A 115,343-nucleotide genomic window follows, 5' to 3' on the forward strand; every position below is an offset into this window, starting at 1 on the left:
ACCAATGCCAATACTTACCTGACTGCTTGTTACAACATGCGTCCTTTTACCAGTTTATCTGCTATCCCTTATGCAGATGTATTTGATGTCACTAAAAAAGCAACCAACCCGGAAGCGATCTTTGAGATTGTAAACAAACAGGGTGACATCAACTATAGTTCATCTATTGCTGCGAATAACCAGGCACTGGGCGAAACGATCAATTCACTTAAAGTTGCCACCAGTACCGGTGGAAATTTAAGAAAAGATTTAATTAACGAATACGAAGCAGGTGATCCGCGTGCAGCATTTAACTATAAATTCGCTTCTAATCCTACAGTTTTTGATTATTTCATTACCAAATACCGTGATGCCAGTGCTGCTGCCGGTGTAAATGGTTACGGAGGAAATAACTGGCCGCTGATGCGTTATGCTGATATCATCTTATTGCTTGCCGAAGTAAATAACGATCAGGGTAACACTGCTGTAGCTATCCAATACCTGGATATGGTACGTGCAAGAGCGGGAATGCCATTATATGCAGTAGCCAGTACAAATCCAACTTATGCTACGAAATTCCCTACTTTAAAATTAGCGATCTTACATGAGCGCAGATCAGAGCTGGCATTTGAGCATCAACGCTGGTTTGATCTGATCCGCAACTTTACTACCCCAGAACTGGTTTCTTACTTCCAGGCAAAAAATCCATTGAATTTTGGAAATGGAAAGCTAGCTAACTTTGGGGTAAAAGACAGATATTTCCCTATACCATTGAGCGAATATCAATTGGATCCGGTAAAAATGTACCAGAATCCAGGATATTAATCTTTAATCATCATTGTAACAAAGGAGAAGGAACGGTGTTTCTTCTCCTTTTATCGTTAAATTCAGCCCATATTTTTACACATGAAGAACTACCTTTTTATCCTGCTTCTTTTTCCTTTCGTTCTGCGCGCACAAACTGCTAATGCCCAGCAGGCTGAAAAAAGCCTGTCTGCCGGCGTCAACGTTTTTTTAGGCTCCTCAGGAGATCACGGGCAAATGTCACCTTCGGCCAGTTATCCTTTTAGTATGTTAAGTATAGGCCCGCAAACCTATCCTAACCTGCATATGGGCTATGAATATAAAGCTAAAGTATTCCTTGGGTTTACCCATAACAGGGTGGAGGGCGTAGGCTGCCAGGGAAGTGGCGGGAATATCCTGATCAAGCCTTATTTAGGTACAGATCCGGCAGCTTCAGCACTCATCAAAACCAGTGAATCTGCCGCACCGGGAAATTACCAGGTTGGTTTCTCCAATCAAATCCATGCGGCCTTTACTGTAGTAGAAAAACAGGGTTTGGAAAACTATGAATTTCCGGTGGGAGCCAAAGGATTTTACTTCAACCTTCGTCATACTTTAGCCAATCGTTTTGTAAGTGAGGAGCATCAGATCGAAGGACAAACTATCAGTGGTTACGTAGAATCTAAAACTACCTGCAGTGTGGGTACTTATAAAACCTACTATGTGATCAGTTTTGATAAACCCGTAAAATGGGCAGATAGTGCCAATCATAAATTAACGGCTACGTTAAACGATGCTGAAACCAGCGCCTCTATCCGGATTTCCTTTTCTTCTGTAGATGTAGCCCACGCCAGAGCAGGCTTAAATACACAGGGATTTGCAGCGATGAAAGCGGATGCAACTAAAGGATGGGACGAAGTTTTAGGCCGGATCAAAGTAGAGGGTGATCCGGAAAGGGCGAAGCTATTTTATTCCCTGTTGTATAGAACGATGCAGTCGCCTTATGTGATTACCGATAAGGACGGCAGTTATAGAGCTACTGATGGCAGTTTGCAACATTCGAAAGAGCCTTTGTACAATGGCTGGTCTATCTGGGACAATTACCGAACCCAGCTGCCTTTATTATCTGTCATTGTTCCTGAAAAATATAAAGGTATGACTACTTCTATCGCCAATCTGTATGTACATGGAAAGAAGGATTACGCGACCAATCATGAACCCAGTAATACCGTAAGAACAGAACATGCGATTGTTGTCTTATTAGATGCTTACCGTAAAGGCTATAAAGTAGATTTTGCTTCAATCTGCGATTCGCTGATCAAAGAGGTAGATCATTTAGATTATGGTCACCCTGATAAGGCTTTGGAATCAAGTTATGATACCTGGGCACTAGCGCAGATCCTTAAAGTATTAAAAAAGGATGAGCTGAGCGCAAAATATCTGAAAAAGGCGGCTGAATATAAGACTTACTGGAAAAAGGATTTTGAAGATTTAACCAAAAGGGATATTGACCAGGTATCTGTGAGGGGATTGTACCAGGGAACGATTTTACAATACCGCTGGTTTGCGCCATTTGATTTAAAAGGACTGATTGAACTGATGGGAGGAAATGATGCTTACATCAATCAGCTTGATCATTTCTTTGATAATGACCAGTACAACCATGCGAATGAACCTGATATCCAGGCGCCTTTTATGTACAATGCTTCTAGTGAACCCTATAAATCCCAGGCATTAGTTCATAAACTGGCAGCAGATACCGTTATTCAGTACTATTTCAATGATAATAGCAGGGGGATTGATCCTTTTATAGACAGGATCTACAATAACCGTCCTGATGCTTATATCCGCACGATGGATGATGATGCAGGCGCAAACTCTGCCTGGTACGTGTTCGCTGCCTGCGGTTTTTCTCCTGCCTGTGTAGGCTCACCGGTATATTACCTGAATGTGCCTTTATTTGAAAAAGCTTCGTTTCAATGGCCAAATGGTAAGTCTTTTAATATTAAGGTAGAGAACTTTGATAATAAACGGGTTTACATAGAGAAGGTAATGCTTAATGGAAAGGTTTTAAACCGTAATTGGATTACTCATGAAGAGATCATGAAAGGAGGAGAGCTGGTTATTACATCTTCTGATCAGCCCTCTGATTTTGGGGCGAAGACCCGTTGGATATCTGATATGAATGAATAATGAATATTTTTCGCGAATGGTAATTCTTTGAAATAAATCATAAAAAGAAAATAATTATTTCAATAGTGTTTATTTGTTCTTATGTTTGAACTATAAACACTATTCTTATGTACAAGAAGTTGTACGTGTTAGACTTTATTTTTATATTTATGGGATATAGCTTAAACATGGAAATTACCACTTATACTGCTTTCAGGCAACATCTGAAATCGTTCCTGGATAAGGTTTTATCCAGTCACTCTCCTTTGTTTGTGACAAGGGCAAACGGAGAAGACGTAGTCGTGATATCAAAGGCAGATTATGAAAGCATGATGGAAACTTTTTATTTGTTGAAAAGTCCCGCAAACGCTTCGAGATTGTCAGAAGCCCTACAGGAATACGAGAAAGGTAAAGGGGAGGAAAGAGGTTTGATTGAAGAATGAGAATCATTTTTGTAAACCTGGCGTGGGAAGATTATCTGTATTGGCAAAGCACGGATAAATCAATTTTAAAGAAAATCAATACACAAATAAAAGATATACAAAGGACTCCATTTGAAGGTGCAGGTAATCCAGAGCCGCTAAAGTATCAGTTTTCTGGCTGCTGGTCCAGAAGAATAAATCTGGAACATCGGCTGGTTTATAAAATTGAAAATGATGAGCTTGTTGTATTGCAATGTCGTTATCATTACTAGTAATTCGCTTCTTCTATGAAGACAGTATTTTTTTTCTTAATACTGGCTTAACTTTCAGGACTGTACTTTTATCAGGAGATAATAACGAGGTTTTAAACCTTTATGTTACCTCCTGATAAATTATTTGAAACATGGAAAGAAGAATAGCGCTTAAAAGTATTGGAGCCTTACTATTAGCTCCGTCTGCAACTTTTAGCAAAGCTGCGGCAGAAAAACATTCAGTTCTGCGAATTGCACACCTTACCGATATACATTTAAAGAATAAATTTGATGCACCCGCTAAATTTGTGAAGTGTCTTCACCATGTGCAGCAGCAGCATCCTAAAGTAGATTTCATTTTAAACGGTGGGGATGTAGTCTTTGATATGAACAAAGAAAACATCAATACAATTGATGACCAGTGGAAACTGATGAAATCACTGTTGAAATCTGAAAATAGCCTGCCCGTACAGTACTGTCTAGGAAATCATGATATCTGGTGGAATGAGAATAGTAAAGGACAGACTTTTTATGGAAAGCAATATTCCATGAACCAGCTGGAAATGGTTAAGCCATACCATAGTTTTATGAAGAATGGCTGGAAGTTTATTATTCTGGACAGCGTGCATTTAGATATTGATAATACCTGGTACATTGGAAAATTAGGTGACGAACAATTTGCGTGGCTTGAAAATGAACTCAAAACTACAGATTCCACTACTCCTGTACTGGTAATGTCGCATATTCCATTGTTGACTTCTGTGTTAATGATTGAGGATGATATTGTTAATAAATGGGTAATGACAGGCGGTGATATGCATACTGATACCTCCAAAATCATTAACCTGTTTTACCAGCATCCAAATGTAAAACTTTGTTTAAGTGGTCATATTCATTTGAGAGATAAAGTCGTGTATAACAATGTAACTTATATCTGTGATGGTGCTGTAAGTGGCGCCTGGTGGGAAGGTAACAGGAGACAGACTGCGCCGGGGTATGGATTGATAGATCTGTATTCGGATGGAACTTTTGATGAATCTTATGTGAATTATTAAACTGCCTGGTTGTTTAAGCAGTTACAATTCTGGCTGTCCATTCCGTATTATTTTTCTCTGCAATAATCAGCCCTTCTCCTGAAAAGTTAAGGGTTGCTTTTTGTTCCCCTGCATTTGTCCAGAAAGAACTTTGACCGCCAGACTGCATTCCATAAGAATCGCCCCCGTAGTTAGCCATCAAAACATTAAAAGAATACTTTGCTGCGTAATTTTGCAACTTGCTGAGGCCTCCTGCAATTCCGTTTGGGGTATAAAATATGCTGGTCAGGTAAGCAGTGCTTTTTGTTTTAGACGCGTTCTCCGGATGAGCGGGGTTTTCCAGATCTGCGCAGATTGCTAATGAAAAAGATTCTCCTTCCAACTTAAGTTGAGGGTTGTGCAGGTTGCCGGGGACAAAATAAAGCTCCTCGCCATCATGTAGAAATTGCTTGGTATATAGTAAGATTGAACGATCCGGGAATAGAATAAATGATCCAATATGTAATCCGGAGGGTAGTTGTATAGGCGCACCTGCAATAACGATCATCTCGTGTTTGATTGCCAGTTCCTGTAATGGTTTTAATCTTGGGTCATCAGGTACAAAAGACAGTTCTTCTGCTTTTTCCCTTTGATAACCCGTTAAAGATAATTCAGGAAAGATTAGTAACTGAACCTGATGAGCAGCGGCCAGTTCAATCCATCTGCAATGGTCTTTAATGTTTTCTTGTTTTGGTATGGTTTGGGCAGCTGCAATGATCATCTTAAGATAAAGATAATTATTCTCCTGGAAGATCGAGCTCCTCTTCCCTCAAAAAAAAGATCAAAATTGTGTTATAGAATCCTCAGTGAATATGGAGACGGGTTTGAAGGATGACTGGGTCTTTATTTAACGAAGATTGACCGGACTTCTGCCCGGGTTTAGCCTGAGTTTAAAACGTGTTTCCGTCGAGTTTCCGGCGTGTTTGGAACGGGGAAAATTCGTCGGAAACCCGTTCCTGACCCGTTCCAAACCCGTCCCAAACCCGTTCCAAACTCAGGCTAAACTCAGGTGAAAGGTCCGTTGAACTTTGTTGAAGGCAGGATCGTTTATGCTTCATTATCGGATTGTCTTATACGCCTTAAGCTTCACAAAAAAAGAACATATTTTCGGATTAGTTCCCCAACAATAATTTATCCTAACTGATTTCGCTTCACAATTCAGCAAAACCGTATGGTTTAAACTTCACATGGTGTCCTCAATTGGAATTGGTTTACATGGTTTAACATGGACATTAGTCTCGATGCAGGTCCTATGCCGGAACTGTTGGAATACAATAAATCTCTGGATTCGGCTAACTTGATTTTTCCGGATATCCTACATAAATTTCTTTGGGTAAGTTTCCAAATACATCAACGGTAACGGTGCATAACCAGAGTTTTTGATCAATGACCTTACCTTTACAGGCTTCCATAATATAATCTCCGCCACCAAGAACGCGGTTTGACCTGTCGATAACTAATTTGATGACATCAGCTCCTTCAAAAGGTTCATCACTCATTGTCAGATAACATTCATTGGTATGACCGGAGGCAATATCAAGCATTGCATCTGCTCCCTCTACCATTTCCAGATCGGCAATTGACTTTGTCCATTCTGGTATATCAACATACCACTTTTGTTCTTCTGTTTTATAAAATCTAAATGTTCGTTTCATTTTTTATATCATTGACAAGCAACATTAAAATATCTTTTGATATTTATTTTATCCTCTTGTGTTTTATGGATTTGATATAAAAGAGATATGACCCATAAAATGTTTGGTTAAACTCATATTAATTGATAACCTTATTCCCTCCATTTAATGTGAAAGACGAACAGCTTTGCCTATGGATATTAACCAGGATACTGAAGCAATTATTTTCTCCATCTCTGAAGGCCAGTTCAGATCTTTTCCATTCTGATCCTGCAGATCTTTTCAGGAGACAATTAAAAAATATAGTCTTTTGCCCCTGTTCATTATAGTAACCGAGATATTGCCGGTAATAATTGAAAGGGGCTTGGATCAGGCTGGAATTAACTTTAATGCCATCTTCTCCGGCTTTGTTTAGCCGCAGGTAATTTTGAAAGATCTGCTCGGCTTTGAATATTTCTTTCGCCGAAGGGGTAAACCTTCGGGTTTTCTTTTTGTTAAAATCTGTAGAATGATGTGCGAATATCACACCTGAGAATTTCCTGCTTTGCAAATATAAATTCCTGCTGTTGTCGACTGCCGTTAACGTATAATTTTCACCATTTATCACGCCATTTCTTTTACAGCCAGCTAAAAGAGATCCGATAAATAAAAATAATAACAGCTTATATCTGGTTGAATTTCGTACTTTCAAAAGAGAAATGTTAATAATTACTTTTCTGACAGATTCCTTTGGATCAGGAGGCTATTCGCTTACCCACTATGGTGAGGCTTCTTTCCTGATCATCCAATATGGCTACGTCGGGTAAGGTAGCCCAGTCCTCAAAACCAAAACTCCTGAATAATTTTAAGCTTGGTTCATTGTGAGAGAATATAAAACCAAGCAGCGTTTTTATCCCTAAGCCAGGGCAGGTATCTATCGCGTGCTGCAGTACTTGTTTTCCCAGGCCTTTACCTCTTTGCTGCTCATCCAGGTATATGCTTATTTCTACCGTTCCATTATAGGCCGGTCTTCCATAAAAGGATTGAAAACTCATCCATCCTACGATCTGCTGAACTTCGTTTTCAATAACCCACAGTGGTCGTTTATCTGACGAATGGTCATCAAACCATTTTAAACGGCTTTCTATAGTTACGGGTTCTGTATCTGCCGTAACCATTCTCGATGAAATTGTAGAGTTATATATTTGAACTATATGATCTAAATCTGAGAGCGTTGCATCTCTATATTTTACGTTCTCCATTTTGTAATTTCCAGGCGTCAGTTTTGGCCCGCCATCTCGTCGGCAAAGCTAAAAAAACCTTTTATTTAATACAAAAGAACTATGAATATAGTGTAGGAAAATTTTTTCCGTTATAAATTTCATAGACATATAAAAGCCCTGCCTTTACTGGTGTAGTTTTACTCAGGGAGGGCAGGGCTTTTTAGAGATGATGAGTTATTTTATCGCAACAGGCACCATCAGGTTTTCCCATACCAGTGCGATACCTTTAGGAGTTACCAGGTATTGCAGGCGTTCTTCCATGGTTTTAGTCTTCATTGGGCTAACGGTTGCGGTAAGGACATCTTTAGCCGGTACGCGTGTAGATCCTTCTTTTGAAATTCCCCACTGTCCGGTTTCCGAATTAAAGATGATTTTCCAGGTCTTTTCGCCCGGAATGGCATAGATGCTGTAAGAACCGGCAGGCAGAGCTTTGCCGTCGACCATTATCTTTTTATCCGTGGTAAATACAGTGGCCTCGTTCGCTCCGGCTCTCCATACCTGGTCGTAAGGAACCAGGCCGCCCCAGATTTTGCGCCCTTTAACAGCCGGACTACTGTATTTAATGGTAATGTTGGCGCCATTGATGGTACCTTTTGCTGTTGCTGCGGGGCTTGCTTTAACACCCTGGGCCGACATCGCATTTGACACCAGAAGGAAGCTGAAAACCAGCAATCCTGTTTTTAAATTTTTGATATTCATACTAGGTTTTTTTGGTTAAACGGTTATAAAGTAATTGTTTACTTATAGAAAATTAAACAGTTAATCCTTGTCAAATGTTTGATGAAGATCTTTTTAAGTCCAGTTAGTCTGCTGTAACGATTAAGCTACCGTTGCTGTCTTTAACTTTAAATCTTCGTTAATCAGATTAAACATTTTCCTTCCATCGGGATGGATTGCTAAAATACCATTTACCTGATTTGAAGCACCAGCAGCAATTTGTGCATTTAGACTTTCAACATCGTTGACGGTCAAATTTTTACTTTCAAACTTATCCGACCAGTGTCTGATAAACTTAGCAACTTGCTGCGTTTCAATTTCCTCCAGGATAGGACTTAAGCTTTTTTTATATTCATCTGCCTCCAGCATATCTTTTGTATAGGAAAGATTGAGGGCTTTTGCAAAAGGGAATTGCTGGGTTCTTCTTAATACAGCGATCAGATAGATGATGGCAGCGGCAACTACTAATAAGATGATAATGGTAGAAGGAGTAAAATTCATTTATAGTAAAGATTTAATGATTAACTGGTGCAAGTTTCGTAAAAATTTTATGCATATGAGCAATGCAATAAATATAAATCAATTTCATAGGTTATGCAAGTGATAAAACGATAAAGTAAAGTATCTTTAATTGTAAACGGGTGCTCTTTATTAACGTATTATATGTTTTTAAGAATTGTATGTTTTCTGATTTTATATTTAAGTATTGGCAACATCCATGCGCAGGAAGCGGCGTTAAATACTGATATCTTCCTGGAAAAGTTTGCTGTCTATTCGAAGGCCCATCCTGATAATTTGTTATTTGTCCATACCGATAAAACAGTATATACCAATAATGAAACAATCTGGTTTAGCGGTTATCTGATCAGAACTGTAGCCGGAAATTTCAGTGAGCACTCCGTTTTATCTATCGCACTGATCAAAGAAAATGAAAAAAAAGTTTTTTTGCTGAATCAATATCTGATGCAGGATGGACTGTGTTTTGGCAGTTTAATATTGCCTGATTCTATCCCGCCTGGAAACTATCAACTTCAGGCCACAACAAATGTGCTCGATAAAAATGGGATGCCTCTTACGGTTTTTACCCAGGGTCTGATTATCAAAAGTATAACAGAACAAGCTTTCAGTGCTGAATTGAATTCGCTGGAAACAGCGGTTACCAATGGAATGATCCGAGCCAAAGTGACAGTGAATGTCAAAGATCCTAAAGAAAAAGTTACGGTTCGATACAGTGTAGGGAACAGCGCTTCCAAATCGGCCATCTTAAAGGCGAACACTTTTATCATGGAGATTCCCTCCTCCCAGCTGGATCAGGCCAGTCCGGTTCTTCTTACTTCCATCAATTATCAAAAAGAAATACAATATTTAAGCTTAAATCTTCCTCAGGTGAATACCAAAAAAACAGATGTCAGATTTTTTCCTGAAGGCGGATACCTGGCAGAGGGACTTGAAAATACAGTGGGCTGGGAGACCAGGGATGCCAGGCATCTGCCGCTGTCGCTAAGTGCCGTTCTATACCGTGATCAGCTTCCTGTAGATACAATCAGTACCAATAGCTATGGGATTGGTTCTTTTAAGATAAAACCTGTTTTTAAAAGTATTTATACGGTCAGGGTAATTTCAAGGGAAATAAAAGATACCGTATTCCGGCTTCCTGCGGTTTTAGAAGATGGTTTAGTCTTGCATGTCAGGAACGCTGCGGTGAAAGATAGCTTGTCTGTTGAGTTTTCAAGTAAGTCTGTCAGAAATGTACAAGTGTTGATTCATAATTACCGGCAGTTATTTGTTCATTTTCAGGCGAGAGTACAAGCTTCCGGTAAAAAGATCACTTTTGTTTTGTCGGCTTTACCGAAAGGGGTTGCTGCCATTACGGTGCTGGATAGTATTGGAAGGCCTCTTGCTGAACGACTGATATATGTCCATAGTGATCAAAGAGTAACGGCAGTGATTAAAAGCGATCAACCGTCTTACCATAAAAATGAAAAGGTCCATCTTAAGTTCCAATTCAGGGATGAGCAGGGGCATCCTGTTCAAGGGATTGTTTCTGTGGCTGTTGTACAGGGTAACCGTCTCGAGATCAGTAAGCAGCAGAATATAGAAAATTATGTGTATTTGAACCATGATTTAGGAGTTTTGCCCCTTGATCCATTGGGAAAGACAGCCAATGATAAAGACTACCTGGAAAATATATTGCTGGTGAAAGGCTGGCGAAGATATACCTGGCCGGAATTAATAGGGGTGTCCCCGAAGGATACTTTGCAGAAAATTATCGTTTCAGCGATGAGGGGACGAGTGCTTTTTAAATCGAAACCTTTGAAAAAACCTGTTACGGTAAGTATGTTCCGGGATTCTTCCATAAATATAATAGATACGCAAAGTGATGGAACCTTTTTGTTGACACCCGAACAGGTACTGACGGCTGAAGGACGTAGGGTGACTTTTATGGTGAATAAGAACGATAAATACAATTATTCAATAGAGTATATTGATTCAGCATCTGCCGGCAGTCAAAAGGCTGCTGAAGAGATAGAATGGCTGCCCATTGGTAAGGCGCAATATTCGCAAAACAGCAAAGACCTGGTATTGCCGGGGTATAAAAATGTGATTTCCCTGAAGGAAGTGAAAATTAAAGCGAGAAAAGCAGATTCAGAGATATACGGTTTAAAAAAATTAGGTTCAAATGAATGTGGTAATTATGTATGCCGTTATGGATTTCTCAATTGTCCTTTTCATATGGGAGAGGTTGATAACACACAACCGGTTAAAGGTCAGCGTTACAAGGTGTATCCGATTTCTGAAACACTTTATACAGGATGCCGTGTGGAGGAAGAGCCCGGATCATTACTTAAAATTAAGGGCATCTATCTCTCCCAGGAGTTCTATGGCGCAGGGGAGGACCCTGCTTCATTTTCGGCACCACAATATTTTTCTACTTTGCTTTGGAAGCCAGGCCTGATCATCAATGAAATCGGAACAGGTGATTTGTCGTTTTTAACAGGCAGCATTGCCGGCCAGTTTAAAATTTTAGTGCAGGGGGTAAGTAGTAAAGGAATGATCTATGGAACAAGCAGTTTTGTTGTGAATTAAATGTATGATAGAATATGGGGGGTACGTAGGATTTAAAGGGGTTTTGTTCGGGTTGTGCTCGGGGTAATTCCAATTTCCCAGCAAAGTGAGTCCAATGCTACTCCAATGTTTTCCTGTAAAATATTGGAGTTGTATTGGACTCAGATCGGAATCAGACTGGAATTACCCCGACCACAACCCAAGCAATGCTTTACCCTGTATTGCCTATACAAGATTTAATCCTGTATTGAAAGATTCGCTAAAGCAGAAAGGTTTAGAAACTAACCAGCTTCTAGACCTTTCGTGGAATTTGTATTAGGCTGCTGTCCAAAGGCGATACTATTGGACAGCAGCAATAGAGCTAACATTTTTTTAATAATTTTATGTTGTTACTCCTTTTCTCTCAGGAATATGGAAAACATTTCCCTGTGTATCATAAACAATAGCTTCTACTACAAACAAAGTAAAGTTAGCAGGAAGAGGGAAGTCATTAGAATTCCAAGACATCATATTTTCTACTGCTGTTAGATATGTACCAGTCTGTACGTGATCATTAATAGCTACATACTTAATACTTCGTCTAGAAACATCTTCTGGGAATCCTAAAGGGTTACTAAAAGTATAACTAGTTGTATATTGAGTTCCTGATTGTACTAACATTAAGTTGTCGGCAACTGGTAACTGGACTAAACCTCCAATGTTATACTTAGCTTGTATAAGCGCTATTAAATTTGCTCTATCAGCATCTGATGGAATAGAACCATACTTAAACCCTTGTTCTATAAATCCAAAGTTTTGTGAATTGGTATCTGGCCCCATTTCATGATCTGGCATATCTAATCGAGTAGCATCTACAGCATAAGCAACGCCAGCATTTACCCCATTTACCCATAAAGTGGCTTTTACTCCTACGTCATCAATCTCATAAGTTAACAATAAGTGATAGTTTTGTCTTACAGGAAATCCGACATTAAAGGTGTAAACAGCAGGTTCCCCTGTTGCTGCTTCTCCTCTAATTCTAATTGTGGTATCTCCAAAATCTCCTATATAATAAGTGAAATACCCATTTGTACTTGCTTCATAAGTGTTAAACTTTTGTTGAATAGCAACTAATGAGTGTAATCTTGGCCATGGTTTACTCTCCGTGAAGAATGCGCTTTGAAATTTATTACCGGTCTCATTGTAGAATTGCGCATACTTACCTGCAGATCTATAATGAGTACCATCATGGGTTAAGTTAGCAGTTGGATAACCGTCAATAGCAGTCTTTATCATTGGCTTGTCACCAATTTCATCAGGTATTGTTATGATTAAATCTCCATCAGTAACCTTAACACTTGATGCTGTTAAACTATTAGCTGCAATATATCTGTTATCAAAGAAAGCATTAATAGCATCCTCGCCAGGATCAGTAGGAGTCGAAGGGACGGTAGCTACAAAATATCTTCTAGCTGGTCTCCATAATACAGTACTTGGATCAGGAGGAGTAATAGTTCCCCATACTTGTTTCTGTTTAGCTACATTAACTAATTTTGTGGCGGGATTATATGACACGTTAAAACTACTATCATCAACTGTAACACTTGATATTGTGCCTTCTGATAATAATAAAGATGTATCAAACCATCTGATATTTTGATTAGGTACACTAGAATAATCCAGCTTTATATTCAGAACATTTCCAACTATAGTTTCCGTTTTAGTAACATGTTGTCTAATATGGTTATATTCTAAAAACTCTCTAAGACTACTAAAGATGGTTGTATCATTACTTTGTGTGACAATAGAATCTATCCAACTATTAAAGTTAGCAATAGCATCTGGGGTATATAATCCATGAGTACCTATCTCAAAAAAGTTATATATAGCTCCGGAAGCCATAAGATTATTCATCAAATCCCACTGAGATCCGGTATTGTCCCAAGTATCAGAGAACTCTCTTCGTATAGCTTGGTAAGTTGATGCAGGAAGATTAGTTATACTTCCTTGAGGATTATATAATCCTTCAGGAGTAAAAGTATCAAATGTCCCTTCTGAACCTCCGCCTATATATCCCAAGTTAGCAGCAGCTGTCATAAAACCTGTTTCTGCTGTAGGGACAATTAAACAATTCATCTGGTAAGCCTCATTTGCCAGGATCATAGCATTAAGCTCTGTTACATTCCTAACTACATCAGAACCGTAATTAAAGTTGCCATCAGGTTCGTGATAATATGAATGATTCATAATATCCAAACCATATGGTATCATAGCAGCTCTTTGAGAGTACGTAGCCCATGTTGAACTTAAACCCATCTCAACGTTATCATATTGGTTTCTACCATTTACTGCTAATCCTAGTCCATAATTCTTATTATTACCACACCCATCTGTATAGAACGTCTGTTGTAATTTAGAAAAAGCTGTCACAGAAGTTGCAGCAGCATCATCAAATTCCATAATAATCTGTTTAGATTTATTATATTTGAAATTAGGAATTGAAGATGTAGCAGTGCCTGTATTTAATTGAACACTTATATTTACTTCCATTATCCAGCTATATTAGTTTCTTGAATTAATAATGTAGTTAGGAACTTATCATATCTTCCAGCAACACCTTTCACTCCAAATGTCAAAACACCACTAGAGTCCGTTTGTATATTGGCTAATTTAGAATAATAAGTACTTGTCAACTCATTATCTCCATTTGTACCAAAGTTATTAAAGGTATTCTGATTGACTGTAGTAGAGCCAGATATATACTGTGAAACATCTGCAGAACTTCCAATAGATGCTGATGCAGCTAATATTTGATAGAATTTTGTAGGATCTAAACCTACAATTTTAAGCCCGTAGTTTGTAGCTAAGTCATCAAATTCCCATCCGGTATTCACAATTTCTATAGGATATAAAGAGTTGGTAATATTAGCAGAGTCCGTAACGGCTGCAGTAGCTCCTGAGAACGCTGTAACATTAGAAAGTTTAGCAGTAGTGGCTACTCCGGCATCAGTATTTAAGAATCCACTTGTATATCCATTAGCTGCAGTAATTAAAGAACTGACAGGATTCAAGTTATTCCAAATCACAGAACCTGTAGATGGAGCACCAGCAAATTCGGACTGTAAATTGATTCTTAGAGTTCTTAAAACTGTAGGAGTTGTACCACCCGAAGCAATCGTACTTGCTGTAACTACATTAGATGTACTGGCGGTATATCCTGTAGACGGTTCTGCTATAACTTTAAATGAATAAGATGTACTAGCAGTAAGACCTGTTACAGTTAGACTAAGAGCCGTAATTACTGATCCTACATTTGTCCATGTTGAACCAATCAGTTGTTGAGGTTGATAACCTACACTATTAGCTACAGCAGTCCATGTTAAAGGAACTGTTGTTGATGTAGGAGTGCCAGCTGATAAAGTAGCAGCAGGTAATAGTATTTGTCCTGATCCCAATGCAGGAATCGTAATTACCGGTACTTCATCGCTTGATGCAGCAAATTGAGTAGAATCGAAATTATCAAGAAGATTTTCTTCAGGGAGTGATTCTGAAAGAATTAAACCTGTTGCCGGATCTACTAATGATAATACAAAATTAAGTAAAGCCAAATGGCTATTCTTTAATAAATTATACTGCGTATGAGTATAAGAACCTGCAACATTTGGTTGCTGATCAGGTAAATCTGTAGTTGTTAATAAAGAAGGAATAGTTGTCATGATTTTATGATGTAAATGTGAATTCAAAAGTTATTGGGAAACCGCCATTGTTAGTGCTGCCAGTCTTATAGTCAAACCAAAGTATTTCAACCTGGTTGTCAGAAAAAGGGGAGAAGAAAGTAACTGTTCCTGTTGTGTTGTCAACTTGTACAGATTGATCATCTGCTGCAGTTGCATTGCCAGTTAAAGTGGTTCCAACTCCGCGATGTGCAGTAAAGAAACTTAAATCGGATCCAATGAGTTCCGTGATTACAATTGTGGTATCTGTAGCCCTATTTGCACTACTGTATTTGGCAGATGTAAATATCGTACCGGCCACAGGTGAATTGTCCAGGCTAGAATCGGGGGTGTCTAATGAAGAAATTGCCATATTATTTTTTTTTATCAAATGTATATGGAAAAAGAATGTCACTTTGTATAAGTGACTTACTATGTGTAGGTTGTAAGTAAAGAGGGAAGAGGTGTGTCCTTTTGCACGGCTCGATATACGTGGTTGCTTCACCAATCGGCGTGGATTTACCTATTGCTCTAAGCGTGATTAACTGCTGTGTAAAGCCTATAATGACACTTATTTCAAATATAATTTGCAACCCATACAAATTTAATTACTTTTGCCACCCCGGGGGATTAGCTCATTTGGCTAGAGCGCTTGCCTGGCAGGCAAGAGGTGACCGGTTCGAATCCGGTATTCTCCACTCTATAAAAGCCCCTTCATTGGGGCTTTTTAGGTATTAGAACCATTTTATAGTTCTTCTTTCTTTACAGACTAACTCAGTTATATGCTTGAATCATTCCATGCCCCGCAATATCTGGCATTGATCACTTGATAAGAGTGCTTTTTGAAATACTTATAGTTATTAAACAAGGGATTTCTGAAGTGGGAGAGGGGTTAAATCATCACAAGCCTACAATAACAGCCTCTTACATTAGAAAGATATGGACGCTGTTAGGTCGGAATCCAGGAAGTGTAGCCGGATTTTAAGAGAGATCTGATGATTTGTTATTTTCATCCATAAATTTTTGGATTACCTTGATAAAATGATTTTGGTTAACCTGCATGATCATGATCGCCTTCTTAAGAATTTCTATTTCGCTCTTCAGATCTGCAATATTGGTAATCAGTTCTCCTGCTTTTTGAGGCTCCTGTTTTAGGCGCATATTCCCAATACCAGTAGAAAGCCATTCTGCATTGAGCTGGTATTTTTTGATTAATAGTGCTACAAATTTATAATCTACACTTTGACCTGCGGATTCGATCAGTGATATTTTAGCCTGGTTGCATTTCAGTTCCCTGGCTGCCTGGGCCTGACTATCTGCAATGTATTTCAGGCGGAATTGGGCAAATCTTTTAGCGATATCTTTATCGTATGTAGGCCTTTCTTTAATTGCTGATGATTCTTTAGTCATATTAAATCTATTAGAATTACAATGATTTTTTTGAAATAAAAACCTCCCGAAGGAGGGTGAAGTGGGATGAGTAAACGATGTTGAATAATTATCTTTTTTGGGTAACCACAACAATGTTGAACATTTGCTTTACATCGTCCAGGTGTATATCAAAATCTGCATAAAGCTGCTTATTGGGATTGAGGGAATGACAGGTGATCACTCCGGTTTCAACATCATGATTTATTATTCTTTTAATGATGATACCCTGTGTTTTATGAACGATCACATAATCTTTAAACCTGTGCGTATGAAACTTGCTGGTCCATAAATGCTGTTGTATCTCTCTTCCGGTTGCTATGCTACGGTCCATAATACTTTCGTTGGTGTTGTTATCCATGGAGTCGCCAACAACTTCAAATGCTCTATAACTGCCTTTATGATGTTTGTCCACAATAATTGTATGCTTCGGTAATTCGTCTAAATATTCGGGATCTTTATAACCGGATAAATATCCGGCATATGCATATTCATTTACTAATGGTACTACCATTATATATTTTCCTTCTCCTAAATCAATAAAAGGAGTTTCTCCAGGCTCTATTAGATGACCTACTTCTCCAAGGTCTCTGGCGTTTTCATGATTAGGACTTAAGATCATCTCACCATTCCCGCTTTCCAGCCACTTTCGGTTAATTCCATAAGCATCTTCCAATGCCAAATAGATCGATGATGTGATATTTCTTTTGTTATTTTCAATCTCAGATACCTGACTTTGTTTAATATTAGCTCCCAAAGCAAAGTCTTTTTGCCCTTTTCTAAAATATAGACGGACTTTTTTAAATCTGTCTGATATTTTTTCCTCTTGATTTTCAGTCATTTAAATACTAATTATAACAAATATGATATTATAATTCAAAATATTACATTTATGATATTATATTTGTATTGTGCAATCGCAACAAAGATAACATAATCATTTAATCATCAATGTCTCAAATGTCAGCTAATTTTTTTATTCGGAACAAAAGAAGAAATCATTCAATGAAAACAACAGAATTAGCTATTCCCGTAAAAGGAACTTCATGGCCTATCTTAATTTCACAGGTTGAGGTTGGAGAGCAGAACAGAAAAGGGTTCCCGGTTGAAAAAGGATCATCTATCAGACCGGTGATCAGTGGAATACTTAAACTCAGGTATCCTGAAAGGACATACTCCGCTAAAAAAGAATTGTTCAACGGAAAATTGGCTATCGTAGTAAGACGAGTCAGATAACCGTTAAGCAGCGATATAATGGATACAACAATGTCTTTAGCTTAGCGATCGCATTAACGGTTGACGCTGTGAAGTAGTTGCCAATAAGATATTGACGAAAGAAAATAAATAAGGGCATTTTGCCGAAAGGCCGGACTATCCCTAACAATAATTAAATCATGAAAAAACTTTTTGAGGTTCCAACTGATCTCGTTGAATACGAGAACTGGATGATGACTGCCACATGGCAGGAACTTGCTGAGTCATTTAATCAGGTATGTACAGCCGCTGTGGCATCCTGTAGCCGGATCTTAAAGAAGGTTACAACTGTTAAAACAAGATCTTGTCTAAGGCCCATGAAATATAAAACGATCTATCCAGTACCCTATGACATCGGATCTGCAAAAGCCTGCCGTACTTCCCAGGATTTCAGGTTTGGCTATTACAGATGGAGGGATTACTTAACGCAGATCAGACTTGGGAAGATATATATCAGGATACAGGAAGAGATAGAAATGGAAAAACTACTCCTTCAGGCACAGAAAATTCTGATGAAGCAGTAGTTTATAGTTCTATTAGAATCTCAAAGCAATTAATAATTGAATTATTTATTGCTGCAAAAATAAATTACAAAAGGAATAACCCATTACCTATCTATGAAACAATCGTTCAACACTAAAATAAGCGTATTCAAAAGCCTTTTTGAAGTCAAGGACGTGCCGTTTGATTTGACATTAGCGGATGTGTATACCAGGATAAAAAATGGGAATGAGTTACTAATTTCTAAAATTGATAAAATCAGAACTTCTACAAATAAGGAGGAGATCGCAGCAACTAAAAAAACTTTAGTAGCCATCATGTTCAATGGTACATTTATAGCGCGTAATGATCATTCTATAAAAGAACATTCCGGATGCTGCATACTTGATTACGATAAATATCCAACCCCTGAAGATATGGAGGATGAACGCAGACGTTTGATGGCTGATCCCTATACGTTAATGTTGTTTATAAGTCCCGGAGGGAATGGATTAAAACAGCTGATCAGGATACCAAAAAGTAATAAAGACGAACATAAACGCAGGTTTAAAGCTTATCAGGCCTATATTAAGTCGGCATATTTTGATGAAAAAAACTGTAATCTTTCGCGGGTTTGCTTTGAAAGCTTTGATCCGGGCATCTATCTGAACGAAGAATGTGCGGAATTTACGGAGATCGAGCCTGATTTTGGTTATCACGTTTCGGAAAGGGTTGTGCTGGTACCTGTTGAGCGAGAAGATGAAATCCTTGTCAGGGTACTGGCTTGGTGGGAAAAGAGATTTGGATTTGTTGAAGGATCAAGAAATAATAATCTTTTTATCCTTGCCCAGAACCTGAATGAGTACGGGGTTTCACGGGATTACGCTTATGGTTATGTGCAAAATAATATTGTGTTTGGCGATTTCAAAGAAACTGAACTTCAAAGTATATTTCGGTCGGCTTACTCAAGTACAGTTCCTGGTACCAAGTTTTTTGAAGATAAAAAGAAAGAGCAGGTGATCAGGCAGAAAATAAAAAGTGGGGTCCCTGTTCCTGAAATCAAAAAATTGACTGGCTTATCAGAAGAAATCATCAATGAAATAAAGAACAATTATGATAACATTGATCCTTTCTGGACGATAAGGGTGGATAAAAAAGGTTTAGAAACTATTACGATAGAGCCTTACAAATATGCGCAGTTTCTGATGAAGAACGGGTTTAAAAAGTATTTTCCTGAACAGGCGGAAATGCCCACTTTTGTTTATATCCGTGAAAATAAAGTAAAACTGTGTAGTACGGTAGCCATCAAGGATATGGTGCTTTCTTACCTGCTGAAGAATGATCTCATCAATATCTGGAATTTCTGCAGCAAGTCATCTCTGCTGTTTAATGAGAACCATTTGTATATGCTGGACAGCATTAGCCTGGAAATGATCAGGGATACCCGGCATACTGCTTATATTCCATTTTTAAATGGCCTGGTGAAGGTGACAAAAAATAAAGTGGAACTCATTGAATACGTAGATGCGGAAGGTTATATCTGGGAGAACCAGATCATACCGCGTGTTTTTATTCCTGTAGAAAATTATGGGAATAATTTTCAGGACTTGATTGAGAAAGTGTCTAATGGAGATGCCGGACGGATAAAAGGATTGGAGCGGACTTTAGGTTACCTGATTCATTCTTATAAGGATAAGTCTAACCAAACCTCCATCATTATTAATGACCAGGAAATCGATGATAATCCTAATGGTGGCAGTGGAAAAAGTTTAATGATCACTGCTTTGAGTCATTTTAAGCGCGTAGTTAAAATTGATGGAAAAACATTTGACCCGAAAAAATCAGATTTTACCTATCAGCGTGTTAATCTGGATACACAGATCCTGGCATTTGATGATGTAAAAAAGAATTTTGATTTTGAAACTTTGTTTTCCCTGATTACTGAAGGGATTACGGTAAACAGAAAAAATAAAGATGAAGTATTTGTACCCTTTGAGCGTTCACCTAAGATCATGATTACGACTAATTATGTGATTAATGGAGCTGGGATTAGTCACGACCGCAGACGGCACGAACTGGAATTTTACCAATATTTTAATAATAAAGTGACCCCCTTAACGGAGTACGGTAAACTACTATTTGACAGTTGGGCGGCTGATGAATGGATCAAATTTGATAACTATATGGTGGCAAACCTGCAAGAGTTTTTAAATCATGGACTGAGCACCACTTTATCTATCAATGCAGCTGCGAAGCGTTTTATCCAGTCTACGAGCAAAGACTTTTACGATTGGTGCGAGGACGGGAATTTAGCAGCCGGAATAAGGATCTATAACAGTGAAATTATTGAGAAATTCCTTTTGGAATATAAGTCTTATAAATCAATGCATAACAGGACATTTATTAAATGGATAGGGGAGTATGCCATATATAAAGGTTTAGAAAGCAATAAGGACAGGGATCATAGGGGGAGGTATTTTATTTTAGAAAAGGAACTCAGCCTGGTAGAAGATCAGTTAACGCATCATCAATCACCCTTTTAATGGTAATGTCAATTATAGTTGGTGACGATAGCCTGATTCGCGACGGTACAGCTGCAAAAAATGACGATGTTGTAGATTATCGTCACCGCTTTAAAATTTTTATATACAGTTTGATACGTTTAAAATTTATCAAAATGTGACGGTTGGACGGTAGCGTCGCATAAGAGTGCAGAAAAAATAAAACCCGACAGTTATAACCATAAAATAAATTATTATCGTCACCAATATTAATTCTTAAATAAACAACATGAACAAAATTATCAAAGCAAACGGAGAATACATAACCAGCCATTTTAGCAGTGAGAATGGAACATGGGAACTCATAGGTACAGTGGCTATGGGTGAAAAGGTAATGGATTGCCAGGATACATTCTTCAATCGGCAGTCTGGCATTTATCAAACGGTAGAAAGGGCCGAAGTATATGAATGTGCCGAAAGAACCCTTATTTTTTAATACAGAATATTAGAATTGCAAAGTAATTAATAACTATATTTGTTTTGTCAACCCCATAATAAGCATGAAAAATCTAGACACGCTGGCTAAAGTTATAGCCAAAACAAACCCTGAAGCATACAAGGCCGCTGAGATACTGTGCGCACCAATGCTCAAAGACATTAAATTTATACCTATGATCTATTCCGCTATCCGGGATACCTTTCCAGAAATGGATAAAACGGATGAAAGTATTCTACTTGCTGCCTGTGTTTATTCGGCCTATGCTCCTGCCACATTGATTGCCCAAGGTATACAAAGGGCTCCTAACGGGATACGTGCGGCGATGTGCGAGCTCATGCAGTGGAAAGATGAGCCAACCGTTAACTACTACCAGGATAAAGGCCGTGCGTATGTAAAAAATCCAAAGTTCAGAGAACGAATGGCTTTGGTTATGGAAGGATTTGAACAGTTTAGTCTTAAGCCCAGTCAGATTAAGATAACTTAACCGGTTATTTTTCTATTAGAATTACAAATAGATTAATAGTGTCTTTGCCTGGCTTAACTGACCAGAAAGCGCAAGCAGATTATCTTTTATCAAACAAATAATTATACATCATGAGTAAAATACAACAAGCACTACGCAATAGATCAGTTAATGGAATGATTACCCAGGAGAAAGCCCTGGAGGTAGCACAATATTACGACGGTTTACTGGCAGAATCGGTAGCTATAGTCAAAGCTTTTCAAAAAGAAACCGGGATGGTCTGGGGAGAACGAATTGGTGTTTACCTGGGAGATGTAACGGGAACACATTTTAGTTCGGTTGCCTACAATTACGAGAAACCTGTAGGGGAACAATAGCTATGGATATCCGTATCAAAATCATATGGGGGATAGCTGTTATCTTCTGTATCCTCCTGATTGGTAATAGCTGCCTTTATAAAGGATCGCCGAACAGCCGGTATAAAGCCGGCCTGGCTAAATCTGTGGAGTCTTTTCCTGATCACTCCCGTATACCTGACCATAACTTTAAATAGAAAAATATGAATTTAACATCCGAGGCTATTGACGCCTATAAACAAGTCATGCATCATCCCGAAAGGTTTGGATTAGATTTTAAATCCCTTTCAGAAATTTTTATGGAAACCAGTCGCGCTACTCCAAAACATGTTTTGTACCAGCAATATGTAGATTGTATTGGGAAGCCAATTCCAAAATTTATGTTTTATGTAATTATGGATGAGACTTATGGGCACCTGATTGATGAAACAGCAGATAAGCCAGATCAGCCAGGTTATAAATTAATGATAAACCCTAAATCCTAATCTAATGGACCCGAGAAATATATCAAGTGAGGTACTGATCGCATTTGCTATCATTGTTGCTATCCTGTGCTGCTTCCTGTTTATGACATTTATTTTTAGAAAGATCCTTAACGACAGTGTTCAGAAAGACATTGATGAAGTATTGGAAAAGAAAGAAACTGATGTTCTTTCCAACGATCAGTAATAGAGGAGGATGTGATTTGCAGAGAAGATTATCTGCCGTGATGGTCTATTAACCGGCCTATCATATTAACCAGGCTGGAATCCATAGGATCGTCCGTTCTCCAGGCGACCCCTGTATGATCGTCTGTATATGGAGTTAACAACCCGTGATTTTTTCCCGCTATTGAGATCTGATAGCTAATAGCTGTGCCGTTTAAATGAACTGGAGTCACCGTAAATTCAATGTTATCTGCGAGGGTAATATTAAATGGGGCCATATGATTTTATTTGATACAATAATACTATTTTATTTAGTATCCTGCTATAGCTATTTCGATTTAGGTTGCTTGCATGGATAAGGCTAGGCAGAAAATATTATGTAAAATTTCCTGGAAAAAAAAGGGTGACTTATTATCGTTGCAAGGTAAACCCGGACGTTTTAGAAGGCCATTTTACAAGCGTACTTTTGGATTCAGATAGCGGGAAGTAAATGGAATGCTTATCGGTTTCAATTCAAAAAAATTAAATTATTAGGATTATGAAAGACGGATTTGACGTTGCTGCAGATATTATATCACTGATCAATATTCCCGAAATTACCGGGCTGATTGATGGAAAGATATATGCTGATGTGCGTCCTAGTAAAAGCAATAAGATAGACATTGTGGTAAAAAGCCTTGGGATAACTAATGCGTGGAATCAGGCGGGCTCCGGAACCGTGAATGTATATGTGCCGGCACTAAGCGAAACACAGCCTGATGGTAGTGTGCAGCTGTTGCCTGACCAGGATACGCTAAGTTCTCTTTGCAAAGCCATTACACCTTATCTGGATACCCAATACAAACCGTCATTTAATACCCAGGTTACTGCAGCAGGAAATTTAGTGCAGGATACCGATGGCAGCTGGTTCGTATCCATCACATTTAGCTATTATTCAATACAAACAAACTTTAAAAATTTATAATTATGGCAACACAAACATTCGCACTTGGAGGAATTGAAGGTATTAGATGGGCACCGGCGAGTAACGCTGGAGTAATCGCACCTGCTGATTGGCAGAGCATGCCGAAAATTGCTCCCGGTACCGTTAAGTTTACAAAAACTGTAGGTACTAAAACAAGTATTACCCCTGAAGGTGACAGCGCTCCCTTCGTTAGTTTTTATGCACCTGGTGATGGCGATACCTTTGAGGTAGGACTTTTGGAACAAACCCCAACTATTGTACAGGCTTTATTTAATGTTGATTATGTAGCTGCTACTACCATGTTAACTTATGGAGCTACTGAGAAGATTGCAAATCTTGCATTCGAAATCACTTGTCAGCCGGTTAAAGACGGTCGTAAAGCGATCATTACCATTTACAACACTACTGTTGTGACTACTTATGCCAATAACCTGACCACTGGTGCTGTTGAACAATTACTGCTGACTGCAACTTTGAGTTCTTACACACTGGCTGGTACAACTAAAGCATTGGTTTACACTAAACAATGGGTAAATGAAGACGGAACTGCAATCAACTCAACAGTTGCCTAATGCAGTACCGGATAGTTGAAGAATTTTCTGACGCCAAAACTGGCCGAAAATACAGACCTGATGACGAGGTAGTGTTTTCTGAAGAACGGGCGGAGGAAATTCTAAAGGTAGGACTATTGATTCAGCTGGTTCCGCAAGATACGGAAAAGCAGGTAAAAAAAAGTAAATAATAAGAAGCCGCATGCATATCACATGCGGCTTTTTTGATTAGAATAACCATACAATTAATAATGGAAGAAGCTGAAATATTAAAGCGGGTTGCGGACCTGACCATTGGCCGGAAAATTCGGGACCTTGTTATTCCCATCCGCTATTACACCAGGAAGGAAAAGTTTGTGCACTGGATCACCAGGAATAAAAAGAAATACAGGGTTTTTGAGCTGTACCCTTCTGTTACCGGCAATATGATCAGAATTGCCGACAAGGCGATGTTATTACCTGATGAATTAATTGGCAACACTCTTTATGAGCTGGCCATACCACTGATCAGCAAATACGGTGATCATATCGTCTATATTGTAGCTGCAGGTATTCAGAATAATAAACTTGAACCATCCAGGCAATTGTTAGCCTTTGTGAGGGATAATTTTACCAGTGAACTGCTGTATGATGCCCTGTACCCGATTTTGGAAGGTGCCGGTATGCAGGCTTTTACCAGTTCTACGATCTTAATAAAGGGGACGGACAGCATTCTGAAACCTCGGATCGATCCAATAGACGGGAGCGAGTAGATAGCCTCCCACAGCGAATGTTAGGCAGTGCCTGTAAGTATTTTCATTGGCCGGATCCGGAAAAGATCAAATGGGAAATGTCGTGGAATGAGTTTATGCTTTACCTGTCGTCCATCCCATCTTACAGTGACAAGAAAGAAAAAAAAGAAATTAAGAACGCAAGTGATATATTTTAAATTATGGAAGAAACATCAGGTAGTAACTCACTAAGCTATACCGTTAATCTGGATATAAGTGAAGCAAAAAAAAATGCAGAAGAACTTGCCAAGGCATATGCAAATTTACAGGTTCAGGCTACGGGTATAGTAGTTACTATTGATGTAGATTCTGCCCTGGAACAAGTTAAGTCATTAACTGAGCAGTTAAAGGAACTGCAGGGTGTATTAGAAAGTAATAAGGATAGTACATCGGCTTATAAAAGCGTTTTAAGCGATTTGTCGGACGGTTTCAATACAGTAACAAAAGTAGTTGAAGACTACGATACAGCAATGAAGACCATAGATGAGGTGATAAAAGGTATATCAGACTTGTATACGGATTTTTTAACTATTTTGACTTCAATAACTACTGCTCAGGATATAGCGACACTATCTGCAGGGGATGCTGTACTTGCGCAAGAATTATTGTCGGAAGGGCTTATGACTGCTGCTGAGGCAGAAGAAGCTTTTGTTATTGCCCTGGAAGCATCAGCAGCAGCAACTGAGGCTGTAACTACAGGGATGGAGTTGTTTAGAGTAGCTTTAGCTTCTACCGGGGTTGGTGTACTGCTTGTTGGTTTAGGTTCTTTGGTTGCTTATTTCACTCAAACCCAGGAGGGGATTGATGAAGTGAGCAGTGCTTTAGAACCTTTAAAAATTGGCTTCAATTTGCTTACAAATGCAGCCATTAGTTTTGGAAAAGGAATTGCCAATATATTTTCGGCAGAGGGTTTAAAAAATTTCGGTCAGATTCTGGAAAACCAGGTGATCAACAGGTTTAAGGCGCTGGGCGTGATCATGGATGGTTTGATTCATCTTGATCTGGCAAAAGTTTTGGATGGCGTTGCGCAGAGTGTTACCGGAGTAGTAGATCCCATAGGAAAAGTAAAAGCAGGAGTAAGTGATATTCTCAGTACGTCTTCAGATGTTTCTGCATTAAGGAAACAGCAGGGAATACAAGCGTCAACGCAGGATTCAAATCTTCAGGCGCAAGAAACTATTGTTACACAGAGTAAGAAAACTGCAAGCGATTCGACTAAAGATAGGGCTACACGTGAAGCTGCAGTTCAAGCGGGGCTTGCAGCTATTAAGGAAGAACTGCGGCTCAAAAATAGTCTTCTTGAATTAAATAAGAAGATTGCTGACGCAGAAAGTGCTGGCAAGCCCACTACTAATGCATCAACGCGGGCTGCGCTGGCTAATGCCGATCAGAAAAAAAAGAATACAGAGAAGGCAAATTCAGACAGTGAAGCCTTAGAGGCAACTTTGAAAGTACCAAAGGTTGCAAAAGTGAGGAAAACATCAACCGTATCTCAAGTCGAATCTGACACACCGGATAAACCTGACAAAGCAGATTTACAGGATGCTGCTGATTTAAGTAAAAAATTACAGGAATATAGAGATGATGCCGTAAAATCTCAACAAAATCAGGATTCTGCTGAGGTTAAGTCAGTAAATGATAAGTATCTAAAATTGAATCAATCTATTAATGATTTTTACGATAAAGCAGAGCAAGATAAAAGTGGAAAAACGTTAACATTAGATAATACACCTGTAACTAGAAAAGAAGCCTTGGATTCGTCCGATGCTAGTAAAAAAACTGATTTAGATACGATTAGTGCGAATGTTGAAATTGAAAAAGATAAAAAGACTTACGCGGCTAAAAAGGCCCTGTTTGATGAATATAATGCATACAAATTAAAGGTAGGCGAAAAAACAGCTGACGAAGCATTCGGTGAGGATATCACAAAGTATAAGACCTATCAGGCATATCTGGATGACCAGGTTCCTGACGATGATGACCACACTATTTTAGGTAATAAGCAACGCGATTTATTAAATAATACAACTATACCTGCTGCTGATAATGATCAATCAAAGGATGATAGCAAAGAACTTCAACAAGCACTTGCTGATACTGAAAGTATCAATGAAAAAAGATTGGTGCTTCAACAAAAATATCAGGATCAGGTAAAGATTCTAGAGGATAATGGAGATACTGAGAATGCGGCGCAGGCAAAAAAGAATGGTGATGCAGCTCTAAAGGCATTTGATGTTGCAAATGGTAAACTAAATGTGTCTGACGAGTTTCAAAAAACTTCTGATGCATTTAAAAGTCTGGCAGATTCTACAAAAGGATTGGATGGTGGTTTAAGTAATGTTTTTAAGGCCCTATCTGGAATTACAGGTGCAACAGCTGCTACCATAAAGGGAATCGATGGTGTTAATAGTGGATTTAAAAACTTTAATGCAACGTCAACTGATGCCGGAGGCGGTCTTAAAGGTGATATTGCCGGGGGATTAGCGATCGCGGGTCCCGCAAGTGCAGCCGTCAGTGCCGTATTAGGTGTTACCAAAAGTGTTATTGGTTTTTTTAAAGCCTCTAAACAAAGCGCTATCGACTCTGCAAAAGCTTTGCAGACCTATCAAAACTCACTGGTGCTTGGTCAGGTTTCTTATAATGAATTACTAAGATCTCAGGCATTAACTGCCGCTTCAGTGACAGATGCGACCTTAGCACAGTTAGATGCTAAAGAAAAATTATTAGTGGCTCAAAAAAGTTCAAATGCAGCGGATGAAGCTACGCTATTAGCCCAGATACAATCACAAGGACAACAGGTCACCGGGGAGCATACCGTAAAGTCAGGGGGATTTCTTGGCGTTGGAAAAAAAACATCGGTAGTTCAGGATACATCCGGAGTTTCTACTGCGGATTATGATACACTGCTCAAATTGTATACGGAGGGAAAATTAACTGATACTACTAAAACCTGGTTTGAGGCACTTCAAAAAGTTCATGATGAATCAACATCCATTGCTACCGAAACCCAGGCCACACAGGATGCCATTAATCAGTCGGTAACCGGTACAACGGCTTCCAGTATCTCGGATTCAATTATCCAGGGTTTTAAAGATGGAAAACGATCTGCTACAGATTTTGCAGGGGATTTTAAAACCCTGATGAGCAATGCCATGTACAGTGCGATTGAAAGCAATTACCTCACGCCTGCTATCGATGCTTTTTATAAAAAGTTCGCTGATGCATCAAAAGATGGATTAACAGCAGACGAAGAAGCTTCGTTAAAAGATGAATACAATGGAATTATAGCCAATGCCTCTGCACAAAGCGCTGAAGTAGATAAAATAACAGGAGGTACGGCACCAACCACGGCTGTATCCGGAACCATAGTTGGCCAGGCAATTACCGAAGATACGGCTAACCGTGCACTGGGTATCTGGATTGGACAGTATGATACCGTCAAATCAATGAGCGGCACTATTGGAGATATGTATGTGTTGGCTACTCAAAACTTCAGTACAACGATCGCTATTGCCGAAAACACGTTGAGAACGGCGAACAATACGGACGGGATTGGCGACAAGCTGGATAAGATTGTCAGCAATACAAGTCCTGTTGCCACAACAAGTATAGACCAGACTTTGAGGAACGCAGGGATTAAGGCTTAAACTTTACCACAAAGGGGATAGTAAGTGCGTTTCGCCTGTACCCGCTTTCCCTTTATTTAATTTCGTATGATGTATAATTTAGGTAACACAGACTTAGCTTCTATTGGATTTACGGCTTCCCGTCAGGATGGTTCGGATATAGCATTATCGGGTTTTTTAGATATGCCGGCAAGGTTAGGTAAGACTTTCCAGGACTGGGCAGATGAAGATGGAATTGAACCTTATGTTTCTGCCTCGGAAATATTCTTTGGTGGGCGTGATTTGAAACTAACCGGCTTCATCACAGGTAAAAATCAGTATGATTATATGACTAAAGTTAATTCTCTTTATAGTCTTATTGACAGTTTTACCGGATTAGTTCCATTGGTAACAGACTGGGGGACTTTTAATGTTGGTGTAAGCGCAGCTGTCACTGGAGATTATCTTTCTGACAAGGGAATTAAAATTACCATTCCCTTTCGGGAGCCTATTGTAACTATGAATGGGGTATTGCCAGTAGGGACCAGCTCAGAGTTCGGCATTGACGGCGTTAGTTTTGCTTCTTTAGGAGGTGCCTTCATAGAACTTTCCGGTGACCGGAGAAACAGGACCGCACCGAAGAAAATGGATGTGACTGCCTATGGCAAGGAAGGCTATGTTGTCACAAAAAAAGAGGTTCCTTCATTAACGTTTAAGCTGGTGATCAAACAGGCAAGCTATTCGTTACTGAAAGCAAAAATTCTGGCTTTGATGGCACTGTTCTCCACACCTGGGATGAGAAACCTTACGGTAAATAATGATAAGATCAGGGCTTTCTTTGTTAAAGACGGCTTTACAGTATCTAACATTTATGCGCATGGCTCTTCCTGTTATGCCCTGGTAGAATGTAAACTGACAGAATCGGGTGTAGGTGGTACAATAATCAACCTTATGGATAGCCTCGGAGATTTGGTGACTGATTCTAACAGTAACCAAATTACTGTTAGAATATGACAAAATTAAATGAATACCCTAATTGCCTTATAAATAGGGCCGGGGATTTAATCACAGATAATAACTACAATTTAATTCTAATAAAATGAGTTTAATATTCCCGGATGGATATACCGCCCTCAATCCAGTAACAGGTACAGAAAAAATCATGGCCGCGAGGTTAAGTGATGGAAAGATGTTTTATATTAATTTATCAGATATCACGGCATCATTTGCAACAGTTGCTCAATTGTCAGCCGAGACTGCCGCAAGAACGGCTCAATCAAGTTTGCCATGGGTAGCGCAGGTTTATCCAATTGGTTCACAGGTGACTTATTTGGGTAAAGATTACGTTAATGCTACCGTAGCAACCCTTGCTGCTGATGTTCCGGGAACAAGCGGTAAATGGACAAATAGATTGTCAGCTTATGATGGTATCAGAACTGTTAAAACTGCCAATTTAATAAATCCATTTACCTGGTCTGTTGGTTTTATCATCTCAAATGGAGGAGTAGTTGTTGCTCAATCTACTTATACTACTACAGATTTTTTTAAAGTAAATCAAGGGTCTCAATATGGAATATACTACGGGTCTGCTTTCACTCCTTTAACTGGGGGACGTTATTACTGGTACACCATAGATAAAGTGCCCATAGGATCTATTTTCTCCACTACAGATGCAACTACAGGGCTAACAACCGTTCCGCCTACTAATGCTGCATATATGCGGTTTTCTATATTTACATCATTTATTACGAATACTGCTATAGCAGTTGAAGGCACCGCTGTTCCTACTACCTGGGTAAAGTATGGTTATATACTTGGTAATACCGTTGATTCACCAGTATTTGCGGCACCGAGCTTTCTCATAGATGCCATGTCAGATCAAACTGTGAAAGACGTGATAGCAGCTGTGGTTGCTGGTAAAAAAGCATTTATTACACCAGATAGTACAAACTTTCTAATTAAAACTGCCAATTTAATAAACCCATTTACGTGGTCTGCTGGTTTTATCATTTCAAATGGAGGAGTAGCTGTTGCTCAATCTACTTATACAACTACAGATTTTTTTAAAGTAAATCAAGGATCTCAATATGGAATATACTATGGATCTGCTTTCACTCCTTTAACCGGGGGGCGTTATTATTGGTACAGCATAGATAAAGTGGCTATAGGGAGTACTTTCTCTACTACAGATGCAACTACAGGGCTAACAACGGTTCCACCCGTAAATGCTGCATATATGCGGTTTTCTATATCCACATTATTTTCGACAACTGCTATAGCAGTTGAAGGTACTGCTGTTCCAACTACCTGGGTAAAGTATGGTTATGTACTTGGTAATACCGTTGATTCACCAATATTTGCGGCACCGAGCTTATTCATAGATGCCATGTCAGATCAAAGCGTGAAAGATGCGGTCACATCAGCGGTTTCTGCTAAAAAAGCATTCCTTACACCAGATAATACAAATTTTCTAAATTTAGGAATCAACAGGCTGGATACTAACGCAATTGATTTTCTGTCCGGCTATTCAATGGATAAAAATACTGGTGCGACTATTGTAAATGCCGGTTTTTCTACTACTGGCTTTATGCCGGTAACCGCTGGTAAGTCTTACACATACAGCTTAGACGGCTTAGTAATGGTAGGTCTTACGTTGACTGCATGGTTTGACGTAAATAAAAAATGGTTGGCAGCTGCAACCTATACAAATAATATAACCGTTGCGCCTGCAGGTGCAGTATATCACAGAGGTTGTGTTCAGATAGCTTCTTTTGCTAATCTTATGTTCATTGAAGAAACCAGTCCGGGGGTTATTAGTATGCCTGGAAGACATATCGTCTTCGGATATGTATTTGATCAGAAGAAAGTTGCAGCAGGTACAAGCTTAGGAAATTGGGATGGTAAAAATTGGGTTGCATTGGGTGACTCTATCACATTTCAAGGGCAATGGTTCTCGTCCTTCATTGCTGCTACTGGTTTAAAAAACACATACAATTTAGGAAGTACCGGAGCGTTGTTGGGGACACGTGCTGATGCACTTACAGCCGACATGCTTACTAATTGTGATATTCTAACTGTATTAGGTGGAACTAATGATTATGGGCATGGTGGTGATACGTTAGGTAACGTAACCGATGATAAAACGATGAATACTATTGCGGGTGCTGTTGCCAATGTGGTAGATAAAATTTTAACATTGAAACCGTCTCAAAGAATTGTATTTATGACACCTACCAATAGGGGTTACTATGCAACAGAGCCTAATTACACCCCGCCGGCTGCTAATATCAATGGTTTGACTATGGAAGGGATTGCGAAAATGATTCAGGATAAATGCCGGTACATGGGTATCCCCTGCTGGGATGCGTTCGGACAAAGCGGGATAAACTCGTACACTTTTTCTACAATGACAGTGGATGGATTACATCCTTCTGGTGTAGGTGCTAACCGAATAGGAACCGGTTTTGGTCAATTCGTAAATAGAGTAGGCCTTTAGAATTTAATCTCTTATAAACCTTCAAACCGACATTGAAATTACCATTTCAAATTAATCTTAAAATTTCATATCAGCTTTTGATAAAGCTAGAGCTATAATATCAAATGCAACAGATGTCATTAGGGCAATAAAAATATTAATAATCTAATTACAGTAAAATGAGTTTAACATTCCCAGATGGATATACCGCTCTCACGCCTTTATTAGGTACAGAGAAAATAATGGCCGCCAGGTTAAGTGATGGAAAGATGTTTTACATCAATTTATCAGATATTACTGCGGCCTTTGTAAGTCCGGGCACATTAACGAGTACCCTTGCCAATTATATTACTGGGGCAGTACTTACCAGTACGCTTACAAATTATATAACCTCCTCGGCAGTTGCCCAGGCGATTACAGCAGGTGTTGCATCTAAAGCTGATGTTTCGGCTTTGGCACCAATCCTTACTAATGTAAAAATTGATGCTACCGGAAATCTAAATTTTTCTGATGTAAATGGTAATGTAGGAGCTGTCCTAAAATCTAATGGGACACTTCAGATTGCCGATATTTCTATTAAAAACCAGACATCCCCCTTTGCTTTAAATGTGCTTACTGTAAATTCCCTCGTTACGGGATTGCTGAACGGTAATACGATCATAAAGAATGATAAATATGCATTGGTACTCACAGATGTAAATGGATATATAGGATATGGGATCAATCTTGACGGATCAGTTATTGGTTCGGGAGCTGAAACCAAAAGGATATCCGGATTCATGGCAGATGTAAATCATTATATTCCATATGGCCAGTCTTTGTCTATTGGCGCTTATGGAACCCCAATAGTTACCACTACGGCAGAAAATAGTATATATACATTTTTTAAAGGCCCAGCCATGCTGCAGTATGATAGTGATGCAACAAGATACAGTTCACTGGTCTTAGAGGTAGAAAGTGGAACAGAAACAGTTTGCGGTGCTATGGGACGTATGATTAAGCAGCAGGTAATTGCAGATGGCTTTGCTATGGATGGAGTAACAAATATTTATGACCTGTTGGTTAGTGCTCCAGGAATGGGGAGCCAGACTATTGCCCAGTTATCAAAAGGAACTACGAATTATCAAAGGTTTATTGATGGGGTAACAAATGGTAAGTCCCTGGCTAATGCAGCTGGTAAAAGTTATAACCTTCCTGCTGTTTTCTGGATGCAGGGAGAAGCAGATCAGGGTAGTGATAAAACGACTTATAAAAATGCGCTGATTAAACTTAAATTAAATATCAATACAGACGTAAAAGCAATAACGGGGCAAAAGAATGATGTTGTTTTCCTGAATTATCAAATGGCTTCCCAAAACTGGAATAACGGTGCTGCCCCAACAATTGCGTTATCATTATATGAGTTGACACAAACTTCATCCGGATTCTACCAGGGGCCATGCTTATACCCTTATACCCACTCTACAGATCAGTTGCACTTAATAGGTAATTCTTATGCTATGGTTGGCGCATTGGCGGGATATATCATGAAAAGAATTGTGGTGGACGGGATAGATTGGAAGCCTATTTCTATTACAGATTATTCAATGGATACAAGTGTGCTGAATTTAAGATTTTACACCCCTGTATCTCCCCTTGTAATAGATACCACCATAGTAACTGACCCTGGTAATTTAGGATTCAAGATATATGACTTAACCGGCACAGAGATCACTATTACCAGCGTAAGCCAGCCGCGGCCCAATACAATAAAAATTGTTTTACCTGTTCCAGTCGTTTCAGGAATGAGACTTACTTATGGACTGAACGGAACAATTGGTAAATCCGGGCCTGTTGCTGGTGCCCGGGGTTGCCTTCGCGACAGCCAGGGTACAACGTTGAAATATCAGCCGGCCGGTCTTAACTATCCCTTGCACAATTGGTGTCCAATGTTTGAAAAATATTTATAACAGATAAAAGAAATAAAATGGAAATAGTAGTAACAGGTGCAGATTTCAGCGCGTTAGGTCTAGGAAATACGAGATGGATTGAGCAGTATATCAGTGCTGCTAATATTACAAATACAACTTATAAAGGCGCATTAAGAACTTTATATAATTCAATGTCTGCAGGCGGTCTGGATAAGAAATTAGAAGTACTAAGGCTTTTTTTTACGGGTAATTCAGCAGTGGATTCATTAAATGTACTGAACTACCAGGCATATAATGTTGCTTTCCTGGCAGACACGGCAGCAGCGCATACTGCCAGTGGTTATCAGCCTTCTTCAACTCAATGGGGTATTTCAACGTATTTGATTAAAGATCTGTCAAACTTTCATCTACATGCCTGGAACAGCACACCTGAAACCAGTGGTGCTGGTTATATTCTTGGACGACATGCCCCCCCAACAAGTACAAATAGCTTTTCGGCAGTGTTACTTAGAGGTAGCGGAACAGCCGGTCAGATTGCTGCCCCAAAAGGAACTATCAATGTTAACGCAGGACAAGGAATTACCTTAGCCGGATATGATGGATCTAAAACAGGTCTTCTATCCACATCAAGGAATGGGACAACCATGAGACTTTATGATGGCGGTGTACCGATCGCTACTTCAACGGTACCCTATACCGGATTTTCAGATGGAACATTGCCAATGTTGGAGGGAAACAGTCTTGACGGAAATGGATCTTTTTATTCAAGGGCCAAGATTTTCTCTCTGGCTTATGGTGCCTCCGCCTGGACTGATGCTGATGAGCTATTACTTTTTAACACGCTCAATACTTTTAAAACAACGTTGGGAGTATAACCAATAAAAAATATAAGAATGCTATTATTAATTTCATTTAGCCTGAGGGCTCTTAAAGTAATTGTATACCAATGATAAATTCACTGATCATTTATAGGGCAGGGGCTGTATTAACATCTATTGATATAGATGAGAATACTGTTTATAATGAAAAAATACCTGGCACTAAGCTAATTACCTGTCCTGTGACTGCGCAAACAGCACTTTCCATTCAACAGGGAGATTATATTACCTGGAAATCGGAAAATTATGTGATCCATATCCTGCCGGATTTCGATAAAAGTAATGATTCAAATACGAAGAAGTATAATATTACTTTCGAGGCTGAATTTTATCAATTCCTGGATGAGTTTGTAATCAGTTCAACGGGATTGAAAGACTTTCCGTATTATGGGAATGCTGCTTCCCAACTGCAACTAATTGTCAATAATGCCAACAGGGACAGCTCTGGCTGGTCGGTTGGGACGGTTGACCCCACTGTAGCACAAATCGTAAATTACAGCTGGACTTACTGCCGAGAGGCGCTTGACATTGTTGCAGAAGCATTTGGTTTAGAATACCAGTTTACTGGCAGGGTAGTGAGTATGGTTGCTACTGTAGGCAGGGATACCACTGTTAACATCCAGATGGGCCGGGGAAAAGGCCTGCAGGGGATTTCCAGGAAGCCCGACACCAGTAAGAATATTATTAACAGGGTGTATGCAATAGGCGGTACCCGTAACATTGATTCAACTTATAGGGATGGTCTCCAAAAGAACCTGATCATAGAAGGTGAATATATTCAAACGCCTGGTGTGACGGCTAAAACAGAATCTGTAAAAGAAGCAAAATATTCGAACGATCTGATTTTTCCGCATTATAAAGGGGTAGTTACGTCGAGAACGGTAGTCAGTGCTGCCGATGGATCGGTATCGTATGTTACAATCACTGATAAGGCTATCGATTTTGATGTGATGGCCTATCTCCAATCCGGAGTAAACGCTACTGTAGGATTTCTGACAGGTGAGCTTACCGGGATCGAGTTTCAGGTGGCAGGATTTGATTTCGCAACTAAAATAGTTACGCTGATTAACAATACCGATGCAAATGGGTATATTACCCCTAATACCCTTAATTTGCCGGCTGTTGGAGATAGTTTTACTTTCTATGATATCCGTATGCCAGATGCATACGTTACAAAAGCGGAAGCCGACCTGCTTGCAGCTGCTACAGTTTATCTGAATGAAAACAAATCTCAAATACTTGTTTTTACTGTCAAAACTGATGAAAAGTATTTAAGGGATAACCTCATTTCTATTAAGTGCGGAGATAGGATCACTGTAACAGATAGTGATTTGAATTTGGCAAACCAAATACTTCGTTTTACGGAGATTAGTTATCCCCTGGTTAATGAGTATGCTATTACCGGTGTAATTGGTAATCAAATTACTTACGATAAGATAGTGAAATTGTTTGCTGATGTAGATAAAAGTACAGATCAGATACAAAATATCAGTTTAAGTAATATAAAGTCTGCAAGGCAGAATTCGATTAACCTGAATAATCTTGCCGGACGTGTTTTTGATCCTGATGGAAGTTTGGCTGAGGGGGCGGCTACATTATTTGCTGCCATGACCAAAGTGGGTTTCGATTCACAAAATTTTGGATTAATAGATGTAGTGATCAGCACAAATATCGCCGGTAATGAAAATAGCTTGTCTATTAGTGCCGGGCAATTGGTCCATCGGATTTATAAGATTGATGGGGTAGGGTATGATTGGATCATGACGGCTAAAAGTATAACAGGTTTAACCCCTGCCAAATATTATTATGTATATGCTAAATGTTCGACAACTACATTAACAGGTACCTGGGAAATCAGCGAAACGCCTGTTACAGTTGGAAGTTTTGCCGGTTTCTGGTGTTTTAATTTAGGGCAATTATTTGAGGTAAATACTGATGGATACAGAAACTTTGAATTTACTAAAGGGATAACCTATACTGTCGGGAATACTATTACTTCGGGCAGGCTTCAGGATATAACTAAACAAAATTATTTTGATGTTGAAACAGCTCAGTTTAATCTTGGTGCTCCTGGTGCCTCAGGAATGGATTACGGTGTTACAACTCCAAAAACACTGACCTTACGTGGAGCTCTGATGCAAAGTGGATCCGGAATAGTTTCTCCATTACCTGCGTACAGAGGGGACTATGATGCTGGGTCGACCTATTATAAAGGTGATACAGTTTTATACAACGGATCGCAATGGATATTTATCAATGCGGTTGCAACTGCCGGGCAAACTCCTCTTGCTGGTATTTATTGGGCTGTGTATGCATCACAAGGTAATGGTTCTATAGGTGTGAGTGCTGCTTTTACTCAATTCAGATATCAAAAGAATGGCAGTTCTACCGTTGCACCGGCTCTGACTGTTACGGATGTTAATCCTTCATTATGGACTTTGGCACAGCCTACGCTCGGAACAGGTGAGTATCTCTGGATGACAAGTGCTATTAAAAACCCACAAGATGGGGCAAGAAATTATTTTAGTAAAAACTCCGTCCTAACACTTACAAATGTCGGATCAGCTGCACATAATGGAACTACAAATAACGGGATAACTATTATTGGTCAGTCTGGAGGTGGAGGTAATATAAGGATTCAAAATGTTATAAATTCTAATGGATTGTGGACAATTTCATTTATTGCCTCAGCTAATCAGAGATCCAGCATTCCTATTGATATCTGCAATGGAACACCCCAATATGTACTTGTAGCAGCATCAAACGTAGAAAACACTTATTCGTTGACATTTAACGTGACAACTTATCTTAATGGAGGTGACACGACTTTTCAATTCGTTGATTTTGGAGGCATAGAAAATAAGTCTTATGTAATCAGGAATTTAAAAATTCAAAAAGGTAACGTCGCTGATCAGTGGACACCAGCCCCTGAAGATATAGAATATCAGGATCAATCTACCTTAGTAGGTACCTGGGGAGTGCCGGTAAGAACGAGTGGTACATCTGGTGTGCAGGGCGCCTATTTAACAAATTCTGGTAAATGGCTCGCTACTACGGTTTATGTTGGCACGGCTATCAGGATACAGGCAGTTCAGTACCCGTCAAACAACCTGTGGTATACAACAAGGACAGATGCAGGTAATATTCCAGCAGGTACACTCCCTACAAATACAGCTTACTATAATCCTTTCGGGGCACAGTTTGATAGTGTAGCTACTGGACTATTATTAGCAAATGCGATTACTGCAGAAAATCTAACAGTAAGAAACGTTAAAACTGCTGAGGCTGGTGTTAAACACATAGAGATCAATGGAGTTGACAATAATCTAAAAGTACTTAATGCCGCGGGTGCTGTTCTTGCTCTTTTAGATGACGATAGCGCATATGAAACTGTGCGTAGTTCCGATATACCGCCCGTACAGTTTTCAGACGGAACCTATCAATCAGATTATTTATATCGTAGAGTAGGAGCAAATGGAGTGTTAATGTATTATTATGCTGTCAATGGTCCAGGTATGTCAATAGGAATAAGCCCGACAGATGCAAATGGATTTAGTTCAGTGGGTAGGAAAGAGATATATACTAATGGCCGTTTAAGAGTTAGTAATGCGGATGAAACAAATGAAACTGTAATTGATAAAACTGGAATTAATACTACAGGTACAATGTCTGTAACAGGTCAAACAACACTTGCAGGACCGATAGCTTTGGCAAATGGTTTGGTGCCTTTTACAGGTTATGAACTTGTCAGTTCAAGCGGGCCACAAACAAGAAAGTATATCAATGGATTTTACATTGGTATTGGCGATGGAAATTCATGGTAATGAGCCGTTATTTTAAATGTCTACAGGGAGAAATAAATATGCTCTGTTCATTGTTTAGAGCGATTAAAGGAAGTAAAGACTAAAATTAAAATAAAAACTTATCATCACCTGCTGAAAAGCTGTAAAAGGCGATAGCCCGACATCCCTTTGGTAAATTTGTGATACATCTATTAATCAATGTATCACATGGCAGATTACAAAATTGCAGCAGCAGAAACAGGAGAGAATGAAGGGTTATACGCCAACAATCCAAATGATCGGGGCGGTGAAACCTGGGCAGGAATTGCGCGTAATTTCTGGCCGGGTTCCAAAATCTTTACCTTGATCGACCAGATTAAGAAAGATCATCTACCTGCAGGAGCAAACGTCCATTTAAGGTCATCCTGGCTCATCATTAACAAATATGCGCAGGCAGATCCTGAACTCAAAGGTTTAGTTGCTGCTTTTTATAAAATAAACTTCTGGAATGTAAATAGTCTGGATTATGTTAATGACCAGCAACTGGCCAATTCTGTTTACGATTTTGGCGTAAATTCCGGAACACATGCTGCGGGGGATAAATTGCAGGATGCCTATAATAATGTAAGAGGGAACCTTCCGGCATTAATCAATGACGGGGACATAGGTAGCAAAACGCTGTTTGCTGTAAATTCATTTCCTGCAGCTGTTTTATACGCAGAATACAATAGGTTAAGAGAAACATATTATAGGTCTTTGGCGCAAAACCCCACTCAAAAACAATTTCTTTCCAGCTGGCTGTCCAGACTAAAACCTTACCGTTCAGCTTATGCTTAATGAAAATACAACTCCCCGGGCATTGCTTGCTTTTTATTGGAGCGTAATCGCTTCTATTATGCTTGGCTATATTTTATACAGGTGGGGAGACCAAAAAGAAATATTAACCTTAATCATCGGATTGATAGGCGGTACGGTTATCGGCGGTATTTTCGGGGTTTATTTCGGAGCTGCACATAAACTGCCTCCGGGAGATCAGAAGACAACTACTGAAGTGTCTCCGGATGGCTCTGCTACCGTTACCACCGAACCGGCCAAACCAATTCAGGACGTAAAATAACCATCGTTTTAATGGAAGAGAAAGAGATTCCCGGATTGGGGAATAACCAGGATATGGTAGACCGAAAAGCCGCCTGGGTAGAGCGGATGTTTGATAAATTATTTGCAGCGATAGAAAAGGACCCAAAGGCTGCTTTACTGGTATTGTCGGTGGTTTTAAATTTTTGGATGTTCAGCATCATTACAGATTTAAATAAACTCAGGATCGCTGATATCACATTGCTTAATGAAAAAATCAATATCGCCGTGGAAAGGAGCGTGAAAAATGAACTGCCTAAGCAACTGGCACCTTATAAAGAACAGCAGGATAGTAACAGTAAGAAACTGGATAGTTCACTAATCAACCTCGACGGAACAGTAGAAAAAGTTAAACAATATTATAAAAAGAACAAATGAGAAAGTTATTGATCCTATTCCCTATGCTCTTAGTCGTGTCGGGAACGTCCTCGGGCAGAGCTGTATCTAAACTGCCGGCAGTCTATTACCTGGCTTATCCTATCAGTTCTAAGGTAGATCTTATCAGCAGGAAAACTGCTGAATTAATACCCTTAAAAAGATGAATATGAAACCTGCATGAGATTACATCTTACAAAAAGTAATGGACCGGGTTTATGATCTCTTAAACACAAAAAGAACAATAAAAACGGGTGAAAAATAATCTTAAATAAGCTTCATAACCGATAAAACCACCAGAGGCACTGGAAGACAATTAAAAAACAATAGGAACTATTGATAAAACAATAAAAACTAAGATAAAACAAATATATTCTGATGAAAAAATTAATATTGTTCTCCCTGGTGCTGGTTTTATCCGGCTGCGGTCTGTTTAAACAGGTGCATAAAGAAAAAACAACTTTAAAAACTGAAGCCAGTCAGGAAGTTAAAAGAGACAGCTCAAGTTTAATGATCAATCATTCTATTATTACAGTGAAAGAAAAAGTTGATACTGTTTTGCTTGTGCCTGAGAAGACTGTCAGACAGGAAACCATTTTGAATATGGATAGCCTGATCAGTGGCATGACCGCTGTAAAGAATGACCTGGTAAACGTAAGTCTGGTTTTGAATCCGGTCACGCATGTGCTTTCTGCAGTAGCCACATTGAAAAGCCAGCTGATCCCACTAAAAATTGACAAACAAACCATCACTCAAAATAACATTGTCCAGACCGGCAATCAATCAACGAATTTTAAGGTAAAAACTAAATCAGCTGCAACACGTTCCATTGTAGATAAAAAACCTGTTAACCTAGCTATGTGGCTGATGATCGCATTTATTTGTGTACTGGCCATAGGTCTTGTTTACTGGCTGGTAAAAGAGAAATTAAAATTATTCTAGTACTATTTGCTACAAGTGCTACGGAATAAATACATGTTTTTTGTAAGTAATTATTTGTTGAGTTATTGTAACTGATTTATTATTTGTCTGGCAGGCGAGGGGTTACTAGAGACTTGCCTGCCATGCAAGCGCTCTAGTCAATGTGATTAATGATCATCCCCCTGGTATATCCACATCGACTTTGTCTCTCCTGCGGTTTTGAAACCACATTTTTCATAGAAATTCACTGCCTTTCCGTCGGCAACTAAGATCTGCTGATGAAACCCACTGTATTTTTCCTGGAACCTGTCCAGTATCAGCTTGCCGATTCCCTTTCCCTGGTAGGCTGGATGAACGAGGAGATGGGGGTAATAAACCACCAGGAATCCATCAGATAATGCATTGCCCAATCCAACCAGTTTCTCCTGCTCCCACGCGGTAATCAATGTATGAGAGTTCATCAATGCTTTATATAATAGGTCCGGCTTTTCTGCGGATGACCATTGGTTGGCTTGATATAATTCAATGATCGCGGCTGGTTCAATGTCCTTAGTTTCTTTTATGATGATATTCATATCGTTATGCTGTGATCTGCCTGATGTGATGCTGTAAGTGGGAAAGATAATCTTCAACTAAATATTGTAAAGAGCGCGGCTCTCCATTTTTCATGAGGCAGGTTCTGCTAAGGTCCGTATCAGGTATACGGTTTACAAGATAGGCCAGATGACGGTTTAGTGATTCCCACAGGGTGATTAATTTTTCATCATCATATTCCTGGTATCCCTGAACGGATACCCACTCATCCTGTTCGTAATAAATTGAGGGGTTATCCTCAATTTGACCTCTGATGAACCGTTGAATATTAACGTTTGCAGAATCTACTAAATGCCCAAGTATTTCCTTCTTTGACCATTTATTTAAGGGTTTAGTACAAAACTGGTCGGCTGTTATTGTTCTCAGCTGATCAGGAAAAGAATCACAAAGCAATGATATATTATTTAGTATATCTTTAATCATATACCGAACAATATAAGCAGTATTACTGAAATGATAGTCCTTTTTAGGAAAATGTAAGCCAAATTTGTTCGGGCAGGATAAAACAAGTTTTAATATTGCCGTAACGTCATTTAAATCGTGATCTTTGGATCATGAATTCACTTCCTGATGAGCTTAATGGCCTTTTACACTATTGTCATTCTCTGGCTAAATTATTATTGGATGAACAGGGCGAATTTTATCCTTTTGGTACTTATCTGAATAATGAACTGACCATTACCCAGCGTATGTTTCATGATGGAGATGACTTTCCACTGAGTACCGGTTTGATTAACATCATTCAGCATGATTTTGATCAGCAACTGGCAGCAGGACTGCTAAGGGCGTCTGCTATTACATATGAGGCCAGGGTAACGAATGAACATTATAATGAACCAGTGGAAGTGATTGCGGTGAGATTTAATGCGGTATACCTTGAATCACCAATTGTTTACTATCTGCCTTTTAAGGTTACGGCTGACAAAGTAGAATATCTGGTCAGCTGGATAGAGCTTGAATAATTTAATCCTGGCTGTAAATAATACTCCTTAGTATCTGGATCAGACTTGCTCTGGCAGGTAATTTTTTACATAAGTGATCGTGATGTCAATGGAATAAGTAAGGTAATCCCAGTAATCTTTATAGTGACCGGTTTTTTCCTGCAGATCTTTAGCTGCTTCTGTCAGATTGGAACGGTTGATCAGGTCGATTACACCGTTAGTAGCTATATTATTAAATATGCTGGGGGCAATTCCATTCAGCTGTTTTACAATCAGCCAGTACTGGCGCATCACATTGTCCAATATATTGAAATTAGCATCACTTAATACTTCAACCTTTTTCGCTTGATTGAGTAAATTTTCGAGTTTTTCCAGGATTAGATCGTCTTCCATATTGATGTACAAGTTAATGATTCTCTAATAAATTAAAAAGAAACATGTATTATTTTTTTAAACCTAAATACAGGCTAAATTTTGCGCTGTTTTTATAGCTATTCAAAGATAGTTTTCTTTAAATAATAGGTGTCCCGGTCAACCACTGGCAATAACTTACTCTCTATTGTTATGCCTTTTTTATCTAAAATCATCTTTTTAGTACCTGTATCTGTGGTTATCTCCATTGGCAGCGGGATATCAATGTTGTCAAGCTGAATGAGGTATTTATCATTTTTAAGCTGTTTAATATGAACTTCAAGTTTGTTAATGCTTCGTATATATAGGTCAAATAATGGTTTTAAATCCCTGCCTGATTCTTTACTGAAAAATTGCTCTACATCATCGGTATTCACCAGATTACTGTAAGTGTAGCGCGGAGAGGTAACGAATTTTTTTATGGCTGGAAAAAATAAGCTATCACCCATCACATAACGGATGGTATGAATAAAGAAAGCACCTTTTCCATAAATATCACCATTATAAGCTGCCTCTTCATCAATATCTTTTCCTATTACAATAGGAATTTTATTGCCAAAGCTTAGTGCAGATTGCTGAAAAAGTTTGATATAGGCATTTTCCCCTTCAAATTCGCGGACATATAAGGCATCTCCAAAAGTGTTTATTCCCTCATGTATCCAGTAATCAGCCCAGTCTTTGGCCGTAACCTTATTTCCCCACCACTCATGTCCAAACTCATGATGCATTAAACCATCATAATCTTCACCTCCAACTTTGGTATAGCGAAATTTATTGCCATAGGCATTCATGGTCTGGTGTTCCATGCCGAGATGCGGAGTTTCGGCTATGGCTATCTTTTCTTTGGCCCAGGGATATTCGCCAAAGTATTTCTCCTGCTCGTGGATGGTTTTTTCAAAGACATCAAGATGATGGGCTGCTTTGGATTCATGTTCCCGAAGTACATAAAACTGCAGGGGAACAATATGGCCGTCTACAGTTTTATATTTCCTGCTCACTACAGCATAGTCGCCTACATTAAATAAAATGCTATAGTTGTTAATTGTATAATTTGTTTTCCAGTGATAGGTAGCTGTTGTATCATGCCGGGTAACTTTTTGCAGTAATCCGGGGCCTGCTACAACAAGATTTTTCGGAACGGTAATCAAGAGATCTACCCCTTCATTAGGCTCATCAGACGGATGATCTTTGCTTGGGAAGTAAAGCTTACCACCCATTGCTTCGGCAGTAATTGCCATCCATGCATGACCGGTAGAATCTTTGGTCCATGTAAAACCATCATCCCATGGTGGCCTGCGCGCTACATGTGGTTTCCCGCCATATACGATTTTAACACTTGCTTTTCCTGCTGCAAGCTCTTTGCTGAGGTTAATCTTAATCAGGTTATTTTTATAAATAAAGGGTTCTTTCTGATGATTAACCCATACCTGGCTTATCACAAAGGAGTCCAGCAAATTAAAAACCAATAGATTTGTTGGTTTTGCCATGATCACGTCAATGACCGTATATCCATTAATAGATTTTTTATTAAAATCTACGTTTAAAGCAATAGTATAATGTCTTACATCCATTATGGCCTGATCGGGATTCAGTTTACCGCCAGAGGTCAAAGGATTGGCCAATTTTTCGACCGTTTTATCATGATTTGTTTGAGCTTTACCTGTCAGGACGATCGTTAATAAGACAGCTAAAAGGATTATTCTCTTCATGTTTTAAATATAGCAGATTATCATTCAATACCAGTTTCAAAACAAAATATATTCATCTTTTGCTCGGGCAATTTTGCCGTTTTAAAGGTTGATAGGAGGGCTTGACTCCTTTTATGATGATAATTTACTATTTTCAGCTTTTTATAGAACCTAATGAAGCTTAGCTTAATTCCTGTTTTTCTCCTGATCACATTTTCCGCTTTTTGTCAACATACCGAACAGGCTTCCATAAAAGTTGATGCCCGACAGAAAATTGCAGAGATAAATCCTTTCCAATATGGACAGTTTATTGAACATTTGGGCCGTGCAGTGAACGGCGGGATTTATGATGAACATTCAAAATTATCTGATAAAGATGGTTTTAGAAAAGATGTGCTGGAGAAGGTAAAGGAGCTGCGTACACCCTTACTAAGGTATCCCGGTGGAACCTTCACTAAGATCTACCATTGGGAAGACGGAATAGGGCCTAAAGCATTGAGAAAAAAACGTAAGAACCTGATCTGGGGAGGTCTGGAAGACAATCATTTTGGTACCGCGGAATTTGTTACTTATTGCAGGAAAATAGGAGCAGAGCCTTTCCTGGTAGTGAACATGGCAACAGGAACACCGGAAGAAGCCGCCAATTGGGTGGAATACTGTAATGGGACAGGTGATACGTATTATGCTAATTTAAGGCGTGCGGATGGATTTGATGCGCCTTTTAACGTAAAGTATTGGGGCATTGGAAATGAAGAATATGCAGAGACAGATGCCGGCCGTCATCAGGATGTAAATCAATATATTAAAGATACCTGGCAGTTTGTGAAGCTGATGAAACTGCAGGATAACAGTTTAAAGTTAATACTGGTTGGCAATTCTGAAGACATGGTGTGGAGCACTAAGGTCTTAGAGCAGCTTGGGCCTGTATGTGATCTTCTATCTGTACATTTATATGCTATCCCACCGGATACGAGTTTCACTTCGTTAATCCATTCTATTGATCAGCTGGAAAAACCACTGGTACAAATGGAATCCCTTTTAGATAAAACGCCCGCTAAAGTGGAGCACTTTAATGCCTGGTATCGTTTTCCGTCGAGAAAAGAGCCTGTAAAACTAGCTGTAGATGAGTGGGGGATCTGGGATATCAGCTCCGGAAAAGGTAAAGGGGCTTATCAGATGGAATATCAGTATAATTGGTCGCACGCATTGGGCGTAGCCACATTTTTAAATCTTTTCCAGCGTCATAGTGCATCCATAGGAATGGCTACCTGGGCACAAACAGTAAATGTGCTCGCCCCAATCATGACTGATGCCGAAGGATCTTACAGGCAAACTGTTTTTACACCGCTTAAAGCTTTCCGCGATTATGCAGGGAAATATGTTTTAAAAGCAGACGTGGCTGGTCCGGATGTTGCACCTGGAATTAAGGCTTTGGATATAACTTCCAGTTTATCAGAAAACGGAAAGCAGATCATTTTAACAATCGTAAATCGGGATACCCTTCATATGATAAAAACAGCGGTTGAAATTGACCATCTTCCTGCCGCTTTCGGTATCGCTACGCTAAAGCAAATCTCTTTTACCGGCGAAAGTTTGTATGCAGTTAATTCTTTTAAACAAGAGAATGCGGTTAAAAAAACGGAGGTCATAAAGAAAATTAATTCGAATAAAATGGAGGTAATTTTAAGTCCTGCTTCCTTAACAATACTGATACTGGATTGAAACCGTAGATTCAGAATACGTTATAACCAATAAATATGATTAATATTGGCTATGATTATTAAAAACCCGTTAAATAAAGAGCAGAAAGACTTTATGAAAAAACATCAAATTCCGGAAGATTTGCTGTTTGACGCTAATGGAGAAGGTTTTTCGGAAGAATTGAAGCAAAATATGTCTGAAGCAAATAAAGTGCTGGCATACAATGCTGTGGGTTGCGAAACAAATGCGGACTATAATTTTATAAATATTGAAGGTGATTTTGTGCAGGCAGATACAGACAAAATTCCTTTTGCATTAAGGACTTATAAGACTGGTTATATCTACATCGCAGGATCTATCAAAGCGCACTTAATCAAGGTGGGTTCTTCCAATGAAGTTAAAGACAGAATCAAATCATTGAATATTTCTACAGCTAAAAGTGGGGGTTATGACGATTGGGAATTGTTGCTTCAGGCTAAGACAACTACGCTTGGAAAAGTTGAACGTCTTTTTCAGCAGAAATTAGCTGATTATAAGTCGTCTGCCCAGTATGAGAAACATGGGAAGATACAAAATGGCGGAGAGTTATACAGATGTTCTTATAACAAAGCTAAAGAAGTATTGACCGCTTTAGAAGAGGAAGAAAAAATAGAATTTACTCAGATCAACGAAAAAAGACATCTTCTTTCTGAATATCAATTTAAAAATTTAAAAGTGAAATCGGCTGCTTCAGCGGTGTAGATTTTTTTTGCAGTAGATAGTTTCTATCTTATTGTATTTTTCATTATCTCTAAAAGCCCTGCAAAAATGGAATCAATTCCATTTTTGCAGGGCTTTTGTTTAAGTTAATTTTTTGATGGGTAACCCTGAACAGTAATGGGTTCAAGAGGATCAATAACTTTAGCAGTTGGATCTACTTTGCCTGATTTAGATTGCGTTTCTGACAATTTTAATTCAATTTCTTTTATGGCAGCTGCGTTTGCTTTTTGATCACGATCTGCTGAAGAGGAGAATTCTGTTGTGGTGTTTTTCCCATCCGCGGCTGTTGGTTTTGCTATAAATGTAAAACTTAAAGGTTGTTTCTGGTCTTTCATTGCTGGTATTGCTTGTGCAAGCTCAGGTTGTTTCATTGTTACTGTTATCGTTTTTGGCGCAGGCGCGGAAGTTTGATCGTTGGCAGGCTGTGGTTTGGGCTGAGTTGGTGTTGCTGTGGGAGGTTGCATTTCTACTACGGTAGCCTTAGTCGGCTTTTCTCCTGGTAATCTTTCAAATATTTGGATAGTTGCTGGGGGAACCGCTGGTTTTCCAGGCGTGGCAGGGGGCATTGGACTGGTTGTTACCACTCTAGTTGATGGTCCTGACAATTCAACTGCGCCAAATTTTCCTTTCTCACCATATTTTGTTAAGGCTTCCTCAGGACTTAATTCTTTTTTATGATCAAAATCTTCTACTACATCAAAGTTGTCGTTATTTATAATTACCCTTCCATTAACTACCACGGCTCTTTTCTCCGTTGATTTTCTATCTTTCCCATTTTCATAAGATATGCCTTTGTGGGAATAAAAAATAGTCCTTCCCCGGCTGGTATCCTGCAGTTGTAAGGTAGTTTTCTGCGGAAACAGATCCACAAGTGCATAATCTTTTGTAAAGGCCATGGTAGAGGCGCAAAGCAGGCAGGTCGCCACGGGTACCATTAGGAGGAGCCTGAACTTTGCCAGTCCCCCGGATTTTTGTTTGTTTAACATCTTAATTCTCCTTTTTAATAATGATTCGTTAAATATTTGATTGGAAAGTGTGTTTGAGATTGGTCCAAAAGAATGCTGAATTAAAAAAAGTGCATACTCATGTTTTTGAACGCCGGCAGCAGTAGTCTGTTCATCGGCCAGATATTCATGCAATAGTTTAATATCCCTTTTCAGAAAGTACACAATTGGGTTAAACCAGGAGATGATCTGAATAATTTCAAAAAAGAGTACATCCGCGCTATGGTTCTGTTTAATATGCACCATTTCGTGTTTAAGAATAGTGTCTTTCTGTTTTAGATTGGGGTTGATGAACAGGATATTGAAAAATGAAAATGCAGCATGTTGTCCTTTGAGTTCGATGAATGTTACATTATCGATGGTATGGCGCTTGGATTTGAAATAAATACTGAATATCTGAGTCAAAGTAAACAGCGTTTTTACCAGAAAGCCTATGGCAATGCTGAGGTATATACCATACAGCAGACTTGATAATTCCAGCTGAGCTGAAATAGCGGCTGGTACCGCAGGCTTTTGGTAAACCACAGAATTCACTATCCTCATAGTTTCCTGGGGAGCAGCGAATAGGGTATTCAGATAACCTACCTGAAGCAAAGGCAGTACGAATGAAAGGATAGTTGCTGTGATCAGGTAATACCTGTTCAGCGAATAAAAAGTTTCCTCATGAAGAAACAGCCTGTAACAGCCATAGAATACAGCTAAATATAAGTTAGCTTCCAGTAAATAATACAACCAATTCATGATTTCTTGTTTTTAAGTTCTTCAGCCAGTTTGATTAATTCATCCAGTTTCTCTATGTCCATATTCTTTTCTTTGACCAGGAAAGAAACCAGGCTTTGATAAGAGTTTTCGAAATAATTGCTCATTACTTTATCAAAAGCAAAGTGTTTGTATTCTTCTTCAGTAATTAATGGGAAATAGATATGGGTATTGCCCACAGCTTTGTGATCGATAAAACCCTTTCCCTCCAATACCCTGATTACTGTTGATACCGTATTATATGCTGGCTTTGGGGGATCTATTTTGTCGATCACTTCTTTGACTAGACCTTCTTTTATCTCCCAGAGGATCAGCATGATCTGTTCTTCTGCTTTTGTTAATTCTCTCATATTTATAAAGCTTAATTAAATGTACAACTATTTTTATAGTTTACAAACTATAAAAATAGTTTACTTGTATTATGCTGTAAATCAGCGTAATAATTTTTATTCTTGATGTGACTATTCCGATATCAGGCTTTTGATCTAATTCTGGTCAGGCATCAACAAGGGATTCATTTAATTTTAAGAGCAAGAGCTAATATTATTCATTTATTTGTACCAAATCTAAATAACGTTATATTTGTTGACCACTCGGATGATAAAATGACTAAGAAATTCAAGGATACGATCAGACAGATACATTTATGGCTGGGTTTGGGTACAGGCCTGGTAGTATTTATAGTAAGCGTTACGGGTTGCCTGTATGTTTTTGAGAAAGAGATCAGGGAATATATTCAAAAAGATTACGCCTATGTACCGCTGGAGAACAAGGCATTTGTTGGTCTGGATAGCATTTCAAAAAGTTTTGTGAAGATTGCACCGAAAGAAAAAATCACTAGTGTTAAAGTGACAAATGTGCCAAATGCAACAGTCTCCATCACTACTCCTAAAAAACATGTTTATTACTTTGACCCTTACACCGGTAAACTGGTAAAAAAAACAAGCACTGATTGGTTAGTTACGGTAAAGAATATTCATACGTCATTATTATTGGGAGAACCGGGCGAATTTATCATGCATTGGTCTGTGGTTATCTTTGTGCTGATGCTGATCAGTGGATGGATTTTATGGTTTCCTAATCAAATGAGATTATTAAAGCAATCCTTAACTATCAAATGGAATGCTTCTGCTAAAAGGATTAACTATGATCTTCATAATGTTTTAGGTTTTTATGCTTCGGGATTTTTGATTGTGATTTCGTTATCGGGCTTATATATGGCATTTGACAGTGTTAAATCAGCAGCTAATTTTTTAACCGGGACTGAATTGTCTGATGTAAAGGTGAAAGGGCATAAGGACAAAGGCGCTAAAATTAAAGGAATAAAAAAAGAAGGTCATAAAATTAAAGCCGAAGCAAAAGGCGATTCCGTTATACGGTATGATGAAATTTATAGCGATCTGGCAGCCAAATATCCGGGTGCAATTTCTACCCAGCTCACTACAAGGAAAACAGGAGACCTGCGTGTGAGAATGACCTATCCATCTAACTGGGTGAGAAATATCAGTACATTTATCTATAAACCAGGTACGGGCAAACTATCAAAGTATAAACTTTATCAAAACTTTACTGCCGCTGATATCATGGAGTCTACTGATCTTGATCTGCATACTGGTCAGCTATTTGGTCTGTTCGGTAAAATTATGGCCTGTACGGCGAGTCTGATCTCTGCCAGTTTACCGGTTACCGGTTTTATCATCTGGTTGAAAAAGAAGAAAAAAGGGAAAAAGAGAGAGAAAAAGAAACTGGTGTTTTTTACCCGGCGGACAACCGCACATGCAGCCACAGAGGTGACTGTTTAAATCTCTTTATCAAGAGAGTTTAGGTTTCTTCTTTACTGCCTTTGCGGGATGTATTTTTCCAGGTTAAGATGGTAAAGCTATCTGGATAAGTAATGATCAGCTAAAGAAATTTTAGCTGATCAACTATATAATAAAATCAGGATAACCATCAATGGTGAGATCACCTCAGCGGATCTTAAGATTTACTTTGTTTCAGGGGTGGTTACCGCTTCTTTAACTGTACTGGCTGTGGATTTTTTTGTGAGCGCAGCTTTTGGTACTTCAACTATCGGTTTCAATACCGTTTTACTTTCTCCATCAGACTCGACGGTTGTAGAGTTATAAATCTTAATATCTTTTGCTAATTTTTTTGCCAGTAATCTGGCTCCCTTTTCAATATCTTTAGTCAGTTTTTTAGAACCTTCTCCAAATTTGCTGGCTATTTCATTTAGTCCTTTAACTAAATCTGCCCTGATATCTTTTTCAGCTGTTTTACGGGCCGATTTTACAAGTGATTTTAATTGTTTCTTTTTCATGACGTTACTATGTATGACAAATATATATGATATTAATATTGATTAAATATTATTATTATGTTAAACAGTAGTTTCCAGTTAACGTTTTGTTTATTATTTATTCATGCAATTGAAGCATTGATAAACATTCAGCTCCTTATCTTTGACTTAAGTTAAGTAGTTAATTAACCAGGTAGAGCGCTGATAGGGCAGCATGCTGAGGGTTCGATTCCTTCCTCTACAACAAGATTCACACGATGGACATTAATTATCCTATAGTAGGTGCTGTTTTACTGTTCATGATCTTACTGATCATATTTATTATCCGCAGAAACCTTAAGGACGAACGTGAGTTTGAAGAGGAATTAAACCAGCCTGATCCTGAAGATCCCAATGAAAAATCAGAATAATTAGCTTCTGCCGGACTGAGTAGCAGCTTCTGATAAAGTTTCCAGCAGACTTTCTATGTGAATGGGTTTCGACAGATAGTCATTCATTCCGATCCGTAAACATTCATCTTTATCTTCCTGCATAGCATTAGCGGTCATCGCAACAATATAAGGCTGTTTCATATTTGTATTGCGTATCGCTAATGTAGCTTCGAGACCATCCATTTCAGGCATTTGAATATCCATCAAAATAACGTCAATTGTATGCAGCTGGATCAAAGAAATGACTTCCAGACCGTTTACTGCCAGGATGGGTTCATAACCGAGCTTATGGAGTATTCTGATGATCAATTTCTGATTGATGATGTTGTCTTCTGCAACTAATATTCTGAGCGGATATCTTTCTCCGAAACTTTCCTGTAATAATCCCGGGGTTACTTTTTCTGAAGAAATAAGACTCATGTTTTCCGCCGGGATAAGCTGTTGGTTAACTGTTGTCTGTATCGTAAAATAGAATGAAGTTCCCATACCTACCTTACTTTTGGCTGTGATGTTACCGTCCATTAAATGAACAAGACGTTCACAGATGGCTAAACCTAATCCTGTACCTCCATAACGCCGGGTTGTGGAAGAGTCTACCTGAGAGAATGCTTTAAAGAGCCAGGTTAGTCTTTCTGTAGGAATACCAATTCCGCTATCCTTTACTTCAAAACCTAAAGTGAGGACATCACCAATCTTTTTGATCAGATTAACGCCCAAAAATACTTCGCCCTGAGCGGTGAATTTCATGGCATTCCCCAGCAGGTTAATTAAAACCTGTTTGAGGCGAAGACTGTCGGCTGTTAACTGTAATGGGATTTGCGCATCTATTTCATAGCTGAGTTTAAGACCGGATTGCATTGCTTTTCCGGAAAACATATGAATGACTTCTTTCATACATTGTTGCAGATTGAAATCATGAGGGTCAAGATCCAATTTTCCGGATTCTATTTTAGAAAAGTCAAGTACATCATTGATTACATTTAATAGTGTTTCTCCGCTGATCTTAATGGTTTCCACATATTCTGATTGTTCGGGATTTAATGAAGTATGATAGAGTAATGAAGCCATGCCCAATACGCCATTCAGCGGTGTCCGGATTTCATGGCTCATCGTAGCCAGAAATATACTTTTCGCCTGATTGGCTTTTTCTGCTTCTTCCCGTGCTGCCGCTTCCTGCTCCTTCTGGCCATGAAGTTCTTCATTGACTACTTTTAGTTCTTCTGATTGAACCTGTAACTCTTCAGATTGCATTTGCAACTCTTCCGATTGAACCTGTAATTCTTCATTCAGGTCCTGTAGTTTTATAGACTGAATCTGCAGCTGCTCAGTGTGGCGGTTCAGGTTATTGATGTATTTTCTTAGGGTAGTCTTCAGTAAAGTGAAGTCATAATAAAGCTTTTCAGTTTCAATGCTGCTTGGAACGACTTCTTTTCCAGTTTCACCAGCGTCAATATCTGTAAAATCAGAATTAATGAAAGTTCCCATTCTTTGATTTAATTCCCGGATATCGAAGGTGAGATAACTGGAAAGTTTTAAGCTGAGTATGATTACAAGGCCTAATACGGCAATAGAAACAGCTACTAAAATGTAGTTAAATTGTTCCTGTAATTGATGGATTCCCTCATTTGCTAATCTATCCGTAATTGCATATTGCCGATCAAATTGACCAATTTGAGATTGCATTTGGGGTACAATTCCTTTTTCGTTGTATATGCCCAGCTTTTCGGTATAGTTGACATACACGCTAAAATATTGTTTGTAATTATTTAAGGCATTGTAATTGGCATTTTTGGGCATATTGAGCATTAACGAATCAGTTTCATGAAAGAACTGATGCACATATTCCATTTTGCCCCTCAGCATATAATCCTTTTCGTGTCGTCTTAATTGTAAGAGCGCAGTTCTGGGTACTTTATTCGAGTTTTCAATCCAGTGCGCATATTGTCTCATGGTTCCCTCCAATCCGAAATCCTGGAAACCCCTGATGAAATAGAGCCTTTTCAATGACCTGCCTAGAACCGGTGTTTGCCTGCTCAAACTAATGAGATTGTTCAGGGGTTTGTCTATGTCAAGGTGATTATGTAACGCCTGTGCTTTTAGCCGTGTTAAATGATTACTAATCCTATTTTGGAGCAGGAGAAACTGATCGATGTCACTTTGTTTTCCCGTTTTGTAAAACTTCTCTTCATGGAAACCTGAAAGCATGAATTTTTGCAGCTGGCTGGTGCTTTCCAGGTACTGGATCTGCACACTGGATAAACTGGAAGCAAATGATCTTAATTCTTTTTGTTTGTAGTTGATAAACAGATAAGTAATCAGCCAGATAAGTACTACGGGGATAAATGAAAAAAAACTTAGCAGGAGCCTGGCCCTGAAAGATTTTAGAAAAGGAATATTTAGAAAACGCACAGACAATGTTACTAAAGGCCTGCAACGTTGCTGTTAATATAATGTTAAGTTCTGTATTGTTTACGTTATGGATAATTGGATTTAATATGAGCAGCGGGTGACAGATTTTATTCAACAGTCACCTACCTGCCGTATTAAGTTAGAGAAAAGGAAATAGGAATAGAATAATACACACGAACTTTTCTGCCTCTTTTAATTCCCGAAGTCCATGATGGTGCTGTTTTAAGTACCCTTATGGCTTCTGCTGCAAGATCTGGATGCACATCATTCACTACCCTAATGTCACTCAGTGAACCATCTTCGTTCACGGCAAATCTCATAATTGCTTTTCCCTGTATGCCATTGTCTTTACAGTTTTTTGGATAAATGATATGTAATGCCAGGTATTTATACAGTTCTTTCATACCTCCTTTGAATTGTGGATGTATAAATTCCCTGGTATAATGAACTACTTTACCTTTTTCATCGGTGCTTTCTCCTGAAATCAATTTTCCAATCTCATAAGTTTGCGTATAGATAACTCCTGCATCTTTATCTTTTCCAGTCCATATCCCATCTTGCCAGCCATTTTTAACAATTCCCTTTTCTGCAATTTCCTTAAAGTCATCGCTATATAAAATGCATGGCCCGTTTCCATCGATGACCATGGCTTTTCCTGTAGAATCGTTTGTACTTTTCAGGCTGCGGACTAAATGATGGTCTGGCTGTTCAATAAAGAAGAAAAAGGTATATAATCGGCCATTCGGATAATAATCATAGAGGCTGTCAACCAGATGCCCTTTACTATAAGTAGCTACCTGCTTTTTATTTCCATTGGGATAAAAGGATAAATACGTACCATCATATTTAGGCGGATCTATTGTACCGGACATGCCAATACTTTTTCTTTTACCATTGGTATAGAATTCTTTAACTGTGAATAATTTACTGTCTTTTGCTTTTTCCAGAACAATTCTGATATAGTCTGCACTGTCCCGCTGATGAACATATTGCCCGTTATTTTTTATATAATAAACGTTTTGCTTTTGTGCAGATGCGCTTGTAAAAAGGAAAAGGATCGAAGATAGAATGTAAATGTATTTATTCATTTTGTGGAATGATTATCACGCAAGGTATCTATATGTAAATTAAGATGAAATTAAATTTTCGTCATTCAACTGACCGGTTAATATCCGGGAATAACTCACTAATTATCGAAAGGATATTGAGCAGTCAGCGGGTTATATTTGTTGATATGGTCAACATTACCGCTTTCCGCTTCATGTCAGCCCTGGCTGCAGCATTCAGTTTTTCTGCTGTGCTGGCACAAACTGTTCCTTCGTCTTTACCAATCGTTAAACAGCTTCAAAATAAGGAGTTCAGTTTACAGTTTTCGCCACAAGGCATATCCGCCTTGCGGAAAACAGAAGATCTTTATCCTACAGATTATGTACAGCAGGGGAAAGCTTTTAGTGGGATCGTTATTCGGTACCAATTAAAGAACCGGCAATGGGATTCGCTAAAAACTACAGCAACTAGCCGAAAGATGGTGGTCAAAAATGATCATCAGCTAGAGTATATTACTGAATCTGGGCACTCTGCTTTACGCTTAACAGAAGATTATACCTTAACGGATAAGGGATTGATCTGGACGATGAAACTGGATAATTTATCGGGCAGCCCTCTAAAAATAGGAGATTTGGAAATTCCTATTCACTATAACAATCAGGGTGGTGAAAATGAGCAGGAGATCTTTGAACAGCGGGTAATTAAACACCATTCTATTGCGGGAAATAATTCGTTCCTTTTTTGGCAGCGGCCTACCGGTTTAGGCCCTTACCTGCTGATGCTTCCTTTACAGGGCACTGCCCTTGAATATTTTTCTACCAAAACAGTGGGAGAGGACGATCAGCAGTTCCAGACTTTCATTCATTCTGCGTACAGCGGAAATAAAGAAACCCGCGGAACCTGGAGACAGGCTCATACTGCTGCTGTTATTCCGGCAAAAGGAAGTCTGTCTTATGGCTTTAAATGGAGATGGGCAGATAGTTATACAGACATCAGGAATATCATGGTAGCTGAGGGAATGATAGATATACAGGTAATGCCGGGGATGACCGTTCCTGATGATCTGGATGTAAGGGTAGCCCTGAGAACAAAACAAAAAAACCTGAAGGTTATTCCTGAGTTTCCCAAAGAAACAGCGGTGAAAGTGATGGCCGGAAAACAAGCTGGAACAGCTTTGTACCAGATTAAATTTTCGCACCTGGGAGAAAATAAGATTACGCTGGAGTATGGCGATCACCTCAAAACACTAATGGAGTTTTTTGTAACGGAGCCACTGGAAGTACTTTATAAAAAACGTGCAGCATTTATTGTAGACCATCAGCAGCAGCGCGATTCTACAAAATGGTACAATGGCCTATTCTCTATTTATGATATGAAACACAAAGCGTTGCGGGGGCCGGATAACGCAGATGGATTTGATAAAAGCAGACTGGTTTATGCCCTGGCCTCTGATGATCCGGTATTGGGCAAAGCCCCTTTTTTAGCGGCAAAAAATGTTTTTTATCCCGATCAGCACGAAATTGATGCAATTGAATACTATGTGAAACACTTTGTTTGGGGCGGCTTACAGCGTACAGATCAGGAGAAGCCCAATTCTTATGGATTGTACGGCACACCAAGCTGGAAGATTGACCGCGATTCAGTAAAGCGAAGCCAGAATACACATGATGTAAACAAAGATAAAATGCATATCTGGCGTTCTTATGATTATCCGCATATCACGATGCTTTATTTTGAGCTGTATAAGATTGCAAAGTTACACCCGGGAATGACACATTATCTGTATGGAGCAGGTTACCTGAACAGAGCTAAAGAAACCGCTAAAGCTTATTTCAAATATCCGTACCAGATCCTGCCCTGGTATGATACCTATAAATGGGGCTGTTACAATGAACTGGTATTGGTAGACCTGATTGCCGAACTGGAGAAGAAAGGCTTTCAAAAAGATGCTGATGAGCTGCGGGCCGAGTGGGAGAAAAAGGTGAAATACTTTATCTATGATGATCCTTATCCTTTCCGGTCGGAATATGCCGTTGATGCTACAGCTTATGAATCTACCCATGCTTTTGCAAAATATGCCGCTTTACATCCCCTGATGCCGGATAGTAACCTCTGGTTTGATAAAAACCTGAAGAAGTGGTATTCTCATCCGGTGATTAAAGCTGATGATGCCAGAAAATTCATGAAACGCGAAATTGCAGCAAATATGGCCAGCAGGGGATGGCTGGAAACTTCTTTTTATTATTATGGAAGTGACTTCAGGGGGAAGAGTGATAATTTTACGCTGAGTTATATGTCGCAAATGGGCGGAGGTGCCATTTTGGATGATGCACTGAATTTTAGCGATCATCCATCAGAAGAGTTGCGTTTAGGTTATGGTGCTTATCTGAGTTCTTTTGCGCTGATCAATTCGGGAACAGCGAAAACTAATTATGGATACTGGTATCCGGGTAAAGAAAATGATGGCGCTTCAGGCTGGGCTTTTGAACCTCAGAAACATGCCGATACCTGGATAGAGAAACCGCAGGGCAGAGGCCCATGGTATTATGATGGTGAGATCGACCTGGGTTTTGGCGGCGCTACCCGTTCTGCAGCTACGATTATCACTGAAGACCCCGTTTTTGGAATGATCGCCTATGGAGGAAATCTGCAGACCGCCGGAAAAGTGTTCTCTGTTGTTCCGGAAGATGGTTTAAGAGCAAGGTTTTACTATCGTGTACCGCAAGAAAGAATAGATCTGGTGTTTAATCAGGATGGTTTTGCCAGGGATAAAATGATCTCTGTAGACAAACAGGCAGATGCCATCAGTTTTATAGTGGAAAACAGGACAGGAAACAAACATACAGCAGCATTGCAGGTTAAAGGGCTGGAGGGAGATTACCTGCTGAAGGTAGAAGGGCAAAAGGACGTGAGACTGAAGTTTGTTAAAAATGAGGTACAACTTCTCCTGATCCCGCAAAACAATTTACTCACCGGAGTAACCATAAAAAAAGCTATCTGATGGTGTATCAGATAGCTTCCTGGTTGATTAATGTTTTTTATGTTACTTCCATTTAAACTCATAAGTTCCTGAAACCAGGGATATGCTTTTCTCAGCAATGGTTTTTCCGTTAAGTTCTACCTGCTGTGCGGCTACTTGTGGCAGGATAACCGTGGCGGTAGAATTTGCAGGAATGGTTACGGTATAAAGAACACCTTTTCCTTTTCTTTTCCATGAAGAAACGATTTCTCCGAAAGGCCCGTTATGACTGGCTTCGAAATGCTCCAATCCGGTTACGAAATGAGGTTCAAGAATTACATTTTTAAAGCCCGGTTTTGCTGCATCAGGTTTGATACCACCCAGTCCTTTATAGATCCAGGCACCAATTTCGCCAAACATAATGTGGTTTAAAGAAATATCACTGGCGGAACCGATATTCCAGTTTTCATACAAAGTGGTAGCCCCGTTTTCTATCCACCATCCCCATGAAGGGAAATCTTTTTGGGCAGCTACCCGGTAAGCAATATCTGCATAACCATTTTCACTCAATGCGTTCAGAATGGCTTTTTGTCCCAACAAACCCACATCCAAATGGAAGTTATCTGCTGCTACACGATGTGCAAGGTTGGCTGCAACTTTAGTTTTCATGTTTTCGGGAACCAGTCCCCAATAAAGTGGTACGCTAAGTTCTGTTTGTACACCATCGGCATAAATGCCTGTTTCATTATTCAGATATTTGGCATTAAATGCATTTTTTATTTTTTCTGCCAGGGCAGTATAAGTATTAAACTCTTCTTCTTTGCCTAATATTTTAGCTGCTTTTGCCAGGATAACCGCATCTGCATAATAGTAACAGGTAGAGGTAAGCTCAACAGGGGATTTAGATTTTACCGGTACCCAGTCACCCAACCCCCAGGTAGTTAATCCTGTCGGGTAAACATCATTGATATGGTCTACGTAACGTTTGATATTCGGATAACAATCATTCAGCAATTTGGAATCACCATAAAAAAGATAAATATTCCATGGAATAATAGCGATGGTGCTGGTCCAGTCGGGCCCGTTACCCCATTCATAACCCCATCCATCGGTAGGGATAATAGAAGGCAAAACTCCGTTTGGCTGTTGTTCATCACGGTGATCGGCCATCCATTTTTCATAGACTGTAATTCCGTCGAAGCTGTACAGTCCTGTTTCAATGGCAATTTGCGCATCTCCGGTCCATCCGTTTTTCTCCCGCTGCGGACAATCTGTTGGGTAGCCAAAAAGATTGGACAGGTAAGAATTGTTAGTAGCCTGCCAGATCTTATCGATAATAGGATTAGATGAACTTACTGATCCTGTTGCTGGTACATCGCTGTGCATAAATTCTCCTTTAAGATCTTCCTTTTGCAGGTGGAGAGGTTTGCTGCTGGTTACTTCTACATATTGGAAACCTTTATAATCAAAATGCGGCATAAAGGTTTCTTTGCCTTTTCCGTTTAGGGTTACAATGTCCGTTTGAAAAGGATCCTGGTTGTCTGTTGGACGATAATGGGCGTCGATATTAGAAAGGTCTACATGACCGGTTTTGTATAGACGCTCGCCATGTTTCAGTCTGATCACAGTTCCTTCAGGGCCATCAACAGTAAATTTACTTACACCAGAGATGTTTCTTCCCAGGTTAAATACATAAGTAGTATCATCCAGTTTCGTGCAGCTGACAGCAGGGATCTCCTGTACATTACGAATTGGGTGCATGGCCTGGGCCACGATGTTGGAAGATGGAGCAGAACGGTAATAAACATCTTTCCATTTGGAATCGTCAAAATCAGGAGTGTTCCACCCTGTTTGTTCCAGTCGGGCATCGTAATGTTCTGCAGTATAGATGCTGTTAAAAATAACAGGGCTTAAAGAAGTTTTCCAGTCTTTTCCAGAACTGATAATGGCTGTAGTGCCATCTTCATAAGTGATCCTCAGATCCAGGCAGAAGGCAGGGCGGTTACGCCAGTTGGCTTTATGGAAATCCCACACAGCGGTTGACTGATGGTTATACCAGCCGTTTCCTAACAATACGCCAATTGCATTTTTACCATCCTTCAGGTTTGCTGTTACATCATAGGTGACGTATAAAGTTCTTCTGTCAAAACGGGTATACATAGGGTCTAAGCGGTGATTACCGATCTTTTCTCCATTGATATATAATTCATACAAACCTGCGGCGGCGATATAGGCCCTCGCACTTTTTATTTTTTTATGCTCTTCAAAAGTTTTTCTGAAATAGGGGGCGGGTTTGAGATTGATATTGGATACATCAGAGATCCAGGCACCATTCCAGTTTTTCATGACCATCATACCGGTTTCAAAACTGGCTATAGGACTGGCGGCAGATTTATGCTGTTGCTGATCTGCGATGGCTACGCGCCAGAAGTACTTAGTGAAAGGTTTTAAAGGCTCACCACTATAGGTAACTAAGCTGGATGAAGAGGTTTGCCAGTCTGAATTCCACAGGACCTGACTTTCATTTGAGAGCGCTGCTGAATCTGTGGCGACTAAGATCTGGTAAGCAGTTTGTGCTGCGCCATTTCTCTGGTCGGCCATTTTCCAGCTAAACCTTGGTTTTGACACATCGAGTCCGATAGGGTTAACCAGGTATTCCGTTTGCAGGTTAACCGGATGAAAAGATGTTTGCGCATAACTGCTGATTGTGGTAAAAAGAATAAATAATGCAGCTGAAAGCGTTTTTTTAGATTTAAAATCAAATTTGAACATGAAAAGTAAAATTTACAATAAGCTAATATAATTCATTTGTGTAATGCTAATACCATTTAGTATAATATTTGTCTCGTTATCATAAGCTTGTTACTTAAAATAGCGACATATCATAACGATCCCAGATCATATATGCGGGTAAGATAGAGACTATTATGATAACAGATAGAAATTAAATTCATTGACTAAAGTTCCGGCAGTACGCGCGCATGTTTTGCAGGCTGTCGCACGCAAAAAAAAACACTTTCAATAAAGGGGTTCGAAACTTAATTTAATCTGGCATTGTGACCCGGATTAATAGGGTACAATACCTCCTTATATATGCTCCCCACTGTTGTTCATAGATAGGATAGTGTATTTTATTGGAAAAGTAACCAACATTTTATTACCTTTATCGGCTAAATTGATATAGCTTCATATTTATTTTAAATTTCAGCTAAACATCAGATAATGAATACTTAGTGTATGAATTACGGTATGTTCCTTTTGTTCATTTTTCGGGAAAATATAATTCTGTTTAATTGGTCTGTTAGTGTAATAAGACAAATTTTTATTCTGTGTAATTTCAGATAATCAGTTTAATTGTCTTTAATCTGCAACTGATAGTAATATCAAATAATCTCTTGTGAAATTTGTATAAACCTAATCAATCTGAGAACTACTGTCAGTAAGACGTAAAACAGTAAGATCAGGGATTTCACAAAGATAATTTAACAGTTTATGGCAACAATTAGACCTTTCATGGCTTTAAGGCCTCAAGAAGTGTATGTAGATAAAATGTTATCGCTGCGTCCTTCATCCAGTTCTGTAAACAGCATAGGGGTGATCGCGCAGAAACTGGATAATGGGCACGACGGAAATAAGGGATTGACCAATGATTGTATCATTGTTAATCTTAAAAAGATGATGAGTGAGGGCGACTTCTATCAGGAGGAAAACCCATGTATCTTTATCTATGAGATCACCGAAGGAAATACAGTACAGACTGGTGTCTGGGCTGTTACTGACCTGGATGATTTTGAGAATGGACATATTAAAACGCATGAATCTACCCTTGATTGTAATGCGCTGGGACTGATCAATTACAGGGATGAAGTAGGATTAGAAGGAGGACCTTTGTTAATTACCCACAAGCCAACCCCGGCAATCAAGTCGCTCCTTAACCAGATCAAACAGGCCGAAGCCAATTCCGTATATTATTCCAATAAGGTTTTTCACAGGATATGGACCATTTATGATATGAAAACAATCCGTCTGTTGAGCTCCTGCTTTTCAGAACTGCAAAACGTATACCTGGCAGACGGACATCACCGTTTGGCAGCAGCTGTGAAATACCGGGAAATGAAGCGTCAAAAAGAAATTAAGTCTGGTGATTTTAATTATATCTCTTCCTTTTACCTGGCCAGTGACCAGCTAAAAGTTAAAGAATACCATAGGGTGATTATCCCTTCTGAGGAGATTTATATCGATCAGGTCTTCAGGGATTTAAAAAGAACTTTTTCGGTAACCAAATCACCGCGCAATGAACCGGTTATGCCGATGAAAAAACATGAATTTGGATTGTTCATTGCTGGCAGATGGTACAATATGGCTTGTAAATTAAAAGATATCACTGGTTTGCCGGATGCCTGTATGCTGCAGGAAATGGTCTTCAAGCCATTTTTTAAAATAGAACAGCCGGCTACAGACCAGCGGCTGATCCCGGTAGGCGGGGCTGAAGCTATTCATGAACTGCAGAAAATTTTGGAAGCCCATCCTGATGCGATAGCCTTTACTATGGCAGCCATGAATGCCGATCAGTTGATTGAAATTGCCCATCAGGGCATTGTTCTGCCTCCTAAATCTACCTGGATAGAACCTAAAATACCCTTTGGCATGCTGCTAAGGAAATTAAAAGTAAGTTGCTAGATAGCAACTTACTTTTTCTCAGGATACTGATCTTTCTTTTTATCCTTATTAAAGGAGAACCTTCTGGAAATACTAAAACCCCAGCGGTACTGGCCCTTTAACCAGGAAGTGGTAGTTGAAGGGATAAACTGCATTTCGTCTATCGCTGTAGCATTGGTGAAGTTGATATCAAATACGTGACCACCTGTTTCGATCTCCAGGCCTACACCCAGCGGATTATAAAATTTAGTACCATTGAGTTGTTGTATATAATCTTTATCCCCGCTATTGCGGAAAGAAAGGAAATAATCTACAATCAGGGACATATGGTTGGTTAGCTTGGCCCTGGCGCCGGCACCCATGGCAAACAGATCGTTTTGATCCCTGAAAGCGGTAAAATTGCGGTGAACGTAGGTAGGCGTTAGGGTGACAGATAAACTTGGGCTGAACTTCCGGGCAAAGATGATCTGGCTCACGTAGTTTAGCCTGCTGTTAAAGTCGGTATAGGCAATATCTGATGTTAAATCTGTGCTGGCCTGTACACCGGCAGCGGTGGCACTCCCGAACAAGGTAACGGCAAAGGGAATATAATTATCCGTAGTTTGTTCCAGCAGTCTGTATTTTAAATTCAGCTCATACAACTGCCTTACATCTGTTGCTCCCTTATCCCTGGCGAAACCAACAGTTAAGCGGTCGCTCAGTCCGTATTGAAAACCTATGCGGACATCGGAAGCATTATCTAATCCGAAGAAAGGCCTTATTCCCCCATTAGAACCTGCAATGTCTCCAAAACGGTGATCCACTCTAAAATCCAATTCGTTTTTATAAATGGTTTCGTTGGTTTGTCCGTTAACCAATTTGGTGGATTTAAAAGTAGATTTCACTTTTTCATGGCCTTTGGGTTTAGCATTGTCCAATTCTTTTTCCAGATCTGTTTGCCCAAAGCTTTTTAGGGTGAACAGCAGCAGGACAAGTAATACTATATTTTTAACTGATGTTAATTGTTTCTTCATGATTTTTTTGGTTGATAGTCAGCAGCTACACGGACATCAACAGATTCCGCAATGTGTTTAAATACGATGGAGGGTACCTTGATGTCATGGTCGGCAATTTTTACCCTGAAAGTAGCTTTTGCACTGATTGACCCATTGTTCACTATTAGGGTGGCTTTTGTTTCATAAGGTTTGGTTACCCCATGCAAATTGAGCGTTCCTGCAACGGTTACCGTATAAGTTCCATTTTTGCTCAGGTCAACCTCATCTTTAATCTTTCCTTTGAACTCTGAATAGGGAAACTTGTCACTTTCTATGTATTCTTCGTTAAAGTGTTCCTGCATCAGCTTTTTTGGAAATTCAAAAGTTGTATTGCTCACTTTGAATATAATATCACGCGTTTTTGGATCCAATACTGAAGTTGCCTGGTTGCTTTTTGCCTCAATATCTTCTACGGGCGTACTGGAAAAGAACGAAAGGGAAGCGTTCCTGCTGATCAGAATACCTTGTGCCTGGGCAGAATAGCCGATTAATGTGGCGTAAAGAATAAATAGTAATTTTTTCATGATTGGGGTTTTTAAGTTTTTAATGATTATTGCGGTGTGCCCTGATCAAACCAGGCTTGCAGGGATTGGAGTTCTGCTGATGACAAGCTGCCTGTTAGCGGCATTGTTTTATTGACCAGTACGGCCTGTTTGACTTCGGCAGCTATGCTGGTAATGGAGCTGTAGCCATTATACGTCCATGCGGCGGTAGCGGTAGTATTGGTTCCCGGCGAATGGCAAAAGGCACATTTTGTTTGGAACAGGGCCTGTACAAAATTGGTGTAAGTGACTGCAGTGCCTACAGGTACTGCTCCTCCAGGAACAATTTCTTCTGCTTGTTTTTTGGAGCAGGCGGCTAAGAGCAGATAGACCGTAGTTATTCCTGCTAAGATGATTCGGTTTTTTGACATAAATAATTTTAATTACCAAAGGATATGGGGTGTTCTACTGGACAATTCAAGAGGAGAGAAGAAAGCGTTGGCACCATGAGCGTTGTTGATTAGAATATTATTATTTTTAAACTACAGCGATTACGGCCGAACAACATTGAAGGTTGTGTGGAGAGGTGAAAAAATGAGCTATTGTAAAATAAATAATTGAAATAGAGTAAATTAGTAGATGAAATAAAGTTTCTTAGTATTTTAGGCAACCTATTGAAGGTTACTCCCGTATTGGGGTAAAAATGAGGCAGGTTAAATCAGAAAGTTAGGTGCAAGGAATCATCAACGGATGCATCAGGAAGGACAGGTCCAGTCAGCAATTGCTCTATAAAGAATTTTATAGTTATGGGATGGCTATATGCAGACGTTACTCCCTGAATGACTATGATGCTGCAGATGTTTTGAATGATGGTTTCATGAAGGTATTCACGCATATTGAAAAATATGATCCGTCTAAACCTTTTAAATCCTGGCTTGCAAGGATAATTACCAATACCGCCATAGATTATTATCGGATGAACCTTAAGTTCTCAGGTCATGATGATGTGAGCGAGTATGAAAATATTGGCGATTCTGCTAAGGTTTACGATGAGCTTGCTTATAAGGATCTACTGGTTTTGGTGCAGGGACTTTCGCCTGCTTACCGGACCGTATTTAACCTGTTTGCGATAGATGGTTATTCACATGATGAGATTGCGGATATGCTAAAGATTTCCGTAGGTACATCAAAGTCTAACCTGTTTAAGGCCAGACAAAAATTACAAGAGAAACTGCTGACTTTAGGAGGGAACAATCCTGTAGCCAGCACTGTTAAATTAAATACTGATGCAAATGTGTCGAAGCCATGATTTGCTCTATGAGGTTAAGGAGCAGATTTGTGATGAGGGAATTTATAGCGCATTATATGACAATGAAATATAGGAACTGATGGAAGACGAGAACGAAATAGATCAGTTATTTAAACGTGGACTAAGCGATCCTGAAATTCCTTTCAATGAATTGGACTGGGAGAAAATGGAACGCAAACTGGATGCGCAGGAGAAAAAAAGAATCCTGCCCTTATGGATATTTATGGCCGGAGGAATCGCAGCTGCATTACTGATTTTTCTTTCGCTGTTTTTCCTTACACCTGTATTTAAAGGTCAGCCAGATACAAAAACATCCTTAGCGAACCATACCGTAAAACAAAAACGTCAAAATGAACTGCCGCTTACAGTAAAAGAAAATGATACGCTGAATAAAATGGGGCAGCCACGTTTTTCTGATGAAGAAAATGCTGCTGTACTTTCTGCCCCATCGCAGATTACGCCTTCAGGGCAGCCTGCAGTTAACCCTTCTGCAAATGTGTTTGCTGGGATAAAACCTCTTCAACCAACTGAAGTAAAAATAAATAGAACTGATGCCTTTTCTGCTCCTGTAAATACAAATGCGCCTCAGACTGCGGTTGTTTATCCAAAAGTTCAACAACTGCTTCCTGAAACAGTGAAGGAACGTAAAGATCCTGTCATTTCAATTCCTGCAATTGCTCCGCAAACGGCATCTGTCGACTCCAAACCTCACCAGGTTATACCAGAGACAGATAGTGCAAGGGTAGTGAGAACAGCCAATGCACTGGCACAAAGTAAAGATCCTTTTGAAAAGATAGATAAAACTGAGATTGAGCGAAGTATAAAGAAAAAGATGGATGCTGCTTTACAACAGCAGGGACATAACCTGGTACTTACCGCTATGGCTGCCCCTGACATTTCTACTGCTAACTCCAGCAAATCTTCAAAGGTAAGTTCTGATTTGGGTATGGTAGCCAGTTATGCGGTCTGGGATAAAGTAAGTGTAAGTTCCGGGGCAATCTACGCCAAAAAATATTACAATTATTCCAATAATTACGACGCTACGAACCAGGTAAATGCAGATTGTAATGTACTGGATATTCCGCTGAATGTGAATTACAAACTGATGAATAAAAAGCAATTGGCTATCAGCATGACTGCCGGGGTTTCCAGCTATTTCATGCTCAAGGAAAAGTATGAGTATATTAATGGAAGCGGGGCCTCTCAAACAACCACTACCCAGGTAATAGATAATCAAAACCAGCACATCTTTGGCGTTGCCAATTTAGGTGTTAATTTTAATCATCAGATTACTCAGTCGATGAGTATAGGGGTGCAGCCTTTTGCTAAGTTGCCGCTTACGGGTATAGGGGAGCACGACGCGAATTTAAAATCTATTGGTATGTTCTTCTCTCTAAATATAGGGTTGTTTGGGCCTAAAAAACCGGGTAAATACGCTTCTACCTGGAAATAGTTTTTCGATGCCTCTTATCTCCGTATTTGTATTTTAAACAGGAAGATTCAGTTATATTCGTTTAATCGTTTGGACGGAGGTTAAAATAGCTTAATAACTGGATAACCTCGTGTTGCTTTTTTAAGCAATTATGTCCTTTCTTTAAAAAACCAATGTAAACCCTTAAACCTGTATACAAACGAAGTTAAAATGAGAAAAAATCATTTCGCTGTGGTGCTGATCGTCTCCCTGTTCTTTTTATGGGGATTTGCACTCAATCTAAATCCTATCCTGATCCCGCATTTAAAGAAAGCCTGTCAGCTTTCAGATACCCAGTCTGCTTTTATTGATTCTGCTTCTTATATCGCTTATTTTTTACTGGCCTTGCCAGCTGGAAGGTTTATGAAAAAATTCGGTTATAAAGGAGGGATTGTATTTGGATTAATCCTTTTTGCTACCGGAGCATTCCTGTTTTTTCCTGCGGCGCAGGAACGATCGTTTTTATTCTTTTTAGGGGCGTTATTCATTATCGCCTGCGGGCTTACTTTCCTGGAAACAGCGGCCAATCCTTATATCACCGTATTGGGAGATCCTGAAGGTGCCACACAACGCTTAAATTTTGCACAGTCTTTTAACGGCCTTGCGGCTACTACGGCTCCCTTTCTGGGGGGGGTGTTCATCCTTTCCGGACATAAATTGAGTCCTGAAGTACAAAATGCAATGAGTCCTGAGAAATTAAATATCTATCTTAATCATGAAGCTGCTGCGGTTCAGGTTCCATTTCTGATTATCGGAGCTGTAGTTTTACTGATTGCCATTTTTCTGATCTTTACCCCCTTACCAGAAATTCAGGATGAAACGGGACATACAGAGCATAAAGGCTCGTTGCTGACCGAAAAAAATCTAATGTTGGGTGTTGTTGCCCAATTCTTTTATGTAGGCGCACAGGTTTGTGTAAGCAGTTTCTTTATCCGTTTCTCCGGTCATGTAGCCGGTATAGAGGAGAAATCTGCTGCTATGTTTCTTTCAGGTGCCCTGCTTGGTTTTATGGCCGGCAGGTTTATTGGTACTTTCCTGATGAAATATATTGCCCCTTCAAAATTACTGGCTGTATATAGCATGATCAATATTATCCTGGTTATCGCGGCAGTGCTTCTTCATGGTAAAGCTTCAGTTTATGCGTTGATAGGGGTACAATTTTTTATGTCTATTATGTTCCCTACTATATTTTCTTTAAGTATAAGAGGGTTGGGTTCGAGAATGAAAGAAGGGTCTTCCCTGTTAATTATGGCTATTGTAGGCGGAGCTGTATTTCCAGTATTGATGGGCAGGCTGTCTGACAGGACGAATATTCAAACGGCTTATCTGATCCCTGCCGTTTGTTTTGCTGTCATCTTTTATTTCGCCATGGCTAATTTGAAAGTTAAAAAAATAAAACTGAGCATGGCCCATTAAATTTTATTATCATGATTGATTCACATCAGCATTTCTGGAAATATGATCCATTAATCCATAACTGGATCAATGATGATATGGCGGTTATCCGTCGTGATTTTTTACCTGAGCACCTTGCTGCGGTATTCAAGGAAAATCAGGTAGATGGCTGTGTGGCAGTCCAGGCAGAACATACAGCGGGTGATAATGATTTCCTGCTGGACATGAGTTTTGCGAATGATTTTGTAAAGGGAATTGTGGGCTGGGTCGACCTGCAGTCGCCGGATATAGCCAGCGACTTATATAAACTGGCAAATTTCCCGAAAATAAAAGGTGTCCGCCATATTTTACAGGGTGAAACACAAAGGGATTTGATGCTGACAAAATCCTTTCTCAATGGAATCCGGCATCTGGAAGAAGTAGGTTTCACCTATGATATTCTGGTTTCGGCAGATCAGCTGCAGTTTATACCACAATTCGTGTCGCATCTTCCGAATCAGCTTTTTGTGCTCGACCATATGGGAAAACCAGGTATTAAACAAGGGGAGATACAAAACTGGAAGAAAAATATAGAGTTGCTTGCCCGGCATGAACAGGTACATTGTAAAGTTTCGGGAATGCTTACCGAAGCCGACCTTCAGGGATGGAAAAAGGAAGACTTTAGGCCCTATCTGGATGTGGTAGTGGAAGCCTTCGGGGTAGAGCGGTTAATGTATGGCTCTGACTGGCCTGTATGCCTCGCAGCCGCTGATTATAAGCAGTCGCTTGATGTGGTAAAATCTTATTTCAGCTCATTTTCATCACTTGAACAGCAGCTTTTTTTTGATGAAAATGCGCGTGATTTTTATCGCTTAGCCTAATCAAGGATTGACAGTAACCTGATAATGTTTAACTTTGATTTCATTATCATTGAGTCATGGTAAATCCTGCAATAATTAACCTTGAAATTGAAACTTCTCTGTCAGATTCGTTTTCAATTGAACGTTTAACATCGTCTACTTTTCCGTTAAATCATTTTTTCAGGGTGAGTTTTAATCAGTTCATTTTCCTCGAAAAGGGAAGGGGGACTATTCAGATTGATGGTGCTGATTATACTGTTGCGGCCAATAGCCTGATCTTGCTGGCCAAAAATCAGGTTTATTCTTTTAGTCGTACAACTGATTTTGCAGGATACAGCCTTTGTTTTGGCGACTGCTTCTGGGATAAAACACCGGTAAGCGCAAATAATTGCAAGGCTGCTTTATTTAATGATATTACCGCCAACCAGCATATTCAATTGAGTCTAAAGGATAGGTCTTCTTTATCAGGATTGTTTGAAGATACATTTACAGAGTATGAGGCAGCACCTTATGTGAATAAAGGTGATGTACTGGCTGCATTTCTGAAGATCCTGATGATTAAAATTGCGAATATTAATTCGCTGCTGCTCAAAGTTAACGGTCAGCAGGATGATAAAATCTATCATGATTTCATTACTTTGCTGGAACATCAGTATGAAATTTCGCATGATGTAACCTATTTCGCAGAAAAACTCCATATTTCTGCAAGGAAACTGACTGAGCTATGCAGAAAATATGCAGGTAAAGGTGCTAAGGATATCATTCAGGATCACTTGATTGCTGAAGCTAAAAGATCCTTGCAGTTTTCGTCGGGTTCTATTAAAGAAATAGCTTTTAAGCTCAATTTCTCTCCTTATCAATTCAGTCACTTCTTTAAAAAGAACACCTCTCTTTCTCCTGAAAGCTATAGGAAGCAGACTGTTGAAATTGACATGTGATCTGCAGATAATGGCATTTTCAGCGCTATTTATATGCCTTACTTTTGGTATATAAAAAAAAGATTATGTCTATAGCTAAACCTAAATCTGTTGCAGGGATTGTTATTCCCGACAGTAAAATTGCATCCGAAGCCAGAGAGCTGCTTCTTGAATACGGTACTGAATTTATTTACAACCACTCTTTAAGGGTATTTCTTTTCTCTTCATTGAAAGGTAACCGTGAGGGATTTAAATACGATCCGGAATTGTTATATGTAAGTTCTGTTTTCCATGACCTCGGCTTAACAAAAAAATATTCAAGTCCTGATCTGCGTTTTGAAGTAGATGGCGCCAATGCTGCCAGGGACTTTTTGAAAAGCCATGGCATGCCAAAAGAATCATTACAATTGGTTTGGGATGCTATCGCACTGCATACTTCTATCGGCATAGCAGAACATAAAGAACCAGAAGTAGCGCTAATGTACTCTGGTGTAGGGCTTGACGTAATGGGTGAAGGTTATGAGCAACTCAGTCAGGCAAACCGTGAGGAGATCGTTGGTGTTTTCCCAAGAACTGATTTTAAAAAGAAAATTATTCCTACGTTCTTTTCTGGTTTTGAGCATAAAACAGAAACTACCTTCGGTAATATCAAAGCGGATGTTTGCGCTTATATGATTCCTAATTTTCAGAGAAAGAATTTCTGCGACTGCATTTTGTGTTCTCCATGGAGTGAATAGGTTATCGTTTGTTTCATGCTGATAATCTAGATTTTTTATAATATATTGAAGGAAATTTAACGTTATCAGCATGAACCGAACTATTCTTTGCCTTGCTGCTGCCGGTCTTTGTTTTGCCTCCTGTAAACCCAGGAGTACGGGTGAAACAACAGGTACAGCAGATTCCGCAGCTATTAAAATGATCAATGATTCCAGTTTTGCAAAACATATCAGTGTACTGGCATCGGATGAATTTCAGGGCCGCAAGCCTTTTACGATTGGGGAAACGAAATCAATCAATTACCTGAAAGAACAGTTTAGCCGGCTGGGGCTTAAACCGGGAAATGGAGACAGCTATTTTCAGCAGGTACCTATGGTAGAAATCAGGTCTACGCCCGATCAGAAAATGATATTCAAAGGTGCTTCAGGGAATGTAACTGCTAAATACCTGACTGATTTTGTAGCGGCTACCAAGCGGGTTCTTCCCAAAGTAAGCCTGGAAAATTCTCCCGTTGTTTTTGCCGGTTATGGAATTGTTGCCCCTGAATATAAATGGAACGATTATGCAGGCCTGGATGTAAAAGGAAAAACTGTAGTCGTGATGGTTAATGATCCCGGTTTTTCTGATTCTACGCTTTTTAAAGGTAAGAACATGACCTATTACGGGCGCTGGACCTACAAATTTGAAGAAGCAGCACGTCAGGGAGCAGCAGCGATATTGATCATTCATGATACTGCCCCGGCAGCTTACCCATGGTCTGTGGTGCGCAGCGGCTGGTCTAAGTCTAAGTTGCAGCTGGAAGAAAAAGATAATAATATGTCGAGGGCCATCGTAGAAGGATGGATCACATTGGATATGGCAAAGCAACTCTTTAAACTTGGCGGGCAGTCGGCCGATGCCCTGTTTGCAGCCGCCCTTAAGCCAGGGTTTAAAGCTGTGGATTTAAAAATAAGTACTGCACTAACGATTACCAATACGATTAAGAAATCGATATCCAATAATGTGGTGGCTATTGTTCCCGGCACAAAGAGGCCTGATGAAAATATTATTTATTCTGCCCACTGGGACCATTTAGGAATTGGAGAACCCGTAAAAGGAGATTCTATTTATAACGGTGCTGTAGATAATGCCAGTGGGGTAGCTGCTTTACTGGAAATTGCTGCGGCATTTGAAAAATTACCGCAAAAACCGGAACGTTCAATTGTCTTTGTATCCTTTACAGGAGAAGAGCAGGGGCTGATCGGTTCAGAATATTATGCTAAACATCCTGTATTTCCTATCAAAAAGACCGTAGCAGACATCAATATGGATATGATGGGCATGGCCGGACTGACTAAAGATATTATGATTTATGGATTTGGCCAGTCAGATCTGGAAGACTATGCCGCTGTTTCAGCAAAAAAACAGGGAAGGGTGGCCGTTGAAGATCCTACCCCGGCTAAAGGTTTATACTACCGTTCTGATCACTTTAACTTTGCTAAAGTGGGTATTCCATCGCTTTTTACCGGTTCTGGTGTAGATAACCTAGAACATGGCAGGGAATGGGGATTAAAACATACGGCCGAATTTTATAAATCACAATACCATTCTCCACAGGATAATTTTGACCCTGCTGCAGACAGAAGGGGGATGGTAATGGATGTCCGTTTGTTATTTGATATGGGCTACCGTTTAAGTAAGGAGACTACTTTCCCTCAATGGAAAAAAGGTTCAGAATTTAAAGCCCTGCGTGATAAAATGTAGGTTCTCTTAAAGCTAGATCAACCTCATTTGAATGCCCCTAAAATTTAGACATGCAAAGCCCTCAGAATTTGTACAATTTTGAGGGCTTTTTTATGAATAGAAAAACAAAATCAGGTAGTTTTTGGATTACTTTCTTCAATCAAACCTTCATCCGACTGATCACCGCTGCCATGTGTGGCAGAATAATCGCGGGCTTTCTCATCGGCCTCTAAATTGCCTGTTTTTTCGCTTTCCAGATTTTCATCTAATCTGTCATTCCACTTATTAATTCCTTCTGGATGAGGGGTAGTTGTCTCGTTGTTTGGTGTATTTTTTTGATTTTCCATGTTCATTTAGTTTAAATTGTTTTTACCCTTTTTGCAAAAGGGGCTGTTGCACGGTTTTGATACCCATGTACCGATGCGTTAATAAAAATTATAATAGCCAGGGCAAGCGCTATCCAGGCGACGGTAGGGTGGGTATTCCAGTTTTTTACCGCTATAGCTACGATTCCCCAGACACCTACATTGGCATATTCCCGCATGTTGCGCTTCCACGTCATTGTAATAAAGATAATGGCCGCGATAAATAGTATGATTATAGTCCATAGTTCAGGACTAAGCGGCCCGCCGTTCCATCCTAAAGCGGTTAAGTAAGCAGCTGCATTAACCATCAGGGCAACATTGATCCATCCAAAATAGAAACTAAAGGGCCACCATATAAAAGCAATAATGGGTACTGGGGCATCCCATCTTTCCATATTGATATTCAGTACAATTTTTAGGAGGGCAAAGAAAATAATACAGATGAGGATTAAGGACAAGCCTATCTGGTTGCTGGTAAAAGCAAATATCCAGGCCGCATTAGCCAGGTTAGCAATAATAAACCACCAGCCAATCTTTAACACGAAGTCTGTATTTATATTTTTCTTAACCAGATCCCAAAGCTGGTAAACGGCGAAAATGATTAAGCCCAGATAAATTAATCCCCATATACCAAAAGCATAACCGGCAGGGGTTAACAGTGTATCATACTTTGCAGATATCTCTTTAACAGATGCCCTTCCATCCTGCGGGGCATTAAAAAAATAATTGATCCCAATGGTAAACAATAAGGTAAGCAGGTTTAGAAATTGTAGGATCCTTTTCATATGGTGATTATACTCTCTTTTAAACAGTTACTGCCCGACAAGGTTTTGGGAATACGAAGTATTTGTTATATTTACCGGATATATCGCTAATCTTATTACCAAATGCAAACGGAATCCAATCAAAATCCAGGAGAGTCGGCAACAAATAAGGATGATCAGCCTTATGTTCCATTTGATGGTTTTGTTAATGTCAACGATATCATCAAAAAAAGGCGGCAGTTAAGAAATGCCGAATTTAATGTTTCAGATGATAGCTGGGATGCAGATCTGAATTTGCAGCCTAACATCAATCCTACAGAAGGGCCTTCCGAGGATAAATAGCCATATCCTTCTCTTCATTATATTTTCCTTATTTAATTTCTATTTACTGCGCTGCGGATATTTATGCCTCTCGATCATGTGACAAGCTTAAGTGGGAATATTGGGTTTCACCACGGTTATATCTTTGTTCGTGTAAAAAAGTTCAGTTATAAGGGTACCCTTTATAACTTGTAAGCTCTTTTAAGAAAATTAAACATCAGTACTCATCACTATGCCAAATATACAACCTATAGAGGACGAAGATAAAAATGAAGAATTTGATAACGAGATGCCATTTGATGGCTTCGTTAATGTAAATGATATCGTAAAAAGGCGACGTAATTTAAGGGATGCCGATTTTATCCGCAATGAAGGTAAGGATCCGGACGCTGCCGAAAATTCAGAAGATAATTAGTATTCTCTCTCTCGCCGGCCTGGCTCTCCTGAATTGAGGAGAGCCCCGAGCTGGCTGTGTTACTTATTTTTCCAGTCTTATATTTTTGATCGTAATCGCTTCCTCTGTATTTTCCTTTACTTCATAGCTGAACTGAAACTTTTCTATGTTTTGCAGTTGGAAAGGTTGTGAATTATCTGATTTAAAATATAGCGGTTGAAAACCCGGGTAGGGTCTGGGTAAGAGCAATAACTGGGAAGGTTTAAAGGCTGAAAGAGGGATTTTGATATCCTTAGTTTGTTGATCCAGTTTGGCGATATCACTATAAGAGACAGCTGATCCGCTGATCAGGCTTAGGTGAACATTCAATCCATGGTTTACACTGGCTGTAAACACCAGGTAATGGTAAGCTGTTAAATCCCCGGCATGACGAAGTATCTCCCCGATGTAAATTTCGAGTCCGCCGTTTCTTTTTACAGGCGAAGCGAGGTGTTTAATGTTCAGTGCTGCATTTTTATCCTGGTCGGCCGTTGTAAAGGCATAGCTGTTTTTGCTCCATTCTTCCAGGTAAAAGTTAATATTACGGGGAGGCTTTGCCGCGTCAAATAAAACGATAGGTAATCCTGGTCCGCTGAAAAAGAATCCATCCGGGTCAGGTTTCTGTATTGTAGGGTTTTTTATGACCACAGGCATTGGGGCTACAAATTCGCGCAAGCCTATTTTTCCGGTGCTCCTTAGGGGAAGCTCCTTTTCGTTGAGCTGTTTGTCGCTCAGTAAATAGGTTCCGGGTGTAACCAGAAAAGAGTTTTTGCTGGCCTTTGCCTGGAAGGTATTGCCCTTATTTAAACCGAGGATGTAAAACGCTGCATTTAGATCAGGCAATATGATGCTGATCGGATTTGCTGCCCATCTAATTTTGTTAACTTCTTTATCGGGCGAAGCTGTCGCAAATGGATCACTGATCCGTTGTACATCGGGCATCACTTCCAGCCGCCAGTTTCCATCCGCCAGTTTATCCAGGAAATAAGCCCCTGTACCTTTATACTTAACCATAACAGATGAACCTACTCCGGCAATATGTTCCAGTGTTTTTAGGTTAGCAGGTCGGGTAGGGGTAGTGTTGGAGTAATAAAAAGTCTTTTTACCATTCATTTCACTCAGGTTTTCTTTATAGCTTAACCTGAAGTCTGAAAATAAAGTATCAGCCGGGTAGCTGCCAAAAGACTTGAACAAAGGCGTGGTCCTAAAAACCTCTCCTGCGATCAGCAGGCTGATTGCTTTAGATGGGGTATAGGCCAGGTTAAGGTAATGCGTTTGGTATTCCGTATTGGCATAAGCAGTAGCCATAGGGTCGTAGGCAAATTGTGTGGCCCATTGAAAACCTGCAGTACGGAAACTTCTGGCCATTGCCGGGTAAAGGAAGGACTGTAATACATCCGCAGCATCAAATTCATAGATAATCCTGGGTTTATTCAGAAAAGCAGGGATAGTGTCAAAAGGAATCACATAACGGTCTACATTGGGCAGAAAGTTCCCTTTTTGTTCATGCCCGGCCACCAGGCCTATCGGATACCATTGGAAACTAAATCCATCAACCTTCGCCGCTGCAACCGCATCTGCATAACGCGGGGATTCGCTGATGTTATAAAATACCGGTTTTGTCCATCCCGTACTTCTCAGCGCCACGGCCAGCCGGTTGATATAAGCGGTAGCTAAACTTTTAGGGCCGCTATGTTTGGGTTCATTGTTTAGCTCGGCGGCTACCACAAAGGGATCGATACCATACGTTTTTTTGGTGTAGGGATTTACATGGCTGAAAAGCTGCTGGAGATAACGTTCCTGTGCCTGGATCGCTTTCTCATTCACTACAGACTGTTCTTTTCCATAAACATTGCTGAAGCTGCCTGTTTTTTCATCTTTTTCGGGATAACCGTTTCCCCAGAAGGCAATAGGCGTAATCAGGATATGGATTCCCCTTTCCTCCAGTTTGGAAAGCAGGTAGTCAAATAAACGCAGATGTTCATTGTTGATCAGGTTTCCTTCTACATCACTGATCTCTGTATCCCATACATGTACCCTGAAAGCATTGATGCCCAGCCTCGCCATATGGTAAACATCATTGTCTATAGCCAGCTCTGGATTTACACCCAGGGCCTTGTGCGACCGGTAACCATAGGCAAAAGGAACGGTATAATTTACCCCAAAAAATGAAGCTTCGGTGCCGGTCTTCTTCCATCTCAATATTCCTTTCGTATCAACCGTCAAATCACCTTCCGACTGTGCTTTTAAGGTAAAAGGCAAGATCATACCTAAAAAAAGTACATATACGGTAAGAAATAGTGATTTTTTCATTTGTTAGATTCAAATAATAGTTATAGGTGTAGGAATAAAATTACTTAATATAATGATAAAGTTTTGTATTTGTTATCAAAATCACAAGAACGATACCGGGTTTTAACAATTTCATAACCTGAATGCGGGATTGCCGTAAAGTCGGAGCGACATCTTTGTCGAAATTATTAAAGATAACTAAAACGTTTTATGAGACAAAACTACAATGTAATTTTTCGGGTGTCACATCGTATAAAGTGGAGGGCGGTAACTGCTTTCTTACTTTTATTGATATCTATCAGCACCTTTGCCCAACAATCGGGCCGGATTATAAAAGGTAAGGTAACAGATGGAAGCCATGCTGGTTTACCTGGGGTTACTGTAAAAGTTAAAGGAACTACCATTGCTTCATCTACCAATCAGGATGGTAACTTTACGATCCGGATCAACGGACCAGAAGATGTCCTGGTGTTTGGCATGATCGGAATGGTAAACACAGAGGTACCTGTTGGGAATAAACCAACAGTAAACGTCACCTTAACAGATGACAGCAAAACATTAAATGATGTAGTGGTAATAGGTTATGGTACTTCGAGTAAAAAAAACCTGACCGGATCAATTACCTCCGTTACTTCTGAAGAATTTAATCCTGGTGTTACTGTAAACCCCGCTCAATTGTTACAGGGTAAAGTTGCCGGGTTAAATATTACGGTAAGCAGTGATCCGAATGCAAAACCTTCAACTTCTTTAAGGGGCCCTTCTACTTTTCGTGAAGGTGCAGCAATGGAGCCGTTTTATGTAATTGATGGTGTTCCCGGTATGTCTATTGACCTGATCGCGCCAGCTGATATTGAATCGATAGATGTCTTAAAAGATGCTTCGGCAACTTCTATCTATGGTTCAAGAGCTGCAAACGGGGTAATCATTGTAACGACTAAAAAATCAAAAGAAGGTCAGTCGAGATTAACTTACAGCGGTTATGGAGCAGTACAAAAGATATCTAAACAATATGATATGCTGAGTGCCCCTGAATTGCGCGATTACCTGAAAGCAAATGGCAAAACACTAAATACTGTTGATGACGATGGTTCAAATACCAACTGGCAGGACCTGATTGAAAAAACAGGTTATTCACAAAATCATAACGTGTCTTACAGTGGTTCACAAAATGGTGCCGATTATGGTGCTAGTGTCAATTACCTTGATAATCAGGGAGTGTTGAAAAATACATCTTTACAAAGAACAATCGTAAGGGGGTATATCAATCAGAAATTCTTCGACGATAGATTGAAACTAGGTTTGTCAATGACCAATAGTGTTTCGGCCAGCGAAAACGTTTACCAGGGTACTGCATTATACAACATGCTTTTCTTTTTACCTACTGTAAGTCCTTTTAACCCGGATGGCTCTTATAAAGAAAACTACCTGAGAACAGGAAATGGAACACGTAACCCTTTATCTGTTATTGATAACAACTCCATCAATCAGCAAAATAATAAAACACTGATCAATGGAATTGCACAGGTTAACATCCTGTCGGGCTTGAAATTTACAGGAAGTATCTCTACTCAAAAAGATCAGAATAACTACAGTTCCTATTTGAACAGTCAGTCTGGACTGGCAAGGGGCGATAATGGTCAGGCGATTAAAATAGATTCACTAAATAAAACTACTGTACTGGAAGGATATTTTAACTATGATAAACAGTTTGGTAAACATAGCCTGAAATTATTAGCAGGTTATTCATGGGAAGAAGATAAAACCAATGATGGTTTTGGTTTAACCACGCAGAATTTTTCTAATGATGCATTGGGTGCTAACAATCTTTTCCTTTCTAATCCTGCTTCGTTATCGCAGCTGGTAATTAACAACAATCCAATGTCTACCCTTAGGTTAATCTCTTTTTATGGAAGGGCACAGTATAACTTTGATGAAAAGTACCTGTTCCAGGCTTCCTTAAGGGATGATGGCTCTTCTGCTTTTGGTGCGAACAAACAATGGGGATTATTTCCATCGGTATCAGGTGGATGGAGAATCATAAAAGAAGATTTCATGCAGAACATCCCGGTGATCAGTGACCTGAAATTAAGGGTAGGTTATGGCGTTTCAGGAAATAGTTTAGGTTTTAACGCCTATTCGGCCTTGTTGTTATATGGCACACCGCTAACAGGTGGGAAATACCTGAATAGCACTGGTACCATCAGTAATTCCATTGGTACCACACAAAACCCTAATCCTGATTTAAGATGGGAGACTACAGCAACTACAAACATCGGTTTAGACTTTGGTTTGCTGAAAAACAGGATCACGGGTTCGGTAGATTATTATATCAAGAAAACATCTAACCTGATCTATTCACAGTATGCTGTTTCTACTACGCAATATGCTTATCCAACAATTACCGCAAATGTGGGTGAGATCAAAAATACGGGTATAGAGCTTTCATTGAATGCGCTGGTTGTCAAAACATCCGACTTCTCCTGGAATTCATCACCTAATTTCTCACACAATAAAAACGTAGTAGTAAGTTTATCAAATGATTTGTATAAACTGAATTATATCCAGACTGCTTTATTAGGCGGTAAGGGACAATCAGGAATATACAGTCAGATCATACAGCCTGGCGAAGCTTTAGGTACCTATAACTTATGGCAATATGCTGGTAAAAACGCTGCTGGAGTTAGTACTTATTACAATGCAGCGGGAAAAATTATCGATACTCAGCCTTTGAGTACTGATGCGAGACCTTCCGGAAGTGCACAACCTAAATTTACCTATGGATGGAGCAACAGTTTCACCTATAGAAAATGGGATTTCAACTTCCTGATCCGCGGCGTTTATGGAAACAAAATCCTGAACGCAACGGCAGCAACGCTGAATGACCCTGCAGATGCCAACTTACAGAATATCCCAAGAACAACATTAGGAGAATCTGCTAATGATGTAAATGATTACCTGATTTCTACGAGGTACCTGGAAAGCGGATCTTACCTGAGACTGGATAATGCTACGCTGGGTTATACCATTAAACCTAAATTAAAGAACGTCAGATCTATACGTATCTATGCTAGTGGAAGCAACATCTTCATCATCACCAAATATACAGGTGTAGATCCAGAGGTTAGTATGGGTGGTATCACACCAGGTATTGACAATAACAATTTTTATCCAAAAACCCGTACTGTTAGTTTGGGTGTAAACGCTACCTTTTAATCATTAGTACAATGAAAAAGATATTTTTATTAGCAGCCCTAAGTGCTGTCATACTTTCAGCCACATCCTGCAAGAAGCTGGATGTACCTATAAATTCAGAATATACGAGCAGTAATTTTCCAAGTACTACTGCAGACTATGCGGCACTTTATGGAACAATGTATTCCAATCTATCCTCACAATTTGGTGTTCCTTATTTCAGGATGCAGGAATTGTCTACAGATGCCGCTATCCTGCCAGCCAGGGATGGTAACTTTGATGATGGCGGCCAGTACAGACAATTGCATTACCATACCTGGACAGCTGACCATCCCAATGTGATCACCATCTGGCAATGGGGTTTTGGAGGGATTAACAATTGTAACCGCCTGATCAACGTAACCACTGGTTCAAATTCTACTGCTGCTGTTAAAGCGGCGGGCGTAACCGAAATTAAGGCCATGCGTGCCCTTTATTATTTCTTTATGATGGACCTTTTTGGTAATGTGCCTCTTATACAAACATTCCCTGTAGTAGGTTCGCCTGCTACTCAGCCAAGGGCTGCTATCTTTTCTTTTGTGGAGAAAGAACTGCTTGCTGTTAGTCAGCAATTGCCTGCAAAAACCAGTACTAACCAGGTTGCAACCTATGGTAAACCAACTAAGGCTATGGCTTTCGCCCTGCTGGAAAAATTATACCTCAATTCTGTTGTATACACCGGAACCCCAAGATATACTGATGCAGTTGCTATGGCTGATAGTGTGCTGAAGAACACAAATTATGCTTTAGATGCTAAATATTCTGATATTTTTGATGTGAACAACGGACCTCAGATCACGGAAACCATTTTTGCTATCCCTTATGATCAGCAGATCCCGGGTAATCAGATCACCCGCTTTGGATTTTTCCCGGCACTGGCGCCAGCTTATGGTATGCCAAACGTAGGTTTCAGTATCTCTATGAGTACTACACACGAATATTGGAACAGGTTTAATCTGGCTGGCGACGTAAGAAATACTTTCTGGTTAGAAGGGCCTCAATATAAACCTGATGCCAACCGTAAACCAGATTTAACACAACCAGTTTATAATTCAGGAACAAACATACAGATTAACCTTACGCCGGATATTATCCTGGTACCTGGAAAACCTATGGATGTTGGTAATACCATTTATTCTCAGGCCGAAGGTGTACGTTCCGTTAAATACTGGCCGGATGTAAATGCGATTCAGGCTACCCGTTTAAATGGTAATGATATGCCGGTATTACGCCTTGCTGATGTGATGCTGATGAAAGCAGAAGCCATTCTGCGCGGAGCAACTGCTACAGTAGTGAATGGTGAAATGCAAACACCTTTAGTATTGGTGAACAAGATCAGAGCAAGGGCCGGAGCGGTTGCTGCTACCGAAGTTACTTTAGACACTTTGCTGGATGAGCGTGCCAGAGAGCTGAGCTGGGAATGCTGGAGAAGAAATGACCTGATCCGTTTTGGTGAGTTTGAAAAGGAATATCCTTTAGCCAACGACGTTTTATCAATGGATAAAGACCTTACCAGAAGAATCTATCCTGTTCCAAATACTGAACTGAAATTGAATTCAAGCCTGGTACAAAATCCAGGTTACTAATAATTTCTAATTAAACAGCCGGTTTTATACCGGCTGTTTTTATTTTATATATATGATGAAATTTGTTTCCTGCGCCGTTTTACTACTGGCGCTTCCTTTGGTTAAAAAACAGGATGGTGATGACCTTCCTATCAATAAGATCCAGGTGATCGGATCACACAACAGTTATAAAAAAGCAATCGACCCTTTGTTGTTTGCCACGTTTGCGAAAAAAGATTCAGTATCTGCCAGTAGGATCGATTATGAACATATTGGTATTACCGAACAGCTGGACATGGGATTGAGAAACCTGGAGATCGATTCTTACGCAGATTCAAAAGGTGGGAAATATGCACATCCAAGAGGGCTCGACTGGGCAAAGGGGCAACCTGCGTATGATGTGAATAAGGAGATGGATGCACCGGGTTTCAAAGTGTTTCATATTCAGGACCTGGATTACCGCAGTGATTTTCTAACACTTAAAGGGGGACTGGAAAAGTTAAGAAAATGGTCTTTAGCGCATCCTGATCACACACCGATATTTATTACCATGGAAGCTAAAGACAATCAGCTGAAAGGTGAGGGTTTTAGTGCACCGGAAAAATACACACCAGAAATATTTGATCAGTTTGACCAGGTGATCCTGAATACTTTGGGTAAAGACCAGATCATTACCCCGGATGTGGTACGCGGAAAATATAAAACATTAGAAGACGCCGTATTACATGATAACTGGCCTACCCTGAAAGCCGCAAGAGGAAAATTCCTTTTACTGCTGGATCAAAAAGGAGAGAAAATGGAAATGTACATTAAAGGACACCCTTCATTAAAAGGAAGAACACTGTTTGTGAATGCAGAAGCAGGAAGGCCTGAAGCGGGTATGATGATCATCAATGATGCTAAGAACCCGGCTATCCCACAGCTGATTAAAAAAGGATATATTATCCGTACCCGTGCAGATTCAGATACTGAAGAAGCAAGACGTAATGATTATTCTAATTTCGAGGCTGCCTGTGCTTCAGGAGCGCAAATCATCACTACAGATTATTACCAGAAAAGCACCCATTTTAAATCTGATTATGTGATCAGTTTTGAAGGCGGTAAATATTTTAGATTGAACCCATTCTTTAAAAATTAATCAGTGAAATATCAATTTTTAAGTTTATTGCTGTCGGCTACTTTATTGGGATCTACTGTGAAATCGCAGGAAAAACATTTCCCTTTTGTAGATCCTATGATAGGGTCTGAAGGTTTAGGCAGGGTATTTATCGGCCCCGCCTATCCCTTTGGGATGGTTAAACCTTCACCCGATTGCGGCAGCGGTCCAAACAGCGGCTGGTTGCCCGATGTACCTGTAACAGGTTTTAGTCAGCTGCATGTGAGCGGTACTGGTGGCGGGCCAAAATATGGTAACATCCTCGTGATGCCATTTACCGGCCCGCTGGATTTGCAGGATCAATCTTCCCTTCGTGAAAATGAAACCGTAAAACTGGGTTATTACAGTGTGATCCTTAAAAAAAGCCAGGTTAAAACAGAAATCACTACGGCCGATAAAGTATCATTTTATCAATTCAGTTATCCCTCTGCAGAAAATAAATCACTCAAAATAGATGCTGGTTTTTTTCTCGGAGAGCAGCCTGTTCCGGATTCAAGGGAAGCACAGCAGTTTGTAGGTTCGGAGATTGAACTGGTTTCCCCAACAGAAATCAGGGGCTATAGCCGCATCAGGGGTGGCTGGAACAATGGCCGTGCATATACTGTTTATTTTTATGCAGTGCTCGATCAACCGGTAACCGGTTATGCGAGCTGGAAAGGAACTCATTTATATCCAGGGGCCAGTACACAATTTGACAGTGGCAAGAAAACAGGAATGCTGCTTAAACTGGGTGGCAACACTGCTGCGGTACATATGAAGATCGGTATCTCTTTCCTTAGTTCTTTAAAAGCTAAAGCCAACATAGAAGAAGAAATACCACACTGGGATTTTGACAAGGTGTTAAACCAGCTGCAGGACAAATGGGAGACTTTATTTAGCCGTATAGAAATAGATCCAACTTCTTCTGTTACTGAAAAGGCATTGTTTTATACAGGGCTTTATCATACCATGCTGATGCCTGTGAACCGTACCGGGGAAAATCCTTTATGGACAGACGATCAGCCTTATTACGATGATTTTTATACCCTTTGGGATACTTTCCGTACTTCCAATCCGCTAATTACCCTCATTTCTCCAAAAAGAGAAGTTGAAATTGTAAATGCACTGCTGGATATTTATAAACATGATGGCTTTTTGCCTGATGGCAGGAGCGGAAATGCCAATGGAAGAACGCAGGGCGGTTCTCACGCAGAAACAGTAATTGCCGATGCTTACGTTAAAGGGCTAAAAGGTATTGATTATGAGATGGGCCTGGAAGCGATGTTAAAAGATGCTACTGTTGCTCCCGGAGGCAATGAAGAACAGGAGGGAAGAGGCGGTCTTACGGAATACAACCGTTTAGGTTATGTTCCTTTTTCTGTAGTTCGCTCGGGCAACCGGACAGTAGATTATGCCTACAACGATTACAATATTGCTACCCTCGCTAAAGGACTTAACCATCAGAAAACCTATGAACGTTTTATTGCGCAATCCGGAAACTGGAAAAATCTATGGCGCGATGATTACGTGCATGAAGGTGCCAGAGGGTTTATCATGCCCAAAAATGAAGCAGGTAAATGGCTGGATAGTATTCCTTACGGAAAATCGGAACGGCAGCACCCCACTTATATTTATACTCCTTTAACTCATGAAACACCCTGGTATGCCTGCCACTGGTGCGGCTTTTTTTATGAAGGAACTTCCTGGGAGTATTCTTTAAGCATCCCTCACGAGATCCCGGTATTGATTCAAAAATCGGGGGGTAACGAGGCCTTCAGAATGCGGCTGGATACTTTTTTTGATAAACACTTCTTTAATGTAGCCAACGAGCCCTCTTTTTTAGTCCCTACACTTTATCACTGGATCGGCAGACCTGATTTGAGTAGTCAGCGTATCCGTCAGATTATCGCTGCCAGTTATAATACAGGACACAGAGGATTGCCTGGGAATGATGATTCGGGTGCAATGTCTTCCTGGCTGGCCTTTCACCTAATGGGCCTTTATCCCAATGCTGGCCAGAATTATTACCTGCTAAATTCTCCATTATTAAAACAAACCATATTTCACCAGGAGAACGGGAAAGACTTTAAGATCGTTGCACATGGCTTATCTGCACAGCATGTTTATATCAAATCTGCCACATTAAATGGCAGGAACTTTAACCAGGCCTGGATTAGCCACGATGATATCCTTAAAGGAGGAGAGCTTGTTTTTGAAATGGATTCCCAGCCATCCACTTGGGGCAATACAATTTTACCACCGTTAAGCTTAAAACAATGATGAAGAAATTAATGGTGCTTTTCCTATTAGGTTTAATTGCCAGACAGTCGGAAGCGCAGCAAGCACAAACAGTACCTGTCATCAAAGCGGGTACTAAAATAGAAGAACGTTTTTCATTGTACGGGCAAACTGTTCCAATCAGTATTACCGTGAATGCTTTAACTGACAGCGTGCTGCTCAACTGGACCATCAGGGGGCTCTCTTCCGGCAGTTACCAGATTTCTGCCGCCGGATTTGAAAAAGGAACGAGAATTAATTTTGTACAGCCAGTTCCTTTATCGGTAGTAAAACTCGGCCCGGAAGAAACTTTTGCCATCATTTCCAAAGCTGCTTTTAGAGCCCTGAAAAAAACGCGGAAACTGATGTATAACAATACTACTTATGTATTGAAGGAAAATAATAAAGAAAAACCTTTTACCATTGGCAGCCAGGAGCTGGATGTATTACATGTAACTGGTGTGGAAGAAGCAGGGGATTTATGGATATTGAATGATCCTGAGTTCCCGCTGATCTGCCAGTTTAAAAATAATCCATTGGGTATTGATTTTACGGTTACTGCCATCAAATAGATCGTAACCTATTGCTGATCGTTTACTTCCAGCCAGTGGCCGTCCGGATCCTGGAAATAGATTTGTTTTACGCCATCAGGCCTGATGGTAGGCGCTTTAGCTGTACCTGGCCAGTTGGCGTATTCAATTTTTTCTTTATCCAGTTTGGCGATAAAGGCTGTGATCGAACTCACGCTGAAGCATAGGTGTTCATTTTTATCATAATGGACACCTGCCTGGGCGCCTTTAATTAAATGCAGTTGTCCGGCAGGGCCTAACGATAACCATACATGTTTACCGTCTTTAAAAGGTTCTTCCATTTTTGGTAAATTAAACAGGCCTTCATAAAAAGCAGCGCTTTTATCTAGGTTGGTTACATATACAGCAATATGATTTAATACAGCAGCGGTCTGTTTACCCGAAACGTTTTGTGCGGCAGACTGCTTCATAGAAAGGATAATAATAGTAAATGCGAGTAGGGATGTAATTCGTTTCATACGGATATATTTGGTTTTTTTCTGTTTATAAGAATATCATTCAATATGAGGGTAGTTTATAGCCCTGCATAAGTAATAGTTTCCTGATGTAATTTAATCAAAAAAGCCGTCACCAATAGTATGATGACGGCTTTTTTTTAATGAATTGTTTTACTTAGAACTTATCAAAGAATAATTTGGTACCTGGTACATCGCCGCCTATAGCAGCGCTTGCAGCAGCGTAATTTGCACCATTGATGTTTTGTTCTGCAGCAGGATATCTTAAACGTTCAGGAAAAACAGTTAAAGCAGTAGCAGGAGCTACTAATGCCGGGTAGTCTAATCTTCTTGTTTCTATCCAGGCATCCCATCCGCGGTTGTAAAGGGCAAACCATTTTTGAATACCAATTTTTTGCTTGTAAGTACCGGTAGCAGTGCCATAAGCAACGTTAGGCTGTGCAAGATAAGCTGAAGCTTGTGCTGCAGTTCCGCCCCAATAAGTGATAGAAGCGGTTATAGCGTTGTTATAGTAAGTGGCAGCAGAAGTACCTGTAGCAATCAATTGTCTTTCAGTAGCTTCAGCAAGGTTGAATGCTGTTTCAGAATAATCTAATAACAGGCCCGGAAAGTCCGGTGCTTCAACTTTGTCGCTTACATGTGAAAAATCACCGAAGTTACTGCTCGCTCCCGGAGCACTACCGGAATAAGTATTATTAGGATCTAATGTAAAATAGATCGCTAACCTTGGATCAGTATAGGCCTGCAAATTGGTAACGTATGTAGAACAGGCAACAAAGTCATTTCTTCCGCTTTGTACCAGGTCAACCCATATCGGATTTGTATTCGGTGTAGCACCCAGAAATGCAAATTTAGCATTGTCATCATTTGAAGTGAAAACCCCGGCAGTAACTGCTGCGGTGATGACAGTTTTTGCAGTTGCAGGATCTGAATCAGCAATGGTAATACCCATTTTCAGTTTCAGCGTGTTTGCAAACTTGATCCAGCTTGGTACATCTCCATTATAAATAATATCTCCGGCACCGTAACTTGCAGCGGTAGGTACCATAGCTGCAATATCTGCATCTAATCTGGCTAGGAGATCTTTATATACTGTAGCTGCATCATCGTATTTTGGGAAAAGATTGGTTGGATCTGAGGCCTCTGAATAAGGGGCGTTTCCAAAAGTAGTTAACACATAATAATAGGTGTAAACCTGCAGGATATCAGCAATAGCAATATCATTGGCTTTAACTTTGGCATCCGGAACAGACTGGTCGGTTGGAACAATACCTTTAGCCAGTTTCAGGTTGTAAATGATGTCACGATAAAATGCATTCCAGTCGTTATCCGGGATAGGCCTGGTAATGAAGTTATAGTTACTTTCATCTGTATAAGTAGTTTCCTGCCACATCTGTTCAACCAGACGGAAGTTATTTAAGTTAACATTCGCTGATGTTAGCGTATTAGCTAATGTATGTTCTGCCTGTGTTACCAAAGCGGCTGCCGGAACTGCGGTCGGCGTTTTAGGGTTTACATTGATGGACGTAATATCCTTTTTGCAAGCTCCCAATAGTAAAATTGAAAGGGCTGCTGTTATAATTCTTTTCATTTGTAATTTCTTCTTAGTAGCGATTAAACTTGTTTAATTAATCTTATTTTGATCAGATTAATCTGTTAAAAAGTGAATTTAGCATTCAGTGTAAATGATCTTACAGTAGGGAAAGATCCACTTTGATAACCCTGAACAGTTCCGGAGCTTAAAGATTCTTCAGGATCTGAGTAAGGGATGTTTTTGTGGATAATCCAAAGGTTTTTTCCTACAACTGAGAAGTCTACACTTTTAACCCCACCAATTTGGGTTAACAAGCGCTTAGGTACAGAATAGCTGATCAATGCTTGTCTTAATTTAATATAACCGCCGTCATAAATGAAAGCTGCAGCTGGGTTATGCTCATAGCCGTATAATCCTGTAGAGGTATTGTCAGCACGGATGGTATTTGGTTTTCCATTTGCAGTTACACCTGGTAAAACCACACCTCCGCCATTAGCCAATGAATTTCTGGAAGGGTTACCCAAATCATTAGTACCGGCAGTTTCAGGATATAAACCTGTATCCATACCATAGTAAAGATCCAGTGAGAAGATATCCCCGCCTTTTCTTACATCAATTAAGAAGCTTAAAGTGAAGTCTTTGTATTTGAATGTGTTGGTAATACCACCAGTGTATTTTGGATTTACATTTCCAATAACGTTGTTTGCAGAGTTTGAAATTTCGTAATAACCATCAGCGCCAACTGTTTTTTGCATATTACCGTTTGCGTCTTTAGTGTAAACATAATCAGTTCCGCGAATGGTACCCATTGGTTGGTTTAATGTAGCGTTATAAGTTACACCGCCCTGATAAGCTGCCAATTGGAGATTTGTTGCCTGATTACCGGTTGCATCAGAGTATAAGGCCAGTACCTGACTTCTGTTTCTTGCCCAGTTCACATCCACTCTCCAGGAGAAATCACGGCTTTTAACTGGTGTTGCATTTAAAGCTATTTCGACCCCTCTATTTCTAACAGATGCGGCATTTAAGTAAATAGTACTGTAACCTGTGGCTGTAGATACCGGAACAGGGATTAACTGGTTGTAAGTTCTGCCAGTGTAATAGGTTCCATCTAAGCCTAACCTGTTTTTGAAGAAAGCGAGTTCTGCACCAACCTCATAACTTTTAGTCAGCTCTGGTTTAAGATCTGTACTGAATTTAGTGGTACTGGTAGCAGCTGTAGCAGACGATCCGAATTGTGTATTAAAATTGTAGGTGTCAAAGATGTTATATGGATTGGTATCATTACCAACCTGCGCATAACCACCTCTTAATTTACCATAAGACAACCAGGTGTAGTTTTTCAGTAATTCAGAGAATATAAATCCACCATTAACAGAAGGGTAATAATAAGAGTTACTACCTTTAGGAAGGGTAGATGATTCGTCACGTCTGATGGTTCCGTCTAATACAAACGTATTTTTCCAGCTTAGAGTGGCTCCGGCGAAAAGACCGTCAACTTCTCTTCTTGCATTTGTCTCAGTAGGCGCTGCAGGAGTAGCAACTGAGTTAGAGATCGCGTAAACACCTGGTACAACCAAACCACCGTTAGTTGTGCTGATAATTGACGTTGAAGTTGATTTTCTAATGTTTGTTCCCAGAACACCTTTAATGTTAAAGTCAGCTCCCAGGTTTTTATCGGCAGTAGCTAAGAAATCAAAATTTGTTTCGTTCCAGCCTAAGTTTCTTCTGGTATATCCTGAAACCCCGGTTGTACCTACAGCTCTTCTTTCTTCCTCTAACTGGTTCCAGTTATCAACTGTTACGCGGCCCAAAAGGTTTAGCCAGTCGGTAGCTTTATAATTTAAACTTGCATTACCGAAATACCTGTTGCGGGAGTCAGATTCGTAGTTTTGATATCTGATAAAATAAGGGTTGTCCCAGTAAATTGGAGCCGGATTAGTCACACTGGTTTGATTCCATGTTCTGTTTAGGCCTCCTGAATTAAAATAGGCGTCTTTTTGTTCCTGTATGTCAACGTTGGTCTCGAACCATTGTCTGAATGAATTCAGGATGTTATCCGATTGATAACCACTACCATATCTTCCCAATCCATCAGTTCTGGTGTAATCAATGGAACCTGATGCCGTTAATCTTTTAGTAATGTTATGTGAAGCAGAAAGGTTCATGCTGTTTTTTAATACATTACTATTAGGTTCGATACCAGTTTCGTTATTACGGGTATAACCTAATTTAAATGATCCGTTATCATCAGCACTAGTGATAAATATACTTTGGTTATTGGTAACCGGGTGGGTAAAAAATGTAGCAGGACCATTAGCTGCATTTACCCATGGGGTAGCTTTGCCATAGTTGGCATTGGTCGGGTCAAATGCATCCCATTGGTATACCATCAGTTTTGGATCAAATGGTGCACCATAAGAAGCGTCTTCAGTTAATGGTGTAACCAGATCTTTTTGACCGTCGCCATTGATATCTGCGTAGAAAAATCTTTTGGTTGGATCCTGGTAAATAGCTCCGTAACCTGCGCCATATTGATTTTGGTATTTAGCAAAAGTAGATTTATCAATTGCACCAACGCCAACACCGGCATTAACTGTAATGCCTAAACCTCTTGCCGCTTTTTTAGTGGTGATGATAATTACACCATTGTTACCGCGTGAGCCATATAAAGCAGCTCCTGCTGGTCCTTTTAATACTGTAACCGATTCAATGTCATCAGGGTTAATATCCGATGCAGGGCTACCATAATCATAGCCGCCTGTACCATTGTGTTGTCCTGATGTATTAATAGGATCATTATTAAATGGAACACCATCTACCACAAATAGGGCCTGGTTATTACTGAATAGGGATTTGTTACCACGGATAACCGCATTGGTAGATCCGCCGATGCCGCCGGTTTGTTTAATCTCTAAACCAGCAACCCTGCCGGCCAGCTCAGTTACAAAGTTGCCTGTACGACCCTTACTTACGTCGTCACCTCCAACCTGCTGTGCAGCATATGACTGCTGATTACGTGTTCTTGTGATACCCAACGCACCAACTACCTGTACTTCACCTAATTGGTTAGCAGTGGAGTTAAGAACTACACTTAATACTTCCTGTGAAGTAACTGTTCTTGATAGGGTTGCATAACTGATGGAAGAGAAAACTATTGTTTTGGTTCCTGACTCAGGGACTTTAATGAAGTATTTTCCGTCGGCTCCTGTGATAGCGCCAACTTTTGACCCTTGTAGTTTTACACTTACACCTGGAATGGGAAGGCCATCCTCTTTAGACGTAACAACACCGGTAATTGTCCGGGTTTGTGCGTACACACTTGTTCCGAAGAAAAGTAATAGGCACATGGTTAATTGTAGAATTTTTTTCATTCTAATAATCATTTAGGTTTTATAATAAATAGTTAATGTAAATGTGTTGCCGTTGTTAATTTTGGATTAACCGAATGGACTCATTTACTGATTTTTAAATTTGAGTATTTTTTTTAAGTTTTTCTACTATTATTGAAAATAAATTATTGATGTTATAATTATAGGCGCTTTTTTAGTGATTGTATTATTGTTATTTGTAAAAAAAGATGCGTTTATATGTTTATATGGCAACAATTGCAGTTTTCTATGTATTTGTTGCTATTAATAATTAAAATTGGCTTTTTAAATATCCTATAAACGGTTAATAAAGCGATTTATACCCTTTTTATTAAATATTACCGGTAATAATATCATTTTAATTGCGTAATTATTTAATAAAATGATATTATATATTATTATTTTATGTTTTGTTGTAATATTTTGAGAATTATATCAGAAGTTTTTGTACCATATTAGTGTGTTGTGATCGCACTAAACTTTAATATTATGTCTAATTAGTTGTATTGAATATCTTTTTGTGTTTATAATTATTTATATAAATTAAAATGTATTTTAATTTATATAAATAACATTGTGTATAGTAATATTAAGGTTATAATATAAAAATTTTTACAATAATTTCGTTTATTGAAAGTTGTCAATTTGAGACTGGTAACATTGCTTTAAGGATTGATTTCCGTGATTAAAGGCCTGTTTGATTTTTTATGATCAATTATAAGACCTGATGTTAAATGGCTAAAACTGTCTTCGTAAAAGATTGTTACAGATAAGTATTGACCAGATCAATAAATAACCTGTTTTAAAATAATCACTATGGAAAGCAAGAATGAATATCAGAAAAATGAAGCCATGGGAGGCAGCGATAACAAATCGATCCCTAAAGAAGAAGAGGATGTTCAATTTGAAAATCCAAGCGTAGACCCTGGATTTGAGAAGGGAGATGAGTTGGAAGGATTAGAAGATGAACGGGATGGTGATATCGATTCCAATACAAATATCAGTGAAATGCAAAACGATAAAGAGAACGATGCCCTGAATTATAAAAATGACCGTGAGCACGGTGCTTATAATCCCAAGAACATTTAAGTTGATCTCTATAAATAAAAAAGGCGTCTCAATTTTCATTGAAACGCCTTTTTTATTTTAATTAATCGTCTGACTTAGAACTTATCAAAGAACAATTTAGTACCAGGAACATCACCGCCTATGGCAGCACTTGCAGTAGCATAATTTGCACCATTGATATTTTGCTCAGCAGCAGGATATCTTAAGCGTTCAGGAAAAACAGTTAAGGCAGTAGGAGGAGCTACCAATACCGGGTAGTCTAATCTTCTTGTCTCTATCCAGGCATCCCATCCGCGGTTATAAAGGGCAAACCATTTTTGGGTACCAATTTTTTGCTTATAAGTACCGGCAGCTGTAGCATAGTTAACTGTAGGCTGTGCAAGGTAAGTTGTAGCTTGTGTTGCAGTTCCGCCCCAATAAATGATAGAAGCGGTTACAGCGTCGTTATAATAAGTAGCAGCTGATGTACCTGTAGCGATAAACCCTCTTTCAGTAGCTTCAGCAAGGTTAAATGCAGTTTCAGAATAATCTAATAAGAGACCAGGGAAATCTGCGGCTTCAATTTTAGCACTTGGATGTGAAAAAGTATTGAAGTCACTACTTGCACCTGGAATACCACCAGAGTAACTTCCAGCAGCGTCAGTGGTAAAGAAGAGCGGTAACCTTGGATCAGTATATGACAGTAGATTAGTTGTATAGGTAGTACAAGCAACAAAGTCATTTCTTCCGCTTTGTACCAAATCAACCCATACTGGGTTTGTATTTGGAGTAGCACCTAAATAAGTAAATTTGGCGTTATCGTCATTTGAAGCGAAAACTCCGGCAGTTACTGCTGCGGTAATAACAGTTTTTGCAGTTGCAGGATCTGAATCGGCAATGGTAATACCCATTTTAAGTTTCAACGTGTTTGCAAATTTTATCCAGCTTGGAACATCTCCGGAATAGATGATATCAGCAGCACCATAACTTGCTGAAGTAGCAGTCATTGATGCCACATCTGCATCTAATTTTTTCAGCAGATCTGCATACACTGTAGCTGCATCATCATATTTAGGGAAAAGGTTAGTTGGATCTAAAGCATCAGTATAAGGGGCGTTTCCAAAAGTAGTTAACACATAATAATAGGTGTAAACCTGCATGATGTCAGCAATAGCAATATCATTGGCTTTAACTTTTGCATCTGTGATAGATATGTCAGTTGGAATAATTCCTTTTGCCAGTTTCAGGTTGTAAAGGATGTCACGATAAAATGCATTCCAGTCATTATCAGGGATCGGCCTGGTGATGAAGTTATAATTACTTTCATCTGTGTACGTTGTTTCCTGCCACATCTGTTCAACCAAACGGAAGTTATTTAAGTTAACGTTCGCTGAAGTCAGCGTATTGGCTAATGTATGCTGTGCCTGTGTAAATAACGAAGCTGCCGGAACTGTAGTAGGCGTCTTCGGATTTACATTTAAGGAAGTGATATCCTTTTTGCAAGCTCCCAATAGTAAAATTGAAAGGGCTGCTGTTATAATTTTTTTCATTTATAATTTCTTCTTAATAGCGATTAAACTTGTTTAATTACTTCTTGTTTTATAGATAACTCGTTAAAAAGTGAATTTCGCGTTGAACGTAAATGCTCTTACAGTAGGGAAAGATCCGCTTTGGTATCCCTGAACAGTTCCAGAACTCAAAGATTCTTCAGGATCTGAATAAGGGATGTTTTTGTGGATGATCCAGAGGTTTCTTCCAACAATAGAAAGATCTACACCTTTAACACCACCGATTTGGTTTAACAGGCGTTTAGGTAAAGCATAGCTGATTAAGGCTTGTCTTAATTTGATAAAACCACCATCATACACAAATGCTGCATTAGGATTATGCTCATATCCGTACAATCCTGAGCCAGTATTGTCAGCACGAAGCGTGTTTACTTTGCCATTTGCAGTTACACCTGGTAAAACAACACCACCGCCATTAGCGATTGTATTTCTTGAAGGGTTACCCAAATCATTAGTACCGGCAGTTTCAGGATACAAACCAGTATCCATACCGTAATAAAGATCTAGTGAGAAGATATCTCCACCTTTTCTTACATCGATTAAGAAACTTAAGGTAAAGTCTTTGTATTTGAATGTGTTGGTAATACCACCAGTGTATTTTGCATTAACATTTCCAATTACATTGTTACCACTGTTTGAAATTTCGTAATAACCATCGGCACCAACTGTTTTTTGCATATTACCATTAGCGTCTTTAGTATATACATAATCGGTTCCGCGAATGGTACCCATTGGCTGGTTTAATGTAGCATTATAAGTTACACCACCTTGGTAAGAAGCCAACTGAAGATTTGTTGCCTGCTGACCAGTTGCGTCAGAGAATAAGCCCAATACCTGGTTTCTGTTTCTTGCCCAGTTTACGTCAACTCTCCAGGAGAAGTCTCTTGTTTTAATTGGCGTTGCGTTTAAGGCTATTTCGACACCTTTATTTCTAACAGATGCAGCATTTAAATAAATGGTACTGTAACCTGTAGAAGTAGATACCGGAACAGGAATTAACTGGTTAAAAGTTCTTCCAGTGTAGTAAGTCGCATCTAAGCCTAATCTGTTTTTGAAGAAGGCTAATTCTGCACCAACCTCATAACTTTTAGTCAGCTCAGGTTTAAGGTCAGTACTGAATTTAGTTGTACTGGCAGAAGCTGTAGCAGCCGATCCGTATTGTGTACCAAAATTGTAAGTATCAAAGATGTTATATGGATTGGTATCATTACCAACCTGTGCATAACCACCTCTTAATTTACCATAAGATAACCAGGTGTAGTTTTTAAGTAGTTCAGAGAAAATAAATCCTGCATTTGCAGAAGGGTAATAGTAAGAGTTATTACCTTCTGGAAGGGTAGAAGATTCGTCACGTCTGATTGTTCCGTCTAATACAAACATGTTTTTCCAGCTTAAAGTAGCTCCGGCGAAAACACCGTCAACTTCTCTTCTTAGATTTTGCTCAACAGGTGCTGCAGGCGCAGACACTGAGTTAGAGATCGCGTAAACATTAGGTACAATCAGACCGCCGTTAGTTGTTGCGCTAATCGTTTGGTAAGTTGATTTTCGAATGTTTGTTCCCAGAACACCTTTGATGTTAAAGTCTGAACCAAGGTTTTTATCGGCAGTAGCCAAGAAGTCAAAATTGGTTTCGTTCCAGCTTAAATTTCTTCTGGTATATCCTGATACACCAACACTACCTACTGCTCTTCTCTCTTCTTCTAATTGGTTCCAGTTATCTACTGTTACACGACCCAAAAGGTTTAACCAGTCGGTCGCTTTATAGTTTAAACTTGCGTTACCGAAATACCTGTTACGGTTATCAGACTCGTAGTTCTGGTACCTGATGAAATAAGGATTATCCCAATAGATTGGAGCTGGGTTAGTTACGCTTGTTTGATTCCATGTTCTGTTTAAACCACCAGAATTAAAATAAGCACTTTTCAGTTCCTGAACATCATTGTTCACCTGGAACCATTGTCTGAATGAATTCAGGATGTTATCCGATTGATAACCGCTGCCATATCTTCCTATTCCGTCAGTACGGGTGTAGTCGATAGAGCCTGATGCAGTTAATCTTTTAGTAATATTGTGTGAAGCAGAAAGGTTGATGCTGTTTTTTAATACATCACTATTAGGTTCGATACCAGTTTCATTGTTACGGGTGTAGCCTAATTTAAATGATCCGTTATCATCAGCACTAGTGATAAAGATACTTTGGTTATTGGTAACCGGGTGCGTGAAAAATGTAGCGGGACCGTTTGTTGCAGCTACCCATGGAGTCGCTTTACCATAGTTTGCATTAGTCGGGTCAAAAGCATCCCATTGGTATACTTTTAAACTTGGATTAAATGCCGCTCCATAAGAAGCATCTTCAGTTAATGGATCAACGAGGTCTTTAACACCGTCGCCATTTACATCCGAGTAGAAAAATCTTTTAGTTGGATCTGAATAATAAGCTCCGTAACCACCACCATATTGGTTTTGGTATTTAGCAAAGGTAGATTTATCGATTGCACCAAGGCTAAGGCCTGCATTTACAGTGATGCCTAAACCTCTTGCTGCTTTTTTAGTAGTAATGATAATTACACCATTGTTACCGCGTGAGCCATACAATGCAGCTCCCGCTGGTCCTTTTAATACTGTAACTGATTCAATATCATCTGGGTTGATGTCTGATGCCGGACTTCCGTAATCATAACCACCTGTACCGCTATGTTGTCCTGATGTATTGATAGGGTCATTGTTAAATGGAACACCATCTACCACAAATAATGCCTGGTTAGAGCTGAAAAGAGATTTGTTACCACGGATAACCGCATTGGTAGATCCGCCGATACCGCCGGATTGTTTGATCTCTAAACCAGCAACCCTGCCGGCAAGCTCAGTAACAAAGTTTCCGGTACGACCTTTACTTACCTCGTCACCTTTAACTTCCTGTGCAGCATATGACTGCTGATTACGTGTTCTTGTGATACCCAATGCACCAACTACCTGCACTTCACCCAATTGGTTGGCAGTAGAATTAAGAACTACGTTAACCACTCCCTGAGAAGTGACTGTTCTTTCTATAGTGGCATAACTAATGGAAGAGAAAACCAATGTTTTAGGTCCTGATTCAGAAACCTTGATGAAGAATTTTCCATCTGCACCGGTTACGGACCCTACTTTAGATCCTTTTAATTTTACGCTAACTCCTGGAATGGGAAGGCCATCCTCTTTAGCTGAAACCGTACCCGTAATGGTAGTGGTTTGGGCGTAACTCTGCATAATAAATAGCAGAAAACAGAAACAACTTAGTAAAGTTTTTTTCATTTGTTCAGTTTTGAATGTTTAGATAATTTAGTTAATAGTGTAGTTAAGGCCAGCAGAATTAAGATTGCTGTGGTATGTTCCGGTATTAAATGCCGGGATGCCTTTTGTGAATACCAGTTTTTTGTGAATTTAACGACGTGCAACTTTTTAGGTTCGACGGTGCACATCGAATCAAAGAATCCGTAAGGATTCCTCTCTTTTAAGATAAGTTTAGGTTTAGTTAATAAATGTTAATAATACCAAAGCTAACGAAAAATACTTATGAGTTTGACAAAAAATCAATATAAATAATATTTTTTTGAGATTCTAATTGTGAATTTTATATAAAACATGCGTTATACAGTGATTAAACGCAAAAAATCATACTATTTATAATGTTTTTTGGTGAATTTGTAAAAACTATGATTTTACCTTTACAAGGTGCTGTGAGGGTGTATTTTATGATATTATTAACCAATGGTCATCAGGAATACTATTTTAATAAAAGAATATTAATATATTTCCGGCTCCATTTGGTGGTATTCAAATTTCAGCGTGAAATGTATAATAAATATAAAGTTTGGCTATGGGCAGCGGTAATTGTGCTGGCATCCTGTAAAAATAAAAAAGAGGAAACACAAGCAGCGGTGAGCGCGGTAGATTCTACCACAGTAAAGGCACCGGAAGTTCTTGCCTATAAGGTTGCGGGTACTTTAAAACATGATACTGCAGCTTATACAGAAGGGTTTGAACTCTATGGCAATAAACTTTATGAGGGAACAGGAACTTTTGAAAATTCATTTATATCTATCGCAGATACGAGCACTGGTAAAATTGAGAAAAAGTTCCCGCTGAAAGATAAGAGCTTATATGGTGAGGGAATTTCTATCCTGAACAATCAGCTTTTTCGACTGACCTATCAAAACCACATCGCTTATGTGTATGATTTAAAAGACCTGACTAAGCCTACCGGTACATTCAAATGGCCTTATGAAGGATGGGGGATGACAAATGATGGGAAAAACCTGTACGTAAGTGTGGGTAGTTCTTTTATTTACAAGCTGGACCCTAAGTCATTCGCTGTAATCGGCCAGATCCAGGTAACGGATGATTTAGGTACTGTAGATAACCTGAATGAACTGGAATATGTTAATGGATTTATATATGTGAATAAATGGCAAACCACTAAGATATTAAAAGTAGATGTTTCAACCGGGCATGTAGTAGGTACTATTGATTGTTTTGGTTTGCTTTCACAATACGCACCTAATTATACGCCTACTTCCAGTGATAGTGTACTTAATGGGGTAGCCTGGGACAAAACACATCAGCTGTTATACGTTACAGGTAAAAACTGGCCACTGATCTTCAAGTTAAAATTACCTTAAGGATCAGCTCTGTCAATTTACAGACCAGTGAGTAAAGATTGATTACTTTGTAGCAGTTTGTTTATAAACCCTTACATAGTCTACTAACATTTGGGCCGGCAGTTTTGTATCGTCAATTTTATTGCCTGGAAACTGACCGCCTACTGCCATGTTTAGAATGATATAGAAGGGTTTTTGAAAGGCCCCGGTATTGTTGATGTTATTGGCAATATTAGCAGTTACATATAAAGTGCTGTCCACATACCATCTGATACTATTTGCATTCCACTCAACGGCATATACATGGTAATCTGCAGGCGTGGTAGTTGTTGTCAATCCGTAATTGGCCCCATTGTCCCAATGTATAGTTCCGTAAATCAGGTTATCGGCATTTACATGTTCCATAATATCAATCTCACCGCAATCGGGCCAGCCAACTTTAGGGAAATCAGTACCCAGCATCCAAAATGCAGGCCATAATCCCTGTCCCAAAGGCATTTTGATACGGGCCTCAATCCTGCCATATAGGGAGCTTACCTTATTCAGGGTATTCATGCGGGCTGAAGTGTAAGCCATACCGCCTGCATTTTCTTTTTTTGCAGTAATCACAAGGTTACCGTTACTCACTGTAGCGTTTGCAGCCTGGTAGTACTCCAGTTCACCGTTTTGTCCCGCTCCGGGATCAAACGCCCAGTTAGCTGAATTTACTGCGGTCCCGGTAAATTCATCAGCCCATACCTGGGTATAAGTGGTGCCTGAAGCAGTAGTAATTTGACTGGTAGGAGAAACTGCAGGCTTATTATTTTGCTGTGCATCCCCTTTTTTGCTGCAGGAAACCATTAAGAGTGTAATTGAAAATATTCCTGATGCAATCAGGCGACAGGTAAAGTTGTTTTTCATGGGATAAGATTTGCCGGAACTAATATCGGAAATTAATAAATGACAAATCAATACTTATTTAATATGAGTGCAATGATATTGTTTTTATATTTTAATGAAAAGAAATAAATATAGGTTCAAACTTTAAATAAGTCTGTTTATCCTTTGCTTTTTGAATAATTGCTTAAGGCAATTTCATGGATATTACAGGAAATGGTTTACCTATTGCGTCAATTTCAGAGCGTTCGGTGATCACAAATCCTAAATAATTATAAAAGTCGCAGGCTTGTTTATTCTGTTCATTGACATCGACTTCATTAACCCCCAGGTGCTGGTAAACATAATTGATCAGCGCAATTCCTATTCCTGTACCTCTGACTTCAGGCAAGATAAATAACAAACGAATTTGCTTGCGGTTAATTGCTATGAATCCTAGAATATGTTGATCTGTTCTTACCCCATATAGCTTTAGCTGGTCGAGATACTCAGTGCTGATCAGTAATTTGTAAACCTGGATATCGGCCTCTGATAAAAAATGATGTGTTGCCCTAACAGAAGATTCCCAAAGGTTTAGAATTTCGGGGTAGTCTGAAACGGTAAGTTTATCTACTAAATGGTTTTTGAACATGAATAAAGCATTGCCCAAAAGTTATGCCTAAGTTATATAAACCTGAGAATTACTGCATATCTTTATTGATATCCATTTTTTTAAAAATGCTTTTACAGAGACGCTGAAGTAATGTTGCGTCCTGGGTGATGATTTCTGCATCCGCGAGCATTCCGTTTCTGAGATGAACATGCTTTAATATGGGCGATAATCCGGGGTTAAATTCAACTTTTGAAGTAAAGCGGTTTCCGTTGTCGGAAATATCATTTATCATGCTGATTTTTCCTTTAATCAACCCGTATTCTTGTGATGGGTACCTTTTTAATTTAATTAAAACGTCCTGCCCCTCTTTAACTTTAATCAATTGGTCCTGTTGGATTTTCATTTCTCCATAAAACTGATTGTTTCCTGAAGAACTGATCTTTAATGTTGTTTTCACGATATCGGGATAACTGATGAAAACAGAAAGAGAAAGCATCATCACCAGTAGTATAAAAAATAGCAGTACGCCCCATCGAAGTAACCAGGGAGGTATAGTAGTAATGATTTGCTGAATTTCATCGCTATGCACATTATCTTCAGTTTTTGCGTTGTATGGGGATAGCATTTTTTATGGTAGCTGATTATTTTCCTAATTCCAGTTGATTTTTAACCAAATGATAATAATTGCCTTTCAGGTCTGTCAGTTCCTGATGTGTGCCCTGCTCGATGATACGTCCTTTATCAAGCATAATAATATTATCAGCATGGCTAACGGTACTCAGACGATGAGCGACTACAATTACTGTACGGCCTACAAAAAAATGCGATAGGTTTGTGGTAATCACTCCTTCGTTATTGGCATCCAGAGAATTGGTTGCTTCATCAAAAAAAAGGTATTCCGGATCTTTATATATCGCTCTGGCAATCAGGATACGCTGCCTTTGTCCCTGGCTAATTCCGATGCCTTCCGCACCAATTTTTGTATTCAGGCCTAGTGGTAGCTTACTGATAAGATCCTGGATATTGGCAATATGTATGGCGTTTTTTAGTTTGGTAAGATCAACGTGATCCTCGCCTACAGCTATATTTCGTTCTATGGTGTCAGAAAAAATAAAGCCGTCCTGCATCACCACCCCGCACTGGCTTCTCCACGTTTTAAAGCCAATACTATTTAACGACTTTTCCCCTACATTAATTTCGCCCGTTTCCTGTTTATAAAAACGAAGTAATAATTTCAGGATAGTGGTTTTTCCACTGCCGCTCATGCCCACAATAGCTGTTATTTTACCCTGTGGCACAAATAAATTAATCTGGTCCAGTACGGGTTCGTTTCCTGCACCCGGGTATCGAAAGGTAAGGTTGTTTAGACTGAGACTCTTGTTTGCAGGTAATTCAGTACTGAATTCTTTCTCCGGAGGTTCTTCTTCCTCCAGCTGATGGATTTCATTTAGCCGCTCCAGACTGATTTTGGCATTCTGAAATCCCTGGATAAAACCTAAAAATTGTTGTATAGGATTATTTAACTGACCAACAATATATTGAACAGCGATCATTCCGCCTAAAGTTAACTGTCCTTCGATAACTGCTTTTGCACTTAGAAAAGTGATAATTAAATTGGTAGATTCATTGATAAACGTTGATCCGCCCTGCTGGTATTGTGTTAAGGCGAGATCTTTTACCTTCAACTTAAACCGGTTTGCCTGGAGGTGTTCCCATTCCCACCTTTTTTGGCGTTCAGAGTTGTTAAGTTTGATCTCCTGCATGCCATTGATGAGTTGTACCATACTGCTTTGATTTTTTGAAGCGATATCAAAATTCCTGTAATCGAGCGAGCGGCGCCTTTTAAGAAAGGCCAGTATCCAGGTGATATATAAAACCATACTGCCAATAAAGACAAAGAGGATGGTTGTGTTGTAATAAGCCAGCACGATAGAAAATATGATCAGGTTAAATGCAGAAAATAATGTGCTTAAAGCGGAGCCTGTGAGGAAACTTTCTATGCGCTGCTGATCGTTCATTCGCTGCATAATATCACCAGTCATTTTGGTATCAAAAAAACTGATAGGCAGTTTCATCAATTTGATTAGAAAATCAGTCAGGATGGAAATATTTATTCGGGTGCTCATATGTAATAAAATCCAGGAGCGTAAGAATTCTATGCTTACGCGACCTACAATTAACATGGCCTGTGCAATCAGGATAATGTATACAAAATTCAGGTTGCTGGTGTTAATCCCTATATCTACAATAGATTGGGTAAGAAAAGGAACCACCAGCTGAACCAGGCTTCCTATACCCAGGGCAAACAGCAATTGAATGACCAGTTGCCGGTAAATAATTAGATAACGTAATACGGGAGAAAGCATCAGGTCATTTTCTTTTTCATTCTTCTGTTCAAAAAACAAGGGGGTAGGAGAAAGTAATAATGCTATTCCTTCAGCTCTTTCCTGCTGAGGATGATCTTTGCCCAGCCAGTTTTTTTGAAAACTCGCCTGATCAAGCACGATGAAGCCAGCACCAGGATCGGCCAGATAATAGTTATTTCTTTTTATTTTATAGAGAACAATAAAATGATTTTGCCGCCAGTGTAATATACAAGGTAATTTGACCTCTTTAAGTTCTTGAATATTGATATGAACAGCTGAAGAATCAAAACCGATTTTTTCAGCAGCATCATTGATCCCTAAAAGGTTAACCCCTTCTTTGTTTATACCGCACAACTGTCTTAATGTTTGCAATTTGAAATTGCGACCGAAGTATTTAGCAACCATTCGCAAAGAAGTTGGCCCGCAGTCCATCAGGTCGGGTTGCCGGTAAAAGGGAAATGACATAGTTTGATTGAAAATGTAATACAACTGGCTGTCTTTTTTATTGACAACCAGTTGATTTAAGATTGATTAACAATTAATAAGCAATTTATTAACCGAAAAAAATTAGCAATTGCCAGGACTAACGCTTACGAAATCACCTGTTTTACATTCATTGTCGCCACATGGGTGAAGTTCCATATGTGTAACACCATCAACACTGCAAAATACCCACTGATCACCTACAGGGATACCACCAGTTACATTTTTCATTTCTTCTCTGCTTAATTTTTTTTGAGTTTTCATATTACTAAGTTTAGTTGAATTCCATAATCGCTATGGGCACGGCATGCAGGATAAAAGGGCATGCTCCTCTACTTTTGGCCAAAGAGTTTCTTTTTGCTTATAAAAGCATATATTTTAGATTTAGAGACGTGTATAAATCAGGTATTTGTCTGCCGTTGATCAGCATGGTGGGCGTGTGTTTTACATTGATCATTTTACACCATTCATGCTGCTTTTCCAGTTTACAATAATTTGCGGGATCTAAATTAACCGGGTAAGCTTTTGACCAGTCGGCATAATTTTTTTTCTTTCCGGAATGCCAGTCCCGCAGTGCATTTGCGATTATACTTTTGTCTTCCAGTTCATTTAATGCCATTAAGTGACGGACAATGGATGTATTGAGGTTATTGTCATTGTTCTTTGAAGTAAATACAATGCGAACCTGTAGGTCGTCCCTATAACTTAGCCATTCCTCCAGTTGACGGTGCATTTTGCTGCAGGGATTACATTGCGGGTTACTTACCATCGTAATGATCTCCTCTGCGTCCATATTTCCCAGTACTATAGACCATTCCTGATCAGGCAAGGCATATTTTGGCTGTTTTTTTAAGGCGTTGTTGAATAATTCTGAATTATACCTGAATTTCCTCAATTGTGATTTGATTTCCGGTAGTTCCTGTAATTTTTTGAAAAGAGGTTTTGTAATTTGCCAAATTGTGGCGGGAAGCAACAGGCAGGTCAGGAGGTTAATCACAGTGATACTACCGGGAAAATGAAGTGGCAATTGGAAATAAGAAACTAAAGGAATAAACTCCAGCCATAACAATGCTTGAATGGTACAACACAAAATGCACCATTCTCTAGCTATCCTTGCCTGATAATATATGGAGTAGATGGTGTAAGGTAAGCTCAGTATATTTAATATTGCCAGGCATTGCAGTATATTTATGGACTGGCTGTTGAAAAGCAATGCGAGCCAGGTCCCGGCGAAATAAAAAAAGCCGACTTCACTCCAGGTTAATCCCAGAAAAGCCTGTGCTGCTTGAGAAGATAAGATTGCATTACAATTGGTTTTTCCACCTGCAGCACACACTGCTTTTACCAGTAGGTTATCACTATCTAAACTTTGTATAAGCAGTAATACAGCAGTAGTGAGGCCCGCTGTTTTTAATAATATTAATGAAACAATTTGCCAGGATAGGGTGTGACTATAATTGGTGTTGGTAATGATTTGGGCGATAAAGATAACTGCAAGTAGTACCAAAAAGGCGGGGTTGCTGACTGAATTTTGGAAAGAAGGTTTTATCGGTGTTTTTTTTGAAACCACCTCATCGCCATCCTCAATGGTAAGTACAATGTTATCAAATAACTTGCTGAATTCTGATATGGAAAGTCTTTTAGATTTATAATTCTCATTGGAAATCGTTACAGTCTGTTCGTTAACAGTTTCTACAACTAAGAACTCACTGCCTGCAGTTTTTGTATAAGCAATAAAAGGTACGGAAACTTCCTGTATTTCGTTGCTGTTTATCTGATAAGCAGAATTTTTAATTTTCAAATAGGTGAAAACATCACTTAATGCAAGCAAACTCGGATAATCAGGATGTATATCCAGCTCATGGACTATCTGATTGGCTGAGATGGGTAATTTTAGAAGGTTGATAAGGAGTAACGCACAGGATTCGATATTTTTAGGCATCTATTTTACGTTTGGTAAATACAAATTCGATAAGATTATTAACAATTGCAAATATTTTGCGATAAATATTAAATTATTTTTAATAAATACAATATATGTAACATTATTATTGATATAAAAATTAAAAAATGGATAATATTTGTTAATTGTATATTTAATTCGTATTAGTTAATGATGGTTTCCCATTATTCTTAACGATTGTGCAAAACGGCTGTCGTTAGGATCCTTTTTTACTATTTCATGAATTCACAATGCCGCTTTCTATCCATCGATTTCTGACGTGTTGCAGATCCCGGGTCTGCCGGAAAACGGACGGTAGAAAACCCAGTGAAAACCCAATGAAAACCCAGTGAAAACGCACACAAAACCCACTAAATGTGTGCATTTTCTGTGCGTTTTCACTGGGTTTTTTCTTTGTTTAATTTGTGTTTTTATCCGTCCGCCTCTGGAAGTGCTTCATTCCATCAAAGCTATTGTAACAGTTTAATGAAACTTTGTCAAATAATTTCCAAACAAGGGCAGGACAACGCTGTTTAATCTATATTTACAAAAAACAAATAATTATGATCACTCCAGAAGATATTACCCCATTTAACGAAGATGAAGCAGACGATCAGGTGAGTCAGCAAGATGTACAATCTGATGGAATAGATCCTATTCCTGCATCTGAAGATGATAAAGAAGCATCTGATTTGGACAATTTATCTCAGGCAGACAAAGCGTCTGAATCTTCTTTTACGCTTAATGTAGATAAAGGTATTGCACCAGGAAAACCAGACAGACAATAGTAGCCTGATCTGCTTTTTAGATAATGAATATCAATACTTTCAACGCATTTAAAAGTCGGAATTACAGACTGTATTTTAGTGGACAGTCAATTTCACTGATTGGGACATGGATGCAGAAAACTGCAGTAAGCTGGGTAATTTATTCAGAGACACACTCTAAATTTATGCTCGGTCTTACGCTGTTTGCCAGTATGTTCCCTTCTTTTATTTTTTCTTTTCTGGGTGGTGTAGTTTCCGACCGCTATAACCGTTATAAGGTGCTGCTGATTACCCAGATGGCCTCTATGGTACAGGCTGTATTGCTCACCCTGCTGATTTTTTTTAAACACTATTCTGTCTGGGAAATTATTGCATTAAGTGCATTGTTAGGTTTAATCAATGCCTTTGATGTACCTGCAAGGCAGTCATTGGTTTATGAAATGGTTGATGATAAAGCTGATCTGCCCAATGCACTGGCACTCAATTCATCGATGGTTAACCTTTCCAGGCTGATAGGGCCGGGGCTTGCTGGTCTTGCGCTAGAGACTTTTGGTGATGATATTTGTTTTGGGCTAAATGCGGTTAGTTTTATCGCAGTGATCGGTTCCCTGCTGATGATGCGTCTGCCAAAATTTGTAGATAAAAAGATTACCAAAAATGTACTGGATGAATTGAAGGACGGTTTTGCCTATATCAAAAGGACTCCTTCCATCGCTTTTGTTTTATTAAATTTAGGCTTGATCAGTCTTTTGGTCCTGCCTTTTAATACCCTGATCCCGGTATATGCAAAAGATATTTTCAAAGGTACAGCTTCTACTTTTGGCGTAATTGACAGCATGATTGGTCTTGGCGCTTTTTGCGGGGCCATTTTCCTGGCTTCTTTAAAACCAGGACATAATTTGAGAAGGATACTGGCTATCAATACCCTGATTTTTGGTGTAGGACTAGTACTTTTTTCGCATAGCACTTATTACCCGATAGCATTATTATTTGCTGTTATCTCCGGTTTTGGAATGATGTCGCAAATTACCATTAGTAATACGCTTATCCAGACAACTGTAGATCCCAGTATGCGCGGAAGGGTGATTAGTTTTTATGCCATGGCTTTTTTTGGAATGCAACCATTGGGCGGACTGCTTATTGGTGCAGTATCTCAAAAAATTGGTACGCCTGATACTGTTATGATTGAGGGGATCATTACCTTAGTTATTGGCCTTACCCTCTTCCGGGTGCTGAGAATCAATGCAGCTAAAAAGCTCCATGATGCCCAGGTAGTAGTACCTGTTGAGCCACAACAATAAAATATTTATTTTTTACTGTAGCGTTTTCCTTTTGACATGCGTTTAACTGTCAATTGGGTTAATTTTCAAAGCGACTGCACATTCATATCAGCTTCTTACCGGAGTTTTCCATAGGTGTGTTTTTGTTTTTCTCTCCTGGTGACCATCATCAGGTAGATTGATCTCCGGTCTGTATCCTCTGGGTGTGCAGCTCGTTTTGAATGATAAAAAACTACCATTACACACAAATGGACGCAAATGCCTCTCAGTTTTCGAACTGAGGGGCTTTGTTATTTAACAGGTTTTATTTGATCACCGGACTTTCTGGCGGGCCGAGATAACTTTCCGGGATCTGCCTGGTTTCCACTACTATTTTTTGTAAAACTACACCCGGATTGACCATCCGGAATTTTAAGGTGTGAACACCCTGGTTTTTGACCAGATGTGTAGAGGTGACTATGTTAATGTTTTCACTCACATCTGTTTTCCAGTCCCTTCCTTTAGTGTCGCTCATATTCATCAGCTGTGGTGTTTCATCATCTATAGAAATCGCATAGAACAAACCTTTGGTATTGCTGAAATCCAGGGAGGGAGAAAGATAGGTGCTGATCTTAACCTTTCCGGCCTGGAGCAGGTTAATCTGGTATTCCAGGTGCGGACTTTCAGCATGAGGCGTTTGAATAGCCGCAGTTACAGGATATGGTGCTACGGCAGATAACGTCCTTCCATGATCGGGCAGGATTTTCCACGATATTGTTTTGGAGGAAACCGCTTTCGAAAAATGTGCTGCCTCCATTGAAATATAACCATTTTCTTCCTGAAATCCTTTTTTAGCGAAGCTGTGCAAGGAATTTACAATCTCTGCCAGTATTTTAACGCTAGTTCCATTGTCTGATTTAATGATGATCGGCACAGCGGTTTTCCCGGCTGGTGCTTTAGAAAAATCCACGCTCACCAGTAATCTTTCTTCAGTAGTAATATTTCCTTGTATGCTGCTCACCCTTACCCAGGGCTGTGCAGTGTTAACGGTATAATGGAAAGGTTTTTTACCCCTGTTAAAGACTTCTATATAGGTTGTTTTTGGATCTTCGCTGTAGAAAGCAGGCAGCAGCGCTGCTATTTTTGATTCTGGCCACCAGGAAGCTGAGCCCTCAATGGCCACCCCCATATCAGCATTTTCAGGCAATACAATTTCCTTTAATTCTGGTAGTTTATTGCTTTTTGGTTCCTGCCAATAGGTATAACCAATATGTGTCTGATCCATCATATGGTTCCATTTTCCTCCTGATAGTTTCGTATTATAATAGGTGGTTATAGCAGCATCATTCTCGAATAAAGCTTTAGCTTGTGCTGCCATTAGTGGGGTCGCAGCACGTCCCTGGGTAGCATAGAGTTTGTTTTTTGCAACAGCGTAGTACAATGCATTCAGGTTGGCATAAGCAAGAACCGGATGCAGTATAAGCTGGTAATAAGCGTCCCTGGCATTGGCCGGTATTTCTTGATATACCGTTTCGGCATCTTTTTTTAATTGATCGTACTGTACAATGATATGATCAAATTCCCTGTAATTGGTCAGGCTATAGGTGTTTTCATTCAATAGCTCCGGTTTTCTCCTGGAGCTGTATTTTCCATATCTGGAAAGGATAGACGCAATTTGTGCCGCGTGAGTTTTTCCGAACTGTTTTTCTGCCCACAAAACGGTATAGTTTTCCAGTTGATCAGCAGGCCATTTTTTTGGTGACCAGGCATAGTCGAGGAAAAATTCGATAGGAAATTCCATCGGCTTCAGATCGCCTACATTAACGATCCATATTTGTTTGGCACCATACTCATAAGCCAGGTTCATCTGTTCCCATACCCTTGGAAGCGGGTTTGTATTCAGCCATTTGTAATTTCTTGGGTCGCCTACATAATCAAAATGATAGTATATGCCATAACCTCCGCTTCTGGGTTTTTCTGCTAATTTTGGCAGCTTCCTGATGTTTCCCCAGTTGTCATCGCACAGCAGCAGGGTAACATCATCCGGTACGCGCATGCCTTTATCATAGTAATCCTGTACTTCTTTATACAGCGCCCAAACCTGAGGTGTGGCTGCTGTATCTTTTTGTGTAACATCTGCTATGATCTTTCGCTGGTCTTTCACGATCTTTTCCAGCAGGGCGATATTACTGCCTTCAGACATGGGTTCATCTCCATCACCACGCATTCCTATGGTGACGATACTTTCATTCTGGCCCATTCTGCTGATCCCTGTAGTCCAGAAGTTTCTTAGTGATTCTGCATTGGTGCTATAATTCCATGCCCCTTTATTCCCATATCTCCGCCATTCATCATGGGCACGCATCAACGGCTCATGGTGCGAGGTGCCAATGACTACGCCGTATTCATCAGCCAGCTGCGCATTCATGGGATCGTCATCATAAAATGCACTTCCCCACATAGCGGGCCATAAGTAATTGCCTTTTAATCTCAAGATCAATTCAAAAACGTGGGCATAAAATGTATGGTTAAAACCGCCAAATTTTTCTTTGGTCCAGCCGGAGAGGGCGGGAGCCTCATCATTTAAAAATATTCCCCTGTATTTTACCGCGGGTGTACCCAGGCTATGTTTACCCGGAAGGATATACAATTCTTTTTGTTTTACCACTGGAACATCTGCCCACCAGTACCACGGAGATACGCCTATTTTAGCTGATAAATCGTAAATCCCGAATATTGTTCCTCTTTTATCACTGCCGGCAATTACCAATGCCTGATCTATTCCGGGAGAAGGATGATCCACTACCTGGATCAGGAAAGTCTCCCATTTTCCTTCGATACCTGAAACTAAAAGCTTTTTATCTTTCACCAGCTGATCAATTTCAGGGTTCTTTCCCAACGTACCGACAATGACTACCCTTCTTCCTTTAGGTGAAGCACTGGTAAAAAACTGCGGAGATAGCCCTGTCACCATTTTTATATCGGACTGCAGGTTTTTTGCCGCTAAGATCACTCCCGGAAAATCCAGACTGCTCACCTGTAAAGGCGCAACGCTGTTTCTGCTGGCTAAAGCAAATTTCCCTTTCCCGTTTTTTGATGACACATAAGTTTCTCTGTCTACTGCCAAACAATGCTGGTCGGCTGCAAACAATAAAAATAGGGTGAAAAATAAAGTAAATGCTTTCATTGGTTTAAAATTTTATCACTTCCTGGTAAGCCTTTTTTGGCTGAAGTTGCTGGTTAAACAATAATGGATAATTTTTTCGCCCGCTAACCGGGTACTCATCCAGCCAGCTGTGTCGATCAGATACATTCCAGAAGGTTACTCCGGTGATCTCTTTTTTGTGATCTCTGAGTACCTTAAAGATGGCTGCATATTTTTCGGCTTGTTTTTGTTCGAGCGCCGGGGTAAAACGGTCAGACTCGCCAGGGCGGAGCTCTCTTTTATTCTTTTCCCATGGATAAACGGAAACATCAAGTTCTGTAACCTGCACCTGCAATCCTAATGAAGCATATTTGGTAATTGCGTCAGACAAATCTGTGGCGCTGGGCTCGTAGATAGACCAATGGCCCTGCAAACCAATACCATCAATAGGTACGCCTTCTGCTTTGAGTTTTTTTAGCAATTTGTAAATCCGGTCTCTTTTATCAGGGCGTTCCGTATTGTAATCATTATAGAATAACAAGGCTTTGGGATCTGCTTCATGTGCATATCTGAAAGCGCTGGTAATGAAATCTTCTCCGCAGATCTGATACCAGGGTGAATTGCGTAGAAATTTACTGCTATCATCATCAACAGCTTCATTAACCACATCCCAGGCATATATTTTCCCTTTATATCGCTGCATAACAGTAAATATGTGCGACCGAAGCCTGGCGAGAAGAACTTCTTTTGTTACCCTTTTACCATTAGCATCCACAAAAAGCCAGGGCGGTGTCTGTTCATGCCAGCATAAGTTATGTCCTCTAATTCTTAGTCCGTTTGACTGTGCGAAATTGACGATGGAATCCGCATCTGTCCAGTTATAACGATTCTCTTCGGGATGGATAGGTTCCATTTTCATGGCATTCTCAGGAGTTAAGCTATTGTACTGCTGGTTAATTAATACAGCCTCCTGACCCGAGAGGGATTGGGGCGATACTGCTACTCCCATGTAAAAATAAGAACCGTATACATCTTTTAATCCTCGTTTTGGTGCGCAGCCTGTAATCAATATCAGGGCTGTTGCTGTAAAGCATAAAACCAGGCTTGGTAATGCAACCGATTTCATGCCGAAATTTTCATTTCTCTTGTTATAAATTTTACTCATACGGTATTTATAATTGGTTTTTATTCGAGGTACATGATTACTTCATCATGCAATTAATCGTTCTTAATTTACTATTGGTGAATGAATAACCTCACAACAGCTAATATACAACAGATAATCTTTTAAAATAATTTGTGTTCTATAGTGCTGAAGCCATTATAGCTTACAAAAAATAAATTTATGAAAAAAAATTACAATCGATTGCAATATTGAAAATTCTTTCTACATTTATCTCGATAACCAAATATATTACCCTGTGCTTCAAGATTACCCGTGACTAATTCCGAATTAAGCAGTAAAGCGCACAGGTCTAAAAAAGACTATTTGTAAGAATATTTTGTGTCAAAAATTATGCAATAATCTCTACACGCCTAAAAAACCAAAACCAAATATTAAACCAAGATTATGGAAAAAATCAAACTCATTAAATTGTTAAAGACAATATTTATACTGTTGTTTTTAACTTTTTTATCAGCAAACACATTTGCCCAGAATTTCACTTTGAAGGGGAAAGTGACAGATGAAAAGGGTGCTCCGCTTCCGGGAGCAATTGTCAGGGTAAAATCAGGAACAGGGAGCACGTCAACAGACACCAGGGGTTTATTCTCACTGACTATCCCGGGGAAAGAGGCCACTATCGTAATCTCTTATATCGGTTATTCCTCCAAAGAGATACCGGCTACTTCAGCGCAAAACATCAATGTTTCCTTAGCTCCGGAAGCCAATAGCCTCAATGAGCTGGTAGTAGTGGGGTATGGTACCCAGCGTAAGCGCGATGTAACAGGTGCCGTAGCCTCTATCAGCGCAAGCGCACTTGCCGAAGTACCCGCTACCAATGTGATCAACCAGTTAGAGGGACGCGTAGCAGGGGTAGATATCCAGTCGAGCAGTACACAGCCCGGCGCAGCCGGCCAGATCCGCATCCGCGGAGAGCGTTCATTAGGTGCTACAGGGAGCCAGGCCAACGCACAGAACGGGCCATTGATTATATTAGATGGTATTCCTTTTGTTGGTGGCAGCATCAATGACATTAATCCAGATGATATTGCTACGCTGGATATCTTAAAAGATGCGTCTGCTACAGCTATTTATGGATCAAGAGGTGCAAGCGGTGTAATCATTATCACCACTAACAGGGGCAGGACAGGTAAAGCCGTAATCAGTTATAATGCTTATTACGGGGTAAGCGACAGAACTGAAAGTTTTAATTTTATGAATGGCCAGCAGTACGCTGCTTTTAAACAAACTGCGGCCACATTAAACAGTGTAAATCCTGGCGTAACCGCTTATCCTTTAACAACTGCGGAACAAACAGGCTTGGCCAATGGTACCAATACCGACTGGCAGAAGATCATCTTTCGCACAGGATATGTTAACAACCAGAACCTTAGTATTACAGGAGGAACAGAAGCTACTCAGTTCTCCCTCAGCACGGGTTACCGAAAGGAAGAAGGAATAGTTTACGGTCAGGATTTTACCCGTTATACGTTACGTGCTACAGTAGATCACCAGGTGAGCAACAGAATTAAAATCGGCGGATCAGTATCTGCGGAACTCGGGGTAACCAATGGTGCCGACAGGTTCCCTGTAGGCGGTTCGCTTCGGATAAGCCCCCTGGTTTCTCCTTATAATGCAGATGGTTCTGTTAACCTGCTTCCTTCACTGGGTTCTATAGATGCCGTTACTGTTAGCCCCTTAACCATCAGGGATAAAAGTGCAAATACCGACCAAAGCAGAAGGCTGAGTACGGTGAATACTTTATATGGTGAATTAAAAATCATTGATGGTTTAAAGTACAGGGCTAATGTTGGCCTGGGATATTATAACACCAATGGTGGTATGTATACCGGTCCTAATAATTTTTATAATACGGCCACATCTTTTAGCCAGTCCACTGAATCGGTAAACGCCAGTGAAAATTATAGTTATACCATTGAAAACATGCTTACCTATGATAAAACCTTTAACCAAAAGCATCACCTAACGGTAACAGGTTTGTATAGTGTTGAGCAGGACCGTTTCCAGAGTAATAGTTTTAATGGCATCGGCATACCCGCAGATTATATCCAGAATTATAACCTGCAGCAGGCGGCCAGCGTAACGGCAGGTCCTGGTGGATATTCGCAAACTGCATTGATCTCTTATATGGCCCGTGTAAATTATGTGTTCAATGGTAAATATTCGTTGACGGCAACTGTCAGGGATGATGGCTCATCTGTATTTCCGAACAAAAAATATTTTGTTTACCCGGCTTTTGGAGCTGCCTGGAATGTAGATAGTGAAGATTTCATGAAAAGCATTAACAATGTGGTATCTGCTTTGAAAATACGCGGCGGTTATGGTAAGACATCCAATCAGTCGGTGAGTGCTTACTCTTCGGCCGGTAACCTGGCCAGTAACTTCTATAATTTCGGCCCCGTAGGAAGTCCTGGTTCTGCAGCTAACGGTTATTATTTGAATAACCTCGCCAACCAAAACCTGACCTGGGAGTTTACCAATCAGGTGGATATAGGTTTGGATTTTGGGTTGTTTAAAAACCGTATTACAGGTACTATTGATGTTTACAGCCAGAAAACAAGCGATATTTTGCAAACAGTAAATCTACCCTATACCAATGGCGCCACGCAATATACTGCCAATGACGGCAAGACCCAGGGCAAAGGGTTAGAGATCTCTATCAGTTCAGCCAATATAAAAAGTCAGAACGGCTTTAACTGGTCGACAGATTTTAATATCTCCTTTAACAGGAACAAAATTGTTTCCCTCCATGATGGAATCCAGGAAGATATAGGAAATAACTGGTTTGTAGGACAGCCTTTTAATGTGATCTACGACCTGAAAAAAATTGGCATCTGGCAAACCAATGAAGCTGCCCAGGCTGCTGTTTACGGAGAGAAACCAGGACAGATTAAGGTAGAAGATGTAAACCATGATGGTAAAATCAACGCCAGTGATTTACAGATCATCGGTAATTTCCAGCCTGATTTTACAGGTGGTATTACCAATAGATTCAGTTATAAGCATTTTGATCTGTCTTTTGTTACCACAGCCCGGATAGGACAGAAGATCCTGGTTCCTTACCTTTCAGCCGATGGTAGTGCCCAGGGGTATCCGTTTTTCGGGAATGGCCGTGTGAACCAGTGGAATGTAAACTATTGGACACCAACCAACCCAACCAATGCTTTCCCTGCACCCGATGCAGCGAATGATAAACAGATTTATGCCTCTACTTTAGCTGTACAGGATGGCTCATTTATCAGGGTGAAAAGTATCAACCTGGGTTATACCTTCGCTCAAAAACTGTTAAAATGTTCTGGCATCAGTTCCTTAAGGGTATATGCTACCTGTACCAACCCTTTCTTTATCTGGTCGCCGCTAATCAACAGTGGTTTGGGTATCGATCCCGAGGGTAACTCTACCGGAGGCGCTGTTTCTTCGACAGTAGCTACAACTACTCCTGTAGCCGGTGGCGGGGCTGCAGGTACTACAACCAGCCGTGCGATTACATCTAATTTAAACACTCCGCCGATACGTACTTTTCAGTTAGGCGTAAGCGTGAAATTTTAAAAATATACAGATATGAAATTACATTATAACATTTCTTTTATCATCGCAGCTGCGGTACTATTAAGTACGGGGAGCTGTAAAAAGAGCTTCCTGGACGAACAGCAGCATACTGCTTTAACACAACAGTCTTTTAGTACACCGGTAGGGGTAATTGGCAGTATAACTGGTGTGTATGGTACTTTACGAGGGCTTTGGGGAACTGAAGGATTTACCAATCAGCTGGTTGGCGGTACTGATGAAACACTGGCAGGGGGCAGCACAAGTTCAATTTCTACCTTTACTTATCAGAATTTAGGTCTTGACGATTATAAATACCTTGTGCAGAATGCCTATCAGGATATCAATACCCTAAATGGCGTGTTGTTATACGGCACAGCGATTACAGATGCTACCCAGCGTACGCAATATCTGGCACAGGCAAAGTTTTTACGTGCCATGTTCTACTATTATATGGTGGTGAATTTTGGATCGATGCCGCTGCATACCAGCTATATCACTGATCCGACAACTTCTGATACACGTGCACCGATAGCCGATATGTATACGCAGATCATTAAAGACTTTACGGAAGCATCTAAAGAATTGCAGGTTACACCAGGACAGCCTTTTGGCGGTAAAGCAGCCACACAATCTACAGCACTCTACTTTTTAGGGAAAACTTACTTAACCAGGGGATGGTCTAAAGCTGCTCAGCCCAGCGATTTTGCTACTGCCGCTTCAACCTTGCAAAACCTGATTGATAACAGGGCAACTTATGGGGTAGATTTATGGCAGGATTTCGGCGATGCCTTTAAACCGGCCAACGATTACGGTAAGGAGACTTTGTTTGTGATCGATGAAAGCAATGATCCTAAATATGGTAACTACGTGCCGGGTGCTTCGGGAGGGAATTTGAATGTGACAAATTTTCTTTTCCGTCCTAATTACCCATCTGTACTGGCTAACTTTCCTGCTGCCGGAGGATCTGCCTTAATGGTACGTGACCTTCCCAATGGCCGTCCTTTT

The 115,343-nt window shown here is 39.7% G+C and carries 97 protein-coding genes and 1 tRNA gene (2 of these 98 cut by a window edge); 57 read left to right on the top strand and 41 right to left on the bottom strand.

From position 1 onward, the window contains the following. The 5 genes from GSQ84_RS12705 to GSQ84_RS12725 form a co-directional block, all read left to right on the top strand. Positions 1-804 carry the 3' portion of a RagB/SusD family nutrient uptake outer membrane protein gene (locus GSQ84_RS12705; RefSeq protein ID WP_254070851.1) on the top strand. It extends 726 nt beyond the left edge of the window, so only the last 804 of its 1,530 coding nucleotides appear in the window; its start codon lies off the left edge, out of view; it ends in the stop codon at positions 802-804. An 81-nt stretch (positions 805-885) separates the two neighbouring features. After that, the gene (locus tag GSQ84_RS12710; RefSeq protein ID WP_158797649.1) at positions 886-2,955 is read left to right on the top strand and encodes a glycoside hydrolase domain-containing protein; all 2,070 of its coding nucleotides are present in this window, start codon (positions 886-888) and stop codon (positions 2,953-2,955) included. A 107-nt stretch (positions 2,956-3,062) separates the two neighbouring features. Further along, a complete protein-coding gene (locus tag GSQ84_RS12715) occupies positions 3,063-3,377 on the top strand; it encodes a type II toxin-antitoxin system Phd/YefM family antitoxin (RefSeq protein ID WP_254070852.1) in 315 nt (104 codons plus the stop codon). After that, a complete protein-coding gene (locus tag GSQ84_RS12720) occupies positions 3,374-3,628 on the top strand; it encodes a Txe/YoeB family addiction module toxin (protein ID WP_158797650.1) in 255 nt (84 codons plus the stop codon). The genes GSQ84_RS12715 and GSQ84_RS12720 overlap by 4 nt, the downstream gene beginning before the upstream one ends. Positions 3,629-3,759: 131 nt before the next feature. Then, complete coding sequence (locus GSQ84_RS12725; protein WP_158797651.1) at positions 3,760-4,662, top strand: metallophosphoesterase; 903 nt, start codon at positions 3,760-3,762, stop codon at positions 4,660-4,662. 13 nt (positions 4,663-4,675) lie between these two features. On the opposite strand, the gene GSQ84_RS12730 is transcribed toward GSQ84_RS12725, so the two are convergent. From GSQ84_RS12730 to GSQ84_RS12755, 6 genes are all read right to left on the bottom strand, one after another. Further along, positions 4,676-5,401, bottom strand: coding sequence for a carbon-nitrogen hydrolase family protein (locus GSQ84_RS12730; RefSeq protein ID WP_158797652.1), 726 nt, complete (start codon positions 5,399-5,401; stop codon positions 4,676-4,678). A gap of 571 nt (positions 5,402-5,972) precedes the next feature. Next, positions 5,973-6,335 (bottom strand): DUF6717 family protein, encoded by a 363-nt coding sequence (locus GSQ84_RS12735; RefSeq protein WP_158797653.1) that lies wholly within the window; start codon positions 6,333-6,335, stop codon positions 5,973-5,975. A gap of 118 nt (positions 6,336-6,453) precedes the next feature. Continuing rightward, the gene (locus GSQ84_RS12740; protein ID WP_158797654.1) at positions 6,454-7,005 is read right to left on the bottom strand and encodes a hypothetical protein; all 552 of its coding nucleotides are present in this window, start codon (positions 7,003-7,005) and stop codon (positions 6,454-6,456) included. A gap of 43 nt (positions 7,006-7,048) precedes the next feature. Beyond that, positions 7,049-7,555 carry a GNAT family N-acetyltransferase gene (locus GSQ84_RS12745; RefSeq protein WP_158797655.1) on the bottom strand — a complete coding sequence of 169 codons (507 nt, stop codon included), beginning with the start codon at positions 7,553-7,555 and terminating at the stop codon, positions 7,049-7,051. A gap of 195 nt (positions 7,556-7,750) precedes the next feature. Continuing rightward, the gene (locus GSQ84_RS12750) at positions 7,751-8,275 is read right to left on the bottom strand and encodes a DUF2911 domain-containing protein (protein WP_158797656.1); all 525 of its coding nucleotides are present in this window, start codon (positions 8,273-8,275) and stop codon (positions 7,751-7,753) included. A gap of 120 nt (positions 8,276-8,395) precedes the next feature. Continuing rightward, on the bottom strand, positions 8,396-8,794 hold the full coding sequence (locus tag GSQ84_RS12755) for a hypothetical protein (protein ID WP_158797657.1): 399 nt from the start codon (positions 8,792-8,794) through the stop codon (positions 8,396-8,398). A 162-nt stretch (positions 8,795-8,956) separates the two neighbouring features. Between GSQ84_RS12755 and GSQ84_RS12760 the strand changes: the two genes are divergently transcribed. Next, the gene (locus tag GSQ84_RS12760) at positions 8,957-11,380 is read left to right on the top strand and encodes a hypothetical protein (RefSeq protein ID WP_158797658.1); all 2,424 of its coding nucleotides are present in this window, start codon (positions 8,957-8,959) and stop codon (positions 11,378-11,380) included. Between the two features lie 360 nt (positions 11,381-11,740). Here GSQ84_RS12760 and GSQ84_RS12765 read toward each other — a convergent pair whose 3' ends face one another. Genes GSQ84_RS12765 through GSQ84_RS12775 form a run of 3 tightly spaced genes read right to left on the bottom strand, consistent with a single transcriptional unit; the run spans position 11,741 to position 15,424 of the window. After that, positions 11,741-13,888, bottom strand: a complete 2,148-nt coding sequence (locus GSQ84_RS12765; protein ID WP_158797659.1) for a hypothetical protein — start codon at positions 13,886-13,888, stop codon at positions 11,741-11,743. Then, a complete protein-coding gene (locus GSQ84_RS12770; protein WP_158797660.1) occupies positions 13,888-15,054 on the bottom strand; it encodes a fibronectin type III domain-containing protein in 1,167 nt (388 codons plus the stop codon). The genes GSQ84_RS12765 and GSQ84_RS12770 overlap by 1 nt, the downstream gene beginning before the upstream one ends. 4 nt (positions 15,055-15,058) lie before the next feature. Continuing rightward, positions 15,059-15,424: a hypothetical protein gene (locus GSQ84_RS12775; RefSeq protein ID WP_158797661.1), complete on the bottom strand. Its 366-nt coding sequence runs from the start codon at positions 15,422-15,424 to the stop codon at positions 15,059-15,061. Between the two features lie 251 nt (positions 15,425-15,675). Between GSQ84_RS12775 and GSQ84_RS12780 the strand changes: the two genes are divergently transcribed. After that, positions 15,676-15,749: transfer RNA gene (locus tag GSQ84_RS12780), tRNA-Ala, on the top strand. Between the two features lie 283 nt (positions 15,750-16,032). On the opposite strand, the gene GSQ84_RS12785 is transcribed toward GSQ84_RS12780, so the two are convergent. Together GSQ84_RS12785 and GSQ84_RS12790 are read right to left on the bottom strand one after the other, a co-directional pair. Beyond that, positions 16,033-16,461, bottom strand: coding sequence for a hypothetical protein (locus GSQ84_RS12785; protein WP_158797662.1), 429 nt, complete (start codon positions 16,459-16,461; stop codon positions 16,033-16,035). Between the two features lie 88 nt (positions 16,462-16,549). Beyond that, entirely contained in the window at positions 16,550-17,320 is a 771-nt protein-coding gene (locus GSQ84_RS12790) for a helix-turn-helix transcriptional regulator (protein ID WP_158797663.1), read from the bottom strand. A gap of 164 nt (positions 17,321-17,484) precedes the next feature. Between GSQ84_RS12790 and GSQ84_RS12795 the strand changes: the two genes are divergently transcribed. The 8 genes from GSQ84_RS12795 to GSQ84_RS12830 all read left to right on the top strand — a co-directional run bounded on the left by GSQ84_RS12795 (position 17,485) and on the right by GSQ84_RS12830 (position 22,701). Beyond that, positions 17,485-17,715 carry a hypothetical protein gene (locus GSQ84_RS12795; protein ID WP_158797664.1) on the top strand — a complete coding sequence of 77 codons (231 nt, stop codon included), beginning with the start codon at positions 17,485-17,487 and terminating at the stop codon, positions 17,713-17,715. A gap of 158 nt (positions 17,716-17,873) precedes the next feature. Further along, complete coding sequence (locus tag GSQ84_RS12800) at positions 17,874-18,257, top strand: hypothetical protein (protein WP_158797665.1); 384 nt, start codon at positions 17,874-17,876, stop codon at positions 18,255-18,257. 93 nt (positions 18,258-18,350) lie between these two features. Then, positions 18,351-20,756: a BT4734/BF3469 family protein gene (locus GSQ84_RS12805; RefSeq protein WP_158797666.1), complete on the top strand. Its 2,406-nt coding sequence runs from the start codon at positions 18,351-18,353 to the stop codon at positions 20,754-20,756. Positions 20,757-21,003: 247 nt separating this feature from the next. Further along, positions 21,004-21,210 (top strand): hypothetical protein, encoded by a 207-nt coding sequence (locus GSQ84_RS12810; RefSeq protein ID WP_158797667.1) that lies wholly within the window; start codon positions 21,004-21,006, stop codon positions 21,208-21,210. Positions 21,211-21,274: 64 nt separating this feature from the next. Continuing rightward, on the top strand, positions 21,275-21,697 hold the full coding sequence (locus GSQ84_RS12815) for a hypothetical protein (RefSeq protein WP_158797668.1): 423 nt from the start codon (positions 21,275-21,277) through the stop codon (positions 21,695-21,697). Positions 21,698-21,807: 110 nt separating this feature from the next. Further along, on the top strand, positions 21,808-22,053 hold the full coding sequence (locus GSQ84_RS12820) for a hypothetical protein (protein ID WP_158797669.1): 246 nt from the start codon (positions 21,808-21,810) through the stop codon (positions 22,051-22,053). Positions 22,054-22,235: 182 nt separating this feature from the next. Next, positions 22,236-22,517, top strand: a complete 282-nt coding sequence (locus GSQ84_RS12825) for a hypothetical protein (RefSeq protein WP_158797670.1) — start codon at positions 22,236-22,238, stop codon at positions 22,515-22,517. A 4-nt stretch (positions 22,518-22,521) separates the two neighbouring features. Beyond that, positions 22,522-22,701: a hypothetical protein gene (locus GSQ84_RS12830; RefSeq protein WP_158797671.1), complete on the top strand. Its 180-nt coding sequence runs from the start codon at positions 22,522-22,524 to the stop codon at positions 22,699-22,701. A 28-nt stretch (positions 22,702-22,729) separates the two neighbouring features. Here GSQ84_RS12830 and GSQ84_RS12835 read toward each other — a convergent pair whose 3' ends face one another. Next, positions 22,730-22,957 (bottom strand): hypothetical protein, encoded by a 228-nt coding sequence (locus GSQ84_RS12835; protein ID WP_158797672.1) that lies wholly within the window; start codon positions 22,955-22,957, stop codon positions 22,730-22,732. 260 nt (positions 22,958-23,217) lie between these two features. Between GSQ84_RS12835 and GSQ84_RS12840 the strand changes: the two genes are divergently transcribed. The 15 genes from GSQ84_RS12840 to GSQ84_RS12910 all read left to right on the top strand — a co-directional run bounded on the left by GSQ84_RS12840 (position 23,218) and on the right by GSQ84_RS12910 (position 41,065). Next, positions 23,218-23,643: a hypothetical protein gene (locus GSQ84_RS12840; protein WP_158797673.1), complete on the top strand. Its 426-nt coding sequence runs from the start codon at positions 23,218-23,220 to the stop codon at positions 23,641-23,643. Between the two features lie 2 nt (positions 23,644-23,645). After that, positions 23,646-24,215 carry a hypothetical protein gene (locus GSQ84_RS12845; protein ID WP_158797674.1) on the top strand — a complete coding sequence of 190 codons (570 nt, stop codon included), beginning with the start codon at positions 23,646-23,648 and terminating at the stop codon, positions 24,213-24,215. Beyond that, positions 24,215-24,385 carry a hypothetical protein gene (locus GSQ84_RS12850; protein WP_158797675.1) on the top strand — a complete coding sequence of 57 codons (171 nt, stop codon included), beginning with the start codon at positions 24,215-24,217 and terminating at the stop codon, positions 24,383-24,385. Before GSQ84_RS12845 ends, GSQ84_RS12850 begins: the two co-directional genes overlap by 1 nt. A 60-nt stretch (positions 24,386-24,445) precedes the next feature. Further along, positions 24,446-24,946 carry a hypothetical protein gene (locus tag GSQ84_RS12855; protein ID WP_158797676.1) on the top strand — a complete coding sequence of 167 codons (501 nt, stop codon included), beginning with the start codon at positions 24,446-24,448 and terminating at the stop codon, positions 24,944-24,946. 179 nt (positions 24,947-25,125) lie between these two features. Next, positions 25,126-28,611 carry a hypothetical protein gene (locus GSQ84_RS12860; protein WP_158797677.1) on the top strand — a complete coding sequence of 1,162 codons (3,486 nt, stop codon included), beginning with the start codon at positions 25,126-25,128 and terminating at the stop codon, positions 28,609-28,611. Between the two features lie 66 nt (positions 28,612-28,677). Then, on the top strand, positions 28,678-29,583 hold the full coding sequence (locus GSQ84_RS12865; RefSeq protein ID WP_158797678.1) for a hypothetical protein: 906 nt from the start codon (positions 28,678-28,680) through the stop codon (positions 29,581-29,583). An 85-nt stretch (positions 29,584-29,668) separates the two neighbouring features. Continuing rightward, positions 29,669-32,065, top strand: coding sequence for an SGNH/GDSL hydrolase family protein (locus tag GSQ84_RS12870; RefSeq protein WP_158797679.1), 2,397 nt, complete (start codon positions 29,669-29,671; stop codon positions 32,063-32,065). 158 nt (positions 32,066-32,223) lie between these two features. Then, entirely contained in the window at positions 32,224-33,993 is a 1,770-nt protein-coding gene (locus GSQ84_RS12875) for a sialate O-acetylesterase (RefSeq protein ID WP_158797680.1), read from the top strand. A 17-nt stretch (positions 33,994-34,010) separates the two neighbouring features. Then, a complete protein-coding gene (locus GSQ84_RS12880; protein WP_158797681.1) occupies positions 34,011-34,829 on the top strand; it encodes a hypothetical protein in 819 nt (272 codons plus the stop codon). Positions 34,830-34,900: 71 nt separating this feature from the next. Then, positions 34,901-38,656 (top strand): phage tail protein, encoded by a 3,756-nt coding sequence (locus GSQ84_RS12885; RefSeq protein ID WP_158797682.1) that lies wholly within the window; start codon positions 34,901-34,903, stop codon positions 38,654-38,656. A gap of 186 nt (positions 38,657-38,842) precedes the next feature. Then, positions 38,843-39,451, top strand: coding sequence for a glycosyl hydrolase 108 family protein (locus tag GSQ84_RS12890; RefSeq protein ID WP_158797683.1), 609 nt, complete (start codon positions 38,843-38,845; stop codon positions 39,449-39,451). Next, complete coding sequence (locus GSQ84_RS12895; protein ID WP_158797684.1) at positions 39,444-39,731, top strand: hypothetical protein; 288 nt, start codon at positions 39,444-39,446, stop codon at positions 39,729-39,731. Before GSQ84_RS12890 ends, GSQ84_RS12895 begins: the two co-directional genes overlap by 8 nt. Positions 39,732-39,742: 11 nt before the next feature. Then, positions 39,743-40,126 (top strand): hypothetical protein, encoded by a 384-nt coding sequence (locus GSQ84_RS12900; protein ID WP_158797685.1) that lies wholly within the window; start codon positions 39,743-39,745, stop codon positions 40,124-40,126. Continuing rightward, positions 40,123-40,290, top strand: a complete 168-nt coding sequence (locus tag GSQ84_RS12905) for a hypothetical protein (protein WP_158797686.1) — start codon at positions 40,123-40,125, stop codon at positions 40,288-40,290. The genes GSQ84_RS12900 and GSQ84_RS12905 overlap by 4 nt, the downstream gene beginning before the upstream one ends. A 211-nt stretch (positions 40,291-40,501) precedes the next feature. Continuing rightward, positions 40,502-41,065 carry a hypothetical protein gene (locus GSQ84_RS12910; RefSeq protein ID WP_158797687.1) on the top strand — a complete coding sequence of 188 codons (564 nt, stop codon included), beginning with the start codon at positions 40,502-40,504 and terminating at the stop codon, positions 41,063-41,065. Between the two features lie 146 nt (positions 41,066-41,211). Here GSQ84_RS12910 and GSQ84_RS12915 read toward each other — a convergent pair whose 3' ends face one another. Both GSQ84_RS12915 and GSQ84_RS12920 read right to left on the bottom strand, forming a co-directional pair. Then, complete coding sequence (locus GSQ84_RS12915) at positions 41,212-41,619, bottom strand: GNAT family N-acetyltransferase (RefSeq protein WP_158797688.1); 408 nt, start codon at positions 41,617-41,619, stop codon at positions 41,212-41,214. 4 nt (positions 41,620-41,623) lie between these two features. Then, positions 41,624-42,061, bottom strand: a complete 438-nt coding sequence (locus GSQ84_RS12920; RefSeq protein WP_158797689.1) for a DinB family protein — start codon at positions 42,059-42,061, stop codon at positions 41,624-41,626. A 131-nt stretch (positions 42,062-42,192) separates the two neighbouring features. Here GSQ84_RS12920 and GSQ84_RS12925 point away from each other — a divergent pair, with 131 nt between their 5' ends. Continuing rightward, positions 42,193-42,600 carry a hypothetical protein gene (locus GSQ84_RS12925; RefSeq protein ID WP_158797690.1) on the top strand — a complete coding sequence of 136 codons (408 nt, stop codon included), beginning with the start codon at positions 42,193-42,195 and terminating at the stop codon, positions 42,598-42,600. 39 nt (positions 42,601-42,639) lie between these two features. On the opposite strand, the gene GSQ84_RS12930 is transcribed toward GSQ84_RS12925, so the two are convergent. Continuing rightward, positions 42,640-42,972: a hypothetical protein gene (locus tag GSQ84_RS12930; protein ID WP_158797691.1), complete on the bottom strand. Its 333-nt coding sequence runs from the start codon at positions 42,970-42,972 to the stop codon at positions 42,640-42,642. Between the two features lie 98 nt (positions 42,973-43,070). After that, positions 43,071-44,699, bottom strand: a complete 1,629-nt coding sequence (locus GSQ84_RS12935) for a M1 family metallopeptidase (protein WP_158797692.1) — start codon at positions 44,697-44,699, stop codon at positions 43,071-43,073. A 153-nt stretch (positions 44,700-44,852) separates the two neighbouring features. On the opposite strand from GSQ84_RS12935, the gene GSQ84_RS12940 reads away from it, so the two are divergent. Together GSQ84_RS12940 and GSQ84_RS12945 are read left to right on the top strand one after the other, a co-directional pair. Continuing rightward, the gene (locus GSQ84_RS12940) at positions 44,853-46,400 is read left to right on the top strand and encodes an alpha-L-arabinofuranosidase C-terminal domain-containing protein (RefSeq protein WP_158797693.1); all 1,548 of its coding nucleotides are present in this window, start codon (positions 44,853-44,855) and stop codon (positions 46,398-46,400) included. A 51-nt stretch (positions 46,401-46,451) separates the two neighbouring features. Further along, positions 46,452-47,120 (top strand): GIY-YIG nuclease family protein, encoded by a 669-nt coding sequence (locus tag GSQ84_RS12945; protein WP_158797694.1) that lies wholly within the window; start codon positions 46,452-46,454, stop codon positions 47,118-47,120. A 104-nt stretch (positions 47,121-47,224) separates the two neighbouring features. On the opposite strand, the gene GSQ84_RS12950 is transcribed toward GSQ84_RS12945, so the two are convergent. Continuing rightward, positions 47,225-48,883: a M56 family metallopeptidase gene (locus tag GSQ84_RS12950; RefSeq protein WP_158797695.1), complete on the bottom strand. Its 1,659-nt coding sequence runs from the start codon at positions 48,881-48,883 to the stop codon at positions 47,225-47,227. Continuing rightward, positions 48,880-49,251 (bottom strand): BlaI/MecI/CopY family transcriptional regulator, encoded by a 372-nt coding sequence (locus GSQ84_RS12955; RefSeq protein WP_174238658.1) that lies wholly within the window; start codon positions 49,249-49,251, stop codon positions 48,880-48,882. The genes GSQ84_RS12950 and GSQ84_RS12955 overlap by 4 nt, the downstream gene beginning before the upstream one ends. Before the next feature lie 255 nt (positions 49,252-49,506). Between GSQ84_RS12955 and GSQ84_RS12960 the strand changes: the two genes are divergently transcribed. After that, positions 49,507-50,703, top strand: coding sequence for a PepSY domain-containing protein (locus GSQ84_RS12960; RefSeq protein ID WP_158797696.1), 1,197 nt, complete (start codon positions 49,507-49,509; stop codon positions 50,701-50,703). Positions 50,704-50,885: 182 nt separating this feature from the next. Here the strand turns inward: GSQ84_RS12960 and GSQ84_RS12965 are convergent, their stop codons facing one another. After that, positions 50,886-51,218, bottom strand: coding sequence for a hypothetical protein (locus GSQ84_RS12965; RefSeq protein WP_158797697.1), 333 nt, complete (start codon positions 51,216-51,218; stop codon positions 50,886-50,888). A 236-nt stretch (positions 51,219-51,454) separates the two neighbouring features. On the opposite strand from GSQ84_RS12965, the gene GSQ84_RS12970 reads away from it, so the two are divergent. Beyond that, complete coding sequence (locus tag GSQ84_RS12970) at positions 51,455-51,607, top strand: hypothetical protein (RefSeq protein WP_158797698.1); 153 nt, start codon at positions 51,455-51,457, stop codon at positions 51,605-51,607. On the opposite strand, the gene GSQ84_RS12975 is transcribed toward GSQ84_RS12970, so the two are convergent. Continuing rightward, positions 51,608-54,037, bottom strand: coding sequence for an ATP-binding protein (locus tag GSQ84_RS12975; RefSeq protein ID WP_158797699.1), 2,430 nt, complete (start codon positions 54,035-54,037; stop codon positions 51,608-51,610). It lies immediately after the preceding gene. 134 nt (positions 54,038-54,171) lie between these two features. Further along, positions 54,172-55,125, bottom strand: coding sequence for an energy transducer TonB (locus tag GSQ84_RS12980; RefSeq protein WP_158797700.1), 954 nt, complete (start codon positions 55,123-55,125; stop codon positions 54,172-54,174). A gap of 44 nt (positions 55,126-55,169) precedes the next feature. Between GSQ84_RS12980 and GSQ84_RS12985 the strand changes: the two genes are divergently transcribed. After that, complete coding sequence (locus GSQ84_RS12985; protein ID WP_158797701.1) at positions 55,170-58,085, top strand: DUF5695 domain-containing protein; 2,916 nt, start codon at positions 55,170-55,172, stop codon at positions 58,083-58,085. 42 nt (positions 58,086-58,127) lie between these two features. On the opposite strand, the gene GSQ84_RS12990 is transcribed toward GSQ84_RS12985, so the two are convergent. After that, positions 58,128-60,815 (bottom strand): alpha-L-rhamnosidase, encoded by a 2,688-nt coding sequence (locus tag GSQ84_RS12990; protein WP_158797702.1) that lies wholly within the window; start codon positions 60,813-60,815, stop codon positions 58,128-58,130. Positions 60,816-61,535: 720 nt separating this feature from the next. Between GSQ84_RS12990 and GSQ84_RS12995 the strand changes: the two genes are divergently transcribed. After that, complete coding sequence (locus GSQ84_RS12995) at positions 61,536-62,723, top strand: DUF1015 family protein (protein ID WP_158797703.1); 1,188 nt, start codon at positions 61,536-61,538, stop codon at positions 62,721-62,723. 8 nt (positions 62,724-62,731) lie between these two features. Here GSQ84_RS12995 and GSQ84_RS13000 read toward each other — a convergent pair whose 3' ends face one another. Genes GSQ84_RS13000 through GSQ84_RS13010 form a run of 3 tightly spaced genes read right to left on the bottom strand, consistent with a single transcriptional unit; the run spans position 62,732 to position 64,649 of the window. Beyond that, on the bottom strand, positions 62,732-63,715 hold the full coding sequence (locus tag GSQ84_RS13000; protein ID WP_158797704.1) for a DUF5777 family beta-barrel protein: 984 nt from the start codon (positions 63,713-63,715) through the stop codon (positions 62,732-62,734). Next, the gene (locus tag GSQ84_RS13005; RefSeq protein WP_158797705.1) at positions 63,712-64,260 is read right to left on the bottom strand and encodes a YceI family protein; all 549 of its coding nucleotides are present in this window, start codon (positions 64,258-64,260) and stop codon (positions 63,712-63,714) included. The genes GSQ84_RS13000 and GSQ84_RS13005 overlap by 4 nt, the downstream gene beginning before the upstream one ends. A 26-nt stretch (positions 64,261-64,286) precedes the next feature. Beyond that, positions 64,287-64,649, bottom strand: a complete 363-nt coding sequence (locus tag GSQ84_RS13010; RefSeq protein ID WP_158797706.1) for a hypothetical protein — start codon at positions 64,647-64,649, stop codon at positions 64,287-64,289. Between the two features lie 299 nt (positions 64,650-64,948). Between GSQ84_RS13010 and GSQ84_RS13015 the strand changes: the two genes are divergently transcribed. The 7 genes from GSQ84_RS13015 to GSQ84_RS13045 all read left to right on the top strand — a co-directional run bounded on the left by GSQ84_RS13015 (position 64,949) and on the right by GSQ84_RS13045 (position 72,609). After that, positions 64,949-65,527: an RNA polymerase sigma factor gene (locus tag GSQ84_RS13015; protein ID WP_254070853.1), complete on the top strand. Its 579-nt coding sequence runs from the start codon at positions 64,949-64,951 to the stop codon at positions 65,525-65,527. A gap of 79 nt (positions 65,528-65,606) precedes the next feature. After that, positions 65,607-66,980, top strand: a complete 1,374-nt coding sequence (locus GSQ84_RS13020) for a hypothetical protein (protein WP_158797707.1) — start codon at positions 65,607-65,609, stop codon at positions 66,978-66,980. Between the two features lie 189 nt (positions 66,981-67,169). After that, positions 67,170-68,414 (top strand): L-fucose:H+ symporter permease, encoded by a 1,245-nt coding sequence (gene fucP / locus GSQ84_RS13025; RefSeq protein WP_158797708.1) that lies wholly within the window; start codon positions 67,170-67,172, stop codon positions 68,412-68,414. Positions 68,415-68,425: 11 nt separating this feature from the next. After that, complete coding sequence (locus GSQ84_RS13030; protein WP_158797709.1) at positions 68,426-69,253, top strand: amidohydrolase family protein; 828 nt, start codon at positions 68,426-68,428, stop codon at positions 69,251-69,253. A 56-nt stretch (positions 69,254-69,309) separates the two neighbouring features. Next, positions 69,310-70,170, top strand: coding sequence for a helix-turn-helix domain-containing protein (locus GSQ84_RS13035; protein ID WP_158797710.1), 861 nt, complete (start codon positions 69,310-69,312; stop codon positions 70,168-70,170). A 65-nt stretch (positions 70,171-70,235) separates the two neighbouring features. Further along, positions 70,236-70,886 (top strand): HD domain-containing protein, encoded by a 651-nt coding sequence (locus GSQ84_RS13040; protein ID WP_158797711.1) that lies wholly within the window; start codon positions 70,236-70,238, stop codon positions 70,884-70,886. Between the two features lie 70 nt (positions 70,887-70,956). After that, positions 70,957-72,609 carry a M28 family metallopeptidase gene (locus GSQ84_RS13045; RefSeq protein WP_158797712.1) on the top strand — a complete coding sequence of 551 codons (1,653 nt, stop codon included), beginning with the start codon at positions 70,957-70,959 and terminating at the stop codon, positions 72,607-72,609. 110 nt (positions 72,610-72,719) lie between these two features. Here the strand turns inward: GSQ84_RS13045 and GSQ84_RS13050 are convergent, their stop codons facing one another. Both GSQ84_RS13050 and GSQ84_RS13055 read right to left on the bottom strand, forming a co-directional pair. Then, the gene (locus GSQ84_RS13050; RefSeq protein ID WP_158797713.1) at positions 72,720-72,935 is read right to left on the bottom strand and encodes a hypothetical protein; all 216 of its coding nucleotides are present in this window, start codon (positions 72,933-72,935) and stop codon (positions 72,720-72,722) included. A gap of 11 nt (positions 72,936-72,946) precedes the next feature. After that, entirely contained in the window at positions 72,947-73,738 is a 792-nt protein-coding gene (locus tag GSQ84_RS13055) for a tryptophan-rich sensory protein (RefSeq protein WP_158797714.1), read from the bottom strand. 102 nt (positions 73,739-73,840) lie between these two features. Between GSQ84_RS13055 and GSQ84_RS13060 the strand changes: the two genes are divergently transcribed. Both GSQ84_RS13060 and GSQ84_RS13065 read left to right on the top strand, forming a co-directional pair. Next, positions 73,841-74,059, top strand: a complete 219-nt coding sequence (locus tag GSQ84_RS13060) for a hypothetical protein (protein WP_158797715.1) — start codon at positions 73,841-73,843, stop codon at positions 74,057-74,059. Positions 74,060-74,270: 211 nt separating this feature from the next. Next, the gene (locus GSQ84_RS13065) at positions 74,271-74,453 is read left to right on the top strand and encodes a hypothetical protein (RefSeq protein ID WP_158797716.1); all 183 of its coding nucleotides are present in this window, start codon (positions 74,271-74,273) and stop codon (positions 74,451-74,453) included. Positions 74,454-74,516: 63 nt separating this feature from the next. Here GSQ84_RS13065 and GSQ84_RS13070 read toward each other — a convergent pair whose 3' ends face one another. Then, positions 74,517-76,784, bottom strand: coding sequence for a membrane or secreted protein (locus GSQ84_RS13070; protein WP_158797717.1), 2,268 nt, complete (start codon positions 76,782-76,784; stop codon positions 74,517-74,519). Positions 76,785-76,973: 189 nt separating this feature from the next. Between GSQ84_RS13070 and GSQ84_RS13075 the strand changes: the two genes are divergently transcribed. Genes GSQ84_RS13075 through GSQ84_RS13095 form a run of 5 tightly spaced genes read left to right on the top strand, consistent with a single transcriptional unit; the run spans position 76,974 to position 85,543 of the window. Then, positions 76,974-79,976, top strand: coding sequence for a TonB-dependent receptor (locus GSQ84_RS13075; protein WP_158797718.1), 3,003 nt, complete (start codon positions 76,974-76,976; stop codon positions 79,974-79,976). 11 nt (positions 79,977-79,987) lie between these two features. Beyond that, positions 79,988-81,580: a RagB/SusD family nutrient uptake outer membrane protein gene (locus tag GSQ84_RS13080; protein ID WP_158797719.1), complete on the top strand. Its 1,593-nt coding sequence runs from the start codon at positions 79,988-79,990 to the stop codon at positions 81,578-81,580. Between the two features lie 52 nt (positions 81,581-81,632). Next, on the top strand, positions 81,633-82,697 hold the full coding sequence (locus tag GSQ84_RS13085) for a phosphatidylinositol-specific phospholipase C1-like protein (RefSeq protein ID WP_254070854.1): 1,065 nt from the start codon (positions 81,633-81,635) through the stop codon (positions 82,695-82,697). 3 nt (positions 82,698-82,700) lie between these two features. Next, positions 82,701-84,974 carry a GH92 family glycosyl hydrolase gene (locus tag GSQ84_RS13090; RefSeq protein WP_158797720.1) on the top strand — a complete coding sequence of 758 codons (2,274 nt, stop codon included), beginning with the start codon at positions 82,701-82,703 and terminating at the stop codon, positions 84,972-84,974. Then, complete coding sequence (locus GSQ84_RS13095) at positions 84,971-85,543, top strand: hypothetical protein (RefSeq protein WP_158797721.1); 573 nt, start codon at positions 84,971-84,973, stop codon at positions 85,541-85,543. Before GSQ84_RS13090 ends, GSQ84_RS13095 begins: the two co-directional genes overlap by 4 nt. A gap of 8 nt (positions 85,544-85,551) precedes the next feature. Here GSQ84_RS13095 and GSQ84_RS13100 read toward each other — a convergent pair whose 3' ends face one another. The 3 genes from GSQ84_RS13100 to GSQ84_RS13110 all read right to left on the bottom strand — a co-directional run bounded on the left by GSQ84_RS13100 (position 85,552) and on the right by GSQ84_RS13110 (position 90,924). After that, complete coding sequence (locus tag GSQ84_RS13100; RefSeq protein WP_158797722.1) at positions 85,552-86,019, bottom strand: VOC family protein; 468 nt, start codon at positions 86,017-86,019, stop codon at positions 85,552-85,554. Positions 86,020-86,173: 154 nt separating this feature from the next. Continuing rightward, the gene (locus GSQ84_RS13105) at positions 86,174-87,607 is read right to left on the bottom strand and encodes a SusD/RagB family nutrient-binding outer membrane lipoprotein (protein ID WP_158797723.1); all 1,434 of its coding nucleotides are present in this window, start codon (positions 87,605-87,607) and stop codon (positions 86,174-86,176) included. A 65-nt stretch (positions 87,608-87,672) separates the two neighbouring features. Next, positions 87,673-90,924 carry a SusC/RagA family TonB-linked outer membrane protein gene (locus GSQ84_RS13110; protein WP_158797724.1) on the bottom strand — a complete coding sequence of 1,084 codons (3,252 nt, stop codon included), beginning with the start codon at positions 90,922-90,924 and terminating at the stop codon, positions 87,673-87,675. A gap of 813 nt (positions 90,925-91,737) precedes the next feature. Here GSQ84_RS13110 and GSQ84_RS13115 point away from each other — a divergent pair. After that, positions 91,738-92,010, top strand: coding sequence for a hypothetical protein (locus GSQ84_RS13115; protein WP_158797725.1), 273 nt, complete (start codon positions 91,738-91,740; stop codon positions 92,008-92,010). A 74-nt stretch (positions 92,011-92,084) separates the two neighbouring features. Here the strand turns inward: GSQ84_RS13115 and GSQ84_RS13120 are convergent, their stop codons facing one another. Further along, a complete protein-coding gene (locus GSQ84_RS13120) occupies positions 92,085-93,518 on the bottom strand; it encodes a SusD/RagB family nutrient-binding outer membrane lipoprotein (RefSeq protein ID WP_158797726.1) in 1,434 nt (477 codons plus the stop codon). A gap of 63 nt (positions 93,519-93,581) precedes the next feature. After that, entirely contained in the window at positions 93,582-96,830 is a 3,249-nt protein-coding gene (locus GSQ84_RS13125; RefSeq protein WP_158797727.1) for a SusC/RagA family TonB-linked outer membrane protein, read from the bottom strand. Between the two features lie 539 nt (positions 96,831-97,369). Between GSQ84_RS13125 and GSQ84_RS13130 the strand changes: the two genes are divergently transcribed. Then, positions 97,370-98,197 carry a glutaminyl-peptide cyclotransferase gene (locus tag GSQ84_RS13130; RefSeq protein WP_158797728.1) on the top strand — a complete coding sequence of 276 codons (828 nt, stop codon included), beginning with the start codon at positions 97,370-97,372 and terminating at the stop codon, positions 98,195-98,197. 42 nt (positions 98,198-98,239) lie between these two features. Here GSQ84_RS13130 and GSQ84_RS13135 read toward each other — a convergent pair whose 3' ends face one another. From GSQ84_RS13135 to GSQ84_RS13160, 6 genes are all read right to left on the bottom strand, one after another. Beyond that, entirely contained in the window at positions 98,240-99,076 is an 837-nt protein-coding gene (locus GSQ84_RS13135) for a family 16 glycosylhydrolase (protein WP_158797729.1), read from the bottom strand. A gap of 163 nt (positions 99,077-99,239) precedes the next feature. Beyond that, positions 99,240-99,683, bottom strand: a complete 444-nt coding sequence (locus tag GSQ84_RS13140) for a GNAT family N-acetyltransferase (protein WP_158797730.1) — start codon at positions 99,681-99,683, stop codon at positions 99,240-99,242. 49 nt (positions 99,684-99,732) lie between these two features. Further along, positions 99,733-100,269: a hypothetical protein gene (locus GSQ84_RS13145; RefSeq protein ID WP_158797731.1), complete on the bottom strand. Its 537-nt coding sequence runs from the start codon at positions 100,267-100,269 to the stop codon at positions 99,733-99,735. 16 nt (positions 100,270-100,285) lie between these two features. Beyond that, entirely contained in the window at positions 100,286-102,475 is a 2,190-nt protein-coding gene (locus GSQ84_RS13150) for a peptidase domain-containing ABC transporter (protein WP_158797732.1), read from the bottom strand. Between the two features lie 102 nt (positions 102,476-102,577). Next, entirely contained in the window at positions 102,578-102,757 is a 180-nt protein-coding gene (locus tag GSQ84_RS13155) for a hypothetical protein (protein WP_158797733.1), read from the bottom strand. Positions 102,758-102,854: 97 nt separating this feature from the next. Next, on the bottom strand, positions 102,855-104,435 hold the full coding sequence (locus tag GSQ84_RS13160; protein WP_158797734.1) for a cysteine peptidase family C39 domain-containing protein: 1,581 nt from the start codon (positions 104,433-104,435) through the stop codon (positions 102,855-102,857). 563 nt (positions 104,436-104,998) lie between these two features. Here GSQ84_RS13160 and GSQ84_RS13165 point away from each other — a divergent pair. Together GSQ84_RS13165 and GSQ84_RS13170 are read left to right on the top strand one after the other, a co-directional pair. Then, entirely contained in the window at positions 104,999-105,223 is a 225-nt protein-coding gene (locus tag GSQ84_RS13165) for a hypothetical protein (protein ID WP_158797735.1), read from the top strand. Positions 105,224-105,246: 23 nt separating this feature from the next. Further along, positions 105,247-106,503, top strand: a complete 1,257-nt coding sequence (locus GSQ84_RS13170) for an MFS transporter (protein ID WP_158797736.1) — start codon at positions 105,247-105,249, stop codon at positions 106,501-106,503. 283 nt (positions 106,504-106,786) lie between these two features. On the opposite strand, the gene GSQ84_RS13175 is transcribed toward GSQ84_RS13170, so the two are convergent. Further along, positions 106,787-109,648 carry a glycosyl hydrolase 115 family protein gene (locus tag GSQ84_RS13175; RefSeq protein ID WP_158797737.1) on the bottom strand — a complete coding sequence of 954 codons (2,862 nt, stop codon included), beginning with the start codon at positions 109,646-109,648 and terminating at the stop codon, positions 106,787-106,789. Positions 109,649-109,652: 4 nt separating this feature from the next. Then, complete coding sequence (locus tag GSQ84_RS13180) at positions 109,653-110,771, bottom strand: endo-1,4-beta-xylanase (RefSeq protein WP_254070855.1); 1,119 nt, start codon at positions 110,769-110,771, stop codon at positions 109,653-109,655. Between the two features lie 405 nt (positions 110,772-111,176). On the opposite strand from GSQ84_RS13180, the gene GSQ84_RS13185 reads away from it, so the two are divergent. Both GSQ84_RS13185 and GSQ84_RS13190 read left to right on the top strand, forming a co-directional pair. Further along, positions 111,177-114,338, top strand: a complete 3,162-nt coding sequence (locus GSQ84_RS13185) for a TonB-dependent receptor (protein WP_158797738.1) — start codon at positions 111,177-111,179, stop codon at positions 114,336-114,338. Between the two features lie 12 nt (positions 114,339-114,350). Continuing rightward, positions 114,351-115,343 carry the 5' portion of a RagB/SusD family nutrient uptake outer membrane protein gene (locus tag GSQ84_RS13190; protein WP_158797739.1) on the top strand. It continues 759 nt past the right edge of the window, so only the first 993 of its 1,752 coding nucleotides appear in the window; the start codon lies at positions 114,351-114,353; its stop codon lies beyond the right edge, outside the window.

Source organism: Pedobacter sp. L105, from assembly GCF_009765875.1.
Classification (GTDB): domain Bacteria; phylum Bacteroidota; class Bacteroidia; order Sphingobacteriales; family Sphingobacteriaceae; genus Pedobacter.

What these genes read in the sequence shown, in the direction of transcription:
- GSQ84_RS12710 (WP_158797649.1), top strand. Translation starts at nt 886, where the DNA reads ATGAAGAACTACCTTTTTATCCTGCTTCTTTTTCCTTTCGTTCTGCGC.
- GSQ84_RS12715 (WP_254070852.1), top strand. Translation starts at nt 3,063, where the DNA reads ATGTACAAGAAGTTGTACGTGTTAGACTTTATTTTTATATTTATGGGA.
- GSQ84_RS12720 (WP_158797650.1), top strand. Translation starts at nt 3,374, where the DNA reads ATGAGAATCATTTTTGTAAACCTGGCGTGGGAAGATTATCTGTATTGG.
- GSQ84_RS12725 (WP_158797651.1), top strand. Translation starts at nt 3,760, where the DNA reads ATGGAAAGAAGAATAGCGCTTAAAAGTATTGGAGCCTTACTATTAGCT.
- GSQ84_RS12730 (WP_158797652.1), bottom strand. Translation starts at nt 5,401, where the DNA reads ATGATCATTGCAGCTGCCCAAACCATACCAAAACAAGAAAACATTAAA.
- GSQ84_RS12735 (WP_158797653.1), bottom strand. Translation starts at nt 6,335, where the DNA reads ATGAAACGAACATTTAGATTTTATAAAACAGAAGAACAAAAGTGGTAT.
- GSQ84_RS12745 (WP_158797655.1), bottom strand. Translation starts at nt 7,555, where the DNA reads ATGGAGAACGTAAAATATAGAGATGCAACGCTCTCAGATTTAGATCAT.
- GSQ84_RS12750 (WP_158797656.1), bottom strand. Translation starts at nt 8,275, where the DNA reads ATGAATATCAAAAATTTAAAAACAGGATTGCTGGTTTTCAGCTTCCTT.
- GSQ84_RS12755 (WP_158797657.1), bottom strand. Translation starts at nt 8,794, where the DNA reads ATGAATTTTACTCCTTCTACCATTATCATCTTATTAGTAGTTGCCGCT.
- GSQ84_RS12760 (WP_158797658.1), top strand. Translation starts at nt 8,957, where the DNA reads ATGTTTTTAAGAATTGTATGTTTTCTGATTTTATATTTAAGTATTGGC.
- GSQ84_RS12765 (WP_158797659.1), bottom strand. Translation starts at nt 13,888, where the DNA reads ATGGAAGTAAATATAAGTGTTCAATTAAATACAGGCACTGCTACATCT.
- GSQ84_RS12770 (WP_158797660.1), bottom strand. Translation starts at nt 15,054, where the DNA reads ATGACAACTATTCCTTCTTTATTAACAACTACAGATTTACCTGATCAG.
- GSQ84_RS12775 (WP_158797661.1), bottom strand. Translation starts at nt 15,424, where the DNA reads ATGGCAATTTCTTCATTAGACACCCCCGATTCTAGCCTGGACAATTCA.
- GSQ84_RS12785 (WP_158797662.1), bottom strand. Translation starts at nt 16,461, where the DNA reads ATGACTAAAGAATCATCAGCAATTAAAGAAAGGCCTACATACGATAAA.
- GSQ84_RS12790 (WP_158797663.1), bottom strand. Translation starts at nt 17,320, where the DNA reads ATGACTGAAAATCAAGAGGAAAAAATATCAGACAGATTTAAAAAAGTC.
- GSQ84_RS12795 (WP_158797664.1), top strand. Translation starts at nt 17,485, where the DNA reads ATGAAAACAACAGAATTAGCTATTCCCGTAAAAGGAACTTCATGGCCT.
- GSQ84_RS12800 (WP_158797665.1), top strand. Translation starts at nt 17,874, where the DNA reads ATGAAAAAACTTTTTGAGGTTCCAACTGATCTCGTTGAATACGAGAAC.
- GSQ84_RS12805 (WP_158797666.1), top strand. Translation starts at nt 18,351, where the DNA reads ATGAAACAATCGTTCAACACTAAAATAAGCGTATTCAAAAGCCTTTTT.
- GSQ84_RS12810 (WP_158797667.1), top strand. Translation starts at nt 21,004, where the DNA reads ATGAACAAAATTATCAAAGCAAACGGAGAATACATAACCAGCCATTTT.
- GSQ84_RS12815 (WP_158797668.1), top strand. Translation starts at nt 21,275, where the DNA reads ATGAAAAATCTAGACACGCTGGCTAAAGTTATAGCCAAAACAAACCCT.
- GSQ84_RS12820 (WP_158797669.1), top strand. Translation starts at nt 21,808, where the DNA reads ATGAGTAAAATACAACAAGCACTACGCAATAGATCAGTTAATGGAATG.
- GSQ84_RS12825 (WP_158797670.1), top strand. Translation starts at nt 22,236, where the DNA reads ATGAATTTAACATCCGAGGCTATTGACGCCTATAAACAAGTCATGCAT.
- GSQ84_RS12830 (WP_158797671.1), top strand. Translation starts at nt 22,522, where the DNA reads ATGGACCCGAGAAATATATCAAGTGAGGTACTGATCGCATTTGCTATC.
- GSQ84_RS12835 (WP_158797672.1), bottom strand. Translation starts at nt 22,957, where the DNA reads ATGGCCCCATTTAATATTACCCTCGCAGATAACATTGAATTTACGGTG.
- GSQ84_RS12840 (WP_158797673.1), top strand. Translation starts at nt 23,218, where the DNA reads ATGAAAGACGGATTTGACGTTGCTGCAGATATTATATCACTGATCAAT.
- GSQ84_RS12845 (WP_158797674.1), top strand. Translation starts at nt 23,646, where the DNA reads ATGGCAACACAAACATTCGCACTTGGAGGAATTGAAGGTATTAGATGG.
- GSQ84_RS12850 (WP_158797675.1), top strand. Translation starts at nt 24,215, where the DNA reads ATGCAGTACCGGATAGTTGAAGAATTTTCTGACGCCAAAACTGGCCGA.
- GSQ84_RS12855 (WP_158797676.1), top strand. Translation starts at nt 24,446, where the DNA reads ATGGAAGAAGCTGAAATATTAAAGCGGGTTGCGGACCTGACCATTGGC.
- GSQ84_RS12860 (WP_158797677.1), top strand. Translation starts at nt 25,126, where the DNA reads ATGGAAGAAACATCAGGTAGTAACTCACTAAGCTATACCGTTAATCTG.
- GSQ84_RS12865 (WP_158797678.1), top strand. Translation starts at nt 28,678, where the DNA reads ATGATGTATAATTTAGGTAACACAGACTTAGCTTCTATTGGATTTACG.
- GSQ84_RS12870 (WP_158797679.1), top strand. Translation starts at nt 29,669, where the DNA reads ATGAGTTTAATATTCCCGGATGGATATACCGCCCTCAATCCAGTAACA.
- GSQ84_RS12875 (WP_158797680.1), top strand. Translation starts at nt 32,224, where the DNA reads ATGAGTTTAACATTCCCAGATGGATATACCGCTCTCACGCCTTTATTA.
- GSQ84_RS12880 (WP_158797681.1), top strand. Translation starts at nt 34,011, where the DNA reads ATGGAAATAGTAGTAACAGGTGCAGATTTCAGCGCGTTAGGTCTAGGA.
- GSQ84_RS12885 (WP_158797682.1), top strand. Translation starts at nt 34,901, where the DNA reads ATGATAAATTCACTGATCATTTATAGGGCAGGGGCTGTATTAACATCT.
- GSQ84_RS12890 (WP_158797683.1), top strand. Translation starts at nt 38,843, where the DNA reads ATGGCAGATTACAAAATTGCAGCAGCAGAAACAGGAGAGAATGAAGGG.
- GSQ84_RS12895 (WP_158797684.1), top strand. Translation starts at nt 39,444, where the DNA reads ATGCTTAATGAAAATACAACTCCCCGGGCATTGCTTGCTTTTTATTGG.
- GSQ84_RS12900 (WP_158797685.1), top strand. Translation starts at nt 39,743, where the DNA reads ATGGAAGAGAAAGAGATTCCCGGATTGGGGAATAACCAGGATATGGTA.
- GSQ84_RS12905 (WP_158797686.1), top strand. Translation starts at nt 40,123, where the DNA reads ATGAGAAAGTTATTGATCCTATTCCCTATGCTCTTAGTCGTGTCGGGA.
- GSQ84_RS12910 (WP_158797687.1), top strand. Translation starts at nt 40,502, where the DNA reads ATGAAAAAATTAATATTGTTCTCCCTGGTGCTGGTTTTATCCGGCTGC.
- GSQ84_RS12915 (WP_158797688.1), bottom strand. Translation starts at nt 41,619, where the DNA reads ATGAATATCATCATAAAAGAAACTAAGGACATTGAACCAGCCGCGATC.
- GSQ84_RS12920 (WP_158797689.1), bottom strand. Translation starts at nt 42,061, where the DNA reads ATGATTAAAGATATACTAAATAATATATCATTGCTTTGTGATTCTTTT.
- GSQ84_RS12925 (WP_158797690.1), top strand. Translation starts at nt 42,193, where the DNA reads ATGAATTCACTTCCTGATGAGCTTAATGGCCTTTTACACTATTGTCAT.
- GSQ84_RS12930 (WP_158797691.1), bottom strand. Translation starts at nt 42,972, where the DNA reads ATGGAAGACGATCTAATCCTGGAAAAACTCGAAAATTTACTCAATCAA.
- GSQ84_RS12935 (WP_158797692.1), bottom strand. Translation starts at nt 44,699, where the DNA reads ATGAAGAGAATAATCCTTTTAGCTGTCTTATTAACGATCGTCCTGACA.
- GSQ84_RS12940 (WP_158797693.1), top strand. Translation starts at nt 44,853, where the DNA reads ATGAAGCTTAGCTTAATTCCTGTTTTTCTCCTGATCACATTTTCCGCT.
- GSQ84_RS12945 (WP_158797694.1), top strand. Translation starts at nt 46,452, where the DNA reads ATGATTATTAAAAACCCGTTAAATAAAGAGCAGAAAGACTTTATGAAA.
- GSQ84_RS12950 (WP_158797695.1), bottom strand. Translation starts at nt 48,883, where the DNA reads ATGAATTGGTTGTATTATTTACTGGAAGCTAACTTATATTTAGCTGTA.
- GSQ84_RS12955 (WP_174238658.1), bottom strand. Translation starts at nt 49,251, where the DNA reads ATGAGAGAATTAACAAAAGCAGAAGAACAGATCATGCTGATCCTCTGG.
- GSQ84_RS12960 (WP_158797696.1), top strand. Translation starts at nt 49,507, where the DNA reads ATGACTAAGAAATTCAAGGATACGATCAGACAGATACATTTATGGCTG.
- GSQ84_RS12965 (WP_158797697.1), bottom strand. Translation starts at nt 51,218, where the DNA reads ATGAAAAAGAAACAATTAAAATCACTTGTAAAATCGGCCCGTAAAACA.
- GSQ84_RS12970 (WP_158797698.1), top strand. Translation starts at nt 51,455, where the DNA reads ATGGACATTAATTATCCTATAGTAGGTGCTGTTTTACTGTTCATGATC.
- GSQ84_RS12980 (WP_158797700.1), bottom strand. Translation starts at nt 55,125, where the DNA reads ATGAATAAATACATTTACATTCTATCTTCGATCCTTTTCCTTTTTACA.
- GSQ84_RS12985 (WP_158797701.1), top strand. Translation starts at nt 55,170, where the DNA reads ATGAAATTAAATTTTCGTCATTCAACTGACCGGTTAATATCCGGGAAT.
- GSQ84_RS12990 (WP_158797702.1), bottom strand. Translation starts at nt 60,815, where the DNA reads ATGTTCAAATTTGATTTTAAATCTAAAAAAACGCTTTCAGCTGCATTA.
- GSQ84_RS12995 (WP_158797703.1), top strand. Translation starts at nt 61,536, where the DNA reads ATGGCAACAATTAGACCTTTCATGGCTTTAAGGCCTCAAGAAGTGTAT.
- GSQ84_RS13000 (WP_158797704.1), bottom strand. Translation starts at nt 63,715, where the DNA reads ATGAAGAAACAATTAACATCAGTTAAAAATATAGTATTACTTGTCCTG.
- GSQ84_RS13005 (WP_158797705.1), bottom strand. Translation starts at nt 64,260, where the DNA reads ATGAAAAAATTACTATTTATTCTTTACGCCACATTAATCGGCTATTCT.
- GSQ84_RS13010 (WP_158797706.1), bottom strand. Translation starts at nt 64,649, where the DNA reads ATGTCAAAAAACCGAATCATCTTAGCAGGAATAACTACGGTCTATCTG.
- GSQ84_RS13020 (WP_158797707.1), top strand. Translation starts at nt 65,607, where the DNA reads ATGGAAGACGAGAACGAAATAGATCAGTTATTTAAACGTGGACTAAGC.
- fucP (WP_158797708.1), top strand. Translation starts at nt 67,170, where the DNA reads ATGAGAAAAAATCATTTCGCTGTGGTGCTGATCGTCTCCCTGTTCTTT.
- GSQ84_RS13030 (WP_158797709.1), top strand. Translation starts at nt 68,426, where the DNA reads ATGATTGATTCACATCAGCATTTCTGGAAATATGATCCATTAATCCAT.
- GSQ84_RS13035 (WP_158797710.1), top strand. Translation starts at nt 69,310, where the DNA reads ATGGTAAATCCTGCAATAATTAACCTTGAAATTGAAACTTCTCTGTCA.
- GSQ84_RS13040 (WP_158797711.1), top strand. Translation starts at nt 70,236, where the DNA reads ATGTCTATAGCTAAACCTAAATCTGTTGCAGGGATTGTTATTCCCGAC.
- GSQ84_RS13045 (WP_158797712.1), top strand. Translation starts at nt 70,957, where the DNA reads ATGAACCGAACTATTCTTTGCCTTGCTGCTGCCGGTCTTTGTTTTGCC.
- GSQ84_RS13050 (WP_158797713.1), bottom strand. Translation starts at nt 72,935, where the DNA reads ATGGAAAATCAAAAAAATACACCAAACAACGAGACAACTACCCCTCAT.
- GSQ84_RS13055 (WP_158797714.1), bottom strand. Translation starts at nt 73,738, where the DNA reads ATGAAAAGGATCCTACAATTTCTAAACCTGCTTACCTTATTGTTTACC.
- GSQ84_RS13060 (WP_158797715.1), top strand. Translation starts at nt 73,841, where the DNA reads ATGCAAACGGAATCCAATCAAAATCCAGGAGAGTCGGCAACAAATAAG.
- GSQ84_RS13065 (WP_158797716.1), top strand. Translation starts at nt 74,271, where the DNA reads ATGCCAAATATACAACCTATAGAGGACGAAGATAAAAATGAAGAATTT.
- GSQ84_RS13070 (WP_158797717.1), bottom strand. Translation starts at nt 76,784, where the DNA reads ATGAAAAAATCACTATTTCTTACCGTATATGTACTTTTTTTAGGTATG.
- GSQ84_RS13075 (WP_158797718.1), top strand. Translation starts at nt 76,974, where the DNA reads ATGAGACAAAACTACAATGTAATTTTTCGGGTGTCACATCGTATAAAG.
- GSQ84_RS13080 (WP_158797719.1), top strand. Translation starts at nt 79,988, where the DNA reads ATGAAAAAGATATTTTTATTAGCAGCCCTAAGTGCTGTCATACTTTCA.
- GSQ84_RS13085 (WP_254070854.1), top strand. Translation starts at nt 81,633, where the DNA reads ATGATGAAATTTGTTTCCTGCGCCGTTTTACTACTGGCGCTTCCTTTG.
- GSQ84_RS13095 (WP_158797721.1), top strand. Translation starts at nt 84,971, where the DNA reads ATGATGAAGAAATTAATGGTGCTTTTCCTATTAGGTTTAATTGCCAGA.
- GSQ84_RS13100 (WP_158797722.1), bottom strand. Translation starts at nt 86,019, where the DNA reads ATGAAACGAATTACATCCCTACTCGCATTTACTATTATTATCCTTTCT.
- GSQ84_RS13105 (WP_158797723.1), bottom strand. Translation starts at nt 87,607, where the DNA reads ATGAAAAGAATTATAACAGCAGCCCTTTCAATTTTACTATTGGGAGCT.
- GSQ84_RS13110 (WP_158797724.1), bottom strand. Translation starts at nt 90,924, where the DNA reads ATGAAAAAAATTCTACAATTAACCATGTGCCTATTACTTTTCTTCGGA.
- GSQ84_RS13115 (WP_158797725.1), top strand. Translation starts at nt 91,738, where the DNA reads ATGGAAAGCAAGAATGAATATCAGAAAAATGAAGCCATGGGAGGCAGC.
- GSQ84_RS13120 (WP_158797726.1), bottom strand. Translation starts at nt 93,518, where the DNA reads ATGAAAAAAATTATAACAGCAGCCCTTTCAATTTTACTATTGGGAGCT.
- GSQ84_RS13125 (WP_158797727.1), bottom strand. Translation starts at nt 96,830, where the DNA reads ATGAAAAAAACTTTACTAAGTTGTTTCTGTTTTCTGCTATTTATTATG.
- GSQ84_RS13130 (WP_158797728.1), top strand. Translation starts at nt 97,370, where the DNA reads ATGTATAATAAATATAAAGTTTGGCTATGGGCAGCGGTAATTGTGCTG.
- GSQ84_RS13135 (WP_158797729.1), bottom strand. Translation starts at nt 99,076, where the DNA reads ATGAAAAACAACTTTACCTGTCGCCTGATTGCATCAGGAATATTTTCA.
- GSQ84_RS13140 (WP_158797730.1), bottom strand. Translation starts at nt 99,683, where the DNA reads ATGTTCAAAAACCATTTAGTAGATAAACTTACCGTTTCAGACTACCCC.
- GSQ84_RS13145 (WP_158797731.1), bottom strand. Translation starts at nt 100,269, where the DNA reads ATGCTATCCCCATACAACGCAAAAACTGAAGATAATGTGCATAGCGAT.
- GSQ84_RS13150 (WP_158797732.1), bottom strand. Translation starts at nt 102,475, where the DNA reads ATGTCATTTCCCTTTTACCGGCAACCCGACCTGATGGACTGCGGGCCA.
- GSQ84_RS13155 (WP_158797733.1), bottom strand. Translation starts at nt 102,757, where the DNA reads ATGAAAACTCAAAAAAAATTAAGCAGAGAAGAAATGAAAAATGTAACT.
- GSQ84_RS13160 (WP_158797734.1), bottom strand. Translation starts at nt 104,435, where the DNA reads ATGCCTAAAAATATCGAATCCTGTGCGTTACTCCTTATCAACCTTCTA.
- GSQ84_RS13165 (WP_158797735.1), top strand. Translation starts at nt 104,999, where the DNA reads ATGATCACTCCAGAAGATATTACCCCATTTAACGAAGATGAAGCAGAC.
- GSQ84_RS13170 (WP_158797736.1), top strand. Translation starts at nt 105,247, where the DNA reads ATGAATATCAATACTTTCAACGCATTTAAAAGTCGGAATTACAGACTG.
- GSQ84_RS13175 (WP_158797737.1), bottom strand. Translation starts at nt 109,648, where the DNA reads ATGAAAGCATTTACTTTATTTTTCACCCTATTTTTATTGTTTGCAGCC.
- GSQ84_RS13180 (WP_254070855.1), bottom strand. Translation starts at nt 110,771, where the DNA reads ATGAGTAAAATTTATAACAAGAGAAATGAAAATTTCGGCATGAAATCG.
- GSQ84_RS13185 (WP_158797738.1), top strand. Translation starts at nt 111,177, where the DNA reads ATGGAAAAAATCAAACTCATTAAATTGTTAAAGACAATATTTATACTG.